The sequence below is a fragment of the Acinetobacter sp. BHS4 genome (assembly GCF_018454425.1).
GTDB lineage: Bacteria > Pseudomonadota > Gammaproteobacteria > Pseudomonadales > Moraxellaceae > Acinetobacter > Acinetobacter pittii.
Genome location: NZ_CP075323.1, coordinates 1,210,507 through 1,325,849, shown reverse-complemented (window position 1 = coordinate 1,325,849; position 115,343 = coordinate 1,210,507). Strand labels below are relative to the sequence as shown.

Below are 115,343 nucleotides of genomic sequence, written 5' to 3'. Positions count from 1 at the left end.
TGCTGGAGCTATATTAACAGTTGGTAATAGGCTTGATTTAGGTTCAGGAAGTTTTGGGTCTGGCCCATAACTATCAGTAATTGGATATTGAGAGGATGAAGCACATCCTGCAACAAGAACTACAACTGTAGTGCCTAAAATTGGCATTAAAAAACGTGTAAACATCTTTTATCTCCATTTCTTATTTTTTCGCAATAAGCACAGATTAATGCTTTAGAAGAGAGACTTATAGTTTATTTATTTAACCAAACTAAGGATTACCGTCTATATTTTCAAAATTTTAATACATAACTAGTGTTTTCTAGACATTTAAAAGACTCTATTTATCAACTACACATTAATACTTGGCGTTAGGATTATTGCGTAAAATATTTAAGAAACCCTCTTTATCTTTTGGTGAGATCATTACGGTAGCCATTCTTCCATCTTTCATATAATAAATTTTGAGTCGATCTAGCGATAATGCCGGAGAGGAAAGTGGATTATGAGTAGGTTCTATTTGGGTAATATCATTAATATTAATTTTCCATCGAAATACCAAGCTCTTAATGATTAATGTGTTGTTTTCTACTACGTAATACGTGTTAAAGACCGAAAGCCAAATAACCAAAATGACTAAACTATAAATGACGAGATGTGGAAAATTTGAAGCTAAAGAATAATGATAATTTGCTTCATAAATTTTCATAAGGATATTGGCAGTGATCACAACAAATATTAATAAAAACCACCAATCAATTTTTGATTTAAATTTCAAAAGTTATCCTCCACGTTTAAATATCATTTATAACGAGCCTTTCTATATTTTTTATAAAATAATTGAACTAAAAATTAGCTTTAAATGTTAATGATACAAAATCTCGATCATCTATCGTGCTAAATTCATTAGAACCAAAAAAGTTATTATAGGCAATCTCTGTTGTATATTTTTGCTGATAAGTCATAGATAACGCCGCAGTTACACTCATTTGCCCTTCTTGAAAGTTTTGGCTATATCCATAAACATCGTGTCTAAAACTAAGACTTGGCGTAATCACTGTAGAGGGTAAAATATCTTGATAATTTAATGCTCCACGTAATCGGTAACCTAATGACCATTCATTAAAAAAACCGTTTTTATTACAAAAGCGTTCATTCAAGTTATCAATTTCTGCATTGGTAAGATGAGCTGTACCATACGGCGTACATTTAAACTCACCTGTTTCAGGATTATAAGCACCTGTTGAAAGCTCACTACGGCCAAATGCACCAGTCCGACCAATCCGATGATTACCAATATCTGCAATATGGTTTAAGGCAAACTCTGTAGACCATGTCATCGAATTCGCGCCCCAAATATTGAATATGCTATCAGTTGCTCCAACCGAAAATTGTGTTACGGGTAAACGTACATATCCTTGGATATATTGACCCAATCCAACAGTTTTTCCCGGCGGCGCAAATGGTGTTCCTTCCGATAGCACTTGAGCATAGACAATGTCTGTGCCGTTTAGCTGCAAAGGTTGATTAGGTTTGTGGGTTAATTCACTAAAAATGGTTGTTGTTCCAACTTTCCCAGTCAGACTTAATCCAAACATTTTGATATTTTCAGGATAGATAGAAAAATAACTTGCGCTATTAAAATGTTCGGGTCCTGCTGCTGTTACAGCCGTTCCATCAAAGTTTGCATTACGGCTATGGTAGTTCGCATAGTAAATACCTAACTCAGCATTATTTAAACTGGCTAATGTCTGTTTTAAAGCAATACCATATTGGCCATTATCCTTTGCTTTTCTACTTTCTGCACGTGGAATATAGGTACGTAAACGAATTGCGGTATCTGATAATTTATCTCCACCTCCAGCAATCAGAACTGGACCTGCATTTTCGGGCACAAAGTCTGAAATCTCAAAGAAAGTTCCGCTACCATCAACAACTGAAGGTCTAAATTTAAATTGATAGAACCCTTCTATTTTCAAATTTTTAATAATGCTTGTGTCGAACGAAAACATTTCGGCTGGAATGATTCTTTCTTTTGCATCACCACCCGGTCGGTTAATTGCAGCAAAATCAAATGCACTCACCGAATTTAAACCGTTTTGAAAAAACTGAGATTTCCCCCAATTTAAAGTCTGTTTGCCTAATTTTAAATTGATGCTTTTTCCATCGTCTAATTCAAAATCTTTCCATATATAGGCATTCCATAAATCGATACCTTTGAACTTTGCGAGCCTTGGCCACGCTGAATCATTAAAGGGTTTAAAGTCTCCGTGCCCTGTCTCATAGGCATGGTCATACCAGTATTTAGTGCTAATGACCGCACCCTGCTGTTTTCCATTTAGCTTAACTTCGGTTATGCCTCTGATGATCTGTGAAATGGCATCATATTTACTAAAATTCATACGCCCATCATCACCATTCACATCAATGCTAGCGCCTTGTTTACCTATTTTGTTTGCGTCAGGCCGATAAAGTAATGAAACGGATGGATCTTGCGTACTCCAACTGGCTCCTAAGCTTAATGTCGTTTTTGTATCGAACTTCCAATCTTTATCAATATCAAAATTCTCTGCGTTCACTTTAGACATGAATAAAATTAGGCTTAATGAAACACCTATTTTTTGAATATATAGAACGTGATTATTTCTTAGATTTAAATAGACGTACTGACCCATCATATTATCTCCCTATAAATATGATTTTTTTATTTATTGCTTATTACTCAAAGCCATCCATTGGCTTTAAATGGTTTACATAAGCAGGTATTTTTTTGCACTAGGCTGGTTGTTCGACCTGATCTAACTGTTGAATGAATTGTTCAGCTAAAGGCCAATAGCCAAAGCCAGATGCAGGGTTTAAATGTCCCACTTCACCTAAATTTACGAGTCGACTACCCCACTTTTCTGCCATTTCACTGACAGCTTCATAACGAGCTAAATGGTCATTGGTGCTTGCAACCAAAATGCTGGGAAAAGGTAGTTCTTGATCTGGTAAAGGACTCCATCCTTCTTGATGAAGTACAGTTGGGCTTGGATAATTTTCTGGCCAGCTTTCGTTTAAGTCAGGTGGAGCCACAAGTAGAGCTCCTTGAATTGGTCGTTGATATTTTGCAGCCCAGTGTATTGTCATCAGCACACCAGCGCTGTGTGCGACCAAAATGACAGGCCCTTGTATTTGTTCGAGTTGTGCCTGAATAGCAGCAACTCTATTTTCACAATTGAGTTTATTAGTTTCTACAGGTGGTACAGAGCGAACCTTTGCTAGCTTTGTTTCTAAGATTGTTTGCCAATGCTCGGGAACATGATCGCGTAACCCCGGAATAATTAAAATTGTTGCTTTGGTTTGTATTTTTTCCATTTCGACGCCTGTGAATTTTGCCATCTAGGATGCATAAGAATTTTTATAAAACTCCATTCACAATAAAGGCTCATTTCAGTTAATGGTGTACATAAGACGTCACGGACTTTTCATTTGACGACACATCTTTTTAAAATTTCGTAAATTAATTAAAATAGTTTTTGTAATTACAAATGAATTAAAAGAACAGATTTAAAATTGATTCGACATCATGATTAGGCGCTTAAATAAAAGCTTTTGTAATGCAGATATTTTAGTTATAACTAGATATGAGCTGTAAGGAATATGGCTGATTAAGAACAGGAGATAATAAAATGGTGCCTCTTGCGCATACCGCCTCTTTAAAAAATTATTTGGCAGTTGCTCAGCAATTAGATCTAAATCCCTACCATTTATTATCACGTGTTGGGCTTAGCCAAACTCAATTGAATGATCTTAAACAACGTATTCCTGTAGATAAAGCCATTACCTTGCTTGAAGACTCAGCCCAAATGAGTAATTGCGATGTATTCGGTTTACATATGGCAGAGCAACGCGAAATCGCGGATTTTGGTGAACTGAGTTTATTATTAAGTTACCAATATACTTTGAGAGAAGCGCTACAAACGATTGTTCGTTATAGGAATTTACTCAATAACTCACTTGAAATATATATTGAAGAAATTGACGATACAGTAGTTATTCGAGAAGAAGTTATAACCACAACTTACGGATATAGCCGTCAAGCCACAGAACTTGCTTTAGGAATCACCCATCGTTTTTGTGCAGCACTCATGATGCAAAAATGGCGGCCTTTAAGTGTACACTTCACTCATAACCCGCCTAGTGATTTAACTTTGCATCGGCGGATTTTTGGCTGTGCGCTAGAGTTTGGTAGTGACTTTAATGGCATTGTTTGTACGGCAGCCGAACTTGATACAACAAACCCTCAAGCAAATCTAGCTATGGCTAACCATGCGCAGCGTTATTTAGATATTTTGCAAAATAACAATGAATCGACCATGATTTTTGATATTCGTAAAAGTATTTATCTTCTTTTACCAATGGGCCGCGCTACGATTGATCAAGTCGCACAAACACATGGTATTCATGTGCGGACTTTACAACGTCGATTAGAAGAAGCTCAGACGAGTTTTAGTGATTTAATGAATGAAGTACGCAAAGACCTCGTATTTCGTTATTTAAAAAATCTAAATTATTCACTTGCTCAAGTGTCTGATATTTTAGGTTACTCAATGCCGAGTTCTTTTACGCGTTGGTTCATTAGCCAATTTGGTATGTCACCGAATACGTGGCGTAGTCACAATAAAGCCCTGCTCAATTAATTTCTCTTTATGTGAGGCTAAATGAAGTCATTTAAAATGTAAGGAAGCTGGAGAACCACTCCAGAACTTCCTTAAAAATCTAATTTTTAAAATTAAAACCACAAGCGCATAAGTCCAAGAACCAATACCACTAAAAAGATGCTTTCGCCGATCATTAAAAGGATTGGTTTAATGCCGACAGATGCTAATTCTTTTAACTGAGTTTTCATCCCTAAAGCACTAATTGCGATGACTAAAAACCAGCGTGATAAGTCATTAATTCCATTTTGAACCATCGCTGGTACCCATCCTGTACTATTAATACAAGCGAGTAGTAGAAAGCCAACAGCAAACCAAGGCAGTAATGGTGGTCGCTCTCCGGTTGAATCTGCTCCTTGCATACGGGTAATCATAGCCGCACAAACAATTACTGGAAGCAACATTGCCACACGCATGAGTTTAACTACAGTCGCCGTATCCCCCGTTTGAGTAGACATGCTATAACCAGCGCCGACCACTTGCGCTACATCATGAATCGTAGCACCAAGAAACACTCCAGCCGCTTGTGGCGATAACTCTAGCCACTTCGCAATCATCGGGTAGACAATCATTGCAAATGTTGAAAGTGCCGACACGCCAATCACGGTAAATAAAGTCGCTTTTTCTTTTTGCGGATGATTTGGAAAAGCAGCCGATAGCGCCAGTGCGGCTGAGGCACCGCAGATTGCCGTTGATCCACCAGTGAGCATGCCAAATAGTTTTTGGAAGCCTAAAATTTTAGCGGCAATAACAGAAACTGTAATTGTAACAACAACCAAAGTGACAACTAACGCAACTGGTTGCCAACCTAGTGCGGTAATTTGTCCTAAAGTTATACGCATACCGAGTAACGCGATGCCCATCCGCAGCACACTACGTGCGGTAAACTCGATACCTGCCTTACATTTACTTTCAGCCGCTAAAAAATTCACGCTCATGCCGAGCAGTAGTGCAAATAGCATAACTGGCGCGCCATAGTGCTCTGATAAAAAACAGGCAGCCGCTGCAACGACCGAACTGACCACAAAACCTGGTGCTAATTCTCTTGTACGCTGGGAAAAATTTTTCAAAACTAAACTACTCATGATTTTCCCCACAACCGATCACAATAAATACCTTGTCCTCGATCACTTCTACGGGATAGGTTGCAACTTTGAGCTGAGCAGAATTAACTAAACAGCCATTTGTTAAATCAAAGCGTAGACCATGGGCACAACACTGAATCACTCGTCCTTCTAACCGTCCACTAAATAGCGATGCGCCCTGATGAGGACAACTGTCATCGATTGCATAAAATTGAGTCGCAACGTTAAATAGTGCGAGAGTTTTATCTCCAATTTTAAAAAAAGCCCGCTCACCTGAATTCGGTATTTTCTCGAAAGGCACTTCAAATCGGTTGGTCATATCAACTCTCCTTGTGCCAGCATTGCCTCTTGCATCGCTTGATAAAGTGCATCTGCTGACTGCGCACCCACTAAGGCAGAAGCCCGATCAAAAATAAAGTAAGGCACGCCATTACCTCCTGTACTTGCAGAGATAAAATCTTGATGATCTTGAATAAATAAATCTTTGATAAGCTCAGGTGAGAAGCCACAACGTTTCACGATTTTGTATAAAGTGGTGGTATTTCCGATGTCTAACCCATCATAAAAATATGCAGCAAAGAGTTGTTCTAACAACGCATTGCATTGCTCAGGAGTTCCTATTTTTAAAGCTTTATCAAATAAGCGATGAGCTTTGGCCGTATTTGGCATCCGTTTAATCTGTTCAAAATCGATCTTGAGCCCAACTTTATGTGCAGCTTTATTGACCTGTTCTTGTCTCATACGAACTGCTGTCAAGCTACCTAACCGTTTCAAATAAAACGTTTGAAACGGTACACCTTCAATTGCCAAGTCGGGTATGAGCTGAACACTTCGCCAGTGCACGACAACTTTGACTTTGGGGTGAAGCTGATAAAATCTATTTATAGCGATCAGTAACTGACGTTTTCCGATCAAACACCAAGGACAAATAAAGTCAAAAAATACATCAATGTGTAATTGCCGAATCATCATTTGTTATTCATCCCGCATTTTTGTATTTGGTTACCTGAATGATTTTTAAGCTCAATTATTCCTTGCTGCTCAAAGCGTGCGATATCTTTGTGATAATGGCGTTTGGCATAAAAAAATACGGCTGCAGCTGCAATACTGACCAATGGCATGAGTTGAAATGCGTTATGTAAACCAATCACATCAGATACTTTGCCAACCACTAAAGGACCAAGAGCTAAACCAAGAAAATTGTTAGCTAAAGTGAGTGTTGCAAATGCAGAGCCATGAACTGAGTTATGTGTGAGATTGGCCACCATGGCACTAGATGGCCCATTGGTTCCTAGGGCAATAAACATTCCTAGGCAGATGAGAAGTAACTGATTAAGTCCCGCAGGCGCAGCAAAAGCAATTAATAAAAGAACACAACCGAGCAAGCAGTATGTAATCGCTAAACTGACCTTACGATCTGGACAGTTACGGCCCAAATAATCACACAACATGCCGCATAGAATTGTGCCTACTGCACTACATAGTAAAATGACCGCTGCCATTACGCCTGCCTTGTCGGTACTCATGCCGTAATAGCGATTGAGATAACTCGGCATCCAGACAATCACTGTGCCACCAACAAATAATTGCAGACCACTACCAATGTAAGTGGCAATGACTGAACGACTTGAATATAAAGTTTTTAAAGGGCTTTTAATGTGCTGGGTTTTACTACGAATTTTATTTTGAGGTGTTGCGTTTATTCTGTTTTCTTTCACTAAAATTGGATATAGAAAAGCCAAAATGAGACCAAATAAAGCAATGCCTCCAAAAGCCCAACGCCAACCAAAATGTTGTGCGAGTACACCACCTAAAGCCACACCCAAAAACGAGCCAAATACGCCACCCGCCATAAAAGCACTGGCGAGTGTTGCACGCATTTCTCGTGGAAAAACAGCCACAACCACTGCGATTCCAACGCTGCCATAAGCAGCCTCACCCACACCAACCATAAAACGAGCAATAAACATCTGCTCATAATTTTCAGCAAGCGCACATCCTAAAGTCGCCAAACTCCATAAAGCCGCCATAATGGCCAAGCTTTTCACTCGTCCAAAACGGTCTGCCATTAAAGACAACGGCAGAGTCAATAAACCCACCATTAACGCCACAATGCCACTGAGCAAACCTAACTGGCTATCGCTGAGCAACCACTCATTTTTAAGTAAAGGAAAAACTGCGTTTAAGACTTGTCGTGACATGTAATCTGAAATGAGCAGACCAAATGTCAAAGCAAAAACAAGCCATGCATAACGACGAGGTATACTGATTGACGTATCAACATCGCTCATCTGATCTGAATACTGATGTGCATTCATACGACCTCCTTGTATTTTTTATAATTTCTATTTAGCTAGTGCAGCAACGCACTTTTAAAATCAAAGCGAATAAGCTGCACTACAATTGAGGTCTAAGTTCCGTTAGACCTTGTCACATTATTTACGCTGCGGCACGCCCTTTTGCCCAGCTTTACGGTTGGGTGCCATACCATTTGCGATTAGGGTTTCTTCAATACTGCTGTATTGCACCCCAATACGATAAATTTCACGGGCTTCTTTTCCTGAGGCAATTTCACGGCCTAATTCATGGGCAATCCGAACGGTTTGCTTAATTTGCTCTACAGATGAAAAACGGCGTCCTTGATGATCGATGATCGTGTCTTCATTACCCACACGGGCATGTAAACCCATTGCCATCGACATCGTATTAAAAGGTAATACATTTTTGAGCAAAGATTCTGATGTCAAAGTACATCCATCAGGTACGCGATGAATAAAATTAAAGAAATTAAATGGATTTGGACCATCAAAACCGCCACCGATTCCAATCCAAGTTAAGTTTAACGGCCCCATATACAATCCTTTACGTACCATACGTTCTAGCGTCTCAAGACCATGCATACCCGTTAACTGAAAGTGCGGTTGAATATTGTTTTTACATAAGCGCTTAATATGTTCGGTAACCCATGCAGGCCCTGCAGGCACAGTCATCTCTGCATATGCTGCTTGAGTCGCTGGATGTGCCAATGAAGTCCCTTCTAAATATTCAGGATAGAGCAATTCCATAATATTCATTTGTGTGGTGTTAATTGCCACCGTGACCTGATCAGGCTTTGGAGTGAGTTCAGCCAACATATGTCGGGTGTCATCACTTAACCATAGAGCCGCTTCACCTTCGCTTTCTGGTGCAAATGAAATCGAGCCACCCACCTGAATAATCATGTCAGGCACAGCTTCACGAACCCCTGCAATAAGCTCGTTAAATTTTGACAAGCGTTTAGAGCCTTTGCCATCAAGCTCACGGACATGTAAATGCAGCACTGTCGCGCCTGCTTCATAGCACTCAACCGCTTTTTGTATTTGCTCATCCATGGTCACAGGAATATCTTCTGGAAAGTCTTCTGGCATCCATTCGGGTCCATACGGCGCAACCGTGATTACCACTTTTTCCATATTTTCTGGGTGCAATGAGTCGTCAAAGAATTGCATGTGCATCTCCTTATGTATTTTTAGAATTTTCGATTAGATAAAATTATTAACCTATAGACTTAATAGGTTGCGTCACCAATAATGCCGGCCCGTTCCATTTTTCGGTGGCAAGGTGGGTAATCCATGACTGCATAATGTTGTGTGCTACGGTTATCCCAGATGGCAATGCTGTTAGGCTTCCAACGCCAACGCACTTGAAACTCTGGAATATACGCTTGAGAAATTAAGTAACGTAGTAGTTCAGCTGCGCCCGGATTGGCATCTTGTCCAAATCTAACGCGCTCTTTGGTGTGATAGTTACTAAAGTGGGTTGTGAACGCGTTGACGTATAAAATTTTCTCGCCCGTTTCGGGATGAGTACGTACCACTGGATGCTCAGCATCAGGGAACTTTGCTTTTAAGTCCAAGCGTTTTTCAAGTGGCATAGCCGCACCAAAACTCGCTTCTATGCTGTGGTAGGCACGTAAGTCAGCAATCTTATCCTTAATATCGTCGGGTAAAGACGCATAGGCCATAACCATATTGGTCCACATGGTGTCACCACCTACAGGTGGGCATTCAACACAGTGCAGCACACATCCCATCGGTGGAACCTTGCGCCAGCTTGCATCGCTGTGCCAAGCATTTTCATAACGATCGACAGGACTTTCCGGATGTTTATAAATCTGCACCAAACCCGGATGATCAGGATGGCTGCCTACCGCAGGATGATCTTCTAACTGTCCAAATTTTTCTGCAAATGCCACATGATCCTGACGGGTTAAGTGCTGATCTCGCAAGAACAACACACGGTGTTTAAGTAGTTGTGTGCGAATTTCAGCAAATAATCCATCATCATAAATCGCATCAGCAAGTTTGACGCCACTGAGCTCTGCACCGATATTGCAAGTTAACTGTTCAATTTGCATAAGAAATCCCTTCAAATTACAAAGATTGATGAACCTATTGTTTTACGTGCTTCCAAATCACGATGAGCTTGCACGGCATCCTTTAGCTCATAGCGCTGATTAATTTCAATTTTGATTCGCCCATGTCGAACATGATCAAATAATTCATTTGCCAGTTCTTTCTTCTCGGCAGGATCTGCAATGTAATCTGCCAAAGCTGGACGTGTGACAAACAATGAACCTTTCACAGCGAGTAATACCGGATCAAAAGCAGGAATTGGACCAGATGCTGTTCCTACGCAGACCAACAAACCACGGCGTTTGAGAGAGTCTAATGAACTCATAAAAGTGGCTTGGCCAACACTATCGAAAACGACATTTACACCCACGCCACCTGTTAACTCACGTACACGCTCCGCAACATTTTCATGACTGTAGTTAATGACATGATCACAACCATGAGCTCGCGCTACGGCAGCTTTTTCTTCTGAAGATGTGGTCCCGATAACAGTTAGGCCAAGTAATTTAGCCCATTGAGAAACGATCAGCCCAACACCACCAGCGGCTGCATGTAATAAAATTGAATCACCCGCTTTAAAGTCATAAATACGGCGCATCAGATAAGCAGCGGTCAGCCCTCTCATGGTCATGGCTGCCGCTGTTTCACAAGAAATTTCTTCGGGTAATTTAATTAAAGCATTTGCTGGAATTAGACGGTGGGTGCTATATGCACCTAAGGTATTTAAAAAACCTGTATAAGTAACTCGATCACCTACTTTAAGCTGAGTGACTCCTTCGCCTAAAGCTTCGATAACACCAGATGCTTCGACGCCCATGCCATTAGGCATTGGAATTTGATAGGTTCCATTACGAAAATATGTATCGGCATAATTTAAACCGACTGCCACATGACGTAGGCGTACTTCTCCAGCTTTTGGATCTCCTACTTCTACATCCTCATAGCGCATTACTTCTGGCGTTCCTGTTCCATAGAAACGTATAGCTTTCGTCAACGTCATGTCCTATTCCATATTTTGGTTTTTTATTGAGTGCCTATAAAAGCAATAACCAAAATTACAACAGTTAGGATATGGGCCACTTTACATTTGACGACACAAGCTTAACGTTTAATGACAAAGGATATTCCAAATATTGCTAAACAGTATTCCCAGCAATTGCAGCAGATATATTTAAATTGGTGCTATGAGAATTTTTATTTTCACTCAAGCTAAAACTCACCGCCTCTTTTGCATGAATAGTGGTGGTATCAAATAAAGGAACCGAGAATTTAAGCTCACCAATTAACATACAAATTTCGGTACAACCCAAAATAACTCCTTGGGCACCTTCAGCTATAAGCCTCTCTACAATAGCAATATACTTTTGCTGAGAATCGGGGTTAATCACACCTAAACAAAGTTCTTCATAAATAATGCGATGGACTGTCTTTCGATCTTCTTCATTTGGAATAACGACATCAATTCCATAATCCTGCAATCGAGCTTTATAAAAATCTTGCTCCATTGTAAAAGCGGTCCCTAACAGTGCAACTTTACCAATGTTTTGACTCAAAATTTCTTTTGCCGTTGCATCAGCAATATGTATAAATGGAACCGTAATGGCATCTTCAATTTGAGGCGCTACCTTATGCATGGTATTAGTACAGACCAAAATACAATCTGCCCCTGCTTTTTCTAAATTTTGTGCTTGCTCAGCTAAATATGTGCCAGCTTCTTGCCATAAACCCTTCGCTTGCAAGGCTGCTATTTCTTCAAAATCGACACTATTAATAATGACCTCAGCAGAGTGTAATTTTCCTAATTTACGATGAACCATTTTATTGATCTGTTGATAATAAAGCGCTGTAGATTCCCAACTCATTCCGCCTAATAAGCCGATTGTTTTCATTATTGAATCCTTCTATTTATGTAAAACTTATCTATATCTCTTATGGGTAAAGCGCAGCTAGAATAAAATTGCTTTCTTAGTTTATTTCTAGCTTCTCCTATTTACGAATATGAAAAGCTGTGGTGGCCAGAGAAATGTTTAAGTTCAATAGACCTTATTTATGAACTTCCCAAAACAGAAAACTCCCCCATAAATCCCAAATCATGAAACACAAGAATTCACGCAAAATTCACGACCAGCTCTTTAATTTGATCTTATAAAGTTGGCTTGGATATCGACATGAAAATTATAACTACAGCCCTAGGGTTGATTACTTTGATAGGTTTAACGGCGTGTAAAAGTGTGCCTAGTTACTCAGGTGACTATGGCAAAGCTGAACAAAAAATTACTGGTATAGAATTAGATGATCAACAGGCGCTAGATATCGGCAATCGTTTTGTCGCTGCATTTAATACGCTCGGCACCCCTTCTTTTGTAAATAATGCCAGCAATCTTTACGCTGATCAGCTCTATATCAACGATACACTCTCGCAGTTCTCTCAGAAAAAAGATTTGATTAAGCATTTTGAAGGGATGAATGCCCGAGTGAGTAATGTCACTGTAAAACTCATTAGTTCAACTCATCACCAAGATACAGCCTACATCCATTGGTACATGACCTATGACTTTAAAATGCTAGGTCGCTCAAAAACCATGGCTTCTTATGGAATTAGTCAAATTAAGATTAATGAACAACAAAAAATTATTTTCCAGCAAGATTATTGGGATCCAGCGAATGGCCTCTACCGTTCTTTACCCATATTTGGAGGAGTATATAAATGGATATTGCCGTTCAAAAAAGTCGAATCTTGATATTTCTAGGAATCTTAATCGTATCTCAAGCGAATGCGGCTGAACTGAAAAAATGCAGTTCAGCTCCTTTAATGGTGACGAGCAAGAAGGTGGGAAATGTCAGTTACTTTGCTGAAGATTGCCTAAAAAATTGGCAAAGCCAAAGCATCAAAATGGACTTTAGCTATAACCGCGATATTCCCGAGTGGGCATTTAAACGCGCAGCAACTCACTTTTTGAAGAAAAATGTTAGCGGCTTTGATGCGAAATCCCCGCTTAATCATATTAATGAACTATATAGGCCAATTAAGAGTGGAGATCTCTATAGTCTCTACTATCAACATGAAAATCAAAAACTAGAATTAAAATTAAACCAGAAGCTGCTCGGCTCTTTGAACAATCCGAATGCAAATCAATATTTTAAAATCTGGTTTGGTAGTGAACCGTTTAATGCTAAATTAAAACAACAACTATTAAATTAATGGCTTAATAAAATCTCATGGGTAATCACTTTATCCTCATGGTTGAGGACCATTTTGAACTTGCAGCAACAGTCTGCGAATTTCTTGAAGTGCATGGTTATATCGTCGATCATGCACGTAACTTAGATGCTGCACGAACTTTTCTCAAATCTCAGCATTATCATCTTTTGTTGCTCGATATAAATTTGCCCGATGGCTCGGGTTATGACCTATGTAACTGGCTACGTACCGAACAAGGCGTTGATATTCCCGTTCTTATGCTCACAGCAAGAGATACTTTAGATGACAAACTTAAAGGTTTTACTGCTGGAACAGATGATTATTTGGTAAAACCTTTTGATTTTAATGAATTAGTGATGCGGATTCGTGCATTAATAAAAAGAGCAGCTGGCGAAGTCACTCACCATAAAATTCAAATTCACGACTTAATTCTTGATAGCGCAACTCAAACCGTGGTTCGTGCCGGAAATAATATCGAGTTACCCCCTATTCAATTTAAACTATTAAAAATTTTGATGCGCCAGTCTCCAAAAGTAGTGACTAAGCAAGAACTGATGATGGAATTATGGGGAGACGAAGAACCTGAAAGCGATGCGTTACGCAGTCACATCTATAACCTAAGAAAAATGGTTGATAAACCTTTTGATCCTAAACTATTACATACAGTGGCAGGTGTCGGTTTAAAAATTGCTTTGGAAGATTCCGCGACTTAACTTAAATAGACCACAACAATTAAGCCTGTGGTTGGCTCCAAATCGAGTTCAGGATGAGTGGTTAAATAATATTGTCGATCAAACAGCTCCACTCTCCATCCTAGTTGTTTGCAAAGCTTTTGTACCAATTGCAAACCAATTCCATGGCCTTTAGCCTTTAAGGAAAGTTGCGAATCGCTGAGTTCTTGCACCTTTACATCGTTAGGTAAAGAAATTCCAATTCCATTATCTGCAATAATCAGGCTGTTTTTTTGTTGAATAATGTCGATTTGTGAGCCTTGAGAATAGTTCAGGGCATTACGTAAAATATTACCTAAAACCATTTGAGTCATCGAAGGATATAACCAACGTGGCTGCTCAGAAACATCAGGTTGAATATTAATCTGTATCCCTTTACCTGCACTTACCGCTTCTAAACTTTCAACAAGATCCTTTACCGTTTTCGATAATAAATTTTTCTCAGATGGCAAGCTCTGTACCGTATTCCGAGCAATCGCAAGTAAGGTATCAACGAGCAGCTGCATATCTTCAATTGTGTTATGAAGACGGACTAAAGATTTATCGTCTCCATATTTCGCCTGACACAGTTGCACATTACCTTTCAAAATGGTGAGTGGAGTGCGTAACTCATGACTCACATCTCCAGTAAATTCTCTTTCGCGTCGGATAAAATCACTTAAAACCTGATGATATTTTTCTAAAGCTTGTTTGAGATATTCGGCTTCCATGTTGCCATTGGTATTAATATCTCTAAAAGGAGATGCCTGAGTATCTTGATGTGCCCAATCAATATTTTCTAAAGCATTCGCTAAACGCGTAATCGGGGAAAAATAGCGTCTTGCTCTTCGGTTTGACCACCACAAAAAGCTATATAAAACAGATAAGCTGAACATCAGCGGAGCAAGGCCAAATAACCAGATCAACTTATTGACATTGCTTTCGCCAAATACCAACAGAACATGCTGACCATTACGCTCACCATAGACCGTCATTCGTTCTTTACCATCTACGAATACTCGGTGCACGCCACTTTCTAAAGGCATGCCCCGAAAAGGTTGAGGCGCGACTTGTGTATTCCACCGATATCCATATAAATTTTTGGTATCTGGTAAATCAGCATTTGGGTTACGTTCTATACGTAACCAGTAATGCTCCATTTCCTGTTCTAAAGCGGTTTTAAGTAAAGAACCCTTAATCACCCAAGCACTACAAGCCAACCCGACCACGATCGATAATGCAATCAGACCAATCTGCAACCAGTAATATCGATTGAACATTTGGGCTAATGGATGACTCGCTTTGCCATCATGTCGATTTTTTATCATATCTTTATCGCCGGGATAGGCTATAGAAATTACTATGATCGCTTTTTAAATAAAAAGTGACCAATGACCCATTCTTGACCTTGCTCAAAACCAAATAACTCAGCACAAGCCATGAAGAAAATACGCCAGCGTTGCCACCAAATATTGGCATCTTTTCCATAGATTTTTTTAAACAGGGGCTTCAGTTCGACTTCTTGATTATCCATATTATCAAGCCAAGCATTTGCCGTTCTCATATAGTGCTCACCCGACCACTGCCACTGTTGAGCCAACTCTAAATGCTCTTGAAAATGCAAAAAAGTCGAAGTCGAAGGCATTAAACCGCCAGTAAAGAAATACTTGGACATCCAATCATAATCTGATTTCACTTCAAAAGGATAATGTAAAAAGCGATGGCAAAAAATATGACACCAAAGTAAGCCATCTGCCTTTAACCAGCCCTGAATTTTTTCAAAAAGACGTTGGTAATTACGTACGTGTTCAAACATTTCGACCGATACAACACGATCAAACTTGTCTTGGTCTAATTCAAGTACATTCACATCACAGGTAAGCACTTCAACATTGGTTAAACCTCTCAACTCTGCTTGCCGAAGAATATGCTTTTTCTGAGTTGCAGAATTTGAAACAGCCGTAATCTGTGAGCGTGGATAGTTTTCTGCCATCCACAAAGTTAAAGAACCCCAGCCACAGCCTAACTCTAAAATGTGTTGACCGTTTTTAAGTTGTGCTCTTTCACAATAAAGCTGAAGAGCTAACTCTTCTGCCTCATCTAAAGTTGTGGTTTTAGTCGGGAAATAACACGCACTATATTTGAGTCTTTTTCCAAGCACCGCCTGAAAAAACTCGGTCGGCAATTCATAGTGCTGTTCGTTTGCCTTATCCGTTTCAACGGCGATTTCGCTCTTCTTCAGCATATTAAGCACATCCATGTAGCGCTGCGCTCCTTGTTCAGGGTCATAACGGCCTTCTTGGATTAAGCGCTTTTTACTTAAAGCACGAATTGCAGCTCGAATTGCATGATCTGGAATCACACCACTTTCAACAATTTTCAAAGACTGATGAACAATAAAATCCATATGCGCACCTATTTTTTGGGTTTTCGCGGAATAAACATTGACGTTTTTTGTTGATAATCAAGATAATTTTGACCGCGACTTTTAATTGCTTGTTTTTCACTAAATGGAATACCCGTGACGTAATATAAAAATAGCCACATCAGTAACGGATAAATCCACAATACATATTGGCCTGCTGCTAAACCAATAATTGGGTAGGCAAACCAATGTAACCATTCAAAAAAATAATTGGGGTGACGTGAATAACGCCATAAACCCTGATCCATCGTTTTGCCATGATGATCTGGATTTAATTTAAATCGGTATAACTGCTGATCAGCGAGCTGCTCTCCAATGAAAGCAATTACCATGATGACAGCAGCAATTACTAAAGCGACTTTATATCCACTACTCCATTCAGTTGCCTCTACATTGAGGAGCATCCACATCGGCAAAAAGAACAAAAGCACTAAAAGTGTTTGAAAGATAAAAAAGAATAAAAAGCCAATATGCTGAAACTTACCCATCGCTTTACGCATGCTCGCGTAACGGCCATCTTCTTTTTGTTCAGATTGATAACGTCTTAAAAGGTGCCAAAATAATCTTAAAAACCATAAGCCGCTAAAAATACCGATAAAAAGACGCACTTCAACTGGGGCAACTGAAATGAGTAAAGAAGACACAATAATGTTTACTGCCAGACAGAAACTCCATGCAGCATCTACTATTCCAGCTCGGCCATTTAGAGTGGCAAGTAGCCAGCTCAGCAACATGATCATTAAATCTAGAATCAGTAAATTCCAAAACATGAGCAGTCTCCTTACTTGAGCTGTTTGATTTAGTAACTGGTACTTTCAAACAGCAAGTGAACATTGCTTATCACGCCTTCTTTAAAACCACCTTCGCAATAACATAAATAGAAATCCCACATCCGAATGAAGTTTTCATCGAAACCTAGAGCCAATACTTGTTCCCGCGCCGCTAAAAAACGCGCTCTCCAGTGATGAAGTGTTTGCGCATAACTTAAACCAATATCATTTAAATGCTTTAACCTTAAACCACTCTCAGAGGCGGTTTGAGTCAACACACTCACACTAGGGATGAAGCTACCCGGGAAAATATAGCGCTTAATATAATCAACTGTATTTAATGCTTTTTTATACCGGAAATCTTCAATAGTAATGGCTTGAATAAATGCCAACCCTTTCGGTTTTAAGAGTGCTTTACATTGATCAAAGTATGTCGATAAATATTGCGCACCAACCGCCTCAACCATTTCAATTGAAACCAGCTTATCGAACTTGCCTTCGAGCAAACGGTAGTCTTTAAGTTGCACATCAATTCGATGTGCCAAGCCAGCTTCATTTACACGAGTAACGGCTTCATCATATTGAGCTTGTGAAATGGTAATGGTGGTTACTCTACAGCCATAATGTTGAGCTGCATAAATTGCAAAACCACCCCACCCACTTCCAATTTCAACCAAATGATCTAGTGGTTTTAAATCTAACTTTTTACAAATGATCTCTTTTTTTAAATCAGATGCTTGTTCGAGTGTCATGTTTTCATTTTCAAAAACGGCGCTCGAATACATTAAAGACGGATCTAAAAATAATTTAAAAAAGTCGTTGCTTAAGTCGTAGTGCTCGGCAATATTTTTACGGCTACCACTTATAGAATTCTTTCGATTTTGATACCAAGCTTTAAGAAAAAACTGGCTCGCTTGAGCAATAACATTCTGGTTGATTTGGTCCAATACAGCTCGATTACGTGCCAAGATCTGAATCAACTCGACAAGGTGCTCGCTGCTCCAGTCACCACGGATATACCCTTCTGCTGCTCCCAAAACACCATTTTTTAAAATGAGATCCATCAATAAAGGATTGTGGACTTCAATCACAGCATGTAAGTCTGAAACTTCACCGACCGTCCCATTCCACGCGCCCTGAAAAGTGATCTGTCCATGACGTAGTTTGAGAAGACTCTTGAGCAGTAACGGTAGTGAGTCATCTTCACCATAAAGAAATGTTTTTATCATGTCTTATCTACCTTGATCTTTTTAGGATGACGATAAAATGGAACTTTTTTTCGCCACAACTTAAATGCCTCTAAATATATTGAAAACAACATTTTAAAAGGCGCTAGGCTGTTCATAAGAGCATATCGATATTGCTGTGAAGGAAATGTGATGGGCACAAGCTCAAAACGCATAGTGGCATCAAAGACTTGTTTTTGCTCTTCAAAAAGCTGCATGTGAATGACATTTTGCTGATCCGAAAAACTAAATCGCCAACGGTAAGTCAACTGCATGGGCATAAATGGCGAAACATGAAATGATTTTTCAAAGTTAAAATCGAAACTTTGATAGTCACCCGCCTGTCCTTGTTGTTTTATACAGTCATGTGTATAGACTTTTCGTTCATTCCACGGGGTATTGGTAATTTCACTAAGAATAAAGAGCGGTTTTCCAGTTTTATTTAAAACAAAATAAAATACGACCGAATTAAACCGAAAACCCAAACAACGAGGCAAAGCCAAGACTCGAATTTGCCAGTCTGGCCGAAGATGTAAGTGATTATTTTGCAGTATCGCTTTCTCGACTCTATCCCTTATAGAACCGTGATACATGTTTAAAAAATCATTTTTAGATAGCTTTAATACATTCCAATGATCCGTCGACCAAAGTGAACAATCGTTTGTAATATCAACTAATTGATCTGGATCGAACCATAAATAATTTAAGGTCGATGTAAACTCATGCGGTTTAGGGCTATAACGCCGATGACGAATAAACGCAGGAGCGATAGCAAGTTTATTTAATAACATTTGAAAGCTCCTTACTTATTCTTATAACGCTAAGAGTTGCTCAACAACACGTGCTGCACTGCGGGCACCGTCTTCATGAAAGCCCCAGCCCCAATATGCTCCACAAAATGAAGTACGATTTTGTCCATTAATTTCGTGCCAACGAGATTGAGCTTTAATCGCTTTTGCATCAAATACAGGATGTCGATATTGCCGCTCAACCAAGATGTCTTCGGCTTTGATTTTCATATTCGGATTTAAAGTAGAAAAAATTTGGGTAGCGCAGGATAAATTCTGCAAATTATTCATCCAGTAGGTAAAACCATAATGTATGTCGGCCTCATCGTTTTGAACTTGAGATTTTGGTGTTACATGTACATGCCAGCTTGCCCACTGCAAACGGCTTTTAGGCATAATTGAAAGATCACGATGGACGACCATTCGATTATCTTGATAGCCAAATTGGCTTAATATTTGTCGTTCAAGTTCTGACGCATCTTTAATTAAACTTAGGCTATCGTCAGCATGGCTTGCAAAAATTACCCAATCATATTGCGCTTGCCCTTCAACGGTTTCGATTAAAACTGTTTCTAGTGAACGACTCACAGCTTTTACTTCTGCAAATTTCCACTCAATGGATTGGCAATTCTTTTGAATAGCACGAATATAGCTTGCTGAACCGTGTTTAACCGTTTGCCATTGCGGCCGCTCTTTTAACTGCAACATGCGGTGATGCTGAAAAAAGCTCACGACAAATCGATATGGAATTTGGCCTACCTGCTCAACGGGTGCCGACCATAAGGCACCGCACATCGGATAAAGATGCTCATAACGAAACTCATGACTATATTTGTGAAGGTCCAAATACTCTTCAATCGATAAATTAGGATCGATATCCGCCACATCTATATCTTTATTGTCATCATAAAAACGCAGCAAATCTGAGAGCATTTGCAGAAATTTTCGGTTTAAAAAGTTCTGCGGACGGGCAAAGAGCGACCATTTTTTTGAAGGGTTATATTGAAGTCCACTGACCAGATTATTCACCGAAAAACTCATATCGCTGCTTTGAGTTTCTACGCCTAATTTTTTAAGCATGTCAGTAAATAACGGATAGTTATAGTCGTTAAACACAATAAAACCACTATCTACCGCGACTTTAGTGCCTTCTATCTCTAGCTCGTGAGTGTCAGTATGACCGCCAAAATAGTTATTTTTTTCATACACAGTGACTTGATGTTGTTCTGACAATCTCCAAGCTGCGTAAAGTCCAGATATACCTGAACCAATAATGGCAATTTTCATAACACTTCACCGTTTTCAATTTTTTCTATCGATAGGTTTTTAATCTTTTTATATTGATAAACCTTGTCTGGTACTGGCTTTAGTCCCCACACCAAACCAAATAAAGACATCAGTTTAAGCACATAAAAGGTGATATCAATCTGCCACCAATAAAAGCCTTGTCGCACACTGCCTGCGTAAAAGTGATGGTTGTTGTGCCACCCTTCACCCAAGGTAATTAAAGAAAGTAGAAAATTATTACGGCTATCATCTGGGGTATTAAACTCACGTGAGCCATAACGATGAGCGAGTGAATTAATACACAAGGTTGCATGTGTTAATAGAACAGTGGAAATCACAAATCCCCACACTAAAAGTTGTAAGCCATTGGTGCCCAACTCAGGAAAATGTTGTGCAAGCCACAAACCTAAACCATAAATTGCTAAGGCCGTCAAAATCACAATAGGCAAACTAAATCGGTCTAGCCAAATCAGCTCTGGATATTTCAACCAGTCTTTAATGACTTTTTTTCGAGTGGCAAAATTCTGCTCATTTAAAAACCAGCCTACATGCGAATACCAGAAGCCTGCTTTCGCTGAATGCGGGTCCTGATCGGTGTCGGTAAAGTGATGGTGATAACGGTGATGTGCTGCCCACCATAAAGGTCCGCGCTGCGCACTCATGGTTCCGATCAGTACAAAAATGAATTGAACAATACGTGATGTCTGAAAAGTTTTATGCGAAAGATAGCGGTGAAAAAAAGCGGTAATTGCAAACATGCGAAGAAAATAAAAACCCAGCATGAAAACAACCGCGAACCAAGATACGCCCACCCAACACACTGCTAAACAAGCGATATGTAATAAAATAAAAGGAATAATTCTTAACCATTGAATGTTCTTTTCAATGACATATTCGCTAGAAGCACCCACTTGCGCATTTTCTGAATCTGACCAGCTATCGATCCAGCGCAGAAAAAATTTAGACATTGATTCTTCCTGATCTAAAGCATTTCTTTTGGTTCTAATTTAGAAAATGCGCAATGAATTTTATGTGAAGTTCACTCAATTACGAGATAAATATAAGCAACTATGCAACCAGCATTTCACTATTTAGACTGTGTTGTCTTAACAAGTTTGGAAACGTCGTAGCCATAGCTTTTTGCGGTTTGCAGATAAGACTGATATGTCGCCTCATCAAGTTGAGGGCTACGAGAAAGAATCCATAAATATTTATGGCTTGGGCCACCGACTAAAGCAACCTGATAATTTGGGTCAACTCTTAAAACCCAGTAATCGCCTTTTGTAAAAGGAATCCATCTAAGGCCAGAAGGTAAAAAGCTCACCTTCAATTTACTGTTGCCTTCATTTTGCGGATAGGCCACACCTTCAGATGAGATCATTTCGCCTTTTTTAGTCGTACAACTATTTAGAACACCAACGGTTTTGTCCGCGTTAATAGAATAGCTTGCAGTTGTATTGGCTACACAATTACGCTGAAAAAACATAGGTAAATGCGCAATTTCATACCACTTACCTGCGTATTTATTAATATCGATAGAATCAACAGCGACAGGTTTAGTATTGGTGTCGGCAAAGGTGCTCAAAGGAAGCATTAAGCTCACCGCTGCAAGGCTGCTGCTAATGACAAGTGATTTAAATAATAATTTCATGATTGCCCTCTTCTGTTTATTTCATACGTTTAAACATACGTCAGAGGGCTGTGAACAAAGTGTGAATTTTAAAAATTAAGCAACATTAATAAGGATTTAATTGTATTTCTTTAGAGCATCTGCAACTGGAAAATCAAGTTCAAAGCACACACCCTCAACCGTGTTATAAACTCGATAGCGGCCATGATGTAGATCCATAATTGAAGCAACAATCGACAAACCTAATCCACCTGTTTGATTCTCATCACTTCGACTTGAATGGCATTGGTAGAATCGTTCAAAAAGATGCTCAAGTTGATGATCTGCAATTGAAATCCCGCCCGTTACCACAGTTAGGCTGACCCATTGCCTATGTTCAATCATCTTATGTTTAGTTGCGATATAAATAGTCCGCTTGTCACCACCGTGAACCAACGCATTTAAAATCAGGTTATAAACGGCTCTTTGAAAAAGCTCAGGATCTGCAAATAAGGTTTGAGCTTCTACGTTAAAACTAAAATGACAGTCTTGTTCCTCGGCCTGATATTCAAAAATCTGGTGTAGCCTATCCATAACATCTTGGAGGTTTATTTCTTGTTTGTTTACAAGCACCATTTTCTGATCGGCTCTTGCCAAGAAAAGCATGCTATCAATCATGCGTTTTAATCTGTGGTAGTCGTCTAAATGGGACACTAGCAAATCTTCATATTGCTCAACCGAACGTTCGCCAGTTAAAGCAATCTCGGTTTGCCCAATCAGATTATTTAAAGGTGTGCGGAACTCATGTGCGATATCTTCAGAAAAACGGTTGAGCTGGGTATAGCCCTTTTCAATACGCTCAAGCATGTGGTTTATATCTTTGGAAAGCAGATCAACTTCTAAAGGTGAATTTGGGAGGTTTAATCGGTTCTGTAGCTGATTTGCATTAATAGAATGAGTTTGCTTGCGAAGCTGTTGCAGTGACCTTAAACCAAAATGACACGCTAAAATACAAAGCACAAAGATCGCAAACACACCCCCGACCACATACATCAAGAGACTTTCTTGAAAAGGTAAAAGAATGTTGATGCGTTCCGACCACTGTTTACCTGCAATGAGTAGATAAGGCTCGTTATTAATTTTTATGGATTTCCAAGCAATGCGCGTTGGATATGAGTTGTTAGCTAAATCTTGAAATTGAAGACTGTCGCGCTGTGCAAGTTCAGGCAGTTGAATGTGGAGCGGATTGATATTAATTAAAGTTTTGTCTTTATGGATAAGCAAAAACAAGTTGTCTTGGTTGCCAAGCATGTTTTGATACAGCTTAGGACGCGCAATGATTTGCTCTACATTTTCACTATCTTGCAGCAAAATTTCCAAACGATTAATTCGCTCTGCTAAAGCTTTATCTTGTTGCTTTAATAAAATCTGGTTAATACCCAAATAGGTCATAAAGCCGACTGAACATAAAATTAAGGCAGAACAAAGCGTGACCAGTAATGTAATACGGACTTCAAGAGAACGTAAAAATTTAAAGTTCATAAGCTAACCGAAATTTTATAGCCCAAGCCACGTATGGTATGAATGAGTTTTAACTCATATCCCTCATCAATTTTGCTTCGTAAACGGCGTACTGCAACGTCAATAAAGTTTGTATCAGTGTCAAAGTTAATATTCCAAACTTCAGAGCCAATTTGTCTACGCGTCACGATTTGCTCTTTGTTGAGCAATAGATAACGCAACAAATTAAATTCGGTTTTACTCAGCTCAATTAAGTTGCCACTACGCCACACTTTATGACTGACCACATCCATTTTTAAATCGCTAATAGATAGCTCATTTTCTTGCAGATATTGCTGTCGTCTTAACAGGCTTTTAATGCGTGCCAATAGTTCAATATAGGAAAAAGGCTTAGCCAAGTAATCATCTGCACCCAACTCTAACCCTTTCACTCTATCCATCACCTGATCTTTTGCCGTTAAAAAAATCACCGGAATTTTTGAAAACTGGCGTAGGACCTGTAATACGCTCCAGCCGTCTATGTCCGGCAACATGACGTCAAGAATAAGCAAGTCATATTGATCTCTCTTTAGCATTTCCAAACCTTGCAGCCCTAAGTGAACACACTCCGCTTGATATCCAGACTCTTTTAATCCTTTGACCAAATAGGTGGCGATCTTGATCTCGTCTTCAATAATAAGGATACGCATTTTGTAGAGACTCATTTGAAAGATGACAACTTTGTAATGTGATTGTCATGCTTGAAATTAAGCAATTTGTTTAAGATTTTCAAAGCGACATAGAGGCAATCATTATGAAAAAATTGAACTGGCTGATGTTAGCAACCGTGCTATTCGGTAATAGTACTTTTGCACAGCCCCCTGCTTTGAATCAAGTTTATTCGTTAGATCTAAAAACTGCCCATCTGTTAGCCGACAGTGCGAAAGAGGCATGTAAAAAATTAAATCAAAATATTGCGGTTGTTGTTGTAGATCGCGGCGGTAATCCATTAACTGCCGAACGGCATGAGTTGGTGGGCCCGCATAACTTAATGGCTGCCGAGAAAAAAGCCTATACCGCGTTATCTACCAAAACATCGACCTTAGTTTTAAGCCAAAACAGTAACCAGAACCCCGATGCAAAAAATTTAACTACCGTAGCAAATTTACTTTTGTTAGGCGGTGGCGTACCTGTTCGTTTTGAGAACCAAGTGATCGGAGCCATTGGGGTTGCAGGTGCTGGCGGTGCACAAAATGACAATCAATGTGCAAGCAAAGCCATTGAAACCGTTTTTCATTCATAAGGAGTTCATCATGACTAAATCATTTATTGCTTTATCTTCGTTATTTATAGCTTCGGCTACATTTGCACAAACTAATCCGCTAAGTGTGCACGTGTTAAATCTAGAAACGGGTTTACCCTCTTCTCAGGTTGAAGTCGTTTTAGAGAAAAACACCAATAACCAATGGGTTAAACTCAACCAGCAAGTGACCGATTCAAATGGTCGTATTACTGCGCTCTATCCAGAAAATAAAAAACTAGAGCAAGGTATTTATAAAGTTACTTTTAAAACAGAAGACTGGTTTAAAAAGAACAAACAACAAACTTTTTTTGCCGAGGTTCCTGTAATTTTTAAAGTCGATGGAAGCGTAAATCACTACCATATTCCTTTATTACTCAGCCCTTACGGTTACTCAACCTATCGAGGCAACTAAAATAAAAAACCCCTTTATCTGTTGTGCACAAATAAAGGGGTTGGTTAAAAACGATGCGTTTTACGAACAAACTCCATTGCTAATAACCGATTTTTTGTTTGAATCTAGCGCCATAATTGAAGAAGAAACCGTATTAATGATTTGAGTCATCGCTTCACTTGAAGCATTCACAATACCTTCCATCTTTTTAGCTTTCTGATCAATCGGCTGCTTAAAAGCAATTCGACAATTGAGCTGAGATCCTGCATTCGTGATGACTTTTGCATTATTTGACTCTAATTGAGTGGGCGGTATTTGACGCTTCACTACCCAAGACACCGCAATATTAATATAGCTTTTATCTACAATATCAAAATGAGAAAAGTCTGTAGAAACTCGATATAAAGGCTGATTGTTTCCAGCTAGCCCACTGCTATAACTGTCAATTGCCCCTAATTTTTGCTGTAAACCCGCCGACAAGGTATCGCGTAATTGCGTACCCATGGTCGATGTCCAGCGTTCATTGTTTAACACCGTAGACTTACCACTACTGTCTTGGAGTACCAAAGGCGCACGGTCCAATCGGTCTGGAATCCCGACGGGTAATACCTCAATCACCTGCACAGTTGATTTTGTAGCCGCAGTAATTTTAGGGGATATCGTATAATAATTTGGCGTTGGTGAACTCGAACATGCCGTCATGGCAACAGCCGTTAAAAACAGGCCGCTCCCAAGCAGCCATTTGGCTGCTTTAGGATATTGAAAAGATAGAGTATTTTTATTTTTCATCATCGGTCTCTGGTGTCTTACCACGAATAATTGATTCAGGATGTTGCTCAATATAGTCTGCCATTAACTGTAATGAAGCAGCTGCACGTGTCATTTGCTGCAATGCTTTACGTACGTCTTGTTGTAACGGCGCATCGCTCGACAAAATAGACTCTGACGATCTTACAGTTTTACGAACATCGTCTAAGGTTGCTTGTAAACCAGGTGCAACTTTTCCATCTAACTGTTTAACCAGTTTATCGGTAGACTCAATGGCTGTGTTCATATTGTTGAGCGTTTTACGTACATCTTGCCCAATCTCAACTAACGGGAATTTGGTTAACTTGTCAGCAATCTGAGAAACTTGTGCTTGTAAGCCACTCAGTTCAGTTGGTGTAGTTGGAATCACCACACGGTCATCACTCAAAATTTGTAATGTGGCTGGTTTAGCTTTAGGGAACTTATCTAGGGCAATATAGTTTTGGCCCGTGAGAAGGTTGCCTGTTCTCATTTGAGCACGCCATCCATGTTCAACAAAATCTTTGAAAATATTGCTGTTTGGATTGAGTGCTTGACCATTTTCAACACGTGAAGGATAAATAACCGCCTCAACACGCATACGAATCTGTTTATAGTTGTTATAAAACTCTGCATTAATCGATTTAACATTACCAATTTCAATGCCCATGAAATCAATTGGCGCGCCAACAGACAGTCCACGTAATGAATGATCAAAGTACATGATCACACCACGAGGTTGCCCGTCAGGGTCTTTTAATGCCTCAGATTTCGAGTCCCATAGATTAAAGCGACTATGATTTGCCGCTGTAGTAGCACGAGAGCTTTCAGGGATTCCAAAAGCAATACCGCCCGCGACAATACTTGCCAGCGATTGAGTATCTAAACTAAATCCTGAGGCATTCAAGCTCACATCGATCCCACTCGCCTGCCAAAAACGTGCATCGGTGGTGACAAACTTGTCATATGGTGCACGGATAAAAGTTTGCAGCTCTACAGTTTTACCATCGTTAGACAATTTATAGGCTGTAATTTGGCCCACATTAATTCGACGATAATAAATTGGGGAACCGACATCTAAAGACCCCAAATCATCTGCATTTAAGAAAAATTCTTTGCCCGGCACATCGGAAGTAATCACTGGCGGTATTTCTAAGCCAGTAAATTCAAGCTTTTTCTCTTCCGACTTGCCACCATCCACTTCAATATATGAACCTGACAATAATGTGTCTATTCCTGAAACCCCACTCGTCCCAATACGTGGTCGCACGACCCAAAAGCGTGAATCTTTTGCGGCAAAGTTACTGGCATCTTTACGCAAATCAATTCTGGCAATCACGTGTGAACGGTCTTCTGAAAGATCAATCTGGCGTACTACACCAATATCCACCTGTTTATAACGGACCGTTGTTTTACCTGCGACCAATCCCTCAGCCGTCCTAAAAGATACGTCAATGGTCGGGCCGTGAGACAAGAGCGCTTTTATCGCTAATGAAAGCGCGATTAAAAGAGCAATCAATGGAATGAGCCAAATTAAAAGAGGCTTCCACCGACTTTTCTTTTCTTGGGGCTCTGGCAAATCATTCATGCTATCCAGTTCAACATCCGGATCACGACGATCTGAGTTACCAGGGGTTATTTCATTTTCAGACATACTCATTGTTCTTTTATTGACTGGGATTAATGGAATCATTATTCAACGGCGGGTGTTCTGCCTGAATAATCTTGGTTTTGTTTGAGGCAAAAGTAGAAGGCTTATTTTTATTTTGAGATGCGTAGAAGTTATCCCAAATAAGCCGTGGGTCAAAACTTAACGATGCAAACATGGTTAACACCACAACCGCACCAAAAGCGATCGAACCCGGCCCTGCTAAAATGGTAGCAAGCGATTGGATCTGAATGAGTGCTGTTAAGAGTGCCACCACAAATACGTCAATCATTGACCAACGGCCGATAAATTCGACAACTCGATATAATTTAACGCATTGCTCAGGTAAAAATTTCCATGCTGAAGATTGTTGAAGATATACCGCCACCAATAAAAAATACAAAATTAGTAGCTTCAACATGGGAATAAAAATACTGGCCATGAAAATAACCACTGAAACCAGATAGTCTCCACTTTGCCAAAAGTAAATGACCCCACTCATGATGGTATCTTGCTGGCTACCCAACAGTGAGTCAGTCACCGTCATTGGAAGTACATTGGCGGGAATATAAAGAATGGTCGCAGCTACCACTAAGGCAAAAGTTCGATTTAAACTCGCTGGCTTACGTAAATGCAGAACGCTATTACAACGAATACAACGTAACACCTGATGGCTTTGGTTGATTCGTCTCTTTTCATTTTGAGCAGAATTTACGACGCCACAGCAATGACACACAATTAATGAGAGATCTTTGGCTCTTGGGTATTGCTTAAGCACTGACCCTTGCTGTGAGCTTTGCGTTTGGGTCACGTTTTTTATCGTTTTCATGGCAGTGACCTATCAATTTCGTTCCATATATCACTCACCTTTATGGAAGTAATATAGACCAACAATACACTTAAGATCGCAAATGCCCATAACGCAATCTCGGGAATCACCAACACCATTCCTATTAACTTCACAAGCGTAACCAAGATTCCAATTAAGAAGACCTCAACCATTCCCCACACTCTCATAAAATAAAGTGTACGTAAGGCAAATACCAAAAATGCGGGTCTTTTCTTCAATACACTTACTGTGCCCAACACATAGGAAAGTAATAACAGATAGGAAAGTGGCACAATAAAAGTGGTGATTAAAATAAGAATGCCAACAAAAGCCCGATCATAATGGAACATCACCCAGACCGCACCCAGTAAGGTGGTTTCAGAGATGTTGCCCTGCAATTCAATTTTTACAATAGGAAAGCTATTAGCAATAATAAATACGATCAACGCCGTTAAGATTAAAGCCAACAGTGTCGAAAAATGTTTGGTGTGCCGATAGAGTTCAGCACCGCAGCATAAGCAATAAGCTCTTTTTCCATAAGCAAGCGGGATTCTACGATAGACAGTATCGCATTCCTCACAACCTGCTAATTCTTTAAGCTTCATAGTTATACTCTGAGATTTATAGTTTTAACTGTGTCACACAAAACTCTTTTTATTACTAAGGTAAATTAAAATATAAATCAATCGAAAAACTATCCAAGTCATCATAAATTTTGAGATGAAAATTACCGTAGGTGCTGTTCAATATATTGTTGAAACTGCTGAATAATATGTACAGATTGTGTGGTGGAATTGAAATAGAGACCAAAATTTAAAGGCTTAAGCTGAGATAGTACAGTTTTATGACCAACATATCTAAGATCAGCATGTGACAGCACGAAACCATCAAAAATTTAGCATTCCTGAACAGTACGGCATGTGAGTCATTGGGAAAACAATACAAAAGAATAGCGTGTTGGTTATACACGCGGACAGAGATTTACTTAAAAATATGAGCACTCATAGAGTACTCTCAAGGTTCTAAATCCTTAACCCTCTCTTTTTAATATGATAATTTTAATTAGAATATAAAACCAAAAAATTAATCACTTTCATATTCAAATATACATTCTATTCAAGAATGGCAATTTCAAATCTTATATTTTTCTTTAAAATAAATGTAATTATAAAGATTAATTTAAATATATTAAAAATTAATTTATGCGACACAATTATCAAAAAACTAATTTTAAGTAGATTATTTTTTAATTTATATAAAAATTAAGACCAGCCTAGCAATTAAAAATTAATTATTTAAATATCAACATATTAAAAATTTATTTTCAAGATTAGATATAAGCAATACACTTTAATCTCATAAAATATTCTTTATATTATTGTAAATAAATTTTACCTTTCATTAAAAAATTAATAGTTGATTTAAATACTCAGAATTACCACCAAACCTTAGATCACAAGCATTTTAAACTCATTAATTCTTATAATTAAACTTAAGAAAACCACCAAACTTAAAGGTTTGCTTAAGTAATTTTCATATTGTATTTTAAAAATGAAAAATAAATAAATTTATATATTAAAGATAGAGCTAATAATAAAAGTGAGATCAAAATGATTGAATGGTTACAAGGTGTTTTAAAGCACAGCCCCGAAATATTATTGTTCTTATCACTCGCAATAGGCTTCTGGATTGGACAATTCCAGTTTGGAAAGTTTCAGTTTGGCGGAGTCGCAGGCTCCTTACTCGTCGCAGTTGTTTTAAGTCTTATTGGCGTACCTGTCGATAACGGCGTTAAAGCAATTTTATTTGCTCTCTTCATTTACGCAGTAGGCTTTGAAAGTGGCCCTCAGTTTTTTAAATCACTGGGTCCACAGTCCATAAAAGAAATTCTTTTAGCAGTATTCATGGCAGTGTGTGGTTTAGTCACTGTTTTAGTGATGGCTAAAATTTTTCATCTCGATAAAGGCTTGGCTGCGGGTCTCGCTGCGGGCGGCATGACTCAATCAGCGATTATTGGGACTGCGGGAGATGCAATTTCTAGACTCGATCTCCCACTCGCAGAAATTCAAAGACTTCAAGCAAATGTCGCGATTGGCTATGCGGTCACTTACATTTTTGGTTCATTGGGAGCAATTATTGTCTGTGTGAATATCTTGCCTAAATTTATGGGTAAAGAAATTCACGACGATGCTTTAAAAGCTCAGAGTGAGCGGCTCAAAGGTGCTTTTGAATTAGCCCCAGGCCAAGAACTGGCAATGCCAGAAATTGTGGGTCGTATTTATAAAGTTAAACAAGCCAATGGCCAAACTATTGCGGAAATTGAAGCAAAAGAGCCGAGTATTACGATTGAACGGTTAAAACGTAAAGATCAGTTTATTGATGTCGCTCCCGAGCTAACTTTACAAACAGACGATATCATCTTATTGGTTGGTCGCCGTGCCAGTGTGGTTTCAGTTGCCGAGCAAATCGGTAGCGAATTACAGTCATCGCAAGGTATGGAAATGATTATGGATACCAGTGATGTCATCCTAAGAAATTCCAAATATCTCAACCGCACCTTAGGAGACATTAAGGCCAATACGCCTGCGTATTTAAAGCACGGTATTTATGTACTTGCGATTAAGCGTAACGATGAGCCACAACCTTTAAGTGACGATACTGTTCTACGACAAGGCGATGTGGTCACCGTATACGGAACAAAAAGCGACCTCGACCGCTTAGTGAAAGAAGCAGGTAAAGCCCTACCTGAAAGCTTAAAAACGGACTGGATTTTCCATGGTGCAGGCCTTGTGGTTGGTTTGGTGATTGGTCTTTTTGTGATTCGTTTAGGTGATGTGCCTTTAACTCTTGGTGCGGGTGGCGGAGCTTTACTATCAGGTCTTCTGTTTGGTTGGATTCGAAGTCGAAATCAAGTGCATGGCAATATGCCTTTAGCGGCTTCACAGCTTCTTAAAGATTTGGGTCTTGCAGGCTTCGTTGCTGCCGTCGGCTTACAATCAGGTTTACAAGCAATTCAAACCATTAAAGAAAGTGGTCTTTCACTCTTTATGATTGGAGTTGTGGTAACACTGGTTCCTCTCCTACTTTCCATGCTCTTTGCTCGTTATGTTCTGCGTTATGACAACGTTGCAGTAATGGCAGGTGCACTATCTGGTTCACGCAGTGCAAACCCTGCATTTGGTGCAATTTTAGACAAAGCAGGAAACTCGATTCCGACCGTTCCATTTGCAATTACCTATGCCCTAGCAAATGTGTTCTTAACCTTACTCGGACCACTGATCGTAGGCTTGGCCTGATTTTATACATTGAATTAGAAATTTTATTCATCCCACTATATTTAAGGAGACGTCCCATGGGGAAAGTCGATTATTCTAAATACGCAAAACTCAGCCCATTTGAACTAAAAGATAATTTAATAGAATTAGCTCAAAGCAGAACTGACCGAATGATGCTAAATGCTGGGCGTGGTAATCCAAACTTTCTTGCTACCATCCCACGTAGAGCGTTCTTTCAACTGGGTTTGTTTTCTGCGACCGAATCCGAATTTTCATTTTCCTATATGCCGGAAGGTTTAGGTGGCTTCCCGCGCCCCGTTGGACTCCAGTCACGTTTTGATAACTTCATTTTGGAAAACCGTGACAAACCCGGTGTGGTCTTTTTAGGTAAAGCCGTGTCTTATGTGCGCGACCAGTTAGGCTTAGATCCAGATCTTTTTTTACTTGAAATGGTTGAAGGGATTTTAGGCTGTAACTATCCAGTACCAGACCGAATGCTTCGAGTGAGTGAAACAATTATTAAAGAGTACGTCTTACGAGAAATGGGCGTACAAGGCATGCAAAAAAGAGACTTAGATTTGTTTGCGGTCGAAGGCGGAACAGCCGCAATGGCCTATATTTTTAACTCATTAAAAGAAAATAAAATTATCAAAAATGGCGACCGTATTGCCATTGGTAGCCCTATTTTCACACCATATCTTGAGATTCCAAAACTCAATGACTACCAGCTTGAAGAAGTATTGATTGAAGCCGACCCTAAACTCGGTTGGCAATATCCAGAATCGGAGCTTAGAAAGTTAGAAGATCCGTCTATTAAAGCTTTCTTTTTAGTCAACCCAAGTAACCCACCATCGGTGAAAATGAGTGATGAAGGTCTTGCGATTTTAGCTGATATCGTCAAAAAACGCCCTGATCTGATTATTTTGACCGATGACGTTTACGGTACGTTTGCAGATAACTTCAAATCATTATTTGCGATCTGTCCTGACAATACAATTTTGGTTTATTCGTTCTCTAAATACTTTGGTGCAACTGGTTGGCGACTTGGTGTCATTGCACTTTCAAATAACAATGTGCTTGATAAACAAATTGCGAACTTATCGAAAAAAGAGAAGAAAGAGCTTGAAGAACGCTATTCATCTTTAACTACTGACCCAGCAAGTATTAAGTTTATTGACCGCTTAGTTGCAGACAGCCGAAATGTTGCTTTGAACCATACCGCTGGTCTATCTACCCCACAGCAAGTTCAAATGGTTTTATTTGCCTTGTTTAATATGATGGACTCACGCCAAAGCTATAAAAAAGCAGTTAAATCTGTTGTTCGTGAACGCGACGCAGCACTTTATAGACAGCTTGGTGTCGAGGTTCCAACAGATCCAAATGCTGTTGATTATTACACGCTAGTCAACCTTGAAAACACATCAAGGACTCTCTATGGAGATGAGTTTGCTGATTGGGTCATGAAAAATAAAAATCCGACCGAGCTATTGTTTAGAGTTGCCGATGAAACAGGTGTAGTTTTATTACCGGGTTCTGGCTTCGGTGTGCAGCACCCTTCTGCCCGTGCATCTTTAGCTAACTTGAATGAATACCAATATGCTGCAATTGGTGACTCTTTAAGACGCTTTGCAGATGAAGCTTATGCAGAGTATTTAAAAACTAAAAAAGGCAAATAAGCACCTATATAAAGTGAGGCTCTAGCAGCCTCACTTTTTCCTTTCTACTCTTTAATTTACTATTTCAGTTTTCAATTTAATGGTTCAATTTAAGCATTTATCTGTAAAAAGTAAGTCAGCAACTCATCAGGCTCTTCATTTTGGCTTGAATCTAAAAGCCCAAAAATCGCACCATCAATCATAAATACAAAAATATCCGACTCTTCATACGTAGCCCTTTTTTTAGATTCTCGCAGAACCCAGAAAATTTCATTTTTAAGCCATCGCCTATAACGAATTGCGGTTTGATATGCATTTGGATAAAGCTGTTTAATTTCAAAAAGCGCTTTAAACAACAGATAATACGCCCCCTTTAAGTCCGCATGTAAAAGGTAGATTTGTCTAAGCGTAAGAGCCAAATCTGGATATTGACGAGATTCACTTACCGCTCTCACTTTTTCTTTTAAGTGCTCTTTTTGAACCAACAAACACATTTCAATTAATCTTTCTTTGGAGTGAAAGTAGTTGTAAAAAGTGGCTTTAGAAATTTTAGTTTCACTAACAATTCGGTCCACCCCAACCTTGTTAAAGCCATGTTGTTTAAATAAATCTGCTGCTGTATAAAGCGCTCGCGTTGCTCTAAATGAAACTTCTAAATTTTTCATGTTTACTGCTTAAAATAATTTTTTGTTGTAAATAGAAGAGATAGAAATGCCGTCACTCTTAAAATGAGTGCTAAATACAGGCATGCGAAAGCTGCACAATAATGGTGTGCTCGCCTATCTCTGGTTTATTGTTGCTATGTTTTAGTCGTAACGATTCTTAAAGTGTAGAAACCTAAAGTCGGTTAAATCGTTTTAAAGACTGTTTAAGCGGTATGAGTCGAGAGAATTTGGCAAAGGCCAATAAAGAAAAAGAATTAGTACGCATAGCGGACTCCTTTGTTAATACAAGAAATCCTACCGATCACTGCTAAATGATGGTGGCAGGACGAAAGAGGGTTAGCAGACTGGCAACAAAGAAACCAGCACACCCGAAGGTGTCCCCCTTCCGCCCTACCATAGAGAAAAAGGGGGCGAACGAGTTCACGATACACAAAACTAGGTTTCGTATATCGTCTTTGTTAAGTAGGGTCTGCTAAAACCCGCTAGCAATGTAGGCCAGCAGGCAAAGGATAGTGCCCAACCCTATTGCAGTCAAGCACACAAAATGACATCTGTTTTAAAATAGATCATTAAAAAGTAAGGATAAATAATTAAAATCTATTGTTAAATTGAGTTTATAAAACAGATATTTTCTAGTTCGCTTAAAGCTGTAGATAAACAACTAAGTTTTAAAACGATTTTATCTTCGGTCAATATATTCCAGATAGCCCCTTCCTACTAATGGCTGATCATAGAATTCGCCTTGCCATGTATATGAAGAAACGAAACCAGCAGCCAATCCAAAACAATATGGAGTGTCTACTTGTGCTGAAATATCTAGAACCTTTTGATTGTTGTGATAAGCAGCCCAGCGAAAAGTATTTGGTAAATTCATTGGAAAACCATCAGGTGTAATCTGTGGTTCTTCTTGAAGAGTGGTTACTTCAAAAAGTATATCGCCGTTGTATTGAATTGATGTTCCATCAATATGACGATAGTAAACAGAAGTCAAAATGGGTTGGTCTTCATAGCAAATAAAAGCCAGTAATAACTGCTGTTCATGGTCAATATTAATAACTTGATAGCTAAAGACTTTTACAGGAAGTTGAATATTCTCAACTAACCATTTGTTTTTGAGCATTGAGGTCGCTACAGCTTTCCAAGACTCAAGCGTACAAAGCCCCTTAATACTCTCACTATTGCCTTTTTGTTTAATATAGCCGTCATAATGCATCAAGACACTAAAATGTTTATAAAAAGCACTATAGGCAAACCATGAAATAGCTTTGGTAGGCTTTAAATGAAGTTCTAGTTCTAAATCTTCTCTTTTAGTAATTAATATAAATCCATCACCATCCTCATGCATGACACTTTGATTGTCAAAATTAATCCCAAAAGGAGTTTGGTTAAACTTGATATCATTTTTGATTGAAAATGTTCTGTAGGCCTCAGGCGTTGTCGATAATGCTGTTCCATGTACCAAAGAAGCTGTATCCCCTTTTCCATCTTTAGACATTTGATAGTTGGTATCTGTAATCGTAAATCCAACATAACCTAATACCGAAGCCCAAGATAAATATCGAAATGGTTCAGGTAAGTCAGGAATCATGACCCCGTAATGTGTACTACCAAAGCGCTTATAAAGAGTATGAGGACTGAGTTCAAACTCTTTTGGCAATGTTGCTTGTCGCTCTGATGTAACAGCTCCCAACAATGAGCCTGAAAGTTTGGCAACCTTTTGATTGGCTCTGTCTTTAAAACTTTTTGGTAATCTATCGCTTGAGATTAACATTTTTAAGATCCTTTATTTTTATCTACTTAAAAAATGAAGTTCCATATTAGAACTTGATTATTTGCAATTGAATGTTAATAAAGGACATCTTGATCTAAGCAAATGCACTAAAACAAAAAAGCCAACTCTTTCGAATTAGCCCTAATTACCTCACGACCACGTCTGTGAAAATTGCTTTTGATTTTATTGTTCGCAACAATCTTCATCATTTTTGTTATGAGTCTAAATTAGCCTTTCTTTATGACAATCCGATTAAAAAAACATCCAAAATCTCTCCTAAACAAACTTCATACATAAAATATGTGTTTTAGAGAACTACATCACAATTTACAGAGCTGTACATTTTAAAGGCATATTCCGCTAAACGGCCAAGTCTATTATGCTTAAGTCATCTAATTGTTAAGTATGTATGATGGAACAGCAAACTTTATTACAAGAACTGAACTCACTCATTGAATACTACTCAAAAAGAACCGATTGCCCGCCTACTCGAATACGCATCGGCTATAGGGCTTATGCAAAATTGATGCAGTGCCCGCCTTTTGCAGATGAAGTGATGAACTCAGCCCTAGATCCAAATAAGCGAAAATATAAGAAGTTAAAAATTAAAATTACAAAAGATGATAATCAGTTGGAACTTGAGTAAATTTTTAAGAGTTCAAAATAAAAAGTTCTTCAACTCTCCTATTTGCGATTTTATTTATATAACAATCCAGTCAAAGGCACAGCCGTAGAGCATTTATAGTCATTCCGTAAAAGCTCTGCTAAACAAAGCTTTTACAGATATTTTTTATACTAATCCAGACTTTCATTATCTGAGGTATCTTCCTTATTTAAAATCCGCCCTTCTTGTTTTGGTCGAATCAATGGTGCAGTCGGTCTTGGATGATGAGTATGTGTATATTGCATACCTACCCCTGCATTTACGTCATCTGCCGCGATTTCAGTTTCAAAACGCTCATTATCCAAATCACGAATTTCCTCGGTAATTCTTTCTACCTCGTCTTCATCCACACCAAGTTCTTGCAAAATCACGCCGCCAAACTTAATTGCAGATTCAAATGTTTCACGAATCATAAAGTCCACTTTTTGTTTGACTAAATGCAGTGAATGCTCACGGTCATATGAACGGACTAATAGTTTTGCCAAAGGAAATTCATGGGTCACAAGTTCCACAATTCGATTGGTCGTTTCCTTGCTATCTACACACACCACAATCGCTTGTGCTGTTGCGGCACCAGACGCATGCAGAATATCTAGGCGACAACCATCGCCATAATAAATTTTAAAACCAAATTTTTCGGCATTTCGAATCATGTCGGTATTATTATCAATAATGGTGACATCGACACCTCTTGCTAATAATAATTGACTGGTGACCTGTCCAAAGCGCCCAAAACCGATCATTAAAACGCTACCACTTAGCCCGTCGGCAATATCGATATTTTCTAATGAAACCTTCGTTTTTGCTTGAGTAAAACGTTTGAAAATAATACCGACTATTGGGGTCAACACCATTGAAAGCACAACAATGGCGGTTAAGTTAGATTTAACAGTACTATCAATAACTTGTGCACTTAGCGCAGCCGAGAAAAGTACAAAGGCAAACTCTCCACCTTGAGCCATAAGTAAAGCGCGATCCAACGCTTCTGTATGAGAGCTTTTCGTTATTCGAGCGACCATATAAATCATGAGCGCTTTGGCAAGCATCAGGGCAATTACGCCACTCACAATCAGTTGCCAGTTTTGAGCAACTACCGATAAGTCCAATGACATACCGACCCCAAGGAAAAACAGGCCCAGTAAGATTCCTCGGAATGGTTCAATATCCGCTTCAATTTGATGTCTAAAGGTCGATTCAGATAAAAGTACACCCGCCAAAAAAGCACCCATCGCCATAGTCAAACCACTGACTTGCATGAGTAACGCCGCACCCAACACCACCAATAATGCGGCGGCAGTCATGACTTCTCGCGCTTTAGCAGCAGCCAAGAGTCTAAATAATGGATTAAGTAACCAATACCCTGCCGCAATAAGCCCTGCAATTGCGATTAAACCAATTCCTATATTTTCTAATCGTACCGATGTGCTTTCGACCACATGATTCGGTGCCATAAAAGCAACAATAGCCAGCAATGGCACAATGAGTAAATCTTCAAATAGTAAGATGGCTACAATCTTTTGCCCACGGGGCTGAGTCAAATCACCCCGATCACCCAATAACTGCATCACAATCGCAGTCGAGGTTAAGACGAACCCTGCCGCACCAATAAAAGCAACTTGCCATGTAAAGCCAAATAACAGCCCAACGCCAGTCAAAGCCAGCGCGCAAATAATAATCTGTAGCGTACCAAGGCCAAAAATTTCGCGTCTAAGACTCCACAAATGTGAGGGTTGCATTTCCAAACCAATCACAAAGAGGTACATCACAATTCCTAACTCGGCAATATGCAAAATTGCTGTGGAATCTTGAAAAAAAGCAAAACCGAATGGGCCAATAATTAGACCCGCAATTAAATAACCAAGTACTGAACCTAAACCAATACGTTTAAAAATAGGAACTGCAATGACAGCCGCTGCCAATAAAACTACGGGGGCAACTAAGCTAATTGAATGTGCTTCTGAGCTCATACATTTCTCATTTTATTTATCTGCAAATTATTCTAAGTGAAACGAGGTTTAAGGGCGATTATTAGTTTTGAGAAAAAGCATCCTAAAAATAAAATGGCTTGAGTCATACGAAAATAAAAATTGAGCCTATAAATAGGAATCAAATACTCATGGACAAACACCCATAAAAAAAGCCCTAACGGGCTTTTTTATATTAGGCAATAAATTTCAACATGAGCTGAATAACCGTTGCATTAATTAAGTCGACAAAGAATGCGCCACAAAGCGGAACAATCAAGAAAGCCTTATGCGATGGACCATACATATTAGTAATGGCCTGCATATTTGCAACGGCGGTTGGAGTTGCGCCCATACCGAAACCACAATGGCCTGCTGCTAACACTGCTGCATCATAGTTTTTGCCCATAACGCGGAACGTCACGAATGCTGCATATAAAGCCATCGTAATGGTTTGCGCACCTAAAATTACAACTAACGGACCAGCCAAATCTGCAAGTTGCCAAAGTTTTAACGAAAGCAATGCCATTGCTAAGTAAAGTGACAAAGACGCATTGCCAAATACATCAATCGCACGGTCGAAAATATCAATTTTCAACACGCTTTCTAAAATATTTCTTAAGATTACACCGCCACCAAGTGCCCAAACGAAAGTTGGTAACTCGAACCAAGTTCCCTTACTAAAGCCAGTCATAAATTCAGCAAATGCTAAACATGCTGCAAACATACCCAGTGTAGTAATTGCATTATCGGCAGTAATTAAACGGACTTGATGCGGGTTTTCAAACGGAGCAAGGTCATCTGAATTTTGTTCAAGATGTGTGTCGCGATTTTGGATTTCAGCATTGGTTTTTGGTTGAGCAAGACTGTAACGATTAATGAGTAATTTCGCTAAAGGCCCACCAATCACACCACCAATAATCAAGCCAAAGGTCGCACTTGCCATACCTAATGCTAAAGCACCCTGAATACCATGCTGAGTTTCTAAAATTTCACCCCATGCGCCGGCTGTACCATGACCACCTGTTAAGGTAATTGAACCAGCAATCAAACCAATAAGTGGGTCAAGACCTAATAATGTCGCAAGACTCATACCTACAGCATTCTGCACAACAATAAATGAGGCTACACAAATTAAGAAGATAACTAAAGCACTACCACCTTCTTTAAGCTTCATAAAATTGGCACTTAAACCAATTGAAGCAAAGAACACGAGCATAAAACTGGTTTGTAATTCGCTACTAAAAACAATACTGTAGCCCCACAATGTGTGGACAAGTAACGAAATCACAGCAGCAACCAGACCACCCGCTACAGGTTCAGGGATATTATAACGTTTTAAAAAATCAATACGATTGACAAGAAAGCGGCCCAATAATAAGACGATAACCGCCGAAATTAGTGTATAAAAACCATTAAAAACAAATTCCATATATACTACTTTCCGATTACATACCTAATGGATTGTAAAATAATTATATTTTATTTTTTAATATGTAAAAAAAACACAAACAAACTTTACAAAATTACCCTAGCAATCGCTCCTCCCTATTATTAACTACAGCTAAATTATCTAATTTGCTTCATATATTCATAAAGAAATAAGCAATTCAACTTTTATCTTCTCTTTTTGCTTTTCATGAACGAATAAAGAATTGAAGTCTAGCTTGATATATTTAAACCAAAATCCTGTCTTTTGGGTCACTGAACTTCTCTATCATTCACTTTAATATCCTTCAAAGACCAGCTCTTTACTGTTCTGGGCAACATCTTTATAGGTTTTATATTCAATGAGTTTATTGCTTAAAGTTCGTCAGAACGTTCCACAGCTACAATCTATTAAAAAATCTCTTCAGACACGTGCTGGTCAAAAAATACCTCACATGCTGATCAATGCATCAGATCTCTTTTTCAGAGGCCCTCAAATAGCTTTGTCAGGAAAAACACCTTTTGATGTGATTCATAAGCATGAAATAATTACCTTACGCCATTATAAAAATGAGACTGATACCTCTATTCCTAAACACCGCGTACCTTTGGTTATTGTTCCCCCACTAGCAGTGAACATGCTCATTTACGATTTGTTCCCTACTCGTAGTTTTGTACGTTTCTTTTTAGCCCAAGGGTTTGATGTTTACTTAATTGACTGGGGCGTACCAACCCGACACCAAGCAAAATACAACTTCGGTACTTATATTAAAGTTTTCATGCCGGAGATGTTAAAGCAAGTTCGCCTACACAGCGGTCAGCAACAGCTTTCTTTGCATGGTTGGAGTTTAGGCGGCGCACTTTCGCTCTGCTATACCGCATTATTTAAAGATAAAGATATTAAAAATCTAATTATTCTCGCTTCCCCTATCGACACACACAAAGCAGGTTATATGGGGAGACTATACGGTAGTCTTACCAAACCGGCCGAATGGGTTCGTAAACATACGCCGTTTCGTATTCGCCATCATGTACCAAGTGAAGCATTTCATATTCATGGCTGGCAAAACACGCTTGGCTTTAAATTAACGGATCCGATTGGAAATTTGAAAACATATTGGGAACTTTTTAAAAATCTAGATAACCGAGAGTTTATTGTCGATCATGCAACCTCAAGCTCATTTATCGATAATATGTTGGCCTATCCGGGCGGTGTCATGCGCGACATTATTCTCCGTTTCTGGATTGATAATGAACTGTCTAAAGGTGTAGTTAAATTTGGTGAACTTACCGCCTATCTAAAAGACATTAAATGCTCTGTGTTAGCTGTTGGTGGCAACACAGATATTATTGTCACAGCTGATGCTGTTAAACCGCTCATGGATTTAATTAGTAGCCAAGACAAAACATTTAAGGTGGTACCGGGTGGTCATATGGGCGTAGTTTCTGGTAGTCAAGCCCCCACTACGGTCTGGCCCGAAGTGAGTACTTGGTTAGCTACTCGTTCAGAATAATTAATTCAAAAGCAGTAAAGCCAGTGTAGTCAGTTCTATGCTGGCCATAATTCAAATCTTATAAGTCTGATATTCTAGTTTCATTTATATTACAGTAGTTTTTTCTCATAATTCGAAAGCAGCTCATTACTAGATGACTCAAAAATATAAATATAATTTCCTCACTATTAATGACATTAAAACCCTTCAACACATAAATTTTATTTATTAGAAATACAATTTAATAAAACAATATTTTATCAAATGTTAAAATTTTTTAAATAGATCAATTTTCTCTTATTAATATTTATAAATTTTAAGAAAAGTACCTCTTAAAGTTGATGTTACTTTTTGTTATTTATGTAAAGCTCATCTAAACAATATATTTACTTAAGTTACTGTTAAACAATTATTTTTATAAATTTAATTTTGTAAAATTTGATCATTATTTATACAAATGTAGGCAATCCCTCACAATTATGTAAGCCAAAGCTTACAACTCAACTGATTGTTTTTCTTATAATTAATTTCAGTACATATAAGCACTCTTTACTATTAAATAGAAAGCTGAATATTAATAAAGAGATCTGGAGAAAATGATAAAGTCATCTTTATTAATATAAAAACTCTTAATAATAGAAAAAGAATCTCAAAAATTAATATGTACTATCTTTCCTCTGGAAACAGAGGAAAGATACTTTTTTAATCATCAGATAGGGTATAGAAAATGTTTATTGCAAAAAATATATTTGTATATTTACTATCAATGTTAGCTTTATGCTTACTGATTATTTTCTTTAATTACATAGGAATAAACGAGACGATTAATCTTCTTCTCTCTTCTGCACTGTTTGGAATATTTATTACTTGGTATTTTAAAGGTAGTGGACTCTGTCTCGCCCTATTTAGCTTTTTTTATTGGGCTATGTTTGTCATTAGTCAAAGCTTAGAAGTGATATGGATGCTCGCAAGTTCAGTTATTGTATATTTAGTCATGACTAAAATATTACCTAAACTCAAGACCATCCATATTGGCGTGATAGCCAAATAGCTAAAACGGTTTCACCCCACGATTCACCATACCCACTTTCTTAACTGTGTTAATTTTAGTTTGTTCGGCAATGACTAATTCATTGATGAAAGCTTTTAAATTTTGCTCATCAAGACGAATAGGATTAAAAGTACTTTCTCCCATTTTTAGAAAGAAAGATTCGATATTTGTATTACGTTGTACATATTTCATTGACCATCGTTGAAACGAGTTTTGTTCAATGGAATATGTACACAACCATTTAACATTGTGGTGTCTTTCATCATTTGTAATTTTTTCAAATAATCGTTCAACCACCTCTCGCTCACCTTCCAAGCATTGAAAGAAAGCATTATCGGCATAATAGAGCACCCCACAGATCTGATTCAAATCATTGAAATCTCGTGCTTCTGTCAAAATATCACGTAAATCTTGCAACAAATCTTCATTTTTTTCGTTTCGTTGACTGGCATAACACAGGCGAACGTTCATTAGCAATTCCGTGAAATATAAAATTTCTTTATTTAAAGATTTTTTAATCTAGCATATCTCTATTACTAATAATTTATATTTCACTCATATTCTAAAGTTTATTTTAAAAATACGTTCGATTATTAATTATAAGAGCTTAATAACTAATGATTTATATTCACAAGAAAAATAAAAAGCCCTCCTATTGAGGGCTTTTAATGCTCTAAAATAACAATAAACTTCTTTAAAAACTAAAATAAAAAAAGCACTAAAAAGTGCTTTTTTTACTTGCTGTTATATTATTGTGGAATAATATTTACAGCATTTGGGCCTTTTTGCCCTTGAGTAACGGTAAATGTTACGCGTTGACCTTCATGCAAAGTTTTGAAACCAGAACCTGTGATTTCTTTGAAGTGAGCAAACACATCTGGACCGTTGTCTTGTTGAATGAAACCAAAACCTTTAGTTTCGTTAAACCACTTTACTGTACCACTTACTGTATTAGACATGATATATCCTACTGATTTCTAATATTTTAGAATCATTAAATAATGACCCTATCATAACTTTGAAAAAAGAATAACAAATTGAGCTTAATATCTTAAAAAACGAAGGATTATGACTAAAACTACGATACTTAAAAGAAGATTTACTAACAAGTCTTTTTTCTAGTTAACAGCATCATACATGAAATAAAATTGTATTCAAGGCTTTTATATAAATAATTTCCAAAACTTAAGTTAAATAAATATAAAACAGTAGCTTAAAAAAAGATTAAGAAATTCAGTACATTGCTTAATTAAAAAACAATCTATGATGTGATAAAAACATTGAATTGAGAAGCAACAGATATAAAAATATCTATTTAGAAAATTGCTTGAGCACGAATGAAAAGTTATTTTTTAAAATATAGATAATAAAAAACTCCTGAATAGGAGCCTTATTTTATTTGATGGCAGAGGATCAAGGACTCGAACCTTGACGAACGGTTTTGGAGACCGTCATGCTACCATTACACCAATCCTCTATATTCATGATTAAACACTCAAGATTTAATCATAAAAAAAGCAAGATCATCGTCTTGCTTTTTTCAATGGTGGGGGCGAAGAGACTCGAACTCTTACACCTTGCGGCGCTGGAACCTAAATCCAGTGCGTCTACCAATTTCGCCACGCCCCCATCTGGGACATTTATTTAAAATAAATGTGGCAGAGGATCAAGGACTCGAACCTTGACGAACGGTTTTGGAGACCGTCATGCTACCATTACACCAATCCTCTTCCAAGATCTAGATGACTTAACATCTACATCAAACTTTAAGTTATTAACTTAAAGTGGTGGGGGCGAAGAGACTCGAACTCTTACACCTTGCGGCGCTGGAACCTAAATCCAGTGCGTCTACCAATTTCGCCACGCCCCCGATGGCTGTGTATATTAGCGATAAGATCTGACAGTGACAAGTGTTTTTTTTCTAAAAAAAACTAACCGTGTAAATTGTATACAGATACTAGATCAATGATTTTTATCAATTTGAATCTGTTTTAAGCAATTTATTGCTTCATCAGCATTTGAAAACCGATTTTGCTGTTGTTTTTGTAATAAACCTGCAAGTAAAGGATAAAAAATCAAAAACTGCGCGGGTAATTGAATGGTTAAATTTTGACAGTGCAAGATTGCCCAATCACGATAACTACCTGCTTCTAAGCGATTTTGTGTTAACCATTCATATAGAACGATGCCAAATGCATATAAATCGCTTTGTATTCCCTTACGCCCTCCTTGAAATAACTCAGGAGCCATATAACGAGGTGTTGCATCCATGACTGTATCGCAACTTGAGATCGGTCTCGTTTTCTCAAAATCAATTAAATAAGGCTTTTGCTGAAACTTTCTAAAATGCTCTGCCTTAACGTCTCCATGAATCCAGCCAAGTTCATGAAGTTCTGCAAGCTTATTTATTGCGAACCAAATCTTACGATATACATCAGTTAAATCACTTTCATGAGTGAATGAACCAAACCACAGGTCAGTATCAGGTAAAATTAAAACCTTACCCAAAGAATGGCCTAGCTGAGAAATAGAACTGCCCTCAATCAATCTATGAGGTAAAAGCCATGCAGGTTTTTTAAAGTGAATTTCTTCGTAAAATAATTGCTCATGCATGAAATCTTGCTTACTTTGAGCATGGGTTTCAGGCAAATGATATTTTAACCAGTAATTTTTGGTGTCTATGGTACATGTCCATAAACACCGCCCTAACGCTGCACTTGTTGGCTTCGTTACACATGTTAAGTTTTCTATATGCAAAGCAAAATCATGCCTCAGCATAGTAAGACTCAGGCTGTTGTTTCTTTTCTTCAAAGCGCAAAACTTCTAAACAATGCTGAATTGTCTTACCAATACGAGCATGGGTTTCAATTGAAGAAATTTTTGGCCAAGTTGCACGTTCCCCTTCTCTTTGCAAACGCTTAAACAGATGCGGACGCGGGTTTTGCAAAGTGTAGGTATAGTGACTTAGGCTATATTTAGCAATGATATTTACATCACCATAATAACGCTGTCCCATTACGCCATATCCATGATCTAACAATCTTCTAACTGGAGATATAGAACCAAGTCGTTGACGCGTAAAGTCCATAATGCCCATTGATAGTACTTTACCTTGGCGTCTTAAAATTCTTTCAGGCCAACTTAAAACGTCTTTACGGAAGCGATCCGCATCATTTTGCATAAATGGAACAATATGTGGGTTAACCTGACTCGCAATCGTGTAGTTTAAATTATAAAGCCGCGCCATTCTTTCTTGCGGGAAATCGCTTCTTACACTTCCATCTACCCACTTTGTATTTGCCATATAAGGTGTATGTTCACCGTCATAACGTTTACTGGTTAAACGTACCGGTGGGAATAAAATTGGCACGGCACATGAAGCCAATACAGCACTCCACACCAAAACATTCGGCGTCATAATGGCATTCATAATTCTTGGGTTTTCTGTTGCATCATATGGCGCCACTGCCACATTAATGTTTAAACCAGATTTTTTGAAAGCCTCTTCAAACGTAAGATCACCTAAATTCTCAATGAGGAATTTTTTCAAATATTGAACATCGGCAATTCCACCATTGCCTTTAATAAGTTCACGGAATTTCCTAAAATGAAAAGCATCACTAAAAAATTGCTCACCATTTAATAAGTTTTGGATATCTTCACTAGCAGAGGTTCCAAGCATACCTGTCATAATTGCCCCTGCACTTGAGCCAGAGAGCACTTTAGGCATTAAGTCTTGTTCAATTAAAGCCTTACATACTCCCGTATGAAAAAGTCCTAAAGTCGCCCCGCCCGAAAACATAAGTGCAGGTTGTCCATACGCCTTTTCACAGTTTTCAAAAAACTCTATTTTTTCTTTTCTTTGAAATGTGATGCATTCACTTGAAGCGATGTAAGCTAAGCTTTGGCTAACCTCTTCAATATAGTCTTCAATTAACTTTTTTGTACCGACATGTGTTGCTGCAAAAAGCATTGGATGACCAATATTTGCAATATCGTAGGTTAGCCCCTCTTTAAGTAAATAGATGAGGTCTAATGTGCGATGTTGCTGACGATATCTTTTGAGCAAAGTGTATCGATAAGAAATGAGTTCGGCATCGAAGTAAGGTGAACTATTATCAAACTTCCACTCTTGCACACCTGTTTCTTCATCTAGTTTTAATGCAAAAGACTTCCATTCCTCATAAGATTCAGCCATGTCTAATTGACGTTGTAATTTTTTGATACGGTAAGCCTGATGTGGATTCATATCACTTCGTATTTTTTCAAACATATTTCGTCCTCATCTTCACAGATGATTTTACTGAATAGACATCACAACACTATGCTCGGTCTGAACATTTCAATCAATTGCAAAACCGATAAAGTGTATAGGCAATAAGTTTTTTGTCAGCCTATTAATTTCGGTGTTAGTATCCTATCAAACACTGTTTAACATGATTGACTTACCATGGCTACCATTGATTTACCGGACAATTTAGTTCAAACATTATCACTTGTATTAAATCAGTTACAGCAAGTCTTGCCTGAGCCTCGACAAGAAACAGATTTTACTGCACCTGCTTTTAGATGGGAAAATCAGCAACTTAATGCCATCTATAAGCCAAAAAATATTTATCTTGATGACTTAAAAGGCATTGAGCGTCAAAAAGAAAAAATTATTCAAAATACTTTGCAATTTTTAAATGGCCTACCAGCGAATGATGTGCTGTTAACAGGCTCACGTGGTACAGGAAAATCATCTATTGTTCGCGCTTTACTCACTGAGTATGCCCCTCAAGGATTACGTTTAATTGAAATTGAACGTGATGATTTATCAGACTTACCTAAAATTCAAAAACTCATTCAAAATCGTCCTGAAAAATATATCGTCTATTGTGATGACTTGGCTTTTAATGCCGAAGATGAAAATTACCGTAGTCTAAAAAGTGTATTAGATGGTTCATTACAGTCAGGTTCAAGTAATTTTATTATTTATGCAACCAGTAACCGTCGCCACCTGTTACCTGAATTCATGCATGAAAATACACCTGTAACTAAGGTGGACGTTCCCCAATATACTGAATTACATCCACAAGAAGCGATTGAAGAAAAGATCTCTTTGTCGGATCGGTTTGGTCTATGGCTATCTTTTTATCCAATGGATCAAAACCTATATTTAGAAATCGTTGAGCATTATCTTGATAAAGCAAACATGCCTTTCAATGATGAAGTTCGTGCAGAAAGTCTACGTTGGTGTCAGATGCGTGGTCAGCGCTCTGGTCGAGCGGCTTATCAGTTTTCTAAGCATTGGATCGGTTTAAACGCATTAAAAGATTTGTCTAACAATTAAATAAAATGTCCCGCAAAGCCTTAGCTTTGGCCTATAAACCGCTTAGCTTTGGCAGTTGTTTTTCATAACCTAAAACAAAGATAGCCCTTCTTTAGGTTTATATATGAAAAAGCAATTGCCAAAAATTTCTACAACCAGTAAAGCGCTTGGTAAAAGTTTATTACTTGCACAAGGCGTTTTAGACCAAGCAAAAAAATATTCAACTATTCCTTTTACTCAAGCCCATATCATCCGTCCACGAATTGACGAAAAATATTATAGCTGGACACATTACGGTATCTTTTTCCCGCTTTTACCAGAGCCGCATCGTTACTTAAATATTATGATTTTAATCGGTACACCAGGTGCACTTGCTTTTGACCATGATGACATCATTACTGGAAATCCTAGAAAAACAGCTACATTCTTTTCAAGCACAGCTGCTCTGGAACAAGCTTTACTGAAGGCCTATGTCATTCCCGAAGATACAAAAATTAATAAAGATGGGAGCTTAATAGAACTAGGTCAAGAAATTTCAATTCAAGGTAAATTCCCTCAAATTCACATTAATGGTCATTATGATGGATTTGATTTCGACTTTGATATCGATATTACTTCACATGTTTCATGGTTTATAAAAACACCAATCTATGATCATTTTAGCTTATTGGCAAAGTTTAAAGGTTTTCTAAACTATCAAGCAGAACGCATTGAAAGCCAAGGACTCTGCACTTACGAATATGCTCGAGCAGTTGGTCCTCACTCCATTACAAATAAACTTATTCCTGATGTATATAAACTGCCACTTGATTTTTTCACTTATCAAATCATCAATTTAAACGAAACCACCCAACTTCTTCTTACCAAAGCCGATATTGCAGGACAAACAGCTGCATACACCCTGCATATTCGACATCTAGACCAGCCAGCTGAAATCTACACAGATGTAAGCTTTGATATTATTTCGCATCAAGTTGATGACTTCATTTCACCTACTGGGCAAAAAATGCGACTTCCAAAATATTTTTCTTGGATCGCTCGAAATGATGCAAAGCAAATTATCTTAAACATTCAGGCAGAAATTGACTGCCCATTCCGCTATGGTCATGGGCGAGGTTATGCGAGTAGCTATATATTTACAGGTCATTATTTTGGTAATGAAGTTCAAGGCCGCGGTTATATCGAATACATTGATATCGAAAACCAACAGGCCTTTGACGATGAATAATTTTACTCAGGAATAGTGAGTTCAGTCATTGGCCATCTTGGTGTGGTCGTTACCGCCAACCCATCATGCTGACCTGCTTGTAAACGCTGATAACCAGCAAAAGCAATCATTGCCCCATTATCAGTACATAAAGTAGGCTCTGCATAATAAACTTGCGCTTTAATTTTCGCCAAAGAAGTTTCTAATTGCTCGCGTAGTCTTAAATTTGCGCTAACTCCACCTGCAATCACTAAACGTTTAAGTCCAGTTTGCTTTAAAGCTTTTACTGATTTTTTTACCAATGTATCTACAATTGCTTCTTGGAATGAAGCAGCAATGTCAGCGTCACGATTCTCACCATTCAATTTTTTCAATTGAACAGAAACAGCTGTTTTTAAACCACTAAAAGAAAAGTCCAAGCCTTGATGAAGCATAGGTCTTGGAAACTCAAAAGCTAATGGATCACCAGATAATGCAAGTTTTGCGATATTTGGCCCACCTGGATATGGCAAGCTCATCATTTTTGCAACTTTATCAAAAGCTTCGCCCGCAGCATCATCAATAGACTCACCCAATAGTTCATATTGACCAATAGCGTGGGCTGCCATCAATTGTGTATGTCCACCTGAAACTAACAATGCTACAAACGGAAATTCAGGTGGTTGACTTGAAAGTAATGGGGCCAACATATGACCTTCCATATGGTGAACACCAATTGCAGGCTTGTTTAAAGAAAAAGCTAAAGTTCTGCCAAACAATGCACCTGTCATTAATGCTCCCATTAAGCCAGGGCCACGCGTATAAGCAACCGCATCAATCTCTTGTTTTGTTACACCACTTTGTTCAAGCAATTGATTCATTAAAGGAATTAATTTACGAACATGGTCTCGAGAAGCAAGTTCAGGTACTACGCCACCATATTCAGCATGAAGTTTAATCTGGCTATAAAGAACCTGTCCCCGTAAGCCGAGTTCGCTATCATAAAGTGCCAACCCTGTTTCATCACAAGAAGTTTCCAAGCCTAAAACAATCATCAAAACTGCCTTTTATATGAGTCAAAATATTGCAATCGCTATTATAGACTTGTGATATGAGTTGTAAATGAGTAAAATACTGACCTTCACTTGTGATCCGGCGCAATGGTGTGCCTGATCTTATCCATAATCTAGAGGATTTTACATGCCACAAGTTAAGTTGAAAGAAGGCGAACCAGTTGACGTAGCTATCCGTCGTTTCAAACGTTCATGCGAAAAAGCTGGTGTTTTAGCTGACGTTCGTAAACGCGAATTCTATGAAAAACCAACTCAAGAACGTAAGCGCAAAAAAGCTGCAGCAGTTAAACGCTACCAAAAGAAATTGGCTCGCGAATCTGTACGTACTACTCGCCTTTACTAATTAATTTGTGATTGACTGCTGAATTATGACTACTTTAAAAAACCAAATTACTGATGCATTAAAAACTTCTATGCGTGCCAAAGATATGGCAACAGTGACGGTTTTGCGTAGTCTACAAGCGGCAATTAAGCAAATCGAAGTCGATGAGCGCAAAGAGCTTGACGACGCTCAGGTTCTTGCGGTCATTGAAAAGCAAATTAAACAACGTAAAGAATCGATCAAAGCCTTTGAAGGTGCTGGTCGTAATGATTTAGCTAGTAAAGAACAAGCCGAAGCTGAGATTATCTCTCAGTTTCTACCAGAAGCTATGACTGAGGAAGAGCTTGATTCTATCATTGAGCAAACGATTGCTGCTCAAGAAGCAACTAGCATGAAAGATATGGGTAAGGTGATGAATTCTCTACGTCCGATCATAGCCGGGCGTGCCGATCCTGCTCAAGTTTCAGCAAAAATTAAAGCTAAGTTAGCTTAATTCCCCTTTTTAAATTTTATATTTCTTCCAATCAAGCTTCTTTAGTTTGTATATATTTGCACATCTGCAAATTAAGTAAGATATAACTCTTAAATCTTCATTCTTCGCTCATCTTGCATTTGTTTCAAACGACTGTCTATTCTTGCCGACATTGCTTGATTATCTTTTGCCAATCGCTGAGCATGCAACATTGATTTAATTGCATTTTCCTCACTACCTGACCAATATTCTGCTTCAGCCCGATAGCGTAGAACATTAACCGCTCTTAAAGGTCCATTTTTATCCAAATTCGCAGCTTGCTGTAAAAATTGCCAACCTTGTATATCTCTTGGATTCTTATTAATAAATCTTTGAACCAAAGTTTGAACTTGCGCAAACTTACCTTGGCGTAGCAGCACCTCAGCCAACTTATAACTAAAAGCTTTATTTTCAGGCATCGTCATTTGTGTAGAAGCAATTGTTGTATAAGCTTGATCTAGCTTGTTTTGGCCAAGATAAATATCTGTCTGCAATAATGTGACAAGAGGCTTTCCACTAGATTTCGCTTGATCTAAAGTAGACTGCGCTTGCACATAATCACCTTGTCTTGTGTAAAATGCCGCTAAAGCAATCAGACCAGCAATATTTTTTTGCGAGGCCAAACTTTGTAACTGGTTTTCAGTGGCCTGATTGGCAACCACCATGGTGTACCATTTTAAAATTTCAAAATCTGCATCATATATACGATTTTTAACTCTAGGCAGCTGGTTTGCACGGAGCCTAGCTTCACTCATACGCTCAGTCGTCAATGGATGAGTCAACCAGAAATCCGGTAAAAAACTTACTCGACTTGTAGCCCTATGCATTGTTTCAAAGTAATCAGCCATACTTTGAGGGTTATAACCTGCCGCATACATATATTGCATGCCGATACGGTCTGCTTCACGCTCTTGGTTTCGACTATATGTTAATTGCTTATCCATGAGTGCAGCCTGAGTTCCAAGCATCACTGCTGCACCCGCATCGCCACCGCCCTGTGCAGCTATAGCCACCCCCGCTAAAAGTCCTGCTAGACTTAGCAGTGTTTGACCTTTAAAGGCTTCTTCAGAGCGACTAAAATGTCTTTGCGATACATGGGCAATTTCATGTGCCATAACCCCAGCAATTTCATCAATATTTCGTGCTGAGGCAATAAGCCCTGTATTGAGTGCAAATAAGCCACCCGGAACAGCAAAAGCATTAATTTGTGGGTCTTTAATCACGACTAGACCAATCGGCTGCCCAAGCTGAGTTTCACTTAAAATACTCGAAAATACCTGAAAAAATTGATCTTCTAGCCAGACGTCTTGAATAACGGGCATTTGTTTGTGAACTTCACGAAAAACTTTTTCGCCAATGAACTTTTCTTTTTGTTGATCAAGTAAACCTATCCCACTTCCAATATTTGGAATTTCTACTTGATTTGCAGAAGGCTGAGGGTCGAAAGGCTGTGCGTACGACGTATTTGTTATAAAAGCCGTACTTAAAATAATGGGCAAAAATCTCAAAAGTTTTTCTCTAGTAAAATTAAACCATCAAAAAAGTCTACTGATATAAAACATAAAAAAATTATGTTCAATCAATAGACTTTTAATATATCACTCGAGATCGCTTAGTTTTGCAATGAAGTGTTATTAATCACTTATGCAAAGTTTGAGTTTACCAAATATCTAGGAGTTTTATCCTCTAAAGCTTCAACTAGATTTTTATAAGCAAGATTTGCCATTTTTTTACGAGTCTCTGCAGTCGCAGATCCTACGTGAGGCAAAGTAACAACATTTGACAACTTAAAAAGCTCTGAATCTTGTAAAGGTTCTTTTTCATATACATCTAAACCGGCTCCAAAGATTTCTCCGCTTTGTAATGCCTCAATCAATGCTTGTTCATCAACTACTGAACCACGCGCAATATTAATAAAAATAGCGTGCTTTTGCATAAGCTCAAATTGAGCTTTCCCCATCAAAGCTTTCGATTCATTATTTAAGTCAACTGCGGTTACTACAAAATCAGACTGTTGCAATAACTCATCTAAACCAAGATATTGTGCTTTTAAAGGCTCTGCCAATTCAGGTTTTTCACGGCGATTATGGTAAACAATATTCATGTTAAATCCATAAAAACCACGTCGTGCAATTGCAGCACCAATATTACCAAGCCCAATAATTCCTAATGTCTTTCCAAAAACATCTAAACCAAACTGCTGAGGCCCAACAGTTCTTTTCCATTCACCTTGTTTAGTCCAATGATCAAGAAAAGGAACTTTTCTAGCAGCGCTTAGTAATAATGTAAAAGCAAGATCAGCCGTTGTTTCAGTTAAAACATGAGGGGTATTTGATAACCAGATTTTTCTTTGGTTTAGATAAGCCACATCATAATTGTCATAGCCAACTGTTACAGATGAAATAATTTTGAGTTTTTGAGCAGGCGCAAGATTACTTTCATTAAGAAGTCGACCAGCACCAATCATCCCATCAGCATCTACAACTTGTTGGCGAATTTGCTCATTAATATCACCCAGTTTTGGATTAAGAACCACAACATGATAATCCTGTTGTAATCGAGACAAAATTTCTTCATCAATTTGGCTAAAAACTACAACTTTTTTCATGTAAATCCCTACTACTCGTTGTTATCTTGCATTAATTGCCATAACCTTTTTTTAAGGAGTGGTTTCTCCAACATCTCTTTTAAACTCGCCAAATGAATAATATTGGCATGCTGAATATGAGAACATTCACCAAGGCACAAGATTTTCTTGTCTGCTGCGACAGCATCTAAAAAGCCTTGAATATATGAACCTGCACCACGTTGGTCTTGATAGTTAGCTAAAGGGAACGGCCATTTTAATTCAGCATATTGCCCTATTTTTGCTTTTTGAATGTTATTCCAAAGCTGCTTTTCTTCATCACTTAAATTGGTAACATCTAAAAAAATAACGCATTTTTCAAGCGCAAAAGCTTGCAACTCAAATGAAGCAATCGTAACTACTGGAGCTTGTACTTCAGTACGAGGCGACACAACAGGCGGAACTTCTACTGGAAGTGGTACCGCAATTTCAGATTCAACTTTTGGAACTTCATTAACTTGCGGTTTTGTCGGCTGCTCAAGAACTGGATTGTTCTTAGAAGGCAATATAATTGGCTCACCTTCTGGAGCAGCTTGATCTCGCCAGAGACTTTGAGCATTATTTTTTTGGCACACCTGTTTCTTAGGAATCCATACATCAATTCCTAAAGTTGCCAATATATTTCTTTGCTGCCCAATCATCTGTAAATCAATACCTCTACTCTATCTACATTCTAACGGGCTTGAGTTTTTTTTTCAGTGTTTTATTTCATTCAGATGTTTTTATAATCGTAGATGTCTTTTAAATAATCATCACACTATTTCTCTTTTGCATTTGATCCACAATTTCTTCTGTCTCAAAGCCAAAACGCCAATAAAGCAATTCAAGCACATCCAGTTCATCTTGCGTGATAATACGGTCGCTCCACAAACACATCTCTGCAATAGCTAGAATACTTAGACGGTCACGTAATAATAAACCAGCAATATCATTTAAAATTTCAGCCAGATCTAATGGTTCATCTGAAATTTCATCATAGATATACATTTCATCGGGATTGAGCAGCGAACGTAAAATGCGCTCACGTACTTCTAATTGATTTGGGCTATTAATTTGCTGAACATGAAGCAAAGCATCAATCAAACGAACAATTTGAGGTTTCACTTCTTCAAATGCAGTCGGCAAATGTAATGGCATCAAGTTCAACTCATGTTTAACCCGCTCCAATAAAAGTGCGTCTAACAACCCAATCTCACCATCTTCTTGGATAATAAGTGCTAGCTTAGTAAGAAATTGCCGCGCAATACTTGCAGGTATATGCCCAATATTTTTACAAGCATCATGAAATATTTGAATATGAATACGCCCATCCAAATTCAATAATGCATCGATAATGGCATGACTCACAGGTGCATCTTTTGGAATAAACTCGCGATATTGGCGAATCATCAAAATAGCAACCATAACTTCACGTGAACCAGTCGCAGTTTGTAGTGCTCGCTGAATTAATTCAGGACGCTTCTTATTTCGACGTACATCACTACTCAGGGGTTTAATGGCATCATTTAATGCAAAACTAATTGGCGACAGCCTTAACAAAGGTAGAGGCTGTGGAGATGACCACGGAATATAAATTTCTTTCTCAGATTCTTCCAAGAAATGAAATAAGCTAAACAACGGACGGTTACGAAGTTTCTTTAAATTTTCTAATTGTAAATCTTGTAGCAAAGTAGGATTTAACTCATAAATACGTTCACGAATACTCGGGTGAATATTCATCCAGCTTTGTGGACTCAGTGAGTTAGCAAAACACATATGTGCGATTGATTCGGAATAAGCACTATGAATTTGTGAACCAGAGTGGTGAACATAAATACGCAACAAGGTTTGGGTATTCGCATTATTTTTTAATAATCGTACTGTTTTTTGGTCATTACGAAATGTGCGCCCACTCAAAGTCAAATACTTAATAAAACGAGTAATCAGCACACCTAGGCTTCCAGCCAACCAAATGACTCCACCCACCGCAACAAAAACTGTTTCAAATTTATGTTTATAGCCCGGGCTATAGCGCTTAAAACCTTGCTTGGCTAATTTACTACCCCACTGACTAAAAGTTGTTAAGCCACTATATAAAATCTTTAATTTAGTATTCTCAACAGCCTCACCCGATAAAATCTGATTAAACTCATGGCCCAATAAACCATATAACTCAAGCTTATCCAGATTCTGTAAAGCACCCCATGTCAGAATAATTACGATATCTTTGGGGTGAAAACCTGCCGTAAGTGCATTTACACCAACTTCATCAGGTAGTACATATACGGTTGGAACTTTAAGTGAAAAATTTTGGGCTAAGTGTTCTGTAATTTTTAATGCCGCGAGTTCTTCGGGAGTACTCTCCTCTTTCACCAAACGACGTGCTTTAAGTTGTTTTGCTAAAGAGTGTCCACCTTTACGCAGAATATAAAGTTCAGTAACTACCGACCAAACCATAATAAAAAGTAATAGCGCAACGAAGTAAGGACTTAAAGTGTGCCACCAAATTGGCTGGCTATAATCAAAAAAATGAACGAGTAAACCTAAAATTAAATTTAAGATAAAAATAGTAAGCAGCACAGCAACCAAACACATAGTGATGGACCATGCCATATTTTTATTTTCGATGAGATAGTGGCTTACTTCTTTCAATGTAAATATTCCCAATTACATTGTTAGGTTTCATCATAAAAGAAAAAAGCGGGAAATACCCGCTTTTTTCGGCTATTTCTATTCTTCTTTGATGCCTGTTAAATCTACAGAAGCAGCATCGACATTAACGTCAATATAACCATCTTTTTTCTTCTTAGCAGAGTCATTACGCTTCTGCTCCAAATTATTTAGATAGTTACCATCAATATCACCTGTTACGTAGATTCCATCAAATACTGAGCAATCGAACTCAGTTAAGTCAGGCACTTTGCTGGTACGTACAGCATTTTTCAAGTCTTCCAATTCTTGGAAAATCAAACGATCAGCACCAATAATTTCTTGGATCTCTTCCACGCTGCGTTCTGAAGCAATAAGCTCAGCTTTAGCAGGCATATCAATACCGTAAACGTTTGGATACATTACTTTCGGTGCTGCTGACGCAAAGTATACTTTTTTTGCACCAGAATCACGTGCCATCTGAATAATCTCATTACACGTTGTACCACGTACAATAGAGTCATCCACCAATAGAACGTTCTTACCTTTGAATTCTAACTCAACAGGGTTTAATTTCTGACGTACAGATTTTTTACGTTGCTGTTGACCCGGCATAATAAAGGTACGGCCGATATAACGGTTTTTCATAAAACCTTCACGGAACTTCACACCTAGAATATTTGCAAGTTCTAAAGCTGAAGTACGGCTCGTATCTGGAATTGGAATCACCACATCAATATCGTGGTCCTCGCCCCAGTCACGTAAAATTTTATGAGCAAGCTTTTCACCCATTTTTAAACGTGCTTTATAAACTGAGATTCCATCAATAATCGCATCAGGACGAGCAAAATAAACGTATTCAAAAATACATGGGCGGTATTTCGGATTAGCAGCACATTGTTTAGAGAACAACTCACCATTTGCATTGATGAAAATTGCTTCACCCGGTTCAATATCACGCTCAATTTTAAAACCAAGAGCAGTAATAGCAACCGATTCAGAAGCAATGATGTATTCCATCTCACCTTGTTCAGTTACACGTGAACCGTAAATAAGTGGGCGAATACCATTCGGATCACGGAAGCCAACCAAACCATGACCAGTAATCATCGCTACTACACCATACGCACCTTGGCAACGCTCATGCACACGAGAAACCGTGTGAAAAATATCATCAGGGGTAGGATTTAAAGTGCCTTTCTTCTGTAATTCATGCGCAAACACGTTTAAAAGAACTTCTGAGTCAGAATCAGTATTCATATGACGTAAATCTGTTTTAAACAGGTCATCATGAATTTCTTCTGCATTGGTCAAGTTACCATTATGTGCAAGCGTAATACCATAAGGTGAGTTTACATAAAATGGTTGTGCTTCAGCACTGCTCGCAGAACCAGCAGTTGGGTAACGTACATGGCCAATACCATAATTACCAAGTAATGCTCTCATATGACGAGTATGAAAGACATCACGCACCATACCGTTATCCTTACGAAGGAAAAGACGGCCTTCATGGCAGGTTACTATTCCAGCTGCATCTTGCCCACGATGTTGCAACATCGTTAAAGCATCAAACAACATTTGGTTCACTGGCGATTTACCGGCTATACCAACAACTCCACACATAGCAACCTCGCAGACAAGCTAGGAATTAATAAAAAGGATTCTTTGTCGAATGGTCGGATCGGTTTTCTAAATCTTCCGATTCGTCCATTGGTTTTGAAGGAGTGCCTGATGCACTACCTCCAGATGTTATTTGATGAAATGCCTCACTTGCAGCATCTTTAGACAACTCGGTAGCTAAAGGCGCATAAGGCAATAAAAACTGTATAAATTTGGACTGTTTCCAGTGCGGTGAACTTTCAACCCAAGGTCCTACACCCTGCATTGTAATTAGTACAACCAACAAGCCCTTTAAAGAACCAAAAGCACCACCTGCTAAACGATTTAATGGCCCCAATTTCAGACTTTTCAAGAGGCCATTTAAAAATGCAGAGACGATCCATGTTAAAACAATGATCAAAAGCGCTATAAATGCAAAAGCTGCAATTTTCTGAACAACTGGATCATGACTTAAACCCGACATAGACGGAGCAAGAAGGACAGCATATTTTGCACCCATAATTAATGCAATGACCCATCCTACCAAGTTCGCAAAGGCTTTAATAAATCCTTGTCGCAAACCGTTTAGCCCCCCAATGAGCAAAAGTATCAGAATAATGATATCAATTGTGTTCATATTCACTTAAGACATAGCTGCAACACATTGTTTCACTAAAATAGGACCTGTATAAATTAGCCCACTATAGATCTGTACTAATGTTGCTCCAGCTTGCTGTTTGACTGCTGCTTGGTCACCCGACAAAATTCCACCCACGCCAATTAACGGGATTTGTCCTTTTAATGTTTGGGCAAACAAACGTAAGCATTCTGTACTTTTTTCAAAAACAGGTGCGCCTGATAAACCGCCCGACTCATTACCATAAGGAAGATTTTCTACACCTTCTCTTGATAAGGTCGTATTAGTAACGATCAAGCCATCAATTTTAAACTGCACTAACTGCGCTGCAATAAACTCAACATCTTCAGCTGTTAAATCAGGTGCAACCTTTAGAACCAAAGGAACATAGTGATTATTTTGTTCAGCTAGCTCAAGTTGTCTTTCTTTTAAAGTTTGCAATAGTTCAGTTAATGCATCACCACTTTGTAAACTTCTTAAGTTCTTAGTATTTGGAGATGAAATATTAACGGTAATATAAGAAGCGTAGTTATATACTTTCTCAAGGCAAATCAGGTAGTCATCAACAGCTTTTTCTACAGGTGTATCAGCATTCTTACCAATATTAATGCCTAAAATTCCTTTAAACTTTGAAGCTTTTACATTTTCAATCAGCTTATCAACACCATCATTATTGAACCCCATACGGTTAATAATGGCTTGAGCTTCGGGAATACGGAATAAGCGCGGCTGCGGATTACCCGATTGAGGACGAGGTGTAATGGTTCCAATTTCAATAAAACCGAAACCTAACCCAGCTAAAGCATCAATGTGAGCACCATTTTTATCAAGACCGGCTGCCAAACCTACTGGATTTGGAAATTCAATTCCCATACAAGTCGTCGGTTTCGCTTCTACGCTCTGACGGAGTAAGCCGAACTTATGTGCTTTATCAAGCATAGATAATGTTAATTCATGGGCACGCTCTGGTGCTAAACTAAACAACATCGGGCGAGCAAGTGAATATAACATACCAATCACAATCTACTGATTTTAGGTAGGCATATTATAGGCACAGGGAGCACAAAACACCATGCTTAAGACCAGCATATTTTAATATGTTATTGAACCGTCGCTGTTAATTTAATCTGACCTTCACTTGAAACCATTTCCATTTTTTCAATACTTAAGCCCATTTGTGCCAGTTGGGTTAAAAAGTTAGCTAAAATTGCGTAATTCTGATGAGTAACAATAATTTGTAACTGCTCGCCATTTTGCTGAGAAGTAACCGTTAAACCTTGCTGTTGAGCTACACGTTGTATTTTTTCTGCCTGCCCCAGCTCAAGCTCACTCGCAGGTTTCATCGTGACTGCATTACTTTGCATCCACACCATTAAATCTTTTAAATCATTTAGGCGCTGTTGCTGCTGTTCAGCTAAGGAATGCATTTTCCAAAGTGAAGCTCCAATAATAGCTACTACAACAAAAATTGTAGTAAAGACCACCATGATACGTTCACGGACAGTCAAACGGTCTAAATATTGATTAACTTGTTCGATCCACTGATCAAAGCGGTTTTGCAATTGAGCTAACATTTTCATTATTGTATTTTCACCACCCCAATTGCCCCACCACCATCGGCTTGAACATTACCTAACTCCGCCTTAAATCCTTGCTGATTAAGCTGCTGTGTTAAAGCTTGCAAATCATCTGCCGATTTTGCTTTCAAGGCCATGGTTAGTGTAGAAGCATCATAATTTAATTGCTGAGCTAAAATTTGTCTTTGCATCAGAATAGGCCCAACACGACTCAATAAAGAAAGTGCTTGTGTATCGCCTTGTTTACTCATTCTTAAATGACTTTCAAATTGGCTTTTTATATTTTGTTCATTTACGCGACTAGAAGAACCAAACCAATATTTATATTGCTCAATTGTCTGCTCAGCTGTTTGATTTGCTACATTTCTTAATTTCACCCAACGCAACAAATCATAGCTAAACTGAACCACAATAATTGCTAAAACAATAACCGCACATGCTTTCCAGTACCCAGAAACCGTTTGCTCTTGACCTTTGGCTTTTGGTAAAACATTAAAAGGATGCTGTTTAGGTTTATCTAAGCCCTGAAACTGATAAAAAAATTCTGAACGTTGCTCAACACTAGAAGCTGCTTCTAAGCTTTCTAATTGTTCTGTCGTTAATCCACTATATTGATAGTTTGTTTCAACTGGCTGGAATTCCAAAAACAATCCCAAATCATCTAGTGAATTACCGACCCATTTACTTTCACGCGCCAGTAATTTTTGGTCAATATTACACAGGATAACTTGCTGTTCTTGTGGTTCCGGCAAAATCAAAAAGTCTGGCAACAAAGCAACCAGCTTGATTGGCAACAAATTCATCGCATGTTGCCATGTTTCCACAGTAGTTTTTGCAACACCCAATATTGTTAATTGATCAGCATGAAAATGATGAACTACTTTCATGTGATCAATAGGCAAAGTTACAAACTCTTCAAGCAAATATTTAACACCATCTGCTCCGAGTTGCTTGTAATGAGACTTTGCTATTTGTTGCTGGAATACCTGAGCATGACGACTAGGAAAAAAGACAGCAGCCTCTTTTCCTTGGTGCAATTGTAGGTCTTGTATTAATTGATCAAGGCTTTCAGCCTGCAACCAGTTTTCTCCGTTAGACCAATGCCATATTCCATTGGTTTCAGGCATCCATAAATACAGCATAATGGGCTAAATAACCTTTTTATTTATATTGTGGGTATAAAACTATTTTTTTGTGTTGATAAACCAGTTGCAATTACAGCCTGATCATAAATTCGAGCTTCAGCCAACGCAAATGGATTAAAGTTTTCATGGGTCAGCAGTTCAGCAATATGCCCTACTACATTCATATGACACACGACCACAATTGACTCATAAGGAATCTGAGACAACCACTCGACTGCCTCTTTGGCGTTATCATCTGGCTTAATTTTATCGCATAACAACACAGGCACATCTTTAAAATACGCTTGAATATGTGCCAATGTCTCTTGAGCACGTAACAAAGGACTAACTACAAAAATATCAGGCTTAACAATATCTTTTAAAAATGTTGCTGTCTGTTCTGCTTGAGCATGTCCACGAGCAGTAAGAGGGCGTTTAGTGTCGTTACCATTTACAGGTGGAGCGGCTTCCCCATGGCGAACCAATGTCAGTTGCATAAATTTTCCTTGTTAATAATTCCTGCATTATAACCACAATTTATGACATTTCTTCTTCAGACTTCGTGATGAGGTAAAACAAATTCAACATCACTACGGTGTCCGTTTTTCATAAGAGATAATGCAATATTTAAAGGAGGCGCCCCTTCGAAAATAACTTCATATAAAGCGTTAGTGATAGGCATATAAACATCTAGTTCTTCTGCTTTACCACGCACCTGAACAATTGTATTGATGCCTTCTGCTGTCTGCCCCAACTCTTTACTCGCCTGATCCAGCGTTTTACCCGAACCTAAAGCATAACCAATCTGATAATTACGGCTTAAAGGGCTATTACAAGTCGCGAATAAATCACCAACACCTGACAATCCCAAGAATGTAAGCGGATTTGCACCTTGTTTTACTGCAAAACGGCTCATCTCGGCCAAAGCACGCGTTAAAATCATACTCTTGGTGTTTTCACCAATTTTGTAAGCAGCACCAATTCCCATTGCAACCGCATAAATATTTTTAAGCGCACCACCTAACTCTACACCGTGCACATCATCGCTACCAAAAACACGGAATAGAGCACTATGCAGAGCATGTTGCACAGCATAACGAACTAATTCGGAGTCACTGGCAATCACGGTGCCGGACGGCATACCCGCCATAATTTCTTTTGCAAGGTTTGGACCTGATAGCACACCATAGGGAACTTCAGGTAATTCTTCACGAATAATATCGCTCATGAAGCTGAAAGTTTTAGCTTCAACGCCTTTGGTTAAAGACACAACCGCTTGTGCAGTAATATAAGGAGCGATTTGTTTTAAGACATCGCGGAATGAGTGACTTGGAATTGCGACTAAAATAATATCTCGGTCACATACAGCTTGTTCAAGATCAGACACAGCGCGTAATGATGACTCTAAAATAAAATCTGGCAAATAACGTTTATTAATGTGGGTTTTATTAATTTCCTCAGCTGTTTCGGCGTCACGAATCCAGATCATGGTATCGCAACCATTACGTGCAGCTAAATTTGCCATAGCCGTTCCAAAGCTTCCTCCCCCTAGAACGGTAATACGTAAAGCAGTTTTTTTATCAACCGCAACAGGTTCCACCAAATCTGTAAACTTAAATTCAGCCATCTTTTATTATCCTATTTCTTACTTCTACAGACGTTTAAGCCTGCCAAACTTTTACGAATTCTTTACTTTCAATATTTGCACGCGGTGCAATTACTTTAGCTGCTGTGCCGACGTAAATAATACCTGAAATTAAATCACGAGGTTGCAGACCTAAATGCTGTTTTAACCAATTTGATTCGACAACTGCACCACTACGCCACATGGTCGAAAAACCTTGAGCTTGTAGAGATAATAAAAGATTTTGTACTGCGGCACCCGTACTTAAGATTTGTTCGAAATGCGGCACTTTCGGATGATCTTGTAGTTGTGTAAGCGCTAAAATGAGTAATGGTGCGCGAAAAGGATGTTGTTTAACACGTTCGAGTTGAGCGGGATCAGTTTCACCTAAATCTGCTAGAGCCTTTGCTAAAACTTCACCAAAAGCACCACGTTGTTCGCCTGAAACAACTACAAAACGCGTTGGCTTAAGTCTATGATGATCTGGAGCAGTCAAAGCTGCTTGGAAAGCTAACTCTAATTGCTCTGTACTTGGAGCTGGCTCAACTAATTGGCCAATAGACTGACGCTGATGAATATTTTGGTGAATTATTTGTATTGCTGATTCCGTCATTAATATTGATCTAACTCAAAAATTCAAAATAGATTAGCATAATCTACCGTTAATCCACCATTGAATCTAGCTTATAAAATTAACGAACTCTTACTTTGACATTTTTTAATACAAAACATCAAAACTCATACAACGTCTTCAAAATCAACTAGAAAACTTATGTTCAAATAGCTATGTCTTTTAGCGATTAACTTTAGGTGCATTATGAAAAAAATAATTTTAGCAAGCGCAATGAGCGGTGTTGTTTTATTACTTGGTGCTTGCGCAACTACTCCTAAAAATACTTTGGCAGTTCAAAAAGAAAATAATCAGTTTGAAGTTACAGGTATTGGCAAAACCAATTTAATTGCGAAAAATAATGCAATTACTGCAGCTCAAAAAACTTGCTCAAAAAACACTACACCAGTCGTTGTAGATGAAAAAACAACATATAACGGTGTATTAAAAGATGTTGTAAGTGAAAAAACCGGTCAAATGGTTGAAGCAGCAGCAGGGGTTATTGGTACATTAACTGGTAAAAATGCATCTTTAGCAAAAGATGATGACTACCAAACAACGCTTACTTTCTATTGTAAAATTAATTAATAAAAAAAATCCCAATCATTTGATTGGGATTTTTTTTATTAGCAATAACCATCTAATCTGGTCAGTGGTAATTTTTTACCAATTGCTTTTTCAATTTCGGGTAAATAAAAGGCATCATCTTCAGATAAGAAACTAATACTTACCCCTTGTGAGCCAGCACGACCTGTACGACCAATACGGTGTACATAATCATCAGATTGTTCAGGCAATGTAAAGTTGATGACATGCGACACGCCATCCACATGAATACCACGACCAGCAACATCTGTCGCAATCATAATATTATGTTTACCTTGCTTAAATTGCTCTAACATTTTTAAACGTTTATCTTGAGCAATCTCACCTGAAAGCATACCAACTCTATATCCATCTTTCTTTAAATGATCATAAAGACGGCGGACTTGGTCACGTCGATTAGCAAAAATCATAACCTTATCGATTGGCTCTTCACGCAAGATATCTTGCAGTAAACGATATTTATCTTGTTTAGCTACAACATAAACACGTTGCTCTACATCGTTATTGGTCTTTTGTTCAGGCTCAATTTCAACAGTTACAGGTTCAAATAACCATTGTCTTGCCAAATTCAAGACGTCATAACTAAACGTCGCTGAGAACATGAGTGTCTGACGTTGTTCCTTACGGGGTGAATAACGAACAATACGTTTTACCGAAGGAATAAAGCCCATGTCTAATAAACGGTCAGCTTCATCAATGACTAAAAATTCAATTTGATCGAGCCAGACTTCTTTTTGTTCTACAAAATCGATTAAACGCCCTGGTGTGGCTACCATGATATCGACAAAATTAGCATCAAGTTGCTTCTTCTGCTTATCGAAATCAACACCACCCAATAGGGTCACTAAATGTAAATTAGAGAATTTTGTGAGAAATTTCGCATCACTTTCAATTTGCAATGCCAACTCACGAGTAGGCGCCAAGATTAAAGCACGAGGCTCGCCACGGAAGCGTTGCTCTTGAATCGGATTATTGAGTAAATCATTAATTACACTAATCAGAAAAGCAGCTGTCTTACCTGTTCCTGTTTGTGCTCGCCCAATTGCATCATGCCCGGCTAATGTATATTTTAAAACCTTTTGCTGAATTGGGGTCATTTGAGTAAACCCTAAAGCATCAATCGCCTTTTTAAGTTGCGGATGTAAATTCAAGGTTTCAAAACCAGATGTCATAAATACGCGCTCTAACAAACAATCTCTCGAATGAGAAGATCATTATAAACAAAAACGCCCCAATTCAAAAATTGGAGCGTCCATCATTCATCAAAAAGATGAATTATTCTTAGTCTAAAGGCTGAACGTTTTCAGCTTGAAAACCTTTTTGACCTTGTACAACGCTAAACTCTACGCGTTGACCATCACGTAGAGAACGGTGACCGTCACCTACGATTGCACGGAAGTGAACGAATACATCGTCGCCGCCGTTACGTTGAATAAAACCAAAGCCTTTAGTGTCATTAAACCACTTTACTACGCCTTGTTCACGAGCTGTCATAAGTCAATCCTCAGATGATGAAAAAAGGACCTTCCGGTGTTGCAAACAGCAGAGCAAACAAGGTTTTAAAATATTTATAATCTTAAAGCTTGTAATCATTCTGTAAAACTATCAACAATTTCCGGTTACATCCATTTGTTATAGGGTTATTAAATCAATTTGATTGTGTGGTAAATCCTAAAACGGTTCGAGCTTAACACGGGTTTATGACAATTAATAGAATTTTTTTCAAATATTTCCCCTATTTTTAGTTCTTTTTTTAAACAGCTTATTACAATATTTTTTACAGAAATTCCTGCATCTTCTTTCATAAAATATGCTGTATTTATTAAAAATTTGTTAGAATATTTTTTTTAGTTGTTTTGATGATGAATGAGCAATACTTCTTCTAATACAGCACCCATTGAAATTAATGCCCTTGGGCAACCCTGCCCAATGCCATTGTTAATGCTAAAACGTGAACTTAAAAAAGCGTCAGGCAAACAACAATTTTTATTAAAATCTTCAGATCCTCATAGTGAAATTGATGTAACTCGTTACTGTGGTTTACATCATTTTACGTGTCAAACTACACACATATCAGAAAGAGAATTTCACTATTTAATTGAAACTCAATAATTCTTTGCTAAACTAAAAGATTAGAAATTGCATAAAATTTTACATTTCTCTACCCAATTTTCCTTAATTATGAAGCTGATTCAAATTAAGATGAATTTATTGGTTATCCCATTCGATCCTATAAGGAGAACTCATGAGTGACAGCAGCAATCAATTGATGCCCCTGTCATTGTCTGCGCCCGGTGTAAACCTTGGTGCATATATCAGTACTGTCAATCAGATTCCTATTTTAACGGCCGAGCAAGAAAAAGAACTTGCTGAACGTTATTATTATGACCAAGATCTTGATGCCGCAAAAATGCTGGTAATGTCGCATTTACGTTTTGTCGTTCATATTGCGCGCAGCTATGCAGGTTATGGCCTACCACAAGGCGACCTTATTCAAGAAGGTAATTTAGGCTTAATGAAAGCCGTGAAACGTTTCGACCCAAATATGGGCGTACGTTTAGTATCTTTTGCCGTCCATTGGATTAAGGCAGAAATTCATGAATACGTTATTCGCAACTGGCGTATTGTCAAAATTGCAACGACAAAAGCTCAGCGTAAATTATTTTTCAATTTACGTAGTTTAAAGAAATCGAGTAAAAAGTTAACGCTCGAAGAAGCTCAATCGATTGCGAATGACTTAAATGTAACTCCAGAACAAGTTCTGGAAATGGAAGGTCGTTTAACTGCTTATGATGCTGCTTTTGAAGCACAAGGCGATGACGACGATGATACTCCACACACAGCGCCTGCGTTGTATCTTGAAGATAACCGCTACGACCCTGCCCGTTTAGTCGAGAACGAAGACTGGGAAGAGCAAAGTACTTCAGCCTTGCATGATGCAATGGACCAGTTAGATGACCGTTCGCGTAATATTTTACAACGCCGCTGGTTAGATGATGACAAATCTACTCTTCACGAGTTAGCAGCTGAATATAATGTTTCGGCAGAACGTATTCGTCAGCTTGAAAAAAATGCGATGGAAAAGATTAAAACTGCCATGTCAGCAAGTTAAAATAAATGAAAAAAATAAAAGGGCGAATCGCCCTTTTGTTTTATCTGGCTATGTTTAGCCAACCCAATCTATGTTAACGTTGCCTTTCATTATTCAGTTGCGTTTTTTGTTATGTGGATCGCCATTTCAGCCCTTAATCTTGCTTTTGCAGTCATGTTGGGTGCTTTTGGAGCACATGGTCTTAAAGCTCACGCGGGTCCTGAGCAACTTGCTTGGTGGCAGACTGCAACCGACTACTTTTTTTATCATGCGCTTGGCCTATTAGCTCTTGGTATTTTAAGTAAGGTTCTTCCTCATTTCCCAATCAAGTTATCTTTCTTGCTTATCCAAATTGGTATTCTATTCTTTTGTGGTTCGCTTTACATCATGGCGCTAGGTTTACCACGAATATTAGGCGCAATTACGCCAATCGGTGGAGCCTTAATGATTGCGGGATGGCTAGTCTTGGCTTGGAATGCTTTCAAATACGCAAAATAATCGGAATGTGATCATGCAAATTTATTTAAATGGCGAATTAACGGACACGCCTAGCCAAAACCTGTTGCAACTCATTCAGGAGTTGGCACTTGAAGGAAAACGTTTTGCTGTTGAGCACAATCAGCAAATCGTTTCTAAAAGCAAATTAGAGCAAATTTCTATTGCTCAACATGACCGTATCGAAATTATTCACGCTGTTGGCGGCGGCTAAGTCGGAGTTATCCATGCAAGACACCCCTCTCATTATTGGTTCACGTTCTTTTCAATCTCGTTTATTGGTTGGAACTGGCAAATATAAAGACTTAAATGAAACGGATTTAGCTATTCAAGCCAGTGGTGCAGAAATCGTAACCGTCGCAATCCGCCGTGTAAATATTGGACAAAATCCAGATCAACCGAATTTACTTTCGGTCATCCCACCAGAGAAATATACAATTTTGCCAAATACCGCAGGTTGTTTTGATGCTGACAGCGCAGTACGCACGTGTATGCTAGCGCGTGAGTTACTCGATGGTCATAACCTAGTAAAACTTGAAGTATTGGGTGATGAAAAAACCTTATATCCAAATGTAACCGAGACTTTAAAAGCCGCGCGCACTTTGATTGATGACGGTTTTGAGATTATGGTCTATACCTCTGACGACCCAATCATTGCTCAAGAACTTGAAAGTATGGGCTGTGTTGCGATTATGCCTTTAGGTAGTCTAATTGGTTCAGGTTTAGGTATTTTAAATCCACATACCATTTCAATTATTAAAGAAAATGCGAAAGTTCCAGTTTTAGTCGATGCAGGCGTTGGTACAGCAAGTGATGCTGCTATTGCGATGGAACTTGGTTGTGATGGTGTATTGATGAATACAGCAATTGCAGCTGCTCAAAACCCTATTTTGATGGCTTCCGCAATGAAAAAAGCTGTTGAAGCAGGACGTGAAGCATTTTTAGCAGGTCGTATGCCACGTAAACGCATGGCAAATGCAAGCTCGCCAGAAACAGGTTATTTCTTTAAATAATTTATTTCCAAGGAATCACTGCTTTTTCCAGTGATTCCTCTCCCGTCATATAACCATTTTACGTTTTAAAAATATATCGCTTTATTCTAATATGCTTAGGCTATTCCAATATTCGTCTTAAATTATCCTTGGTGTTTAACTCAAAATTCTTTTGGAAATATACAGTTTGGTAAAGTGGCTCAGACTGATAAAAATGTATTAAAACTTGTTTTCTCTTAATTGAATATACTTCTGGATCAACCCAAGAATACTCCCGCTGAATTTGCTGTTCATACTGGATAAAACGTTCAGGCGTTGCTGCCAAAATAGCTAAATCAATATCCAACAAAAATTGCAAATCTATTTCATCGGTTAATCCATGCTTTTGAGTCGCAAGTATCCAACGCTTTATTTTCTCTAGAGTATCGAACGATAAATCTTGTGCCATCAATTGTTCAAATAACTCAGCACTCTTAAGTTCATTGTCTTTAGCTTCTGGATCATAGACCGCATCATGAAACCAGAGAGCCAATGCAACAGCATACGGATCATTTAATTCGTATTGAACCGCCTCCATTAAACTCAAACATTCATATAAATGTTGGATGGTATGGTAGGCTCGCTGCTTTTCACTATAAGCCGCAATAAGTTCATCATAGATTTTCTGCGGTTCAGAAAAATCATAATGCTGATGCAGCTCAAACCAAACATGCTTTAGTTTTGATAAATAAAGCTGCATCATCAATTAACCACGCTTAAGATTATTGCTCATCACGTTTAAACACCAACTCTTTTGCCGATGAGTTATCAGCATCAAAGTAATAACCCTCGGTATTAAACGCTTTGATGTCTTCAGCTTTATTTAATTGGTTTTCAATCATAAAACGAGCCATTAAACCGCGTGCTTTTTTCGCATAGAAACTAATGACTTTATATTTGCCATTTTTCTGGTCAAGGAAAACAGGCTTTACAATTTCAGCCTTAATTTTCTTTTCATTGACAGACTTGTAATATTCATCTGAAGCTAGATTTACCACCAATTCAGATTTAATTGTCGCCAAGTCTTCATTAATTTGGTTAGTGATGATATCACCCCAGAATTCATACAAATTATGACCACGCGTATTTTTTAATTTAGTGCCCATCTCAAGACGATAAGGCATCATTAAATCTAAAGGACGCAATAAACCATATAAACCAGAAAGCATACGCAAATGCTGCTGTGCAAAATCAATATCTTTGTCTTTTAAATGATAAGCATCTAAACCGGTGTAAACATCCCCTTTAAATGCATAGATTGCTTGGCGAGCATTTGAGAAATTAAATTCTGGATTCCAATCTCTAAATCGATCTGCATTTAGTGTGGCAATTTTTTCACTGACACTCATTAAACTCGCAATTTCCGAAGCAGAAAGTTTGCGACAAACATCAATTAATTGTGCTGAGTTTTCTAACAAGCGAGGCTCAGTAAACTCATCTGTGGGTAACGCTGTTTCATAATCTAAAGTTTTTGCAGGAGAAATTAAAGCAAGCATAGACAACCTGAAAAAATTATTCTTAATACCAACTATAACAGTAGATATTTTTTAATGCTAACTCGTGTTTTCAATGACGACTATCGGTAAAATAGCACTACGTATTGTTATTTAGCGGTTCTTATATGTCTGAGCAAACTTTCATCCAGGGTCCAGTAGGTAAAATTGAACTTTTCGTTGACCGCCCTGAAGGTGAAATCAAAGGCTTTGCGGTTGTTTGTCATCCGCACCCATTGCAAGGTGGAACCCCTCAACATAAAGTCCCTGCCCTTTTAACCCAAATCTTTAATGAATATGGTTGCATTGTTTACCGCCCAAGTTTCCGCGGCCTAGGTGGCAGTGAAGGCATTCATGATGAAGGCCATGGTGAAACTGAAGATATCTTAGCTGTCATTGAACATGTTCGTAAGCTTCATGAAGGCCTACCATTTTATGCAGGCGGTTTTAGCTTTGGCTCACATGTTTTAGCAAAATGCTTTGCACAGCTTGCACCTGAATTACGACCTGTACAGTTAATTTTATGTGGTTTACCAACAGCTACTGTAGTAGGTTTACGTCACTATAAAACTCCTGAAATTCAAGGTGATATTCTACTCATTCATGGTGAGCAAGATGACATTACTTTACTTTCAGATGCAATTGCGTGGGCAAAACCGCAGAAGCATCCAATTACGATTCTGCCGGGTGCTAACCACTTCTTTACAGGCTATTTAAAGCAGCTTCGCCAAATCATTACACGTTTTATTATCATGAAATAAACGGTAATTTGATGGGCATAACTTGAGAGTATGCCCATCATTTTATAAGCCGTGTCATTATTGAAAATTATTCCAGCTTAACCCAAAACGTGCCAAATATTTTTTCACTCGGTCACTATCGTTCGTTGTATTACGCTGTTGACGAGATACTGAAAAGAGTTGTCTTCCCGCCTCTGCCATGGATTTTGAATTTTCGCAGATTTTGAGCACACCTCGTAATTGAATCTGATCAAATTCATCTATTTGTTCTAGCTGCTCAGGACTTAAATAGTTCAATAAAATATCTGTATTTTTATCATTGTAAGATTCATCCTGAATAAGCCAAAGCTGCTTTAGACGTTGAATTTCTTTTTCTACAGCTTCACGGCGAATTAACTCACCTTGCGATAAAGTTGCCAAACGAGTTACGCTCGCTGCTAAATCTCTAAAATTTCCTTGCCATGATGCATCTACTGATTTAGCAAATTTCAAATACATTTCTAAAGCATCGCGTTGAAAACGCAATTGTCTTTGATGAATTGCAGCAAAACGCTGTAGCTCAAAATCAATATTGGGTGCAATATCTTCTACACGGTCTTTTAAATTGGGTAAAAAGAACGTCCACGTATTCAAACGAGCCCATAAATCTTCACGAAAACGGCCAGCTTGAACTTCATTACGTAAATCACGGTTAGTACCCGCTATTAGCTGAAAATCAGCCTGAATTTCTTTATCACTCCCAACAGGAAAAAAGCTTTTATCTTCTAGTGCTTTTAGCAGCATTGCTTGTTCATCAAGCCCTAACTCACCAATTTCATCTAAAAATAAAATGCCTTGGTCAGCACTTTTTAATAAACCAGCGCGAGATGCAGCTGCTCCTGTAAATGCACCTTTTATGTGACCGAATAAGGTCGACATAGCACTATCACCACGTAAGGTTGCACAGTTAACATCAATAAAACGACCATTTAATTGAAATTTATCTTTCTTTAATTGAAAAATCTGTTTTGCCAAATGAGACTTACCAACACCTGTTGCACCCATAATCAAAATAGGCGCACTAGAGCGAGTTGCAACTAATTCAACTTCCTCAATAAGTTGATTAAACGCTTTATTATGAGTAGAAATATTGGCTTTAAGTTGTTGCCAATTTTGCTTTTGCTCATCATCGAAGCGCTGTTTTAAAACATCGTATCGAGACAAGTCTAAATCAATAATTCTATATTCACCTTCTGAGGTCTTTTGCTGATTAGGTGAACTTTGGATAAGTTGAGCTGGTAAGTAATGCGCATCTATCAATAAATACCAACAAATTTGAGCAACATGCGTTCCCGTTGTGATATGCAATAAATAGTTATTTTTTTCGACATCAAACGGATAGGTTTTTACAAAGTCATAGAGTGCACCATAAACTTCAGCAAAATCCCAAGGATCTTTAATACTTACCTTATGTCCAGAAACCTCAGTTTGTGGAGAGATCTCTTTAGCATCTGCTGCTATAGATTTAACTAAATTATGATGTTGTCGATCATGTAACAGCACCAACTCATCTACAAGCAAATCTTCATGCATTAACAGGCTAATCGTAGGACGCCAACGTTGCCATCGATCTGGCTTTCTCCCCTGATCAAGTGTAGAACCGACAAAGCCAATAACGACTGTTTTCTTTGCATCCTTCATAATTTCTATAAAATTTTATAAGTGTCTATAATATACAATACGCATTTGACCAAACAATTCCAAGAATATGCTTCATTTTACTTTTTTAGGCACATCTTCGGGTGTACCAACCCTGACACGTAATGTTTCAGGATTAGCAGTTCGTAACACCAAAAATAAGGACTGGATTTTAATTGATGCTGGCGAAGGTACACAGCACCGCATTCAACAAGCTAAACTTTCACTACAAAATCTAGTTGCCATTTGTATTACACATGTTCACGGCGATCATTGTTATGGTCTAGTTGGTTTATTGGCAAGTGCAGGCATGAATGCCCGTAGCAAACCCTTAATCGTGATTGCACCGAAAGAAATTCAGCAATGGTTTGAAATCACTGCCCAGCTTACAGGTTTATATTTGCCCTATTCCCTTCAATTTATTGATGTAAATGAAGCAACGCAGCCACAACAAATCACTGATGCATTCATTGTTCAAGCACACCCTCTAAGCCATCGTGTTCCAAGTTTTGCTTTTAGCATTTATATCAAATCTATTCAGAAGAAGTTAGATACCCAAGCTCTAACTCAGTTAGGCGTACCTCAAGGCGATATGTGGGGTCATTTAAAACGAGGCTACGATGTTGACTTTGAGGGGCAAACTTTAAAAGCCCAAGACTTTATCAAAGTTCAAAATCAACAAGTTCATGCAATTATAGGTGGCGATAATGACCAACCTGAACTATTAGCAAACGCTTGCAAAGATGCCCAACTCCTTATTCATGAGTCCACATACTTGCAAACGGTTTTAGATAAAGTCGGCAAAGGTCCAATGCATAGCTCAGCAAAAATGGTGGCTGAATTTGCAGAACAGCAATCTTTATGTAATTTAATTCTGACGCACTTTAGCCCCCGACATCAAGATAGAGCTGGGCAGCAAGCTATTACTGAAGAAGTTCGCCAGTTTTATAAAGGTCATTTTTATTTAGCCAATGATTTTGATGAATTTACTTTAAATGAAGCTGGGCAGCTTTTAAAAGTCGATAAAAATCATAAACCCCATTAAGCCAATATATCCAAAAATATATTTAAATATATTTTTGGATATATTTTTAATATTAAAAACTGCCAACAAAATTCATCCCATATAAAATAAAATCATTTTTATTCATTATTTTCAATAATTTATAATTAAATTAAATGTTTTTAAAAAAGTTGGCACACTCAGTGCAATAGTACAAAGCACACAACATCATTGGGATCTTGTGAATAACACCTGCCTGCAAACGCTTGGCAGGCAGGCTTTGAAAGGAAAAGAAAATGTCTGTCATTGAAGAAATTAACCAACAAGCTCAATTTGAACAAAAGCAGCAAGAACGTTCTTATCAAGTTCTGCAGAATGAAAAAAGTATGCCAGTCAAAATGTGGACTAAAGGCGTGCTTGTTGATGACAACTCAAAACAACAATTATTACAAACAGCTCAAATGCCTTTTATTTATAAATGGATGGCTGTAATGCCAGATGTACACTTCGGTTTAGGAGCAACTATTGGTAGCGTGATTCCAACTAAAGGGGCAATTATTCCTGCTGCTGTGGGTGTAGATATTGGGTGTGGAATGATGGCAACCCGTACAAGCTTAACTGCTTCAGATTTACCAGATAACTTACATGCTCTACGTAGTGAACTTGAACGATTAATTCCACATGGAATGACTAAGCGCGGACGTGATCGTGGTTCATGGGAAACTCCACCAGAAATGGTAGATCAAGCTTGGGCCGATCTTGTTGCAGATTTTGAATACATTTGTGCAAAACATCCACGCTTAAAAAACACCAATAACCGCAAACATTTGGGAACTTTAGGTACTGGAAACCACTTTGTCGAAATCTGTTTAGATGAGCATGATCATGTTTGGATTATGTTGCACTCAGGTTCTCGTGGTGTAGGAAATGCTATCGGTAATCATTTTATCGAACTTGCCCGTAAAGACATGCAGAAGCATTTCATTAATTTGCCAAATAAAGATTTAGCATACCTAGTAGAAGGAACTGAACACTTTGATGATTATTGGTTTGCGGTAGGTTGGGCTCAACGCTTTGCGATGAAGAACCGAGAAATCATGATGCAATCTGCGATTAAAGCCTTGGCTACTATTGTACCAAAGCCTTTTCAGGCACGTTTGGAAGCCGTGAACTGTCATCATAACTATGTGGAAAAGGAAGAACATTACGGTGAAGAAGTAATGGTCACTCGTAAAGGTGCAGTCCGTGCGCGTCTAGGTGAATACGGAATTATTCCAGGTTCAATGGGTGCGAAGTCATTTATTGTCCGTGGACTTGGAAATCAGGAATCTTTCTGTTCATGTTCGCATGGTGCAGGTCGTGTTATGAGCCGTACTGAAGCAAAACGACGTTTTACCGTAGAAGATCAGATTGCACAAACTGAAGGTGTAGAATGCCGTAAAGATGCAGCAGTTATTGATGAAATTCCATCGGCATATAAACCGATTGAAGATGTAATGAAAGCACAAAGCGACTTGGTTGAAGTGGTTTATACATTAAGACAAGTGGTGTGTGTTAAGGGTTAATGCTATGCAAAATATAGATATAGAAAAATTCAATCACATTTTAGAAGGGATATGTATAACAGCAAATGCTTTAGATCCAGCATTTCAACCACAATTTGACTGTTATATAGAACTATTAAATTTCAATGAAAATATGCCAATTTATGAGAACTTCAAGCAATTCTTTACTTCTAACTCCATTTGGAGAAGCATGAAGAAAATGTGTGACGATCCACAATTTTTAGACTGGCAATTTCAAATGAAAAGTATAGGAACACCCACGGAAACAATAGATTACTTTTTTCGTAAAAATCTATTTTCTACGTTAAGTGATAAGCAATTCACGGTAATTGCAGTTTATTTAAAATCATATATTGAAGGTCTAATCGGAGAATTAAAAGATTCCCAACAGGGCTATATAAGGCCACCAAATAAATACCTTCCAAAGTATCTCCAACATTGGCAGCATTTTTACCTCCAAGGTAAAGATGCAGAAATTCTCGTTACTTTTGAAGCCAACACTTAAAACTGATACGGGTAAATAAAATGAAACTCGCAGAAGCACTTTTACTTCGAAGCGATCAACAAAAAAAGCTCGCTTCGTTAAAACAACGAATTAATGCCAATGTATTGGTACAAGACGGTGATGAACCTAGTGAAGATCCAAATGAACTCATCAAACAAGTATTTGCTTTAACTCAGGAAAGCAATCAATTGATTTGTCGTATTCATTTGACCAATGCACAAGCAAAACTGGAAGATGGCAAAGTATTATTGTCTCTATTAAGCTTGCGCGATAGTTATGCTGAACAGCATAAGATTTTAATCGATGCGATTGCTAATACACATCGAGAACCTGATCGTTATAGCTCACGTGAAATTAAGTGGAAGAAAGTCATTCCTGTTTCTAGCTTACAAAAGCAGGCGGATGATATCAGTGCAAAACTCCGTGACTTAAACGTTAAAATTCAGGCTGCTAATTGGCAAATTGATCTAATCGATTAAACAATAGATTTTGTGAAATCATTTTCACAATCAAGGTTTGGACATACTGGGCGAGTACAAGATCCTGCATTACTCCGATCTGAGGGATTGAAAATAATTCAGGCGGCTATGGCAGCATGTGAGCCGTGCATCGATATTCACTTATCAGGCTCAGCACTATGCACCTAGTAAACCTTTGTCAAAAGCAAAGTCACGCGTTACTTCGCATTACCATGTACTGACAGTATGTTCATTAAATTAGAAAATAAGGAAAACAGAAGTGAATAAAGCTTTGGCAAATATGCCCAAAACCATCCAAATTGATGGTTCACAAGGTGAAGGTGGTGGACAGATTTTAAGAACTGCCCTTGCCCTCTCAATGATTACAGGTCAGCCCTTTGAATTAATTAATATACGTGCAGGACGTAAAAAACCAGGTTTAATGCGCCAGCATTTGGTCTGTGTACAGGCATCTCAACAAATTAGCCAAGCTTATGTGGAAGGTGCTGAATTACATAGCCAACGTTTATATTTCGCACCTCAGCATGTTCAAAGTGGTAAATATCAATTTCAAATCGGTTCTGCGGGTAGTACAACCCTAGTTTTACAAACGCTTCTACCTGTTTTGTTATTACAAAATGAAGCTAGCGAACTCACCATTTCAGGCGGTACACATAACCCACTTGCACCAACAGCAGATTTTATTGAACACTGCTTTTTACCTGCTCTAGCTCAAATTGGAATTAACGTAGATTTTAAATTAAGTAAAGCCGGCTTCTTTCCAATTGGTGCAGGTGAAATTCAGGTTACCGTTCAACCATGGCAACATCGAAACAAGCTAAATTTATTAGATCGCGGTGCTTTACAAAGTAATGAGGCCTTTGCAGCTGTATTAAATCTTTCAGAAGAAGCACAGATAGCACAACGTGAATTAACCACATTAAGTAAAAAACTAAACTTAAGCTCTCAGCAGCAATTTCATTTAAATGGAATTAGCCAAGGCAATACAGTCTATGTGAAAGTTGCTCATCAATATCACACTCAACTGTTTACAGCTTTAGGTGAGATGCGCAAAAGTGCAGAGCAAATAGCTGAACATTTAGCAAAAGATGTAAATCTATATTTATCTTCGCAGGCTGTTGTAGATGAGTATTTGGCAGATCAATTGCTTCTGCCTTTAGCTTTAGGTCAAGGTGGTGAATTCACCGCACAATGTATTAGCGAACATACTCGTACTCAAGCAGCCATGATTGAAAAATTTATTGATTGTGAAAGCGAATTTGTCGAGTTAAATCCACATCATTTTCATGTAAAAGTTAAAGTTTAAGAAGCTCACAATTGAGCTTCTTATTTGTAAAAACTACTCTACAGATGCTAAAGCTGTTACCAACAGCTTCCAGCATTTCTCTACAGTATCAACTTTGACTCGTTCACCCGGTGCATGCGCACCTTGAATATCCGGTCCAAAAGAAACCATTTGTAAATGTGGATAATGCTCGGCAATAATTCCACACTCTAAGCCTGCATGAATTACTTTTAGATTTGGCTCAATATTAAATGCATTTTGATAGGCCTGCTGTAAGCACTTTAGAGCAGCCGAATCTGGATTTGGTGTCCAACCCGACACTAACGGCGTAAGTGTAGAGCCGATATTAAATTGACTGAAATGTTTTTGAATTTTTTCTGCAAAGTCTTGAGCTTCTTGGTTCACCATTGAGCGAACCATTAAAACAGCTTTTCCACCTTCTCGATTTAGTTTTACGACCCCAATATTATTTGAAGTCTCAACTACATCTGGTAAAGCTTGACTCATATTTGCAACGCCATAAGGACTAGTTGCTAAAGCTTGCAACCACTCGTTTTGCTGCTGTTGAGCAATCACTTCGGTCATTTCAGCGCTATTAGGCTGAATAGTTAATTGCAGATTGTCATCAATACCTTGTAGCTGTTTTTTCCATGCTGTTTGATATTCAGCGAGTAATTGTTCTAATTCAGGCAATTGGTTAGATGAAATGGCAATGGTTGCTACAGCTTCGCGAGGTAAAGCATTACGAGCTGTACCACCTATAAACTCAACAAGCCGTCCACCAAGCTTCGCTAAATGCTGATTTAAAAAACGGGCCAGAATAACGTTGGCATTACCACGTCCTAAATGGATATCTACGCCAGAGTGGCCACCTTTAAGACCAGCCACCTGAATATTAACAATATTCAAATTTTCAGGAATTGGTTCATAATTAAGCGGTTGCTCAACTTCAACATCAATACTACCAGCACATCCGAGATACAACTCGCCCCACTCTTCTGTATCAATATTAAATAGCCACTTCCCTTTTAGTACACCTGCCTGTAAAAGTCGCGCACCACTCATCCCTGCTTCTTCATCAACTGTTAGAAGAACTTCAATTGGCCCATGAGCAATATCATTTGAGTCTAAAACTGCCAAAGCTAATGCTACCCCAATGCCATTATCAGCACCTAAAGTAGTATCTTTAGCAATTAACCAGCCATCTTCGAGGACTGGCTGGATCTGGTCTTTAAAGAAGTCGTGTACTGTGCCAGTATTGGCTTGAGTAACCATATCTAAATGGCCTTGCAGAATAACACCAGACACATGTTCTTTACCCAGAGTCGCATTCTTACGAATAATCAAATTCCCCACTTCATCTACGTAAGTTTCTAAATTTCGACTTTCGGCCCAGTTTCTTAAAAACTCACGAAGTTGCTGTTCATGCTTCGATGGGCGAGGAATAGTGCAAAGTGTTTGAAAATGCTGCCAAACCACTTGAGGAGATAACGCTGCAATATCAACTTGTGTCATGAAAACCACACTCTAATTATGTAAATATCTTAATAATTTCAATATACACAATGCATTAAAGATAAGTAGGGATTTCGGGAAAGATTTTGTATTTTTATATTTAATCTAAAGAGATTGTACGACTTTTCTAAAAAGCCGTACTTCATGAATAACTCTTAACAGCCGTGCGCTTAGTTTTTCCATTCAAATGCTGAAAAGCTATGATCAGCCTTCAAACTATTTTCAACTGCCTGTGCAAGCTGACGAATAATGCTTTGTGTTTCGATTTTCTCAAACCAGTCTTGTTCCTCATCTGGATTGGCAGAGATTTCACACATCAAATGCCCTTCATGGTCTGTTTTCTGGCAAGTAATCGATAATGGCAAAAGATGATTATCAATACTGACTTCTACCTTTTCATGTTCATGCACAATGTGCTGCGCATCAAAACCATAATGCCCCAATTGCTTAAACAGTAAAGCCGCTACATATTCTTGAGTGATATGGCATTCATTTGGTGGATGATCAAGCACCCCATGTTGTGGGCAACTGGCAATAAATTGTAATTTTTTCATCCTTTGTCCTAACACTATTATCATTATCTGCACTTAGCATAAGCAATAAACAAACAGCAGCCAAGCCTTTAGCCCGCTGCTGCCGTTGCTATTGTGTTAGCAATTATAAAATGTGTTAGGTCAAAAGTTATTGGCTAACTTCGATTGTTAAGCCTGCACGATTCGCCAACTCAGTGAAAGTCGGGAAGCTTGTCGCCACAGTTTCAGTACCATGAATTGTAATCGGACCAGAATTACGAAGACCTGCCATACTAAAACTCATGGCAATACGGTGGTCATGATGTGACTCGATTTCACCGCCAGCAAAGATTGGTGACCAATCGCCAGATTTACCTTTGCCTTCGATAATGATGCCATCATCAGTTGGCGTACAATCAATACCCATGATTTTTAAGCCATCAGCCATGACCTGAATGCGGTCAGACTCTTTCACACGAAGTTCTGCCGCACCAGTTAATACTGTTTGCCCTTCGGCACAAGCTGCTGCAATAAATAAAGCGGGGAATTCATCAATTGCTAAAGGTACTTGGTCTTCAGGCATATGAATACCTTTAAGAGTACGTGAACCTTTAATATGAATATCAGCAATAGGCTCGCCACCGGCAATACGTTCATTTTCAACAGTCAGGTCAGCACCCATCTGTTTTAAAATTTCAATTACGCCTGTACGTGTTGGATTAATACCTACAGCTTCAAGAACAACATCGGAACCTTCTGTAATTGCAGCACCCACCATAAAGAAAGCAGCAGATGAAATATCAGATGGAACTTGAATATTAGTACCTACTAATTTTCCGCCACCAACAAGAGAAATCTTGTTGCCTTCAGTTTTAACATCATAACCAAAAGCACGCAGCATGCGCTCTGTGTGGTCACGAGTTGGTTCTGGTTCAGTTACCGAAGTTTCACCTTCAGCCCATAGGCCCGCAAGTAAAATACCCGACTTCACCTGAGCAGATGCCATTGGCAAGTCGTATTGAATACCTTTTAATTGCTGGCTACCCGTAATGCTAACAGGTGGTGTACCTTTCTCACCTGTTGTCTGGATTTGTGCGCCCATTAAACGTAATGGCTTAGCAATACGCTCCATTGGACGCTTAGAAAGTGATGCATCACCTGTCATTACTGAATCAAATTTTTGTGCAGATAACATACCTGAAAGCAAACGCATGCTTGTACCAGAGTTACCCATATACAAGGCACTTGCTGGCGCTTTTAAACCATGCATGCCTACCCCATGAATGGTCACTTCACCATTTTTAGGGCCTTCAATGCTTACACCCATATCACGGAAAGCTTGCAAAGTTGCCAAAGCATCTTCACCCTCAAGGAAGCCAGTTACATGAGTAGTGCCTTCTGCAATAGCACCAAACATAATGGAGCGATGTGACACAGATTTGTCACCCGGTACGGTAAATTTACCTTTAAATGCCTTATTTCCCGGTAAGATACTGAATTGCTGTGTCACCTTATTTTTCTCCATTAAAGGTTTTTTGGCTAACATATGATTGAAATGTTGACGTGCTGCCTGAGCATGGCCGAGTAAACCCATTAATGCATGAGAATCTTCGTTTTCAATCAGTTTTCTAAGTACGGTAAGTTGCTTTTCAAAGCCATCTACAGCATTTAATATCGCTGTTTTATTGGCAAAGAAAATGTCATGCCACATTTGTGGATCACTAGCTGCAATCCGTGAAAAGTCACGGAAACCACCTGCTGCATAACGGAAAATATCAAGGTTATCTTCTCGGTTTGCAAGTTGCTCAACCAAATTAAATGCCATCAAGTGCGGTAAGTGACTTGTATGTGCTAAAACTTCATCGTGCTTGGCAACATCCATACAAATAACTTCAGCCTTAGCAGCTGACCAAAGTTGAATCAGTTTCTCAACTGCCCATTTTGCGCTTGTTGGTAATGGCGTTAAAATAACTTTGTGATTTGCAAATAAATCAACCTTACCTGCATGAACGCCCGTATGCTCACTACCAGCAATAGGATGTCCTGGTACAAAACCTGCTGGTAAATCTTCACCAAATACAGCTTTTGCTGCATCAACAACATTACCTTTTGTACTTCCCACATCTGTTAAAACCGTGCTTTCTGACAAATAAGGCTTAATTTGCTCAAGCACTTTTTGTGTCGCACGTACTGGCAAGGCTAAAACAACTAAATCTGCCCCTTTCACAGCCTCTACAGGATCAGAAAATCCTTCTTGTATTAAGCCAAGTGATTTTGCATCTTCTAAAGTTTTCTGTGAGCGTGTAGAAGCCACAATAGTTGTCGCTAACTTTTCGGCAACAATAACCCGTGCCAAACTCGACCCGATTAGTCCTAAACCAATAAATGCAACTTTTTTAAATAGGGGTTGTGACATAACTTCAACTTTGCTTTTGCTCAAAGTGATTTAAACCTTTGAGCAATTTGTTTTTAAGCATAATGACATGCCCATCTTGATGCATGTCATTATTCCAACATGATTAATTAGAGAACGGCAGCAGGATAAGAACCTAAAATACGAAGCTCTTTTACCATTGGACGAATATCATTGATTGCCGCAGCAACATTCTCTTGATCGATATGGCCTTCCAAATCGATAAAGAATACATATGCCCACTTTTCAGGTAATGCTGGACGAGTTTCAATACTTGTTAAGCTAATATTATGTTTTGCAAACGGCGCTAAAATTTCTAATAAAGCACCAGCACGGTCATGTGCTGAAATTAATAATGAAGTTTTGTCATTGCCACTTTGTGGAATTTTTTCACGGCCAATGACTAAGAAACGAGTGGTATTTTCCGGATTATCTTCAATATTGCTATGCAAGATTTCAAGGTTATACATACCTGCTGCAATATCTGATGCAATCGCTGCTGAGTGCCATTCGTTGCGAATACGACGTGCAGCTTCTGCATTTGAGTTTAAGGCAACACGTTCAACACCCGGATAATGAGCGTCTAACCACTGGCGGCATTGAGCCAAAGTTTGTTGGTGCGCATAAATCTGTTTAATACTGTCTTTACGCGTATTTTCAGACACTAGGAATTGATGATGAATACGTAATTCAACTTCACCAATCACATTTAAATTCGATGTTTTAAAACAATCTAAAGTATGGTTCACAATACCTTCAGATGAGTTTTCAACTGGGACTACACCATAATGTGCACTACCCGCTTCTACTTCACGGAACACTTCATCAATAGTTGGTAATGGACGAACTACTGCATCTTTACCAAAATGTTTAAGAACAGCAGATTGAGTAAAAGTCCCTTCTGGTCCTAAGAAAGCAATACTTTGCGGAGCTTCCAAAGCAAGGCAAGCAGACATAATTTCACGGAACAAACGCGCCATGGTTACATCAGACAAAGGACCTTGGTTGCGCTCCATGACTTTGCGTAAAACTTGTGCTTCACGTTCAGGACGATAAAACAAAGGATTCTCTTCGGAAGCAAATTTAGCTTTTGCAACAGCTTCAGCAAGGCTTGCGCGGCGATTTAATAATTCTTGAATCTGTTGATCTACACTATCAATATCTTCACGAATTTGTTCTAAACTAAGAGAAGTCGTTTTGTTTTGATCATCGTTGATCATTAGAATGCAGCCTCAGTAAAATCATCTTTTAAACGAGAGTATAACAATAGTCTGCTTTGATTTGTTAGGCAATATAGCTGTAAGAGCTTTTTTCATTAACCTTTTTGCTCACATTTCTTGATCACTTTATTTGATAATGATTTTCATTTATCATTTGCATAATAAATTTTATTATCGTCCATTATGCAAAAATCATTTTTCCTTTTATCTAATAGTTTTCTATTAAGTACTTTAATAAGCTGTCCTGTTTTGGCTGAAACGCCTATACAAAATCAACCAAAAATCGTTTTTCAAAATAATCAGGCTCAATTTCAAATTAAATCTAAACATACAGGCCATGATTATCTTATTCAAATTTATAAACCGCCTGTCGCCCCGCCCCAACATGGGTATGCAGTACTTTATATATTAGATGGAAATGCTACATTTCCAAGTGCTGCCAATATTGCTCAGTCGATTGGCGCTGGTTCTACCAAATTAGGACTAGATCCACTCATGATCGTAGCGGTTGGCTACCCTCAGCAAAAAACCTTTGATGTGCAAAAGCGTGCTTATGATTACACTCCAAAACCTTCTGCCCAATTTCAAGCACAAGGTAAATATAAATATGGGGGTGCTGATCAGTTTATTGCTTTTTTAAATCGCGAACTCAAGCCTACAATTGCAAAACAATTTCCGATTAATAGCCAACAGCAAAGTCTTTATGGACATTCTTTTGGAGGTTTATTTGTGCTTTATCATTTTTTTCAAAAGCCAGATGCATTTCAGCGTTACTTTGCTGCAAGCCCTTCTCTCTGGTTTGACCAAGGCATGTTATTTCAGCAGTTAAATCATTGGCAAAGTCAGAAACCAAATCATTTCCCTTTACTCATGACCACAGTCGGGACACATGAGCAAGGTGGTCCTCACACTCAACTTAACAACAAATTTAATGAAGCAGATTTCTTTAAAGCTTTAGAGAATAAACGTTCAACCCAATTTAGTTATTGGCATTTTTATAACCCTGCTGAACAACACATTACAAATTTGTATGCGAGCTTACCTAAAGCCCTTGTGTTTGCTTCTTGTCAAAATATAGAAAGCTGTAAATTTTTATTCGATGCCCCTTCTCAAAAAATAGCTAAATAATAAAAAAGCCTACTCAAAGGTAGGCTTTTTTGAAGCTATTATTAAGCTTTGCCAATTAATCCACGCGCCACGATTTCTTTCATAATTTCATTTGTACCCCCGTAAATACGTTGAATACGAGCATCTACAAAGAAACGTGAAATTGGATATTCAGTCATATAGCCATACCCACCAAAGAGTTGCAGCAAGTTATCTGCGACTTTCATTTGCATGTCAGTGCTGAAGCTTTTAAGCGCTGCAGCAGTTTCCACATCAAGTTTACCTTCTTGATATAGAGCAACGTTTCTCTCGTAAAAAGCAGCTGTGGCAAGCTCATCAATTTTTGCTTGTGCTAAAACAAAACGCGTATTTTGGAACTGTGAAATAGGTTGACCAAATGCATGACGCTCTTTTACATAAGCAGTTGCCAAATCAATTGCACCACGAATAGCGCCAATTGCGGTAGATGCAATAGCGGTACGTTCACGTGGTAACTCTTGCATTAAATAAGCAAAGCCTTGTCCAGCTTGACCGAGTAACTGGTTTTTAGGAACTTTAACATTGTCAAAAAATAGCTCAGATGTGTCTTGAGAATGCAGACCGATTTTGTCTAGATTTGTGCCTTTTTTAAAACCTTCTAGATGAGTATCTGCCAATAATAAAGACACACCTTTTGCACGCGCTTGAGGATCAGTTTTTACTGCAAGCACAACAAGATCAGCATGCTGTCCATTTGAAATAAAAGTTTTTGAGCCATTTAATAAATAATGGTCATCTTGCAAAATAGCGCTAGTACGCATTGATTGTAAATCCGAACCCGCTCCAGGTTCAGTCATACCAATTGCACCAACCACTTCACCTGTTACCATTTTCGGCAACCAATATTGTTTTTGCTCTTCTGTCCCGATGTGCAAAATATACGGCGCAGCAATTTCAGAGTGGCAAGAAATCGCTGTTGATAATGCACAGAATCCAGCACGTGCAGATTCTTCAACCAACATTAGTGAATAATAGGTTGGCACGCCATAACCACCGTATTCTTCTGGAACATCCACACATAAAAAGCCATTTTCGCCCAGTTGATTCCAGACAGAGCGAGGCATGATTCCTTCGCGTTCCCATTGATCGTATTGCGGTGCAATATGCTCATTCATAAAACGTTTAAAATTATCACGGAATAATTCTAAATCTGCATCGTATGCCAACATAATATTTTCCTTCGGCTTTATTGTTTTATCTAATCTGATTGTTGTGCATGCTAATCATTTTTTAAGCTACTGTCATGACATAGCTGCTCATTAAAACTGTACTTTTCAGTCAGCCAATAAAAAAGGAAGCCCAAGCTTCCTCTTTTATATAGTTTTATTTGAATTAATCTAAACCTTCAGCGACTTGAGGAGTTTTTTGCTCCATCATTTTTCTGTCGACTTCATCTGGATTATTTAAGGCATCATTTAGCTTATCTTTATCTAAAGCACCGACCCATTTTGCAACAACAATCGTTGCTAATGAGTTACCAACAAGGTTAGTTAATGCACGGGCTTCTGACATGAAACGGTCAATACCTAAAATCAATGCCAGACCTGCCACTGGAATATGTCCTACAGCAGATAAAGTTGCAGCCATAACAATAAAGCCAGAGCCTGTTACACCCGCAGCACCCTTAGATGAAATTAAGAGTACCAACAACAAAGTAATCTGATGTTGAATATCAAGCTGTGTATTTGTTGCCTGAGCAATAAAGATTGCAGCCATAGTTAAATAAATTGACGTACCATCAAGGTTAAATGAATAACCTGTTGGGATAACCAAACCAACTACAGATTTTTCACAACCTGCAATTTCAAGTTTACGTAACATGCGAGGCAAAACAGATTCAGAAGAAGATGTACCAAGTACAATTAATAACTCTTCACGAATCAGGCGAATCATCTTAAGGATACTGAATCCGCTAATACGGCTGATTGTACCCAAAATTAAGAAGATAAAGAGTAAGCACGTAATATAGAAGCAGATAATGAGCTGCCCTAATTGTACGAGTGAACCAACGCCATATTTACCGATAGTAAATGCCATTGCACCGAATGCACCAATCGGAGCTAATTTCATGACCATATTCACAATGTTAAAGAACACATGTGCAACTTGATCAATAAATTTTAAAACTGGACGTCCTGCATCACCTAACTTATGTAAAGCAAAACCAAAGAGGATTGCAAAAAGAAGGACTTGTAAGATTTCACCATTTGCAAATGCACCAACCACCGTATCAGGGATGATGTGCATTAAGAAATCAATGGTAGATTGTGACTCACCAGAACTGACGTATTTTTGAATGCCCGAAGTATCGAGAGTGGTAGGGTCAACATTCATCCCTACACCCGGTTTAGCAATGTTAATTACAACAAGGCCAATTAGAAGTGCAATTGTTGAAACGATTTCAAAGTATAACAACGCAACGCCGCCAGTTTTTCCGACTGACTTCATGCTTTCCATGCCAGCAATACCGCTTACCACGGTACAGAAAATAACTGGAGCAATGATCATCTTGATCAAACGAATAAAGGCATCACCTAATGGCTTGAGTTTTTCACCTAACCCCGGAATATGCTGTTCGACACCATTGACAATTTGCGTTGAGCTTGGGGAAAAATGTCCTACCAAGATACCCGCAATAATCGCAATAATCACCTGAAAATAAAGTGATTTATAAATCGGTTTTTTAGCCATAACTTTACTTCAATCTATATTTCCAAGTCCGTTGGAAATACCAAAATGAAACGTCTATTCTTTACGAATACACAGCCCTAACCTTTCACATTAACACCGCAAAAGGGAAATGGTTTTTTGTGAACAAAAAACCTTCCTACTACCTCAATGAAAACAAAATCAATGTTTTCTAAAACAGGAGAATACCTGAAGTTTCTAACCACTTTGAGTAGCTAGAAATAACCTCTTACTTTTTCAATAAAAAGCTGAAGATATAGGAGAATCACATAAAATTATGATATGAGTGCTCAAAAAAGCACGGGAAAGTGTACTCGAATTAAATAACGATTCGATTAATTTTTTAGCTAATACGCATAAAAAACACTCAGGCAGCCTTAAGACTTTAGTATAAGAAACACTTTTGATATTTTTTCAGCAGCTTTTTATGTCATATTGATTAAATACTTGTGGACATTTCATTTTGAGCTGCCTACATCCCATCATTTTTATTGTTTTGAACTACGATGAATACTAAACGTAATATCTATAAAGATGCTGAACATCCCTTTGCTCAATATGTCCGTATTTTAGGTAAGGGGAAAACCGGATCTCGCTCTTTAAGCTATGAAGAAGCTTATCAAGCATTTACCATGATTTTAAAAGGCGAAGTGTTAGATGTGCAGCTAGGCGCATTTTTAATGCTGCTTCGGGTTAAAGAAGAATCTATTGAAGAACTCGCGGGTTTCGTTCAAGCAACCAAAGACCAGCTTCATTTTGAGCCTTTAGATGTTGATTTAGATTGGTCATCTTATGCAGGTAAGCGAAAACACTATCCATGGTTTTTGTTAGCCGCCCTTACGCTTGCCCAGCATGGCCATAAAATTGTTATGCATGGTGCGTCAGGTCACACGCTTAACCGTGTTTATACAGAGCAAGTCTTAGAATATCTTGGTTATCAAATTTGTCATTCTGAACAAGAAGTTCGTGCACAATTAGCAGAGCAAAATTTCGCTTACTTACCACTAGATGTGATTTCACCAGTTTTAAGTGACTTGATATCTCTAAGAAATGTCATGGGATTGCGTTCGCCTATTCATACTTTGGCCCGTTTAATTAATCCTTTTAACGCTAAGGCTACCTTACAAGCAATATTCCACCCTGCTTATAGAACTTCACATCAACATAGTGCGTTACGCTTAGGCTATCAAAATAGTGCCGTCATTAAAGGTGAAGGTGGTGAATTTGAACGAAATCCAGATGCTAAGACACTCATTTGTGGTATTAAAAATGGTGAGCTTTATGAACATGAGTTACCAAAGCTCACACCTGAGCGAAGCCCAATTGAAGAAGAATTAGATTTAGCAACATTTAAAGCAGTATGGCTTGGTCAGCAGCACCATGAATATGGAGAAATGGCCGTAACAGAAACCATTGGAATCGCGCTATATACCATGGGCGTTGTTGCTAATTTTGAAGAAGCGATGCAAAAAGCAAAAGTGTTATGGGATACACGAAATTTAAGCAATCTTAATTCGTAGTTAACAAATGCTATCGTGAAGGTCGACATGGATGTCGACCGTATCACTGCGATACAGGAAGTATCGTCAGTGATACAAAGGATTTTTGGTTACTTTTGATCCTTCAAAAGTAATAAAAGCCTATATGCTATAACTTATGAAAAACATGCTATATAAGGCTGTATGGAATAACCAAAAATAATTTTTCTGTCTTATTAAGTTTTAAACAAAACGAATCGGTTTAAACTCTGGTTCATGCTTGTGATGATCATCATCACACTCTTCACCTTCTTCTTTTGTACCACGGTCAATATAACCACTACGCTGATCTTCTGGTAAGTTCTTTAACTCCCAAGCGATTACAGCTTGCATACAAGTCTCACGTTGCTCTTTAGTTAAAACAACGCCGTTTGGCCATTTACCAATTTCTACTGCTGTTTTTAAACGCTCCACAATTTCAGGGTTTAAAACAGATAGCATTTGTTCAATATTCATGATTCATCTCTTTGAAAAGATTCAAAATCTTGGTTCCAACCAAGTTTGGTACGGCAGGCCATATAGAAATCATAACCTGGTGGATGCAATAAACTTAGTTTAAATGGGTGTTTACGGATGTGTAAACTGTCTCCAACATTGAGCGAGACACTATGTTGCCCATCTGCACTCACCATTGGTAATACCCGATTTTCGCGAATAACGATTTTAATTTCGCTTTGACCACCAACGACGATGGGACGTGATGACAATGTATGGGGATGCATTGGAACTAATGCAATAGCATCCATACTTGGATGTAAAATTGGGCCACCACCTGACAATGCATAAGCCGTTGATCCGGTTGGAGTCGAAACAATTAAACCATCACTATGTTGGCGGTAAACATATTGACCATCAATATTAAGTTCGAAGTCAATCATGTGTACTGATTTACCCGAGTGCAAAACCACATCGTTTAAAGCAATGGCGTCATAAATGACTTCACCATTTGTTCTTACTTCCATTTCAAGTAAGAAACGGCGGTCAAGCTGGAAATGCCCTTGAAGTACTTGGTCAAGTTTGAAAATGGCTTCTGAAGGTTTGATATCAGTTAAAAAACCTAACCGCCCGCGGTTAATACCAATAACAGGCGTATTGTAGCGAACTAAAGCTCTAGCAGCGTGGAGTAAAGAACCATCGCCTCCAACAACTATGACTAAATCAGCAACTTCACCCAATAAATGACGACTTACAATTTGTGCATGATCATAAGGCACTAATTCAGCAGTTTCCTGATCAAAAATGGGGTTTAAGCCTAGGTTCAACAAATGATCATGAATTAAACATAGTGTTTCTACTACTGATGATTTATCTGGTCGACCGATTAACCCGACGTTTCTGAAGGACTTATGTGAAATTTGCACGAATGAGTAAGCTCCGCTGCGATACTTGGCTATAATAACATTAACCTGATTAATTTAAAAAAACATAACAACAAGATGCTGTAAAATTCAATCTAAGTTTTCCAATTATTCACAGTTTTATCATTGCAAATTGATGACAAGCTATCGCATCATTACAGGCATTGTTAGGGTTTTATCTCATTTTTATGAAGTTTGAACGTGGTATCGGTTTCTTTGCACTAATTTTTTCCATTTTGGTCATTGGTGCTTTTATTGCTCTTAGTATCTATCTGATTCGTTTAGATAATATTATCCGTGAAAAATTTGAAGGACAACGGTGGGATATTCCCGCCAAAGTGTTTGCACGTCCTTTGGAAATTTATAATAACGCACCTATTACCCAAGCAAATTTCACTCAAGAATTAAAACTCTTGGGTTACAAAACTTCAAGTAATTATGACAAGTCTGGAACCTATGTTGCTCAGGGTAGCAATATGTATATCCACACGCGTGGTTTTGATTACGGCGACAGTGTTGAACCCGAACAAGTACTAGAGTTAAGTTTTGCAAATGATCAGGTTGCTGAAGTTCGAAGTACAAAACCTTCTTCAACGGGGGTGGCACGACTAGAGCCACTTCTGATTGGAGGGATTTACCCTCAACATAATGAAGACCGTGTTCTCATTAAACTGAATAATGTCCCTAAACCACTTATTGAAGCTTTAATTTCAACAGAAGACCGTAATTTCTATCATCATCACGGTATCTCAATTCGTGGTACTGCTCGTGCATTAGTGAGTAATATCACAGGTGGTAAACGTCAAGGTGGTTCAACCCTGACTCAGCAATTAGTTAAAAATTTCTATCTCACACCTGAACGCACATTAAAACGTAAAGTTAATGAAGCATTAATGGCTTTACTCATTGAGCTGCATTACAGCAAAGATGAAATTTTAGAAGCCTACTTAAATGAAGTGAATCTAGGCCAAAATGGTAGCTACTCAATTAATGGCTATGGTTTGGCTTCTCAATTTTATTTTGGTTTACCGTTACGTGAACTTAGCGTTGCACAGCAAGCTTATTTAGTTGGTTTAGTGCAAGGTCCTTCTTTGTATAACCCTTGGAAAAATCCTGAAGGTGCAAAAAAACGCCGCGATACCGTGTTAAATAACATGCGTGTAATGGGTTATTTAACTCAAGCAGAATACGAAGATGAAATTGCACGTCCTTTAAATGTGTTAAATAAACCAAGTTTAGGTCCTGCAAAATTCCCTGACTTTTTAGATATCGTGCGTCGTCAATTACGCACAGAATATCAAGAAAGTGATTTAACTAATCAGGGCTTACGTATTTTTACGACTCTAGACCCAATTACTCAAACTCAAGTTCAAAATGCTTTTAAAGCTTCAGTAGACCGCTTGGCAAACAGCAACCCAGCACGTTTGAAAAACTTACAGGGTGCTGTCCTGATTGCACATCCAGAAAACGGCGAGCTTGTTGCCGCTGTTGGTTCTACACAAGACTTTACTGGTTTTAACCGCGCTGTAGATGCGAAACGCCAAGTCGGTTCTTTATTAAAACCTGTAATTTATTTAAGTGCTATTGAATCTGGGCGTTACAACTGGGCAACCCAAATTGAAGATGCACCGATTAGTGTCCCTGTAGATGGTGGCAAGAGTTGGACACCTAAAAACTACAGTGGTGGCGGACATGGTGTAGTCAGCTTGAGCGAAGCTTTAGCAAATTCATATAACCTTTCTGCTGTGCGCTTGGGTCAAGAGTTTGGTTTATCAACATTTACCAACAACTTAAGAAAGTTTGGCGTTGAGTCAACAATTCCTGCCTACCCTTCTATTTTCCTTGGGGCAGTCAATATGTCACCAATGGAGGTTCTTGGAATTTATGAGAACTTTGCTACAGGTGGCTTTAAATATCCGACTCGTGCAATTCGATCTGTTGTAGATGCGAATGGCCGCCTGCTTGACCGTTATGGCCTGAATGTTCAACAAACCATTGATCCATCTGTTGGCTATATTATGAATTATGGTCTACAACAGGTCATGTCTTCGGGTACTGGTCGCGCAGCTTATAATAGCTTGTCTCCTGCTTTAAAATTGGCGGGTAAATCAGGTACGACTAACGATACACGTGACTCATGGTTTGCGGGTTACTCTGGTAACCACGTTGCTGTAGTGTGGTTAGGTTTAGATGACAACAAAGTGACTGGATTAACAGGTTCATCGGGTGCATTGCCAGTATGGATTAATGTGATGAAACAATTACGTCAAACGCCTGTAAACCTACGCCAACCAGACACTGTACAGTGGCAGTGGATTGACCGTGCAACGGGTGATTTATCTGCTCAAGCTTGTGATGGTGCTATGTATATTCCGATGCTAACGCATACGGTTCCGCACCGTGCTACGCCATGTGGAGCACCTTATTATCAAGTTGATCCAACATATACGCCACAAAGTGATAACACAATTCCTGACTCTCAGGATGATAATACCGACAGTTATATTCGTGAAAGTGAAAACCAGATGGAACAAGATCTGTCAAACAACTCACGAGTAATTTCAAGTGGTAGTTATAACAACTAAGCGTTAACAGGAAATTAGGATATGTTGAAGAAAGGTGTTTTTTATATTGGTGCTGTTCTTATGGTCGGCTGTACAACTCTGCCTGATCATTCTGACTCCAAAGAGAAAACACCTACTCCTCCAGTCAAAAAGACGGAAACTCCATCAGGTGTAAAAATTACGCCTTATGATCACCCAGAAATTCAACGTAAAAATTTACAGGTGATTGTTCCTCAGCAAAAAAAGCCTCAACATTTTAGTGATGATGGTAGCCAGTTACCTGCATTTAAAGTTTTAATGCAAAAAACACAGCAGGCTTATAAAAATCAACAGTGGTCAGAGGCTGAGCGCTATGCGCTTCAAGCACAGCGTTTAGCGCCACAAGCGGCTGAGACTTATTTATTTCTTGCGCTTACGGCAAATCATAAACAGCAATATTCTAATGCTGAGTCTTTGGCAAGACGTGGTTTGAGTTTTGCCCAAAGTCAGCCAATGAAAAAGCAGCTATGGTTAGTCATCTTAAAAGCTGGGCAACAACGCAATAATCAAAAAACTGTTCAAGAAGCACAACAAGCATTAAAAGCCCTCTAGCTTTTAATGCTTTTTTATTTTCTCATTAGAAATTACGAATACCTGCTAAGCCATATGCACCATGCTGCTGTGCAGTGGCTAAATCATCAGGATGTACGCCTCCTAATGCAAAAACTGGAATCTGGCTATTTTGAGCGAGATCACTAAAACGTTCCCAACCTAATGCTACAGCTTCTGGATGAGTCGTTGTTGATTTTACAGGACTAATAAAAACAGCATCGCAACCAATCTGCTGAGCTTGCTTTAAAGAAACAGCATCATGACAAGCAGCAATATAACGTACGCCCACTGTTAAATCGCCTTTATGCAAATTCATGAGTTGAGATTGTTTTAAATGAACGGTCTTTATTTGTTTTTGTAATTCAGGGCTTAATTGCCGCCAAATATCGACATTTATAATTAAACTTGATCGTTGCCCTTCATCTAAAGCAGTTAATTGCTCTATATACTGCGGCTCAAATTCTTCGATACGCCAGTACAATAAAGCATCACTACTTTCTGCCGTTGAAAGCGTATTGCTAATTTTGATGAGATGAGGCCAATAGAGTCGTTTTATGATGTTTTTATTGGCTTTTGGAAAGTTTAAATGAAGTAGCTGATCACGTGTGTACCATGCCCATGGCTGGTGAATAAGATTTAATAACTCATCAGGTACATAACTATGGAACAAATGAAGGTTGACGATAATGTCATCATATTCATGGTGAATATAATCAAACTGATGCCAATCTTTTAAACCAATACCCACCTCTTCATAAATCTCACGGCGGCAGGCTTCTTCTGGTGTTTCACGTTGTTCAACCTTTCCACCAGGGAACTCATGCTTTCCACCTTGATGTTGCTGCTCTTCGCGCCATCCAACTAATATTTTTCCACGATGGATCAAGATTGCTATAGCGACATCGACTATTGGTTTGGGCATCTTTTTACTCTCTAAAACTTTTCTCAAGTGTAAGCAAATTTTATCATTTTATAAAATCTTAAAAATCTCATTGACAGATCTATTCGATAATGATTATCATTTAAATCGTTCAAGAACATACCACGGAGCACAACAAATGAACGCACCTTTTAGCTTATTTACCCGTAACAATGACACAGCTCACGCCTTACCAATGTTACATTCTAATAACCTCTTTGCATTAGGCCGTGAAATTCGCATTATGCATGCTGGCGAGGAATATCGTTTACGCCTCACTCGCAACAATCGCCTAATTTTAACTAAATAAAAAACATACTCGCGTTTCAATAATATTCGTGGGAAAACAAAAAATGGATAGCATGGGTAACCATGCTATTTTTTATGAAGGAAGAATAATCTCTGCCCTCAGACCACCTTGTTCAGCATGCATAAAACGTAATTTGCCATTATGCAATTCAATAATTTTTCGAGTAATTGAAATTCCTAAGCCAGAACCTTGCTGTTGAGTACCGAGTACCCGAAAAAAACGCTGCCCTAACCGTAATAGCACTTCATCATCTACCCCATTTCCCGTGTCTTCAATAGACACCTTAATTTGCTGTTCATATTGACTAATCTCAACATGAATAGAGCCTAGTGTCGGGCTATAACGAATGGCGTTATCAAATAAATTTCTAAAAGCAATAAACAGTAATTCTTCATTCGCATATGTTTTAGTTTCTGTCGATAAAGTATTGGTCTCTATCAACATCTGTTTAGCTTTCGCATCTAAATCTACAGTTTCAATCACTCTAGCCAGTAAGTAATTTAAATCGATAACTGTCTTAGGAAGTTCGGGCTGTTCAGCTTCATTAGGTTCTAAGCGGGCCAGAAGAAGTAAATTCTCAAGTATTTTTGTACTTCTAGAAACGTCTTCTTGTATGCGTTCAAAATCTTGATGAAGTTCTGGAAGATGTCGGTATTTACGCTGCAAAACCTGAAGACGCATTTGTATAGCAGACAAGGGAGAACGTAGCTCATGCGAAGCATCCGCGGTAAAACGCTGTTCAGCAACAAGAGCCCTTTGCAATCTCGCAAGCAATTGATTTAATGCATCTATAACAGGTTGAATTTCTGTAATGACATCTGGTTCCTGAATCGGTTCTAAATTTGATGCAGTTTTTTGAGCAATCCGTCTAGAGAGTAGATTTAACGCGGCCAATTCATGTTCGGTACGCCAACTTATAATCACCCATTGTAATAGCCAGAACAACACCATAAGACCGCTATATCCAGCAAGTGCTTTAAGTACCTCTTCAACACGCGTACTCATTGGTTGAAAAACTTCAACTTGTAGTTGAGAGTCTTCTTGTTGTGCAGCTAGACTACGCCATAATTGTCCATCAAACCAAAAATACGAAAAACCTTCTGATAAGTTACCTTGTTCAAAAAGTTCATGCTGATAGGTATGAGAATGAGTAAGTACTTGGCCTGTGTTTAATAACTCATACTGAATATCAAATTCATCACTTAGCTCATCAAACTGTTTCATGGAATGTTCGGAAAGATCGGAAACCAGCAAAGTATCTGAAATTTCATCCATGATCTCGTCTTGCACTGACATGTTGTGATAGATCGAAAATATAGTGAGTAAACTTAATGCCAATAACCCCACCACCACACTGCTCCACATCGTGGTTTTAACCAGTTGCGACTGCAAGGATGAGCGATTCGATTTCATTTTAAATCTCCCATACGGTAGCCTAGCCCCCGTATGGTTTTAATACTGCTGCTTCCGATTTTTTTTCGAAGTTGATAAATAAATACTTCGATCGCGTTACTTTCAATTTCCTCGCCCCATGCATACAGTGCTTCTTCTAATTGATCACGGGTAATAATATGCTCGGGATGCACCATAAGCTTACGCAATATTTGGAATTCTTTTGCCGTTAAATCGATAGACTTGCCAGCGCTTAATACAACTTTCGCTTGTGTATCAAGTTGTAGGTCACCCCATGTTAAAATCGATTGCTGACTCAAAGTTTGTTTGCGTAATTGAGCGCGGATGCGAGCCGATAACTCTTCTAAACTAAAAGGCTTAACCAAATAGTCATTTGCGCCTAAATCTAGCCCCTCTACCCGATCATGAATGCTGTCACGTGCAGTAATAAAAATAACAGGAACATTTTTTTGTTTATGGCGAATCGTCGTTAAAACCTTTTCACCAGCCAGTTGAGGTAGTCCCCGATCAAGTAAAATACAGTCATAATCATGCTGTTCGATTGCCGTAAGTGCATAATCACCTCTTTCGACCCAATCTACCTGATAACCGTCTAACTCTAACCATGATTGAATGCTTTCAGCTTGAGAGCGATCATCTTCTGCAAGCAAAATTCTCATCTATTTTTCCTGTTATATCCTGATTTGATCTTGCCAAGCCTTTATAAAAAAAGCAAAGCCGCATGATTTAAATGCGGCTAAAAGTAGTAGATCTACAGACCTTATTCATTAGAACTGAACTTGATCCACATCAATTTCTACGCGTTTTAAAGGTTTATAGTCAATGTCTACTTCACCAATTAAAGTCACATTTGTATTGGCTGAAATAGGGCGACCTTGCCAAAGTTCATCATCTACATCAATTGTAATGCTACCTGTCTTATCACGGAATTGATATTTTTCATCACCTAAAGACTTTACAACCTGACCATGTAATTTGATCGGTGTATTATCTTTTGAGGTTAATGCCTGTTTTACTGTGGTGACAGTTGCCGGAGCAATTGCAGCTTGATTCACTGGTGTATTCGCGACAACTACGCCAGCAGCAGTCATACCAGCAGTCATCAACATTACTTTAAGCATATTCATATTATTACCCTCTGTTTATGGTTCCCTCTTGGGATAAAGCAATTAAATCAACCATAAATGAGGTGAATCTTAAGAAAAACTTAATTTAATGGCACAACCCTCAAGACCTCTTCTAATGTCGTAAGTCCTTCAATCACTTTACGGGCTCCTGCAATTCTTAAAGGTTCTATACCTTCTTTTTTAGTTTGAGTTCTTAAATCATTTAATATCACATGACTACTAATAAGGTGTTTAAGCTCAAGACTGACCGGCATAAATTCGTAAATACCGACTCGCCCTTTATAGCCTGTATGACGACATTCTTCACAGCCTACCGCTTGATAAACCGTTTCAGGCATTTCCATAATGTAGTCAAAGGTTAGATGTTCCCACTCACCCTCATTAATATGAGTTTTTTGCTTACAGTGTGGGCAAAGCTGCCGTACTAAACGCTGTGCGAGCACACCTAAAATGGTTGCGGCTGTCAGAAAAGGCTGTACCCCTAGATCATGTAAACGAGTCAAACTCGACGGTGCATCATTTGTATGTAAAGTTGATAAAACCAAATGACCTGTTAATGCTGCCTGAATGGCCATATTCGCTGTATCTTGATCACGAATTTCCCCAATCATAATAATGTCGGGGTCTTGTCGCATCAGAGCACGTACACCGTCTGCGAAGCCTAATTCAATTGCATTATTCACCTGCATTTGGTTAAAACTAGGCTCTAGCATTTCAATCGGATCTTCAATGGTACATACATTGACCTGCTCGGTTGCAAGCTGCTTTAAAGATGAATATAGCGTTGTGGTTTTACCGGAGCCTGTGGGACCTGTGACTAAAATAATACCGTGGCTATTTTTTGTTAATTGTTGCCATTGTTGTAATAAACGCTCCTCAAAACCTAGCTGCTGAAAAGAACGTACCAGCACATCAGGATCGAAAATTCGCATCACTAGTTTTTCACCAAATGCGGTTGGTAAGGTTGATAAACGTAATTCGGTTTCTTGCCCTTTAGGTGTACGTGTTTTTAACCGGCCATCTTGTGGTTTACGTTTTTCCGCTACATTCAAACGTCCTAAAATTTTAATCCGAGAAATCACAGCGGTCAGTGTATTTGAAGGCATGTTATAAATGGTGTGTAAAACGCCATCAATCCTAAATCTGACTTTACCGTTATCTTTGCGCGGTTCCATGTGAATGTCACTGGCACTCTGCTCAAATGCAAACTGTAAAATCCAATCGACTAATTTCACAATATGCTGATCATTAGCATCTGGGTTTTGACTATCACCAAGCTGCAAAAGCGCTTCAACATTTTTACTGTCACGATCATGAGCTGCATCTTTTTGAGCAGAGTTTACCGCGCGACTCACCTGATAATATTCGCGCAAATAGCGTTGTAACTGTTCGGGATTAAGCAATACCCGTTCAATTTTTTTAGGCGCTAGACTACGTTCAAGGTTATTAAGCCAATCTGTTTGAAATGGTTGATCTGTTCCAATCACGATTCGGTCAGCATGAATTTCAACAGCTAAAATATGGTTGCGAATAGCAAACTCTTGTGACATGACCTGCGTTAAAGCGCTGACATCTGCCTTTAAAGGATCTATCACAAATAGAGGTAGCTGAACCCGATCTGCAAACCATAAACATAAGCGGTTTAAACTCAAATGGGCATGTGTGTGTTGCTGATCTTTTAAATTAAAATGTGCGATCCACTGTAATGGATGCCACTTTAACTGGTCTTTTTGGCGGTGACTTGTCTGTACCAGTAATTTATCTCGTTCTGTTATACGGCCTTCTTGTAATAGTTGTTCTAGACACCAATACGTATCTATTTCTACATGTGCATTCATGCGTTATCCCCAATATATTTTTATAATATAGCAGAGATGTTTTATATTTAAATATCCTTTAACATCAGTTAATTAAACCACTGCTCATCTTAATATTTTTTTGTGTCACAGGTCATATTTATAGAAATATTTTTCTACATGGTTTTGTCTAAAAAAGACACTATGCTCACTATAATAAAAAGCATAAACTGAAAATGAATACATGATTTTAAAATGATTCAAACCTACATATAACAATAAGCAAAGAGGAAGTAACATGGAGCTTCCAATGACAATGTCATTACAAACAGTATCATTTGAAGAATTCATTACAGTCATTGCTGCGGCGCTTGGTTGTGGCTTATTAATTGGTTTAGAACGAGAACGAAGTAAGCTTAAACATGAATATAAAACCTTTGCGGGTTTCCGTTCTTTTGCAATTAGTGCTTTATTAGGAGCAATCTGTTTTTTATTTGGCATTGAAATTGGAATTGTAGGCGCTTTACTCATTGGTGCTATTAGTATTGTTTCGCTCAAAAATCAACCCAATGACCCGGGCGTGACCACCGAACTCGCCTTTATTATGACTTACTTCATTGGGGCACTTTGTATTTGGAATATTTCGCTCGCTGCTGGCCTAGCTGTGATCATGACAACTATCTTAATAGCTAAGCAGTCTATGCATGGCATTGCCAGTCAATGGATTACTGAATCAGAATTACGTGATGGTATTTTTCTACTTGCCTTACTATTAATCGCTCTGCCTTTAGTACCTAATAAGCCTTTTTGGGGACCGGTTTTAAATCCACATGTGATTTTAAAATTACTGACTTTAATCTTATTTGTTCAAGCCCTTGCCCATATAGCAAAGCGACTTTTGTCATCTAAAAATGCTTTATTGCTTTCTTCTTTAGCTTCTGGATTTGTTTCTAGTACAGCAACTATTGCCAGTTTAGGTTTAGAAGTACGCTCTGGCAAAGCCAACGCAACAACAAATGCAGGTGCTGCATTGATGTCTTGCGTTTCAACACTGATTCAAACCTTAATTATTGTGATCGGTATTAGCTTTGCTTGGTTCAAGCTGATTATATTTCCTACACTTATTGCCTTAGTAGTATTAGCAGTATGGGCCTTTATTTTATTACGTAAAGCCGAGCCTAGTACAGCTTCACCCGAGCTGGACTCAAGAATGTTCAGCTTAAAAGAAGCCATTATTATTGCGGGTACACTTACCCTTATTCAGGCAGGTGTTTATGGTTTAAGTCTATCTTTAGGCGATGCGGGATTAATCGCGGGGACTTTACTTGCTTCATTATTTGAAATACATGCAGCTATAGCGGCGGTCATTGTGCAAGGTGAACCTGATAGCGCACATATGACACCTTTATTAATTGCCTTTTTAGGAGGTTTTGCAGTTCACGCTCTTGCTAAAAGTGTGAACTCTGCAATTTCGGGCGGACTACGCTATGCCCTTGCTTTCGTTCCCGCCCAGCTCATTCATATGGCTATTTTTATTACTTTACTTTGGCTCAACATCCACTGGTTTTAAAATATCTATTATGTAAGCGAAGAAGTCTTCACCACATCGATGACGGTAATTACAACTTGATTGACCTTAAAATGAATATCAAAGTCTGAAAATTTCATTTTATAAACTCTTTCAGGGTCTTCTTGATAGGCAGGCCGAGGATCTAAAGCTAATACTTGCTCAAGCTCATCAATGTATTGCGAATCTATTTCTTTATTTTGCAGAAAATATTTTTGAGCTGTTAACGCAGTTTCATTCCAAATAACTGCCTTTCGTTCAGGTTCTGCATGCGCATAACCACTTTGAGCCTCCGCAATTGCATCAGAATATTGAATATAAGGTTTGATATCTAAAATTGGGGTGCCATTTAATAAATCACTTCCAGTGACATAGACACGAACGGACTTCCCCACCTTTTCCACATTATTAAGTTTTACGACTGAAAGCCCGATTGGAGAAGGTCTATACATACTTCGTGTAGCAAATACTCCAATTTTTTCATTGCCACCTAAACGTGGTGGACGAACCTGTGGGCGGAATTTATCTGCGCTGCCTTGATTTTTATTGTCATGAAACTGCCAAACTAACCAGAGATGACTAAATTGCTCAATTCCCTCAAAGGCTAATAAGTCATTATATGGTTCTACCATATCAATATAAGACTCAATATTGACCAAATTAGGCTGGCGTGGAATACCAAATTTTTCACGATAGGGAGAACACATGTGGCCAATGATGGGGAAGGTGACAGAATTGATCATCACTTTTTCTTATAAACACAATTAAATATATTCAGTTTATCGGGAATGAAATTAGATTAGAATAGCAATCTGTTTTCTTTTAATCGTGATCGAGACCTTTAATGGCTGCTTTTAACGTTGAACGCATTACTCATGTTCACCACTGGAATGACACTCTTTTCAGTTTTAAAACTACACGCGATACCAGCTTACGTTTTAAAAATGGTCAGTTCGTAATGATCGGACTTGAAGTGAATGGCAAACCGTTAATGCGTGCGTATTCGATTGCAAGTGCAAACTACGAAGAAGAGTTAGAATTCTTCTCAATTAAAGTACAAGACGGTCCTTTAACTTCGATTTTGCAAAAAGTACAAGTTGGTGATGAAATCTTAGTTTCTAAAAAACCGACAGGTACTTTGGTTCATGATGACCTTTTACCAGGTAAAAACTTATACCTTTTATCTTCTGGTACTGGTCTTGCTCCATTCTTATCAATTATTCGTGATCCAGAAACTTACGAACGCTTTGAAAAAGTAATCGTTGTTCACGGTACACGCTATATTTCTGAATTAGCTTATCAAGACCTTATCTTGAACGAATTACCAAACCATGAATTCTTTGAAGAGTTAGGTATTAAAGACAAGCTTGTTTACTACCCTACTGTTACTCGTGAACCTTTCCACACTCAAGGCCGTGTAACAACTGCAATTGAAACTGGCGCTTTATTTGAAAAAATCGGTTTACCACGCTTCAACCGTGAAACTGACCGTGCAATGCTTTGCGGTAGCCCTGCATTCTTAAAAGACGTTGCTGCATTACTTGACCAACACGGTTTAGTTGAATCACCTCGTATGGGTGAAATGGGCGACTACGTCATTGAACGTGCGTTTGTAGAAAAATAATTTTTTCTAGAAATAAAAAACCGAGGTAAAGTCCTCGGTTTTTTATTTCTGTTTTACAACTTAATTGTGCCATCGATACAGGTGACAGCGGTTCCACCCACCAAAATTTTATCTTGATACAATTCAAGTTGAAGCTGTCCATCTCGACCTACCGCCCCACCTTGTGAAGAAAGTACGACATCATTTTGTGCAGGAAGAATCCCATAATAACGAATAAATGAAGCTACGCTACCATTACCACTACCACAAACAGGATCTTCATTTATTCCACATGAAGGGGCAAATGAACGAACTTCTATATGTTTTTGTTCATCATTATTTTCATGAAAACCAAAAACTGTCGCACCCGTAACTTTCATTTCTAAATCATGTTCTTTTAAAGCGGCAAAGTCTGGTTGGCTATCTAGAACAGCCTCAGCATTAACAGCTTGTAATACAATCCAGCGCGCCCCTACATCTACCAATGCAGCGTTCCATTGAATATTAATTTCACATTTTAAAATTTCTGCTAACTTTTCAGTATGCATAGTATCTAGTGGAGTAATTTTAGGCTTAGGTAGTTCAAATGAAATATGACTTGATTCACTCACGGTCAGAGTCACCAAACCAGCACCGCACTGCTGTACCAGCTTACCTTCTTTCGCTTTAATTAGACCAGCCTCAAGCAAAGCATAGGCAGTACCAATTGTAGGATGTCCTGCAAATGGCAATTCATTTTGCGGAGTAAAGATTCGAACCTGATAGTCAGCTTGTGAATCGGTCGCAGGGAGCACAAATGTGGTTTCAGAAAGATTAGTCCAGTTCGCAATGGCTTGCATCTGCTCAGACGTTAAGGTGCTGGCGTCCATAATGACCGCAACAGGATTTCCTTTAAATGCTTGTGAAGTAAAAACATCAACTTGTTTAAATGCAACAACAGACATAGACCTCTCCTACTGATTTTAATATTAAAAAATATGGCTATTAAGTCCTTACCATTTCTTGATCTTACTGATTTATTTTTAATGGTCACAGTATCAGTTAATATTAAAAATAATAGACACAGTTGTTAAAAATAGATTCAGATTAAATGGATAAATCTATAAAACTAACAATATTTGAGATAATTAAGAGATCACTATAGAGTGTATCCATTGCTTTGGCTTTTTAATGAATTGACATGTACAAATATAAAAAAGTGAGTGATGACCTCACCCTTCAAATTCAGAATGGCAGGCAACCTGTGGGTTCTCGGTTGCCATCAATTCGAGATTGTGCCCAGCATTATCAGGTCAGTATTAACACTGTAAAAGAAGCTTATCGCCAGCTTGAAGATCAAGGTTTAATTTCAGTTCGTCCACAGTCTGGTTACTACGTTTGTCATGCACCTTCAAACTTACTAGAACTCGAAGAGCGTTATGTCAGTGAAGAAAAAGTATCTCTTTCAGGAATTAGCTGTTTTCTCGCACAAATTGTTAAAAAACAAATGGACCCCGACTATGTCAATTTGGCCCTAGCTTGCCCTTCTGGGGAAAATTTTTATCCAATTGAACGCTTAAAACGCTTAACTGCTCAAGTTTTACGGACACAGCCAGATATTTTTAAAAGCTATACCTTGCCGCCCGGTTCTATACGTTTACGTACTCAAATTGCTAGGCGAAGCTTACAGTTAGGTATGTTTCTTTCAGCAGATGATATTGTGCTCACTCATGGCACGATGGAGGCTTTAAGTCTCGCGATTATGGCAACAACTCAAGCGGGCGACAGCATAGCGCTTGAGATTCCTACATTTCACAACCTGTACCCACTCCTTCATAATTTAGGTCGAAAAATTGTAGAAGTACCGACCTCGCCACATACAGGTATGTGCCTTGATGCACTTGAAGAACTCTTAAAATCTCAAAGTGTACAAGCCATTTTAACCATTCCGACAGGACACAATCCTCTCGGTTTTAGCATGCCTGAGAGCAGCCGCCGTCGCTTGGCAGAGTTAGCTAATCAGTTTCAGATTCCTGTTATTGAAGATGCGATGTATGCCGAATTGCAACTCACCGAGCCTCTCTTGCCCAACATCAAAGCGTTTGACCAAAATGGATGGGTTTTGGTGTGTGGCAGCTATACCAAAACTGTGGCGCCCGACTATCGAATTGGTTGGCTAGAAGCTGGACGTTTCCGTAATATTGTGCAGCAGCTTAAATTTACAACCACTGTTGCTGAGCCTGCTTTACTCACAGAAACTTTAGGACTTTTCTTAGAGAATGGCGGATATGATCTACATTTACGTCAACTCAAAAAACGCTATCAACAACAAATTGACACCATCAAATCTTATATTTGCCGCTATTTTCCAGTCGGTACTCGAGTCAGTCGTCCACAAGCGGGATTTATTTTATGGTTAGAACTACCCGAATCAATTGATACCCTAGAACTGTTTCATCAGGCCATGGATGAAAAAATCTTATGTATGCCCGGAATTTTGTGTTCGGCTGATAAACGTTTTAGTCATTGTTTACGTATAGCAGCTTGTTTTGAGTTAAATCCCAAAATGTTAAATGCTTTGATGCGCTTAGGAGAGCTAGCAAAAAATATGCTGCCCGTACAAAAGGGTAATGATCAAATCCCTACTAATTCAGTAGGTTGAATCCCAAATCTGGAGTTAATAAAATAAAATAAAACCATATATTTTTTATGCCTTTTATTTTATGAAAACTGAGCTTCTCTCTCCCGCAGGTTCACTTAAAAACATGCGCTATGCTTTTGCCTATGGTGCAGATGCCGTATATGCAGGCCAACCACGTTACAGTTTACGTGTGCGTAATAATGCTTTTGATCATGACAACCTAAAAATCGGAATTGATGAAGCCCACGCTTTGGGCAAAAAGTTTTATGTTGTGGTGAACATTCAACCGCATAACAGCAAATTAAAAAACTTTATTCGTGATCTTGAACCAATTGTAGCGATGCAACCAGATGCTCTGATTATGTCTGATCCTGGCTTAATCATGATGGTGAGAGAGCATTTTCCTGATGTGCAAATTCATCTATCTGTTCAAGCCAACGCTATTAATTGGGCCACTGTTAAGTTTTGGAAAGATTACGGTTTAAGCCGAGTCATTTTATCTCGTGAGTTATCATTAGAAGAAATAGAAGAAATCCAGCAACACGTCCCAGATATTGAACTCGAAGTTTTTGTACATGGTGCACTATGCATGGCCTATTCAGGCCGCTGCCTACTTTCTGGTTATATGAATAAACGTGATGCCAATCAAGGTGCTTGTACCAACGCTTGCCGTTGGGACTATAAGTTGCATGAAACCCAAGAAGATGCAAATGGAGATGTGATTCCAGTTACTCAGCTCAACGCGTCAGAAAAGTCTTGCTGCTCATCAACACAATCAGAAACAACCTCGGCTCAAACGCTGCTGGTACAACGCAATGATGAAGAAATGTTTGCGGCTGAAGAAGATGAACACGGCACCTATTTCATGAACTCTAAAGATTTACGTGCGGTACAGCATGTAGATCGTTTAACCAAAATGGGCATCGCCTCACTCAAAATTGAAGGTCGTACTAAATCCTATTTTTACTGTGCCCGTACCGCCCAAATTTATCGAAAAGCTATTGATGATGCTTTAGCAGGCAAACCATTTGACCCAAGCTTAATGAACCAACTCGAAGGTTTGGCAAACCGTGGTTATACCGAAGGCTTTTTGAGACGTCATGTGCATAGCGAATATCAAAACTATGCTGATGGTTCATCGCATTTCAACTACCAACAATTTTGTGGAGAGGTTTTAGAACGTCACGGCGATTATATTCGCATTGAAGTTAAAAACCGTTTTGTGGTGGGCGACTCACTTGAGCTGATGACGCCTCAAGGTAATATCACCTTTACTTTAACCGAAATGCGCGATTTAAAAGGTAACCCAATTACCGATGCTAAAGGTTCGGGGCATTTTGTTGAGATTCCACTTTCACAAGATGTTGATGTTAGTTATGCCCTACTCATACGCAATTTGCCGCATGCTAAGGAAAACATTACTGCCTCAACATTAGCTTATTCAGCGAGTTAAACATGGCACTTTTGATAACAAGTGACTGTATCAATTGTGATATGTGCTTACCGGAATGCCCCAATACAGCTATTTTTGAAGGCAACAAAGTTTATGAAATTGATCCACTTCGTTGTACCGAATGTGTAGGCTTTTATGATGCACCCACATGTAAGGCGGTTTGCCCTATCGATTGCATAAAACCAGACCCTGCACATATTGAAAACAAAGAGCAACTGCTAGAGAAATTTAAGGATTTAAATATACTCGGCGAATCTATGTCTTAAAAAGTCTATCAAGGATCAGGCTAAGGTTGCTGATCCTCTTAAATGACTATACAGATCAATGATTAAATAAATGAATAAATAGCTTAAGCCACTTTGCTAATGATAAAATCAAATGATCAGTTCAGTTTGTTTTACTGGTATTTTTGTACCCCAAAAATTGCACAATCGTTAAAATTGGTCTAACCATTTCAACATTTCATATAGATTGATTAAAACTCTTTCTGGCGCAGCTCCCCATGTCTTATCTTTATTTAGCAATTGCGATTGCTTGTGAAGTTATTGCAACTTCAGCCTTAAAAGCATCTCAAGGTTTTACTGTTCCCATTCCGTCCATCGTTACTGTTGTGGGCTATGCAATTGCTTTTTATTTATTATCCCTGACGCTAAAAACAATTCCGATCGGGATTGCATATGCCATTTGGTCGGGTGCGGGTATTATTTTAATTTCTGCAATTGGCTGGATATTTTACAAACAGCATTTAGACTTGGCGGCCTGTATTGGTCTTACTTTAATGATTGCAGGTATTATCATTATTAATGTGTTTTCTAAAAATACCCATTTATAAAATATAAATAAAAATAAACCGAGTACGATGAAACTCTTTTTATAAAAAATTTCATCTTACTCGGTATGAACAGCTTATTTCAAACTGCCCGTCAAAAATTGTTTTAGACGCTCACTTTTCGGGTTATTGAGTACTTCATCAGGATGGCCCTGTTCCTCAATTTTCCCTTGATGCAAAAAAATCACTTGATTAGATACATGACGTGCGAAGCCCATTTCATGTGTCACCACAATCATAGTACGTCCTTCTTCAGCCAAGCCCTGCATTACTTTTAGTACTTCACCCACCAACTCTGGATCAAGCGCGCTGGTTGGTTCATCGAACAACATAACTTCTGGTTCCATAGCCAAAGCACGAGCAATCGCTACACGTTGCTGCTGACCACCAGATAAAAATGCCGGATATTTACTTTCAACGCTTTCAGGTAATCCCACTTTACGTAGATATTTGCGCGCACGTTCTTCCGCTTCAGCACGTTTAACTCCAAGTACATGGATTGGCCCCTCAATGACATTTTCCAGTACTGTCATGTGAGACCATAAATTAAAGTGCTGAAATACCATCATGAGCTGCGTACGCATTTTTTGTAGTTGCTTTGGTTCAACTACTTTTAAATTGCCTTTCTTATCAAAGACTGTGCGTAGTTTTTCACCATTGAGCTTAATCGTGCCATTGCTCGGTTGTTCTAAAAAGTTAATGCAACGCAGCAAGGTACTTTTTCCTGAACCAGATGAACCAATAATACTAATCACATCACCGGCATTTGCATCAAGTGATATCCCTTTAAGCACTTCATGATCGCCGAATTTCTTATGTAAATCGCGAATCACTAGTTTTGCAACTTGTTCCATTTATGTCTCCTAATGATTCGATGGCTTTAAAAATGCCAACCAACGTTTTTCAAGCTTACGAAATAGCCCAATCAAAATAAAAGCCAACACTGCATACAACACCGCGGCAATTCCAAAAGCATTGAAGGTGTCATAGGTTGCCGCATTCACATCACGCGCAATTTTTAAAATGTCAGGAACAGTTGCTGTAAATGCAATAGTTGTCGCGTGCAACATTAAAATCACTTCATTGCCGTAAAATGGCAGAGCACGTCGTAACATCGACGGAATGATAATGCGAGTGTATCGTTTCCATTTTGACATACCGAAAGCTTGTGCAGCCTCAATCTCGCCATGTGGAATAGAACGAATTGCCCCAGCGAAGATTTCAGTTGTATATGCACCAGTATTGAGCGCGAATGCCAAAATGGTGCAATTTATGCCCTCTCGAAAAAAAGCATCAAGAGTCTGGTGTTCATGGATGTAATCAAAGCTGTAAATACCTGAGTAAATAATCAGCAATTGAATGTAAAGTGGAGTGCCACGAAAAACATAGGTATATAACCAAACTGGGCCACGTAACCAGATATTTTCTGATACTCGTGCAAGTGACAAGGGCACAGCGAGAACAAAACCAATACCAATAGAAAGCACCAATAACCAAGCAGTCATCGCGACACCGGTCATTTGTAAGCCATCGGTCCAAAGGTATGCCTGCCAATATTGTTGAAGGATTTCAATCATAATTGTCCCTTCCTTACACCAGCAGAATAACGACGTTCAAGCCACATTAAAATCAGGTTCGACACGGTGGTAATCGCTAAATAAATGGCAGCAGCCACGATGCTGAAAAAGAACAACTGCATGGTACTTCTACCCGCATCTTGTGTAATTTTTACGATGTCAGTCAGGCCAATAATAGAAACTAGTGCGGTCGCCTTAATCAAAACTTGCCAGTTATTACCAATACCAGGCAAAGCGAAACGCATCATTTGTGGGAATAATACACGGTAAAAAACCTGCCACGGAGTCATTCCATAGGCCATTGCTGCTTCAATTTGGCCTTTAGGAACCGATTGAAATGCACCACGAAAGGTCTCGGTAAAATATGCACCATAAATGAACGCTAAAGTAATCACACCCGCCACAAATGGGTTGATATCAATTTGGTCCATTTGCAGTGCTTCAGTAATTTGGTTGAGACCCAACTGCAAGCTATAAAATAACAGCAGCATAATGACCAAATCAGGCACACTTCGAATGAGCGTAGTGTAAGCGGTTGCTATATAACGTAAAATTTTAATACTAGAGAGTTTTGAGCTCGCACCAATTAAGCCAATAATCACAGAAAGTAAAAGTGACAACAACGCAAGCTGTATGGTCATCCATGTCCCGCTGAGCAGGAGTGGCCCAAAGCCAGAAAAAAACATGACTCATCTTCTCCTTAAAAACAATATCTAATATTGATGAGATGAGAATAGATCTAAAAATGTCGGCTTAAAGCCGACATTTTTCACATCATTAGTAAATGCTAAAGGAGAAATATTTTTTCTCGAGTTTTTTGTATGTACCATCTGCAATGATTGCAGCGAGTGCTTTATTAATATTGGCTTTTAAATCCGCATCTTCTTTGCGTAAACCAATAGCTGCGCCTACACCTAGTGTTTTTGCATCAACCACATTACCACCAGCAAAACTGAAGTTTTTACCTTTTGGTTGTTTTAAGAAAGCGCCATCAACCATAATTGCGTCTTGTAAAGTTGCATCCAAGCGACCTGACATCATGTCTTGATAAATCAAATCTTGGACTGGATAAGGTACAACCGTTACACCTTTTGGCGCCCAATAGGTTTTAGCATAAGTTTCTTGAATTGTGCCCTGTTGTACACCGACACGTTTACCTTTCAAAGAGGCAGCTGTAGGTAATAAAGGCGAGCCTTTTTTTGCAACCATACGGGTTGGTGTATTGTAGATTTTGCTACTAAATGCAATTTGTTTTGCACGTTCATCAGTGACTGTCATTGATGAAAGAATGCCATCAAATTTTTTCGCTTTAAGTGCTGGAATCATCCCATCAAAAGAGTTTTCAACCCAAACACATTTGGCTTTGAGTTTTGCACAAATTGCATTACCCAAATCAACATCAAAACCAGTTAACTTGCCATCTGGTGTTTTATATTCAAACGGCGCATAAGACGACTCAGTACCAAAACGAATCACCTTCCAATCCTTTGCTTGAACATTCGTCGCAACAGCAGCCAAAACTAGGGTTGTTGAAACGAACATTTTTTTCATAAAGCTTGCCATCTTGAAGCTTCTCCTTAAAATCCTAATAAGGTGATAAAAACTTGAGCAATTTCTAAATTACTCTTCTGCTGAAAGAATTGCAATTTCTATACCAGTAAATTAAGGATTTATGAAGATGACTAAACAGTGGATTCTATTAATTGATTAAATGTTGAAAAATCACTCAAATTTTAAGTTAGTTTTTGAGTGTATAAGCTTCTGCCATATTTTCATTTTCAACCAATGTCCGAATGGTGTATTCATGATTATGTTCTTTAGCACTGGCAAATTCACATTTTTGATCCAATGACATTGAACAACCACTCAACAATGGACAACCTGCAAATAATTCAGCCACCCAATCTACGAAGACTCGAACTTTAGGCGATAAATGACGATTTTGTAGATAAACGACTGATATTGGCATAGGTGCAGGTAACCACTCAGTCAATACTTCCCTAAGTGCACCAGATTCCAAATGTTTTGCTACCATGTAATATGGGCATTGAATTAAGCCAAAACCTTGCACTGCCAAATCAATATATGAATCACCATCGTTGACAGAAACACGCCCTTTCACACCAACGCTATGAATCTCACCGTTCACCATGAAATCCCAGTCGATATTGCGTCCTGTACGGCTGTTAAAGTAATGCACGACCTGATGTTTTTGTAGATCCTCAATGGTTTTGGGTTCCCCGTGCTCCATCAAATAACGTGGTGCAGCAACCGTCACACACTGAATTGTTCCGATACGACGTGCCACCAAACTTGAATCTTTCAACTGACCAATACGAATGACACAGTCCACAGCATCTTGCACCAGATCTACGGGGCGATCACTCATTCCAATCACCAAATCAATATCAGGATATTTAGAATGAAAATCACACAGCATCGGAATCAGAATCAACCGCCCGATTGAAGCTTTAACATCAATGCGCAGTCGTCCTCGAGGTCCACGTTCTGAATCATGAAAAGTCGATTCAACGTCTTCGACATCGGCTAAAATTCGTGCAGTACGTTCATAATAAACCGCACCATCTGGCGTCAAACTGAGTTTACGGGTGGTTCGGTTTAATAAACGAACCTGTAAATGTTTTTCTAAACCCTGAATGGTTGTAGTCACAGAAGCACGCGGTAGGCCTAAACTATCAGCCGCTAAACTGAAACTATTTGTTTCGACAACTTTGTTAAATACTTTCATGGCATGAAATAGATCCACACGCACACTCCTATCAATTAATGCATTTTTTCATTCAAACACATCAATTGTTATAAAAATACGAATAGTGTTATCGAATTTAATATATTTATTCGTGATTGACAAACTTTTATGCTCCGTCCATCCCATAAACCCTGTTTCTCCCATACGGACCATAATTAAAAGTCTGAAAACAGGTATCCAAATAAGTAGGAGCACCTCATGTCATTTTCCCGCAAACAGTTTGCGCTGTCTGCCATCTTTGTCGCCATTTTGGCAACGGGTGGCAGTTTTATGTTTTTACATGAAAATGCCGATGCAAAAGCTGCACCGACCACAGCCCAACAAGCTGCTACTGTTGATATTTCTAATGTCATCAGCAAAACCATTACCGATTGGCAAGAATATTCCGGTCGCTTAGAAGCCATTGATCAAGTCGATATTCGGCCACAGGTTTCAGGTAAACTCATTTCCGTACATTTCAAAGATGGCAGTCTGGTTAGAAAAGGCCAGTTACTTTTTACCATTGATCCGCGTCCTTTCGAAGCAGAACTCAATCGTGCCCAAGCTCAACTCGCTTCAGCTGAAGCACAAGTGACTTATACAGGTTCTAATCTTTCTCGTATTCAACGTTTAATTCAAAGTAATGCTGTATCTCGTCAAGAGTTAGATCTAGCTGAGAATGATGCACGTTCAGCCAGTGCCAACCTGCAAGCCGCTAGAGCAGCCGTTCAATCTGCACGTTTAAATCTTGAGTACACGCGTATTACTGCACCAGTCAGTGGTCGAATTTCTCGTGCCGAAGTGACTGTAGGCAACGTGGTCTCTGCGGGTAATGGAGCACAGGTTTTAACAAGTTTAGTCTCTGTATCCCGCCTTTACGCATCTTTCGATGTTGATGAACAAACTTACCTGAAATACATCAGTAATCAGCGTAATTCAGCACAAGTTCCTGTCTATATGGGACTTGCCAATGAAACCGGGTTTTCTCATGAAGGAGTCATCAACTCAATCGACAATAACCTAGATACGACCTCAGGTACGATTCGTGTTCGCGCGACTTTCGACAATCCAAACGGAGTTTTATTACCGGGTTTATATGCTCGAATCCGTCTGGGTGGTGGTCAACCTCGTTCAGCAATTTTGATTAGTCCAACAGCGGTCGGCGTCGACCAAGATAAACGTTTTGTTGTTGTAGTCGATGCTAAAAACCAGACTGCTTACCGAGAAGTAAAACTTGGCACACAACAAGATGGCTTGCAAATCGTAAATAGCGGATTACAAGCGGGTGACCGTATTGTGGTGAATGGTTTACAGCGGATTCGTCCGGGTGACCCTGTTACCCCGCATCTTGTTCCAATGCCAAATGCACAAATCACCGCGAGCAGCACTACTCCTCAACCTCAGCCAACAGAAAAAACATCAACTCCGGCAAAAGGTTAATCACATATGAATATTTCTAAATTCTTTATTGATCGGCCGATCTTTGCTGGAGTGTTATCAGTACTGATTCTACTTGCTGGTTTACTGTCGGTATTTAAATTACCTATTTCAGAATATCCGGAAGTTGTTCCACCATCTGTGGTGGTACGTGCTCAATATCCAGGTGCAAACCCGAAAGTAATTGCTGAAACTGTTGCTTCTCCGCTTGAAGAATCCATCAACGGCGTTGAAGACATGCTGTATATGCAATCTCAGGCAAACAGCGACGGTAACTTAACCATTACGGTGAACTTTAAGCTTGGTATTGACCCAGACAAAGCTCAGCAATTGGTTCAAAACCGTGTATCTCAGGCCATGCCTCGTTTGCCTGAAGACGTACAGCGTTTAGGTGTTACTACGTTAAAAAGCTCACCAACTTTAACCATGGTTGTGCATCTGACCTCACCAGATAATCGCTATGACATGACCTACTTGCGTAACTACGCGGTCCTCAACGTAAAAGATCGCTTGGCTCGTTTACAAGGTGTCGGTGAAGTCGGTTTATTTGGTTCGGGTGACTACGCAATGCGTGTGTGGCTCGACCCACAAAAAGTAGCGCAACGTAATCTCACAGCAACTGAAATTGTGAGTGCAATCCGCGAACAAAACATTCAGGTTGCAGCAGGTATCATTGGTGCATCGCCAACTAATTCTCCTGTACAACTTTCAGTGAACGCTCAAGGTCGTTTAACGACTGAGCAAGAATTCGCAGATATCATTTTAAAAACTGCACCAGATGGCGCTGTCACTCGCTTAGGTGATGTTGCTCGTGTTGAACTTGCAGCTTCACAATATGGCTTGCGTTCATTACTCGATAATAAACAAGCGGTTGCCATTCCAATTTTCCAAGCACCAGGTGCTAATGCTTTGCAAGTATCTGATCAAGTGCGTAGCACGATGAAGGAGCTTTCAAAAGATTTCCCATCTTCAATTAAATACGACATTGTTTACGATCCGACTCAGTTCGTACGTGCAAGTATTAAAGCGGTTGTTCATACCTTGCTTGAAGCGATTGCACTGGTTGTTGTGGTTGTTATTTTATTCTTACAAACATGGCGTGCTTCAATCATTCCATTGCTTGCTGTACCAGTTTCAATTATTGGTACATTCGCGCTCATGCTTGCTTTTGGTTACTCAATCAATGCGCTTTCACTGTTCGGGATGGTACTTGCCATCGGGATTGTGGTCGATGACGCGATTGTCGTCGTCGAAAATGTCGAGAGGAATATTGAAGCAGGCTTAAGCCCAAGAGATGCAACTTATCGCGCGATGAGAGAAGTGAGCGGACCGATTATTGCCATTGCTTTAACGCTGGTTGCCGTGTTCGTTCCACTTGCCTTTATGACAGGCTTAACAGGGCAATTTTATAAACAATTTGCTATGACCATTGCCATTTCAACTGTTATTTCGGCATTTAACTCCCTTACTCTATCTCCTGCTTTAGCAGCCATGCTACTAAAAGGACATGATGCTAAACCTGATGCATTAACACGCCTTATGAACCGTGTATTCGGACGTTTCTTTGCGCTGTTTAACCGTGTGTTTACCCGTGCGTCAGACAACTATGGTAAAGGCGTAAGTCGTGTTATCTCTCATAAAGCATCGGCAATGGGTGTATATGCTGCTCTTCTAGGCTTAACCGTTGGTATTTCTTATATTGTTCCGGGTGGCTTTGTTCCCGCTCAAGATAAACAATATTTGATTAGCTTTGCTCAATTACCAAATGGCGCGTCTTTAGATCGTACCGAAGCTGTCATTCGTAAAATGAGTGACACTGCTCTTAAACAGCCTGGTGTAGAAAGTGCAGTTGCCTTCCCTGGCCTATCAATTAACGGTTTTACTAATAGCTCAAGTGCCGGTATTGTCTTTGTAACCTTAAAACCATTCGATGAACGTAAGGCTAAAGACTTATCTGCAAATGCAATTGCTGGTGCACTCAACCAGAAATATTCAGCCATTCAAGATGCCTATATTGCAGTTTTCCCACCACCACCTGTGATGGGTTTAGGAACCATGGGTGGCTTTAAACTCCAACTCGAAGACCGAGGTGCCTTAGGCTATTCAGCCTTGAATGATGCTGCACAAAACTTTATGAAAGCAGCACAATCAGCCCCTGAACTTGGTCCAATGTTCTCAAGTTACCAAATTAACGTACCTCAACTAAACGTAGATCTGGACCGTGTAAAAGCCAAACAACAAGGTGTTGCAGTAACAGATGTTTTCAACACCATGCAGATTTATTTAGGTTCTCAGTACGTTAACGACTTTAACCGCTTTGGACGTGTTTATCAGGTTCGAGCACAGGCAGATGCCCCTTTCCGTGCTAACCCTGAAGATATTTTACAGCTTAAAACTCGCAACAGTGCGGGACAAATGGTGCCTTTATCTTCATTGGTAAATGTAACTCAAACCTATGGTCCAGAAATGGTAGTTCGTTATAACGGTTACACATCAGCCGATATTAACGGTGGCCCTGCACCGGGTTATTCATCTAGCCAAGCAGAAGCTGCGGTTGAACGTATTGCTGCTCAAACTCTACCACGTGGTATTAAGTTTGAATGGACAGATTTAACTTACCAAAAAATCTTGGCTGGTAATGCAGGACTCTGGGTATTCCCAATTAGTGTATTACTGGTGTTCTTAGTTTTAGCCGCTCAATATGAAAGTCTAACTTTACCTTTAGCTGTAATTTTAATTGTACCAATGGGAATCTTGGCGGCTCTGACGGGTGTTTGGCTGACAGGTGGAGATAACAACATCTTTACCCAAATTGGTCTGATGGTGCTGGTCGGGCTGGCCTGTAAAAATGCCATATTAATTGTCGAATTTGCACGGGAACTCGAAATGCAAGGTGCAACTGCCTTTAAAGCGGCTGTTGAAGCCAGTCGTCTACGTTTACGTCCAATTTTAATGACTTCTATTGCATTCATTATGGGCGTAGTCCCACTGGTTACCTCAAC

At 38.7% G+C, this 115,343-nt stretch carries 112 protein-coding genes and 4 tRNA genes (2 of these 116 only partly in view); 40 read left to right on the top strand and 76 right to left on the bottom strand.

The genetic code is table 11. The annotated features are described in order from the left end of the window. From KIP84_RS06320 to KIP84_RS06305, 4 genes are all read right to left on the bottom strand, one after another. Positions 1–165: the start of a sorbosone dehydrogenase family protein gene (locus tag KIP84_RS06320; RefSeq protein ID WP_213689536.1), read on the bottom strand. 1,182 nt of this gene lie to the left of the window's left edge; 165 of the gene's 1,347 nt are visible here — the first part of the coding sequence; its start codon is at positions 163–165; its stop codon lies off the left edge, out of view. A gap of 172 nt (positions 166–337) precedes the next feature. After that, positions 338–757 carry a PH domain-containing protein gene (locus KIP84_RS06315; protein WP_213689535.1) on the bottom strand — a complete coding sequence of 140 codons (420 nt, stop codon included), beginning with the start codon at positions 755–757 and terminating at the stop codon, positions 338–340. Between the two features lie 67 nt (positions 758–824). After that, positions 825–2,654, bottom strand: coding sequence for a DUF1302 domain-containing protein (locus KIP84_RS06310; protein WP_213689822.1), 1,830 nt, complete (start codon positions 2,652–2,654; stop codon positions 825–827). 100 nt (positions 2,655–2,754) lie between these two features. After that, complete coding sequence (locus KIP84_RS06305) at positions 2,755–3,360, bottom strand: alpha/beta hydrolase (RefSeq protein ID WP_081410479.1); 606 nt, start codon at positions 3,358–3,360, stop codon at positions 2,755–2,757. Positions 3,361–3,650: 290 nt separating this feature from the next. Here KIP84_RS06305 and KIP84_RS06300 point away from each other — a divergent pair, with 290 nt between their 5' ends. After that, the gene (locus KIP84_RS06300; protein WP_213689534.1) at positions 3,651–4,661 is read left to right on the top strand and encodes an AraC family transcriptional regulator; all 1,011 of its coding nucleotides are present in this window, start codon (positions 3,651–3,653) and stop codon (positions 4,659–4,661) included. Positions 4,662–4,753: 92 nt separating this feature from the next. Here KIP84_RS06300 and KIP84_RS06295 read toward each other — a convergent pair whose 3' ends face one another. From KIP84_RS06295 to KIP84_RS06260, 8 genes are all read right to left on the bottom strand, one after another. Beyond that, positions 4,754–5,764: a putative sulfate exporter family transporter gene (locus KIP84_RS06295; RefSeq protein WP_213689533.1), complete on the bottom strand. Its 1,011-nt coding sequence runs from the start codon at positions 5,762–5,764 to the stop codon at positions 4,754–4,756. Continuing rightward, entirely contained in the window at positions 5,757–6,065 is a 309-nt protein-coding gene (locus tag KIP84_RS06290) for a Rieske 2Fe-2S domain-containing protein (RefSeq protein WP_081404607.1), read from the bottom strand. Before KIP84_RS06290 ends, KIP84_RS06295 begins: the two co-directional genes overlap by 8 nt. 14 nt (positions 6,066–6,079) lie before the next feature. Further along, positions 6,080–6,736, bottom strand: coding sequence for a DsbA family oxidoreductase (locus tag KIP84_RS06285; RefSeq protein WP_213689532.1), 657 nt, complete (start codon positions 6,734–6,736; stop codon positions 6,080–6,082). Next, on the bottom strand, positions 6,733–8,082 hold the full coding sequence (locus KIP84_RS06280; RefSeq protein WP_213689531.1) for an MFS transporter: 1,350 nt from the start codon (positions 8,080–8,082) through the stop codon (positions 6,733–6,735). Before KIP84_RS06280 ends, KIP84_RS06285 begins: the two co-directional genes overlap by 4 nt. A 117-nt stretch (positions 8,083–8,199) precedes the next feature. Next, positions 8,200–9,252: a 3-keto-5-aminohexanoate cleavage protein gene (locus KIP84_RS06275; protein WP_057070495.1), complete on the bottom strand. Its 1,053-nt coding sequence runs from the start codon at positions 9,250–9,252 to the stop codon at positions 8,200–8,202. 59 nt (positions 9,253–9,311) lie between these two features. Then, the gene (locus KIP84_RS06270; RefSeq protein ID WP_213689530.1) at positions 9,312–10,160 is read right to left on the bottom strand and encodes a TauD/TfdA family dioxygenase; all 849 of its coding nucleotides are present in this window, start codon (positions 10,158–10,160) and stop codon (positions 9,312–9,314) included. A gap of 11 nt (positions 10,161–10,171) precedes the next feature. After that, positions 10,172–11,158 (bottom strand): quinone oxidoreductase, encoded by a 987-nt coding sequence (locus KIP84_RS06265; protein ID WP_126645863.1) that lies wholly within the window; start codon positions 11,156–11,158, stop codon positions 10,172–10,174. 136 nt (positions 11,159–11,294) lie between these two features. Further along, positions 11,295–12,047 carry an aspartate/glutamate racemase family protein gene (locus KIP84_RS06260; protein WP_199983706.1) on the bottom strand — a complete coding sequence of 251 codons (753 nt, stop codon included), beginning with the start codon at positions 12,045–12,047 and terminating at the stop codon, positions 11,295–11,297. A 279-nt stretch (positions 12,048–12,326) separates the two neighbouring features. Here KIP84_RS06260 and KIP84_RS06255 point away from each other — a divergent pair, with 279 nt between their 5' ends. The 3 genes from KIP84_RS06255 to KIP84_RS06245 are packed head-to-tail and all read left to right on the top strand — an operon-like array spanning position 12,327 to position 14,073. After that, positions 12,327–12,899, top strand: coding sequence for a nuclear transport factor 2 family protein (locus KIP84_RS06255; RefSeq protein WP_213689529.1), 573 nt, complete (start codon positions 12,327–12,329; stop codon positions 12,897–12,899). Beyond that, positions 12,866–13,360: a chalcone isomerase family protein gene (locus KIP84_RS06250; RefSeq protein WP_017398543.1), complete on the top strand. Its 495-nt coding sequence runs from the start codon at positions 12,866–12,868 to the stop codon at positions 13,358–13,360. Before KIP84_RS06255 ends, KIP84_RS06250 begins: the two co-directional genes overlap by 34 nt. Positions 13,361–13,377: 17 nt before the next feature. Beyond that, on the top strand, positions 13,378–14,073 hold the full coding sequence (locus KIP84_RS06245) for a response regulator transcription factor (RefSeq protein WP_069035843.1): 696 nt from the start codon (positions 13,378–13,380) through the stop codon (positions 14,071–14,073). On the opposite strand, the gene KIP84_RS06240 is transcribed toward KIP84_RS06245, so the two are convergent. From KIP84_RS06240 to KIP84_RS06195, 10 genes are all read right to left on the bottom strand, one after another. Then, on the bottom strand, positions 14,070–15,398 hold the full coding sequence (locus KIP84_RS06240; protein ID WP_213689528.1) for a HAMP domain-containing sensor histidine kinase: 1,329 nt from the start codon (positions 15,396–15,398) through the stop codon (positions 14,070–14,072). The genes KIP84_RS06245 and KIP84_RS06240 overlap by 4 nt on opposite strands. 32 nt (positions 15,399–15,430) lie before the next feature. Beyond that, positions 15,431–16,477, bottom strand: a complete 1,047-nt coding sequence (locus KIP84_RS06235) for a cyclopropane-fatty-acyl-phospholipid synthase family protein (protein ID WP_020753314.1) — start codon at positions 16,475–16,477, stop codon at positions 15,431–15,433. Positions 16,478–16,485: 8 nt separating this feature from the next. Then, positions 16,486–17,265, bottom strand: coding sequence for a DUF1295 domain-containing protein (locus tag KIP84_RS06230; protein WP_078221117.1), 780 nt, complete (start codon positions 17,263–17,265; stop codon positions 16,486–16,488). 29 nt (positions 17,266–17,294) lie between these two features. Continuing rightward, positions 17,295–18,494, bottom strand: a complete 1,200-nt coding sequence (locus KIP84_RS06225; RefSeq protein ID WP_078221118.1) for a cyclopropane-fatty-acyl-phospholipid synthase family protein — start codon at positions 18,492–18,494, stop codon at positions 17,295–17,297. Then, complete coding sequence (locus KIP84_RS06220) at positions 18,491–19,282, bottom strand: DUF1365 domain-containing protein (protein WP_213689527.1); 792 nt, start codon at positions 19,280–19,282, stop codon at positions 18,491–18,493. The genes KIP84_RS06225 and KIP84_RS06220 overlap by 4 nt, the downstream gene beginning before the upstream one ends. Before the next feature lie 21 nt (positions 19,283–19,303). After that, entirely contained in the window at positions 19,304–20,566 is a 1,263-nt protein-coding gene (locus tag KIP84_RS06215) for an FAD-dependent oxidoreductase (protein WP_213689526.1), read from the bottom strand. Further along, entirely contained in the window at positions 20,563–21,534 is a 972-nt protein-coding gene (locus KIP84_RS06210) for an acyl-CoA desaturase (protein WP_213689525.1), read from the bottom strand. Before KIP84_RS06210 ends, KIP84_RS06215 begins: the two co-directional genes overlap by 4 nt. 119 nt (positions 21,535–21,653) lie before the next feature. After that, positions 21,654–22,217, bottom strand: a complete 564-nt coding sequence (locus KIP84_RS06205) for a lipocalin family protein (protein ID WP_069123661.1) — start codon at positions 22,215–22,217, stop codon at positions 21,654–21,656. A gap of 96 nt (positions 22,218–22,313) precedes the next feature. Next, on the bottom strand, positions 22,314–23,717 hold the full coding sequence (locus KIP84_RS06200; protein ID WP_213689524.1) for a heavy metal sensor histidine kinase: 1,404 nt from the start codon (positions 23,715–23,717) through the stop codon (positions 22,314–22,316). Next, positions 23,714–24,385 (bottom strand): heavy metal response regulator transcription factor, encoded by a 672-nt coding sequence (locus KIP84_RS06195; protein WP_005123675.1) that lies wholly within the window; start codon positions 24,383–24,385, stop codon positions 23,714–23,716. Before KIP84_RS06195 ends, KIP84_RS06200 begins: the two co-directional genes overlap by 4 nt. Positions 24,386–24,510: 125 nt before the next feature. On the opposite strand from KIP84_RS06195, the gene KIP84_RS06190 reads away from it, so the two are divergent. Further along, positions 24,511–24,978: a heme-binding protein gene (locus KIP84_RS06190; RefSeq protein ID WP_130120386.1), complete on the top strand. Its 468-nt coding sequence runs from the start codon at positions 24,511–24,513 to the stop codon at positions 24,976–24,978. 10 nt (positions 24,979–24,988) lie between these two features. Then, positions 24,989–25,390 carry a hydroxyisourate hydrolase gene (uraH, locus tag KIP84_RS06185; RefSeq protein ID WP_000167346.1) on the top strand — a complete coding sequence of 134 codons (402 nt, stop codon included), beginning with the start codon at positions 24,989–24,991 and terminating at the stop codon, positions 25,388–25,390. 60 nt (positions 25,391–25,450) lie between these two features. Here the strand turns inward: uraH and KIP84_RS06180 are convergent, their stop codons facing one another. Genes KIP84_RS06180 through KIP84_RS06165 form a run of 4 tightly spaced genes read right to left on the bottom strand, consistent with a single transcriptional unit; the run spans position 25,451 to position 29,237 of the window. Continuing rightward, positions 25,451–26,158 carry a PqiC family protein gene (locus KIP84_RS06180; RefSeq protein WP_057070510.1) on the bottom strand — a complete coding sequence of 236 codons (708 nt, stop codon included), beginning with the start codon at positions 26,156–26,158 and terminating at the stop codon, positions 25,451–25,453. After that, positions 26,148–27,815 (bottom strand): MlaD family protein, encoded by a 1,668-nt coding sequence (locus tag KIP84_RS06175; protein ID WP_080749914.1) that lies wholly within the window; start codon positions 27,813–27,815, stop codon positions 26,148–26,150. The genes KIP84_RS06180 and KIP84_RS06175 overlap by 11 nt, the downstream gene beginning before the upstream one ends. 7 nt (positions 27,816–27,822) lie before the next feature. Further along, complete coding sequence (locus KIP84_RS06170) at positions 27,823–28,632, bottom strand: paraquat-inducible protein A (protein WP_213689523.1); 810 nt, start codon at positions 28,630–28,632, stop codon at positions 27,823–27,825. Beyond that, entirely contained in the window at positions 28,629–29,237 is a 609-nt protein-coding gene (locus tag KIP84_RS06165; protein ID WP_213689522.1) for a paraquat-inducible protein A, read from the bottom strand. The genes KIP84_RS06170 and KIP84_RS06165 overlap by 4 nt, the downstream gene beginning before the upstream one ends. A 1,005-nt stretch (positions 29,238–30,242) precedes the next feature. Between KIP84_RS06165 and aspT the strand changes: the two genes are divergently transcribed. After that, entirely contained in the window at positions 30,243–31,928 is a 1,686-nt protein-coding gene (gene aspT, locus KIP84_RS06160) for an aspartate-alanine antiporter (RefSeq protein WP_213689521.1), read from the top strand. A gap of 56 nt (positions 31,929–31,984) precedes the next feature. Further along, positions 31,985–33,583 carry a bifunctional aspartate transaminase/aspartate 4-decarboxylase gene (locus KIP84_RS06155; protein ID WP_002116631.1) on the top strand — a complete coding sequence of 533 codons (1,599 nt, stop codon included), beginning with the start codon at positions 31,985–31,987 and terminating at the stop codon, positions 33,581–33,583. Between the two features lie 89 nt (positions 33,584–33,672). On the opposite strand, the gene KIP84_RS06150 is transcribed toward KIP84_RS06155, so the two are convergent. Together KIP84_RS06150 and KIP84_RS06145 are read right to left on the bottom strand one after the other, a co-directional pair. After that, entirely contained in the window at positions 33,673–34,227 is a 555-nt protein-coding gene (locus KIP84_RS06150) for a TetR/AcrR family transcriptional regulator (RefSeq protein ID WP_213689520.1), read from the bottom strand. A gap of 679 nt (positions 34,228–34,906) precedes the next feature. Then, positions 34,907–35,998: a DUF6670 family protein gene (locus KIP84_RS06145; protein ID WP_101663114.1), complete on the bottom strand. Its 1,092-nt coding sequence runs from the start codon at positions 35,996–35,998 to the stop codon at positions 34,907–34,909. Positions 35,999–36,410: 412 nt separating this feature from the next. Between KIP84_RS06145 and KIP84_RS06140 the strand changes: the two genes are divergently transcribed. Then, positions 36,411–36,644, top strand: a complete 234-nt coding sequence (locus KIP84_RS06140) for a hypothetical protein (RefSeq protein ID WP_016806139.1) — start codon at positions 36,411–36,413, stop codon at positions 36,642–36,644. A gap of 149 nt (positions 36,645–36,793) precedes the next feature. Here the strand turns inward: KIP84_RS06140 and KIP84_RS06135 are convergent, their stop codons facing one another. Both KIP84_RS06135 and gltS read right to left on the bottom strand, forming a co-directional pair. After that, the gene (locus tag KIP84_RS06135) at positions 36,794–38,629 is read right to left on the bottom strand and encodes a monovalent cation:proton antiporter-2 (CPA2) family protein (RefSeq protein WP_213689519.1); all 1,836 of its coding nucleotides are present in this window, start codon (positions 38,627–38,629) and stop codon (positions 36,794–36,796) included. Positions 38,630–38,822: 193 nt separating this feature from the next. Next, positions 38,823–40,058: a sodium/glutamate symporter gene (gene gltS, locus KIP84_RS06130; protein ID WP_213689518.1), complete on the bottom strand. Its 1,236-nt coding sequence runs from the start codon at positions 40,056–40,058 to the stop codon at positions 38,823–38,825. A 358-nt stretch (positions 40,059–40,416) separates the two neighbouring features. Between gltS and KIP84_RS06125 the strand changes: the two genes are divergently transcribed. Next, complete coding sequence (locus KIP84_RS06125) at positions 40,417–41,568, top strand: alpha/beta fold hydrolase (protein ID WP_213689517.1); 1,152 nt, start codon at positions 40,417–40,419, stop codon at positions 41,566–41,568. 706 nt (positions 41,569–42,274) lie between these two features. Then, on the top strand, positions 42,275–42,598 hold the full coding sequence (locus tag KIP84_RS06120) for a hypothetical protein (RefSeq protein WP_130172373.1): 324 nt from the start codon (positions 42,275–42,277) through the stop codon (positions 42,596–42,598). On the opposite strand, the gene KIP84_RS06115 is transcribed toward KIP84_RS06120, so the two are convergent. The 8 genes from KIP84_RS06115 to KIP84_RS06080 form a co-directional block, all read right to left on the bottom strand. Beyond that, positions 42,599–43,069 (bottom strand): AnBLUF65 family BLUF photoreceptors, encoded by a 471-nt coding sequence (locus KIP84_RS06115; protein WP_005073517.1) that lies wholly within the window; start codon positions 43,067–43,069, stop codon positions 42,599–42,601. It lies immediately after the preceding gene. A 278-nt stretch (positions 43,070–43,347) separates the two neighbouring features. Next, complete coding sequence (locus KIP84_RS06110; RefSeq protein ID WP_086265869.1) at positions 43,348–43,557, bottom strand: cold-shock protein; 210 nt, start codon at positions 43,555–43,557, stop codon at positions 43,348–43,350. Positions 43,558–44,001: 444 nt separating this feature from the next. Then, positions 44,002–44,075: transfer RNA gene (locus KIP84_RS06105), tRNA-Trp, on the bottom strand. Between the two features lie 67 nt (positions 44,076–44,142). After that, positions 44,143–44,227, bottom strand: a tRNA-Leu gene (locus tag KIP84_RS06100). A 27-nt stretch (positions 44,228–44,254) separates the two neighbouring features. Further along, positions 44,255–44,328 (bottom strand) — tRNA-Trp (locus KIP84_RS06095). A gap of 55 nt (positions 44,329–44,383) precedes the next feature. Further along, positions 44,384–44,468 (bottom strand) — tRNA-Leu (locus KIP84_RS06090). A 92-nt stretch (positions 44,469–44,560) separates the two neighbouring features. Next, a complete protein-coding gene (locus tag KIP84_RS06085) occupies positions 44,561–45,376 on the bottom strand; it encodes a serine/threonine-protein kinase (RefSeq protein WP_213689516.1) in 816 nt (271 codons plus the stop codon). Continuing rightward, entirely contained in the window at positions 45,363–46,871 is a 1,509-nt protein-coding gene (locus tag KIP84_RS06080; protein WP_005073515.1) for a DUF3336 domain-containing protein, read from the bottom strand. The genes KIP84_RS06085 and KIP84_RS06080 overlap by 14 nt, the downstream gene beginning before the upstream one ends. Before the next feature lie 177 nt (positions 46,872–47,048). Between KIP84_RS06080 and KIP84_RS06075 the strand changes: the two genes are divergently transcribed. Both KIP84_RS06075 and KIP84_RS06070 read left to right on the top strand, forming a co-directional pair. After that, entirely contained in the window at positions 47,049–47,930 is an 882-nt protein-coding gene (locus KIP84_RS06075) for an ATP-binding protein (RefSeq protein ID WP_002115248.1), read from the top strand. Positions 47,931–48,033: 103 nt separating this feature from the next. Then, positions 48,034–49,137: a DUF6670 family protein gene (locus tag KIP84_RS06070; protein WP_213689515.1), complete on the top strand. Its 1,104-nt coding sequence runs from the start codon at positions 48,034–48,036 to the stop codon at positions 49,135–49,137. Positions 49,138–49,139: 2 nt separating this feature from the next. Here the strand turns inward: KIP84_RS06070 and tsaD are convergent, their stop codons facing one another. After that, positions 49,140–50,150: a tRNA (adenosine(37)-N6)-threonylcarbamoyltransferase complex transferase subunit TsaD gene (tsaD, locus tag KIP84_RS06065; RefSeq protein ID WP_213689514.1), complete on the bottom strand. Its 1,011-nt coding sequence runs from the start codon at positions 50,148–50,150 to the stop codon at positions 49,140–49,142. A gap of 145 nt (positions 50,151–50,295) precedes the next feature. Here tsaD and rpsU point away from each other — a divergent pair, with 145 nt between their 5' ends. Then, positions 50,296–50,511: a 30S ribosomal protein S21 gene (gene rpsU, locus KIP84_RS06060; RefSeq protein ID WP_001136722.1), complete on the top strand. Its 216-nt coding sequence runs from the start codon at positions 50,296–50,298 to the stop codon at positions 50,509–50,511. Positions 50,512–50,536: 25 nt separating this feature from the next. Next, positions 50,537–50,983 (top strand): GatB/YqeY domain-containing protein, encoded by a 447-nt coding sequence (locus KIP84_RS06055; protein ID WP_002115302.1) that lies wholly within the window; start codon positions 50,537–50,539, stop codon positions 50,981–50,983. Between the two features lie 89 nt (positions 50,984–51,072). Here the strand turns inward: KIP84_RS06055 and KIP84_RS06050 are convergent, their stop codons facing one another. From KIP84_RS06050 to KIP84_RS05995, 12 genes are all read right to left on the bottom strand, one after another. Continuing rightward, positions 51,073–52,500: a M48 family metalloprotease gene (locus KIP84_RS06050; protein ID WP_213689821.1), complete on the bottom strand. Its 1,428-nt coding sequence runs from the start codon at positions 52,498–52,500 to the stop codon at positions 51,073–51,075. A gap of 143 nt (positions 52,501–52,643) precedes the next feature. Further along, positions 52,644–53,609, bottom strand: coding sequence for a D-glycerate dehydrogenase (locus KIP84_RS06045; protein WP_213689513.1), 966 nt, complete (start codon positions 53,607–53,609; stop codon positions 52,644–52,646). A gap of 11 nt (positions 53,610–53,620) precedes the next feature. Beyond that, on the bottom strand, positions 53,621–54,268 hold the full coding sequence (locus KIP84_RS06040; RefSeq protein WP_213689512.1) for a hypothetical protein: 648 nt from the start codon (positions 54,266–54,268) through the stop codon (positions 53,621–53,623). Positions 54,269–54,368: 100 nt separating this feature from the next. Then, entirely contained in the window at positions 54,369–56,258 is a 1,890-nt protein-coding gene (locus KIP84_RS06035) for a M48 family metalloprotease (RefSeq protein ID WP_005068334.1), read from the bottom strand. 78 nt (positions 56,259–56,336) lie between these two features. After that, entirely contained in the window at positions 56,337–57,878 is a 1,542-nt protein-coding gene (purF, locus tag KIP84_RS06030) for an amidophosphoribosyltransferase (RefSeq protein WP_005068333.1), read from the bottom strand. A gap of 25 nt (positions 57,879–57,903) precedes the next feature. Then, positions 57,904–58,491: a CvpA family protein gene (locus tag KIP84_RS06025; protein WP_002115251.1), complete on the bottom strand. Its 588-nt coding sequence runs from the start codon at positions 58,489–58,491 to the stop codon at positions 57,904–57,906. A 6-nt stretch (positions 58,492–58,497) separates the two neighbouring features. Continuing rightward, positions 58,498–59,502, bottom strand: a complete 1,005-nt coding sequence (locus KIP84_RS06020; protein WP_032055514.1) for a quinone-dependent dihydroorotate dehydrogenase — start codon at positions 59,500–59,502, stop codon at positions 58,498–58,500. A gap of 89 nt (positions 59,503–59,591) precedes the next feature. Next, complete coding sequence (gene gspM, locus KIP84_RS06015; RefSeq protein WP_005073507.1) at positions 59,592–60,071, bottom strand: type II secretion system protein GspM; 480 nt, start codon at positions 60,069–60,071, stop codon at positions 59,592–59,594. Next, positions 60,071–61,210 (bottom strand): type II secretion system protein GspL, encoded by a 1,140-nt coding sequence (gene gspL, locus KIP84_RS06010; protein WP_063099209.1) that lies wholly within the window; start codon positions 61,208–61,210, stop codon positions 60,071–60,073. The genes gspM and gspL overlap by 1 nt, the downstream gene beginning before the upstream one ends. Before the next feature lie 23 nt (positions 61,211–61,233). Continuing rightward, positions 61,234–61,689 (bottom strand): phosphoglycerate mutase family protein, encoded by a 456-nt coding sequence (locus tag KIP84_RS06005; RefSeq protein ID WP_005068324.1) that lies wholly within the window; start codon positions 61,687–61,689, stop codon positions 61,234–61,236. Positions 61,690–61,745: 56 nt separating this feature from the next. Continuing rightward, complete coding sequence (locus KIP84_RS06000) at positions 61,746–62,819, bottom strand: NAD(P)H-dependent glycerol-3-phosphate dehydrogenase (protein ID WP_002115297.1); 1,074 nt, start codon at positions 62,817–62,819, stop codon at positions 61,746–61,748. Positions 62,820–62,853: 34 nt separating this feature from the next. Continuing rightward, complete coding sequence (locus KIP84_RS05995; RefSeq protein WP_069036106.1) at positions 62,854–63,429, bottom strand: nitroreductase; 576 nt, start codon at positions 63,427–63,429, stop codon at positions 62,854–62,856. Between the two features lie 204 nt (positions 63,430–63,633). Between KIP84_RS05995 and KIP84_RS05990 the strand changes: the two genes are divergently transcribed. Further along, positions 63,634–64,014, top strand: a complete 381-nt coding sequence (locus tag KIP84_RS05990; RefSeq protein ID WP_005073503.1) for a hypothetical protein — start codon at positions 63,634–63,636, stop codon at positions 64,012–64,014. Positions 64,015–64,052: 38 nt separating this feature from the next. Here KIP84_RS05990 and rhlB read toward each other — a convergent pair whose 3' ends face one another. Next, positions 64,053–65,204: an ATP-dependent RNA helicase RhlB gene (gene rhlB, locus KIP84_RS05985; protein WP_002115257.1), complete on the bottom strand. Its 1,152-nt coding sequence runs from the start codon at positions 65,202–65,204 to the stop codon at positions 64,053–64,055. Positions 65,205–65,313: 109 nt separating this feature from the next. Beyond that, positions 65,314–65,526 (bottom strand): cold-shock protein, encoded by a 213-nt coding sequence (locus KIP84_RS05980; RefSeq protein ID WP_000126912.1) that lies wholly within the window; start codon positions 65,524–65,526, stop codon positions 65,314–65,316. A gap of 372 nt (positions 65,527–65,898) precedes the next feature. On the opposite strand from KIP84_RS05980, the gene KIP84_RS05975 reads away from it, so the two are divergent. From KIP84_RS05975 to KIP84_RS05955, 5 genes are all read left to right on the top strand, one after another. Next, positions 65,899–66,144, top strand: coding sequence for a sulfurtransferase TusA family protein (locus KIP84_RS05975; RefSeq protein WP_005068314.1), 246 nt, complete (start codon positions 65,899–65,901; stop codon positions 66,142–66,144). A gap of 133 nt (positions 66,145–66,277) precedes the next feature. Beyond that, positions 66,278–67,144, top strand: coding sequence for an RNA polymerase sigma factor RpoH (gene rpoH, locus KIP84_RS05970; RefSeq protein WP_002115267.1), 867 nt, complete (start codon positions 66,278–66,280; stop codon positions 67,142–67,144). Positions 67,145–67,255: 111 nt separating this feature from the next. Then, the gene (locus KIP84_RS05965) at positions 67,256–67,621 is read left to right on the top strand and encodes a DUF423 domain-containing protein (RefSeq protein WP_002115263.1); all 366 of its coding nucleotides are present in this window, start codon (positions 67,256–67,258) and stop codon (positions 67,619–67,621) included. A gap of 13 nt (positions 67,622–67,634) precedes the next feature. Continuing rightward, entirely contained in the window at positions 67,635–67,832 is a 198-nt protein-coding gene (gene thiS / locus KIP84_RS05960; protein WP_002115323.1) for a sulfur carrier protein ThiS, read from the top strand. Between the two features lie 13 nt (positions 67,833–67,845). Next, positions 67,846–68,631 carry a thiazole synthase gene (locus KIP84_RS05955; RefSeq protein ID WP_001154366.1) on the top strand — a complete coding sequence of 262 codons (786 nt, stop codon included), beginning with the start codon at positions 67,846–67,848 and terminating at the stop codon, positions 68,629–68,631. 100 nt (positions 68,632–68,731) lie between these two features. Here the strand turns inward: KIP84_RS05955 and KIP84_RS05950 are convergent, their stop codons facing one another. Together KIP84_RS05950 and yaaA are read right to left on the bottom strand one after the other, a co-directional pair. Further along, on the bottom strand, positions 68,732–69,355 hold the full coding sequence (locus tag KIP84_RS05950) for a metal-dependent hydrolase (RefSeq protein ID WP_213689511.1): 624 nt from the start codon (positions 69,353–69,355) through the stop codon (positions 68,732–68,734). Between the two features lie 16 nt (positions 69,356–69,371). After that, positions 69,372–70,145 carry a peroxide stress protein YaaA gene (gene yaaA, locus KIP84_RS05945; RefSeq protein ID WP_199112944.1) on the bottom strand — a complete coding sequence of 258 codons (774 nt, stop codon included), beginning with the start codon at positions 70,143–70,145 and terminating at the stop codon, positions 69,372–69,374. Positions 70,146–70,270: 125 nt separating this feature from the next. Here yaaA and KIP84_RS05940 point away from each other — a divergent pair, with 125 nt between their 5' ends. After that, on the top strand, positions 70,271–70,903 hold the full coding sequence (locus KIP84_RS05940) for a hydrolase (protein ID WP_017386507.1): 633 nt from the start codon (positions 70,271–70,273) through the stop codon (positions 70,901–70,903). 57 nt (positions 70,904–70,960) lie between these two features. On the opposite strand, the gene rtcR is transcribed toward KIP84_RS05940, so the two are convergent. After that, entirely contained in the window at positions 70,961–72,562 is a 1,602-nt protein-coding gene (gene rtcR / locus KIP84_RS05935) for an RNA repair transcriptional activator RtcR (RefSeq protein WP_104074919.1), read from the bottom strand. Positions 72,563–72,629: 67 nt separating this feature from the next. Between rtcR and KIP84_RS05930 the strand changes: the two genes are divergently transcribed. The 5 genes from KIP84_RS05930 (at position 72,630) to rtcA (ending at position 77,417) form a co-directional block, all read left to right on the top strand. Continuing rightward, complete coding sequence (locus KIP84_RS05930; RefSeq protein WP_213689510.1) at positions 72,630–73,604, top strand: ribonuclease Z; 975 nt, start codon at positions 72,630–72,632, stop codon at positions 73,602–73,604. A gap of 254 nt (positions 73,605–73,858) precedes the next feature. After that, a complete protein-coding gene (locus KIP84_RS05925) occupies positions 73,859–75,127 on the top strand; it encodes an RtcB family protein (protein ID WP_213689509.1) in 1,269 nt (422 codons plus the stop codon). A 4-nt stretch (positions 75,128–75,131) separates the two neighbouring features. Then, positions 75,132–75,632 (top strand): hypothetical protein, encoded by a 501-nt coding sequence (locus KIP84_RS05920; RefSeq protein ID WP_213689508.1) that lies wholly within the window; start codon positions 75,132–75,134, stop codon positions 75,630–75,632. A gap of 20 nt (positions 75,633–75,652) precedes the next feature. Then, entirely contained in the window at positions 75,653–76,111 is a 459-nt protein-coding gene (locus tag KIP84_RS05915) for a DIP1984 family protein (RefSeq protein WP_033847602.1), read from the top strand. 259 nt (positions 76,112–76,370) lie between these two features. Further along, on the top strand, positions 76,371–77,417 hold the full coding sequence (rtcA, locus tag KIP84_RS05910) for an RNA 3'-terminal phosphate cyclase (RefSeq protein WP_213689507.1): 1,047 nt from the start codon (positions 76,371–76,373) through the stop codon (positions 77,415–77,417). Between the two features lie 33 nt (positions 77,418–77,450). Here the strand turns inward: rtcA and KIP84_RS05905 are convergent, their stop codons facing one another. The 4 genes from KIP84_RS05905 to pheA form a co-directional block, all read right to left on the bottom strand. Beyond that, the gene (locus KIP84_RS05905) at positions 77,451–78,911 is read right to left on the bottom strand and encodes an aminoacyl-histidine dipeptidase (RefSeq protein ID WP_104074916.1); all 1,461 of its coding nucleotides are present in this window, start codon (positions 78,909–78,911) and stop codon (positions 77,451–77,453) included. A gap of 170 nt (positions 78,912–79,081) precedes the next feature. Next, entirely contained in the window at positions 79,082–79,465 is a 384-nt protein-coding gene (locus tag KIP84_RS05900) for a hypothetical protein (protein ID WP_005068294.1), read from the bottom strand. A gap of 127 nt (positions 79,466–79,592) precedes the next feature. Then, positions 79,593–81,839: a bifunctional prephenate dehydrogenase/3-phosphoshikimate 1-carboxyvinyltransferase gene (locus KIP84_RS05895; protein WP_182917909.1), complete on the bottom strand. Its 2,247-nt coding sequence runs from the start codon at positions 81,837–81,839 to the stop codon at positions 79,593–79,595. A 107-nt stretch (positions 81,840–81,946) separates the two neighbouring features. After that, positions 81,947–83,056, bottom strand: coding sequence for a prephenate dehydratase (gene pheA, locus KIP84_RS05890; protein WP_002049199.1), 1,110 nt, complete (start codon positions 83,054–83,056; stop codon positions 81,947–81,949). Positions 83,057–83,239: 183 nt separating this feature from the next. Between pheA and KIP84_RS05885 the strand changes: the two genes are divergently transcribed. Beyond that, the gene (locus KIP84_RS05885) at positions 83,240–84,184 is read left to right on the top strand and encodes an alpha/beta hydrolase-fold protein (RefSeq protein WP_213689506.1); all 945 of its coding nucleotides are present in this window, start codon (positions 83,240–83,242) and stop codon (positions 84,182–84,184) included. A 41-nt stretch (positions 84,185–84,225) separates the two neighbouring features. Here KIP84_RS05885 and KIP84_RS05880 read toward each other — a convergent pair whose 3' ends face one another. Further along, complete coding sequence (locus KIP84_RS05880) at positions 84,226–85,371, bottom strand: acyl-CoA dehydrogenase family protein (RefSeq protein ID WP_002118240.1); 1,146 nt, start codon at positions 85,369–85,371, stop codon at positions 84,226–84,228. A 163-nt stretch (positions 85,372–85,534) separates the two neighbouring features. After that, entirely contained in the window at positions 85,535–86,893 is a 1,359-nt protein-coding gene (locus KIP84_RS05875) for a dicarboxylate/amino acid:cation symporter (RefSeq protein ID WP_002118145.1), read from the bottom strand. Between the two features lie 503 nt (positions 86,894–87,396). Between KIP84_RS05875 and KIP84_RS05870 the strand changes: the two genes are divergently transcribed. Beyond that, complete coding sequence (locus KIP84_RS05870) at positions 87,397–88,410, top strand: glycosyl transferase family protein (protein WP_213689505.1); 1,014 nt, start codon at positions 87,397–87,399, stop codon at positions 88,408–88,410. Between the two features lie 201 nt (positions 88,411–88,611). On the opposite strand, the gene KIP84_RS05865 is transcribed toward KIP84_RS05870, so the two are convergent. Continuing rightward, on the bottom strand, positions 88,612–88,884 hold the full coding sequence (locus KIP84_RS05865) for a YeaC family protein (protein ID WP_002118245.1): 273 nt from the start codon (positions 88,882–88,884) through the stop codon (positions 88,612–88,614). After that, the gene (locus tag KIP84_RS05860) at positions 88,881–89,789 is read right to left on the bottom strand and encodes an NAD(+) kinase (RefSeq protein ID WP_005073476.1); all 909 of its coding nucleotides are present in this window, start codon (positions 89,787–89,789) and stop codon (positions 88,881–88,883) included. The genes KIP84_RS05865 and KIP84_RS05860 overlap by 4 nt, the downstream gene beginning before the upstream one ends. A gap of 185 nt (positions 89,790–89,974) precedes the next feature. Here KIP84_RS05860 and mrcB point away from each other — a divergent pair, with 185 nt between their 5' ends. Together mrcB and KIP84_RS05850 are read left to right on the top strand one after the other, a co-directional pair. Further along, positions 89,975–92,371 carry a penicillin-binding protein 1B gene (mrcB, locus tag KIP84_RS05855; RefSeq protein WP_005073474.1) on the top strand — a complete coding sequence of 799 codons (2,397 nt, stop codon included), beginning with the start codon at positions 89,975–89,977 and terminating at the stop codon, positions 92,369–92,371. Positions 92,372–92,392: 21 nt separating this feature from the next. Then, positions 92,393–92,941, top strand: a complete 549-nt coding sequence (locus KIP84_RS05850) for a tetratricopeptide repeat protein (RefSeq protein ID WP_002118198.1) — start codon at positions 92,393–92,395, stop codon at positions 92,939–92,941. Between the two features lie 25 nt (positions 92,942–92,966). Here KIP84_RS05850 and KIP84_RS05845 read toward each other — a convergent pair whose 3' ends face one another. Then, positions 92,967–93,863, bottom strand: a complete 897-nt coding sequence (locus KIP84_RS05845) for a thiamine phosphate synthase (protein WP_213689504.1) — start codon at positions 93,861–93,863, stop codon at positions 92,967–92,969. A gap of 136 nt (positions 93,864–93,999) precedes the next feature. Here KIP84_RS05845 and KIP84_RS05840 point away from each other — a divergent pair, with 136 nt between their 5' ends. After that, complete coding sequence (locus KIP84_RS05840) at positions 94,000–94,170, top strand: hemin uptake protein HemP (protein WP_002118129.1); 171 nt, start codon at positions 94,000–94,002, stop codon at positions 94,168–94,170. A gap of 72 nt (positions 94,171–94,242) precedes the next feature. Here KIP84_RS05840 and KIP84_RS05835 read toward each other — a convergent pair whose 3' ends face one another. The 4 genes from KIP84_RS05835 to KIP84_RS05820 all read right to left on the bottom strand — a co-directional run bounded on the left by KIP84_RS05835 (position 94,243) and on the right by KIP84_RS05820 (position 98,548). Next, positions 94,243–95,583 (bottom strand): ATP-binding protein, encoded by a 1,341-nt coding sequence (locus tag KIP84_RS05835; protein WP_213689503.1) that lies wholly within the window; start codon positions 95,581–95,583, stop codon positions 94,243–94,245. Next, positions 95,580–96,242, bottom strand: coding sequence for a response regulator transcription factor (locus KIP84_RS05830; RefSeq protein WP_005073466.1), 663 nt, complete (start codon positions 96,240–96,242; stop codon positions 95,580–95,582). The genes KIP84_RS05835 and KIP84_RS05830 overlap by 4 nt, the downstream gene beginning before the upstream one ends. A 108-nt stretch (positions 96,243–96,350) precedes the next feature. Next, positions 96,351–96,710 carry a NirD/YgiW/YdeI family stress tolerance protein gene (locus tag KIP84_RS05825; RefSeq protein WP_002118236.1) on the bottom strand — a complete coding sequence of 120 codons (360 nt, stop codon included), beginning with the start codon at positions 96,708–96,710 and terminating at the stop codon, positions 96,351–96,353. 80 nt (positions 96,711–96,790) lie between these two features. Next, positions 96,791–98,548, bottom strand: coding sequence for a GspE/PulE family protein (locus KIP84_RS05820; protein ID WP_213689502.1), 1,758 nt, complete (start codon positions 98,546–98,548; stop codon positions 96,791–96,793). 256 nt (positions 98,549–98,804) lie between these two features. Here KIP84_RS05820 and KIP84_RS05815 point away from each other — a divergent pair, with 256 nt between their 5' ends. Beyond that, positions 98,805–100,076: a DUF4010 domain-containing protein gene (locus tag KIP84_RS05815; protein WP_213689501.1), complete on the top strand. Its 1,272-nt coding sequence runs from the start codon at positions 98,805–98,807 to the stop codon at positions 100,074–100,076. 8 nt (positions 100,077–100,084) lie between these two features. On the opposite strand, the gene tsaA is transcribed toward KIP84_RS05815, so the two are convergent. Further along, complete coding sequence (gene tsaA / locus KIP84_RS05810; protein ID WP_213689500.1) at positions 100,085–100,816, bottom strand: tRNA (N6-threonylcarbamoyladenosine(37)-N6)-methyltransferase TrmO; 732 nt, start codon at positions 100,814–100,816, stop codon at positions 100,085–100,087. Positions 100,817–100,917: 101 nt separating this feature from the next. Between tsaA and KIP84_RS05805 the strand changes: the two genes are divergently transcribed. Beyond that, positions 100,918–101,697 (top strand): ferredoxin--NADP reductase, encoded by a 780-nt coding sequence (locus tag KIP84_RS05805; RefSeq protein WP_002118187.1) that lies wholly within the window; start codon positions 100,918–100,920, stop codon positions 101,695–101,697. A gap of 53 nt (positions 101,698–101,750) precedes the next feature. Here KIP84_RS05805 and KIP84_RS05800 read toward each other — a convergent pair whose 3' ends face one another. Continuing rightward, positions 101,751–102,620: a PhzF family phenazine biosynthesis protein gene (locus tag KIP84_RS05800; RefSeq protein ID WP_213689499.1), complete on the bottom strand. Its 870-nt coding sequence runs from the start codon at positions 102,618–102,620 to the stop codon at positions 101,751–101,753. Positions 102,621–102,850: 230 nt separating this feature from the next. Between KIP84_RS05800 and KIP84_RS05795 the strand changes: the two genes are divergently transcribed. The 4 genes from KIP84_RS05795 (at position 102,851) to abeS (ending at position 106,581) form a co-directional block, all read left to right on the top strand. Next, on the top strand, positions 102,851–104,317 hold the full coding sequence (locus KIP84_RS05795) for a PLP-dependent aminotransferase family protein (RefSeq protein WP_213689820.1): 1,467 nt from the start codon (positions 102,851–102,853) through the stop codon (positions 104,315–104,317). Positions 104,318–104,378: 61 nt separating this feature from the next. Then, the gene (yegQ, locus tag KIP84_RS05790; protein ID WP_213689498.1) at positions 104,379–105,749 is read left to right on the top strand and encodes a tRNA 5-hydroxyuridine modification protein YegQ; all 1,371 of its coding nucleotides are present in this window, start codon (positions 104,379–104,381) and stop codon (positions 105,747–105,749) included. 2 nt (positions 105,750–105,751) lie between these two features. Beyond that, entirely contained in the window at positions 105,752–106,015 is a 264-nt protein-coding gene (locus tag KIP84_RS05785) for a YfhL family 4Fe-4S dicluster ferredoxin (protein ID WP_033847630.1), read from the top strand. 236 nt (positions 106,016–106,251) lie between these two features. Further along, positions 106,252–106,581, top strand: coding sequence for a multidrug efflux SMR transporter AbeS (abeS, locus tag KIP84_RS05780; RefSeq protein WP_004700493.1), 330 nt, complete (start codon positions 106,252–106,254; stop codon positions 106,579–106,581). A 74-nt stretch (positions 106,582–106,655) separates the two neighbouring features. Here abeS and KIP84_RS05775 read toward each other — a convergent pair whose 3' ends face one another. The 5 genes from KIP84_RS05775 to KIP84_RS05755 all read right to left on the bottom strand — a co-directional run bounded on the left by KIP84_RS05775 (position 106,656) and on the right by KIP84_RS05755 (position 110,922). Beyond that, on the bottom strand, positions 106,656–107,432 hold the full coding sequence (locus KIP84_RS05775; RefSeq protein WP_005068251.1) for an ATP-binding cassette domain-containing protein: 777 nt from the start codon (positions 107,430–107,432) through the stop codon (positions 106,656–106,658). 9 nt (positions 107,433–107,441) lie between these two features. Continuing rightward, positions 107,442–108,155: an ABC transporter permease gene (locus tag KIP84_RS05770; protein ID WP_213689497.1), complete on the bottom strand. Its 714-nt coding sequence runs from the start codon at positions 108,153–108,155 to the stop codon at positions 107,442–107,444. Continuing rightward, positions 108,152–108,841 carry an ABC transporter permease gene (locus tag KIP84_RS05765; RefSeq protein WP_014207230.1) on the bottom strand — a complete coding sequence of 230 codons (690 nt, stop codon included), beginning with the start codon at positions 108,839–108,841 and terminating at the stop codon, positions 108,152–108,154. Before KIP84_RS05765 ends, KIP84_RS05770 begins: the two co-directional genes overlap by 4 nt. Before the next feature lie 91 nt (positions 108,842–108,932). Then, positions 108,933–109,718: an ABC transporter substrate-binding protein gene (locus tag KIP84_RS05760; RefSeq protein ID WP_014207231.1), complete on the bottom strand. Its 786-nt coding sequence runs from the start codon at positions 109,716–109,718 to the stop codon at positions 108,933–108,935. A 175-nt stretch (positions 109,719–109,893) separates the two neighbouring features. Then, positions 109,894–110,922: a LysR family transcriptional regulator gene (locus KIP84_RS05755; RefSeq protein WP_213689496.1), complete on the bottom strand. Its 1,029-nt coding sequence runs from the start codon at positions 110,920–110,922 to the stop codon at positions 109,894–109,896. A gap of 201 nt (positions 110,923–111,123) precedes the next feature. Between KIP84_RS05755 and adeF the strand changes: the two genes are divergently transcribed. Both adeF and adeG read left to right on the top strand, forming a co-directional pair. Beyond that, positions 111,124–112,344, top strand: a complete 1,221-nt coding sequence (gene adeF, locus KIP84_RS05750; protein ID WP_213689495.1) for a multidrug efflux RND transporter periplasmic adaptor subunit AdeF — start codon at positions 111,124–111,126, stop codon at positions 112,342–112,344. A gap of 6 nt (positions 112,345–112,350) precedes the next feature. Beyond that, a protein-coding gene (adeG, locus tag KIP84_RS05745; protein ID WP_213689494.1) for a multidrug efflux RND transporter permease subunit AdeG crosses the window boundary here: on the top strand, positions 112,351–115,343 show its 5' portion. It continues 187 nt past the right edge of the window; only the first 2,993 of its 3,180 coding nucleotides appear in the window; its start codon is at positions 112,351–112,353; its stop codon lies beyond the right edge, outside the window.

Coding starts and splice junctions, on each gene's coding strand:
- pheA (WP_002049199.1), bottom strand. CDS start 83,056: ATGATCAACGATGATCAAAACAAAACGACTTCTCTTAGTTTAGAACAA.
- rhlB (WP_002115257.1), bottom strand. CDS start 65,204: ATGACATCTGGTTTTGAAACCTTGAATTTACATCCGCAACTTAAAAAG.
- KIP84_RS06210 (WP_213689525.1), bottom strand. CDS start 21,534: ATGTCTAAATTTTTTCTGCGCTGGATCGATAGCTGGTCAGATTCAGAA.
- KIP84_RS06305 (WP_081410479.1), bottom strand. CDS start 3,360: ATGGCAAAATTCACAGGCGTCGAAATGGAAAAAATACAAACCAAAGCA.
- KIP84_RS06155 (WP_002116631.1), top strand. CDS start 31,985: ATGGGGAAAGTCGATTATTCTAAATACGCAAAACTCAGCCCATTTGAA.
- KIP84_RS05785 (WP_033847630.1), top strand. CDS start 105,752: ATGGCACTTTTGATAACAAGTGACTGTATCAATTGTGATATGTGCTTA.
- rpoH (WP_002115267.1), top strand. CDS start 66,278: ATGAGTGACAGCAGCAATCAATTGATGCCCCTGTCATTGTCTGCGCCC.
- KIP84_RS06045 (WP_213689513.1), bottom strand. CDS start 53,609: ATGAAAAAAGTTGTAGTTTTTAGCCAAATTGATGAAGAAATTTTGTCT.
- KIP84_RS06265 (WP_126645863.1), bottom strand. CDS start 11,158: ATGACGTTGACGAAAGCTATACGTTTCTATGGAACAGGAACGCCAGAA.
- KIP84_RS05930 (WP_213689510.1), top strand. CDS start 72,630: ATGCTTCATTTTACTTTTTTAGGCACATCTTCGGGTGTACCAACCCTG.
- thiS (WP_002115323.1), top strand. CDS start 67,635: ATGCAAATTTATTTAAATGGCGAATTAACGGACACGCCTAGCCAAAAC.
- KIP84_RS06040 (WP_213689512.1), bottom strand. CDS start 54,268: ATGATTGGGCAGCAAAGAAATATATTGGCAACTTTAGGAATTGATGTA.
- KIP84_RS06195 (WP_005123675.1), bottom strand. CDS start 24,385: ATGCGTATCCTTATTATTGAAGACGAGATCAAGATCGCCACCTATTTG.
- KIP84_RS05840 (WP_002118129.1), top strand. CDS start 94,000: ATGAACGCACCTTTTAGCTTATTTACCCGTAACAATGACACAGCTCAC.
- KIP84_RS06215 (WP_213689526.1), bottom strand. CDS start 20,566: ATGAAAATTGCCATTATTGGTTCAGGTATATCTGGACTTTACGCAGCT.
- KIP84_RS05770 (WP_213689497.1), bottom strand. CDS start 108,155: ATGATTGAAATCCTTCAACAATATTGGCAGGCATACCTTTGGACCGAT.
- KIP84_RS06190 (WP_130120386.1), top strand. CDS start 24,511: ATGTTAGCAACCGTGCTATTCGGTAATAGTACTTTTGCACAGCCCCCT.
- KIP84_RS06180 (WP_057070510.1), bottom strand. CDS start 26,158: ATGAAAAATAAAAATACTCTATCTTTTCAATATCCTAAAGCAGCCAAA.
- KIP84_RS05965 (WP_002115263.1), top strand. CDS start 67,256: ATGTGGATCGCCATTTCAGCCCTTAATCTTGCTTTTGCAGTCATGTTG.
- KIP84_RS05920 (WP_213689508.1), top strand. CDS start 75,132: ATGCAAAATATAGATATAGAAAAATTCAATCACATTTTAGAAGGGATA.
- KIP84_RS05925 (WP_213689509.1), top strand. CDS start 73,859: ATGTCTGTCATTGAAGAAATTAACCAACAAGCTCAATTTGAACAAAAG.
- KIP84_RS05800 (WP_213689499.1), bottom strand. CDS start 102,620: ATGTCTGTTGTTGCATTTAAACAAGTTGATGTTTTTACTTCACAAGCA.
- KIP84_RS05885 (WP_213689506.1), top strand. CDS start 83,240: ATGCAAAAATCATTTTTCCTTTTATCTAATAGTTTTCTATTAAGTACT.
- KIP84_RS06070 (WP_213689515.1), top strand. CDS start 48,034: ATGAAAAAGCAATTGCCAAAAATTTCTACAACCAGTAAAGCGCTTGGT.
- KIP84_RS05955 (WP_001154366.1), top strand. CDS start 67,846: ATGCAAGACACCCCTCTCATTATTGGTTCACGTTCTTTTCAATCTCGT.
- adeF (WP_213689495.1), top strand. CDS start 111,124: ATGTCATTTTCCCGCAAACAGTTTGCGCTGTCTGCCATCTTTGTCGCC.
- KIP84_RS06300 (WP_213689534.1), top strand. CDS start 3,651: ATGGTGCCTCTTGCGCATACCGCCTCTTTAAAAAATTATTTGGCAGTT.
- KIP84_RS06225 (WP_078221118.1), bottom strand. CDS start 18,494: ATGATAAAAACATTTCTTTATGGTGAAGATGACTCACTACCGTTACTG.
- KIP84_RS06310 (WP_213689822.1), bottom strand. CDS start 2,654: ATGGGTCAGTACGTCTATTTAAATCTAAGAAATAATCACGTTCTATAT.
- KIP84_RS06075 (WP_002115248.1), top strand. CDS start 47,049: ATGGCTACCATTGATTTACCGGACAATTTAGTTCAAACATTATCACTT.
- KIP84_RS05835 (WP_213689503.1), bottom strand. CDS start 95,583: ATGAAATCGAATCGCTCATCCTTGCAGTCGCAACTGGTTAAAACCACG.
- KIP84_RS05875 (WP_002118145.1), bottom strand. CDS start 86,893: ATGGCTAAAAAACCGATTTATAAATCACTTTATTTTCAGGTGATTATT.
- rtcR (WP_104074919.1), bottom strand. CDS start 72,562: ATGAAGGATGCAAAGAAAACAGTCGTTATTGGCTTTGTCGGTTCTACA.
- KIP84_RS05895 (WP_182917909.1), bottom strand. CDS start 81,839: ATGTCACAACCCCTATTTAAAAAAGTTGCATTTATTGGTTTAGGACTA.
- gspM (WP_005073507.1), bottom strand. CDS start 60,071: ATGAAAATGTTAGCTCAATTGCAAAACCGCTTTGATCAGTGGATCGAA.
- KIP84_RS06080 (WP_005073515.1), bottom strand. CDS start 46,871: ATGTTTGAAAAAATACGAAGTGATATGAATCCACATCAGGCTTACCGT.
- KIP84_RS06285 (WP_213689532.1), bottom strand. CDS start 6,736: ATGATGATTCGGCAATTACACATTGATGTATTTTTTGACTTTATTTGT.
- KIP84_RS06165 (WP_213689522.1), bottom strand. CDS start 29,237: ATGAAGCTTAAAGAATTAGCAGGTTGTGAGGAATGCGATACTGTCTAT.
- KIP84_RS06295 (WP_213689533.1), bottom strand. CDS start 5,764: ATGAGTAGTTTAGTTTTGAAAAATTTTTCCCAGCGTACAAGAGAATTA.
- KIP84_RS06025 (WP_002115251.1), bottom strand. CDS start 58,491: ATGAACACAATTGATATCATTATTCTGATACTTTTGCTCATTGGGGGG.
- KIP84_RS06055 (WP_002115302.1), top strand. CDS start 50,537: ATGACTACTTTAAAAAACCAAATTACTGATGCATTAAAAACTTCTATG.
- KIP84_RS05900 (WP_005068294.1), bottom strand. CDS start 79,465: ATGAAAAAATTACAATTTATTGCCAGTTGCCCACAACATGGGGTGCTT.
- KIP84_RS06250 (WP_017398543.1), top strand. CDS start 12,866: ATGGATATTGCCGTTCAAAAAAGTCGAATCTTGATATTTCTAGGAATC.
- abeS (WP_004700493.1), top strand. CDS start 106,252: ATGTCTTATCTTTATTTAGCAATTGCGATTGCTTGTGAAGTTATTGCA.
- KIP84_RS06280 (WP_213689531.1), bottom strand. CDS start 8,082: ATGAATGCACATCAGTATTCAGATCAGATGAGCGATGTTGATACGTCA.
- KIP84_RS06150 (WP_213689520.1), bottom strand. CDS start 34,227: ATGAAAAATTTAGAAGTTTCATTTAGAGCAACGCGAGCGCTTTATACA.
- KIP84_RS05915 (WP_033847602.1), top strand. CDS start 75,653: ATGAAACTCGCAGAAGCACTTTTACTTCGAAGCGATCAACAAAAAAAG.
- KIP84_RS06175 (WP_080749914.1), bottom strand. CDS start 27,815: ATGAGTATGTCTGAAAATGAAATAACCCCTGGTAACTCAGATCGTCGT.
- yaaA (WP_199112944.1), bottom strand. CDS start 70,145: ATGCTTGCTTTAATTTCTCCTGCAAAAACTTTAGATTATGAAACAGCG.
- KIP84_RS05760 (WP_014207231.1), bottom strand. CDS start 109,718: ATGGCAAGCTTTATGAAAAAAATGTTCGTTTCAACAACCCTAGTTTTG.
- tsaD (WP_213689514.1), bottom strand. CDS start 50,150: ATGATTGTTTTAGGCTTGGAAACTTCTTGTGATGAAACAGGGTTGGCA.
- KIP84_RS06230 (WP_078221117.1), bottom strand. CDS start 17,265: ATGTTTTGGAATTTACTGATTCTAGATTTAATGATCATGTTGCTGAGC.
- KIP84_RS05880 (WP_002118240.1), bottom strand. CDS start 85,371: ATGTTGGCATACGATGCAGATTTAGAATTATTCCGTGATAATTTTAAA.
- mrcB (WP_005073474.1), top strand. CDS start 89,975: ATGAAGTTTGAACGTGGTATCGGTTTCTTTGCACTAATTTTTTCCATT.
- KIP84_RS05975 (WP_005068314.1), top strand. CDS start 65,899: ATGAGCAATACTTCTTCTAATACAGCACCCATTGAAATTAATGCCCTT.
- KIP84_RS05820 (WP_213689502.1), bottom strand. CDS start 98,548: ATGAATGCACATGTAGAAATAGATACGTATTGGTGTCTAGAACAACTA.
- KIP84_RS06005 (WP_005068324.1), bottom strand. CDS start 61,689: ATGCAACTGACATTGGTTCGCCATGGGGAAGCCGCTCCACCTGTAAAT.
- KIP84_RS06245 (WP_069035843.1), top strand. CDS start 13,378: ATGGGTAATCACTTTATCCTCATGGTTGAGGACCATTTTGAACTTGCA.
- KIP84_RS05815 (WP_213689501.1), top strand. CDS start 98,805: ATGGAGCTTCCAATGACAATGTCATTACAAACAGTATCATTTGAAGAA.
- rpsU (WP_001136722.1), top strand. CDS start 50,296: ATGCCACAAGTTAAGTTGAAAGAAGGCGAACCAGTTGACGTAGCTATC.
- KIP84_RS06240 (WP_213689528.1), bottom strand. CDS start 15,398: ATGATAAAAAATCGACATGATGGCAAAGCGAGTCATCCATTAGCCCAA.
- aspT (WP_213689521.1), top strand. CDS start 30,243: ATGATTGAATGGTTACAAGGTGTTTTAAAGCACAGCCCCGAAATATTA.
- KIP84_RS05870 (WP_213689505.1), top strand. CDS start 87,397: ATGAATACTAAACGTAATATCTATAAAGATGCTGAACATCCCTTTGCT.
- KIP84_RS06235 (WP_020753314.1), bottom strand. CDS start 16,477: ATGGATTTTATTGTTCATCAGTCTTTGAAAATTGTTGAAAGTGGTGTG.
- KIP84_RS05845 (WP_213689504.1), bottom strand. CDS start 93,863: ATGCCCAAACCAATAGTCGATGTCGCTATAGCAATCTTGATCCATCGT.
- KIP84_RS05995 (WP_069036106.1), bottom strand. CDS start 63,429: ATGACGGAATCAGCAATACAAATAATTCACCAAAATATTCATCAGCGT.
- KIP84_RS05980 (WP_000126912.1), bottom strand. CDS start 65,526: ATGACAGCTCGTGAACAAGGCGTAGTAAAGTGGTTTAATGACACTAAA.
- KIP84_RS06020 (WP_032055514.1), bottom strand. CDS start 59,502: ATGTTATATTCACTTGCTCGCCCGATGTTGTTTAGTTTAGCACCAGAG.
- gltS (WP_213689518.1), bottom strand. CDS start 40,058: ATGGAATTTGTTTTTAATGGTTTTTATACACTAATTTCGGCGGTTATC.
- KIP84_RS06205 (WP_069123661.1), bottom strand. CDS start 22,217: ATGAAATTATTATTTAAATCACTTGTCATTAGCAGCAGCCTTGCAGCG.
- purF (WP_005068333.1), bottom strand. CDS start 57,878: ATGTGTGGAGTTGTTGGTATAGCCGGTAAATCGCCAGTGAACCAAATG.
- KIP84_RS06115 (WP_005073517.1), bottom strand. CDS start 43,069: ATGAACGTTCGCCTGTGTTATGCCAGTCAACGAAACGAAAAAAATGAA.
- KIP84_RS06110 (WP_086265869.1), bottom strand. CDS start 43,557: ATGTCTAATACAGTAAGTGGTACAGTAAAGTGGTTTAACGAAACTAAA.
- KIP84_RS06125 (WP_213689517.1), top strand. CDS start 40,417: ATGAGTTTATTGCTTAAAGTTCGTCAGAACGTTCCACAGCTACAATCT.
- KIP84_RS06275 (WP_057070495.1), bottom strand. CDS start 9,252: ATGCAATTCTTTGACGACTCATTGCACCCAGAAAATATGGAAAAAGTG.
- yegQ (WP_213689498.1), top strand. CDS start 104,379: ATGAAAACTGAGCTTCTCTCTCCCGCAGGTTCACTTAAAAACATGCGC.
- KIP84_RS06140 (WP_016806139.1), top strand. CDS start 36,411: ATGGAACAGCAAACTTTATTACAAGAACTGAACTCACTCATTGAATAC.
- KIP84_RS06085 (WP_213689516.1), bottom strand. CDS start 45,376: ATGCTGAGGCATGATTTTGCTTTGCATATAGAAAACTTAACATGTGTA.
- KIP84_RS06220 (WP_213689527.1), bottom strand. CDS start 19,282: ATGTTATTAAATAAACTTGCTATCGCTCCTGCGTTTATTCGTCATCGG.
- KIP84_RS05905 (WP_104074916.1), bottom strand. CDS start 78,911: ATGACACAAGTTGATATTGCAGCGTTATCTCCTCAAGTGGTTTGGCAG.
- KIP84_RS06170 (WP_213689523.1), bottom strand. CDS start 28,632: ATGAAAACGATAAAAAACGTGACCCAAACGCAAAGCTCACAGCAAGGG.
- KIP84_RS05940 (WP_017386507.1), top strand. CDS start 70,271: ATGTCTGAGCAAACTTTCATCCAGGGTCCAGTAGGTAAAATTGAACTT.
- KIP84_RS05990 (WP_005073503.1), top strand. CDS start 63,634: ATGAAAAAAATAATTTTAGCAAGCGCAATGAGCGGTGTTGTTTTATTA.
- KIP84_RS05775 (WP_005068251.1), bottom strand. CDS start 107,432: ATGGAACAAGTTGCAAAACTAGTGATTCGCGATTTACATAAGAAATTC.
- uraH (WP_000167346.1), top strand. CDS start 24,989: ATGACTAAATCATTTATTGCTTTATCTTCGTTATTTATAGCTTCGGCT.
- KIP84_RS05830 (WP_005073466.1), bottom strand. CDS start 96,242: ATGAGAATTTTGCTTGCAGAAGATGATCGCTCTCAAGCTGAAAGCATT.
- KIP84_RS06260 (WP_199983706.1), bottom strand. CDS start 12,047: ATGAAAACAATCGGCTTATTAGGCGGAATGAGTTGGGAATCTACAGCG.
- KIP84_RS06200 (WP_213689524.1), bottom strand. CDS start 23,717: ATGAACTTTAAATTTTTACGTTCTCTTGAAGTCCGTATTACATTACTG.
- KIP84_RS06255 (WP_213689529.1), top strand. CDS start 12,327: ATGAAAATTATAACTACAGCCCTAGGGTTGATTACTTTGATAGGTTTA.
- KIP84_RS06145 (WP_101663114.1), bottom strand. CDS start 35,998: ATGTTAATCTCAAGCGATAGATTACCAAAAAGTTTTAAAGACAGAGCC.
- KIP84_RS05765 (WP_014207230.1), bottom strand. CDS start 108,841: ATGTTTTTTTCTGGCTTTGGGCCACTCCTGCTCAGCGGGACATGGATG.
- KIP84_RS06135 (WP_213689519.1), bottom strand. CDS start 38,629: ATGAGCTCAGAAGCACATTCAATTAGCTTAGTTGCCCCCGTAGTTTTA.
- KIP84_RS05825 (WP_002118236.1), bottom strand. CDS start 96,710: ATGAATATGCTTAAAGTAATGTTGATGACTGCTGGTATGACTGCTGCT.
- KIP84_RS05865 (WP_002118245.1), bottom strand. CDS start 88,884: ATGAATATTGAACAAATGCTATCTGTTTTAAACCCTGAAATTGTGGAG.
- KIP84_RS05805 (WP_002118187.1), top strand. CDS start 100,918: ATGGCTGCTTTTAACGTTGAACGCATTACTCATGTTCACCACTGGAAT.
- KIP84_RS05850 (WP_002118198.1), top strand. CDS start 92,393: ATGTTGAAGAAAGGTGTTTTTTATATTGGTGCTGTTCTTATGGTCGGC.
- gspL (WP_063099209.1), bottom strand. CDS start 61,210: ATGCTGTATTTATGGATGCCTGAAACCAATGGAATATGGCATTGGTCT.
- tsaA (WP_213689500.1), bottom strand. CDS start 100,816: ATGATCAATTCTGTCACCTTCCCCATCATTGGCCACATGTGTTCTCCC.
- KIP84_RS06270 (WP_213689530.1), bottom strand. CDS start 10,160: ATGCAAATTGAACAGTTAACTTGCAATATCGGTGCAGAGCTCAGTGGC.
- KIP84_RS06000 (WP_002115297.1), bottom strand. CDS start 62,819: ATGGCTGAATTTAAGTTTACAGATTTGGTGGAACCTGTTGCGGTTGAT.
- KIP84_RS06120 (WP_130172373.1), top strand. CDS start 42,275: ATGTTTATTGCAAAAAATATATTTGTATATTTACTATCAATGTTAGCT.